The organism is Halarcobacter ebronensis, from assembly GCF_013201825.1.
GTDB classification, from domain to species: domain Bacteria; phylum Campylobacterota; class Campylobacteria; order Campylobacterales; family Arcobacteraceae; genus Halarcobacter; species Halarcobacter ebronensis.
This window is the reverse complement of sequence record NZ_CP053836.1, coordinates 57672-173014: the sequence shown is the minus strand read 5'-3', so window position 1 is coordinate 173014 and position 115343 is coordinate 57672. Positions and strand designations below refer to the sequence as shown.

Genomic DNA, 115343 nt, shown 5'->3' with positions numbered 1-115343 from the left:
ATTTACATTTTTACTTATGAAGGCTTTTGATTTGGGCTCAAATATTATGAGTCTTGGGGGAATTGCAATTGCAATTGGAGCAATGGTTGATGCCACCATTGTAATGGTAGAAAACGCCCATAAACATCTTCAAGGAAAAGATGATTTATCAAATGCAAAAAGAAAAGAGATAATTATAAATTCAGCAAAACAAGTTGGTCGTCCTATCTTTTTTGCTCTTATCCTTGTAGTTGTCTCATTTTTACCAATTTTTGCTTTAAGTGGACAAGAGGGAAGACTCTTCTCTCCTTTGGCTTTTACAAAATCTTTTGCCATGATTTCAGGGGCACTTTTATCAATCACCCTTGTTCCTATTTTAATGACATTTTTCATAAAAGGTAAAATTTTAGATGAGAAAAAAAACTATCTAAATAGATTTTTTATCTCATTATACTCTCCACTTTTAAAACTTTCACTAAAGTTTAGATATATGGTTGTTGGTATATTTGTTATTACAATTATTGCTATTTATCCAGCTTACAAAAAATTAAACTGGGAATTTATGCCAATGATGAATGAACAAACTTTTATGTATATGCCTGTTACTCCTTATGGAATTGGGATTGATTTGGCAAAAGAGTTGACCCAAAAAACAGATAGAATTTTGAAATCTTTTCCAGAAGTACAAACTGTATTTGGTAAAGCTGGTCGAGCTGATAGTGCAACAGACCCTGCTCCATTAGCTATGATAGAAACAATCATTACTCTTAAACCCGAATCTCAATGGAGAGAAGGAATGACCTATAAAAAGCTTATGCAAGAGATGGATGAAAAACTTCAAGTGGGAGGGCTTATCAACTCTTGGACATATCCTATTAGAGGTAGAATTGATATGCTTTTAACAGGGATTAGAACTCCCCTTGGTATAAAACTTTTTGGAAATGACCATCAAAAATTAGAAGAGACAGCAGGAAAAATTGAACAAATATTAAGAAAATTTGACCAAACATTATCAGTTTCAACTGATAAAATAAACTCTGGATACTATTTAAATATTGATGTAGATGAAAATATGATTGCGCAATATGGAATTACAAAAAATGATGTTTTATCAACAGTCTCTCTTGGTGTTGCAGGTAGCAAAATTTCAACTTTTTTTGATGGCTTAGAGAGATATCCTATTTCACTTAGATTTAATATTGCACAAAGGGAAGATATAACTACATTAAAAAATCTTCAAGTAAAAACAAAATTGGGATTCCAACCTTTAGAGATGTTTGTAAAGATTTATTATGAAGAGGGTCCATCTGTTATAAAATCAGAGAAAGCTTTAAATGTAAACTTTATTTATATTACTCCTAAAAGTGAAATATCTGTAAAAGCCTATAAAGATAGAGCACAAACACTTTTAAATAAGTTGAAACTACCTGAGGGTTTTTATTATGAATGGTCAGGACAAAGTGAATATTTAGAATCTGCAATGAGCAGATTGGCTTATATTATCCCTTTAACTTTTATAATTATATTTATACTTATCTATTTTGCACTAAAAAATATTACCTATACAACAATAATATTTTTTACTCTTCCTTTTGCATTTTCAGGAGGATTGTTCTATTTAGATTATTTAGGCTTTAATATCTCTATTGCGGTTATTGTAGGATTTTTAGCACTACTTGGCGTTGCATCTGAAACCTCTATTGTAATGATTGTATATCTACATGAAGCAATGAGTGAGTTGAAAAGAGATAAGAAAGTTTTTGATAAAGATACAATTGCGCAGGCAATTTATAAAGGTGCTGTTTTAAGATTAAGACCAAAACTTATGACGCTTTTTGCAATATTAGGTGGACTTATTCCTATAATGTATATAGATGGAGTTGGTAGTGAGGTTATGCAAAGAATTGCTGCACCTATGATTGGAGGAATGGCATCGTCAGCAATATTGACGCTTATTATTATTCCATCAGTTTTTTATATTTTAGCGCTTGTAAAAAAAGGGGATATTGTTAAAAATTGAAAATCTTGCAAATTTTTGTGAGATTTTCTAAAAGCACACGTTTACTACACAGTAAAACTATATAATTCTCTTACAGCTAAACTATAGAATATAATGAAACTTGTGTTTTATACCCTAACGACTAAAACCGACAACCTACAATTTTTCTCCTTTTACAAGTTTCATTATACTTCTCCTTGAAAAAGAGAATTTGTAAGTTATCAATTAAAATATTAGTTTTTAGAATTGTCTTCTTGGTTTTGATTCTTTCGGTTTTGCTTCATTTACTCTAAGAGATCTTCCTTCATATTCACTACCGTTTAGTTCTTCAATTGCTTGACCTCCACCAACGTCAGTCATCATTTCAACAAAACCAAAACCTTTTGATCTTCCAGTTTCTCTATCTGTAATTACTTTCGCACTTTTTACTTCACCATATTTTTCAAATAGGCTTTTCAATCCCTCATCGTCTACTCTATAAGACAAATTCCCGACATAAATATTCATACTTTTTTTCCTTTCGTTAAGTATCGATATTATGCCCAGTTAATAAATAATAATCAAGCTTTTTTATGCCTCTTTGTTAAAATTTTTCTCAATTGCTGCAAAAATTCTCTTTTTTGCCTCATCAAAACCTAATATTACCATTATGTCATATACTGATGGAGCTTGTGTTCCACCTGTTAAAGCTAACCTAATTGGTTGGAAAAGTTGAGGAAATTTTAATTCATATTTTTCAAAAAATGGTTTTGTTACAACTTCATAATCACACGCTAAATGTAGAGAATCCTTTACCTCTTCTAGAACACTAAAATATAATTCTAAAGTTTTACTAGTATCCTCTTTTATAAATTTTTTAACACCTTTTTCTTCATATGAAGTTGGTCTTTCTAAAATTTTATTTATAGATTCTTTTAATTCAATTAGAGTTTGCGCTCTCTCTTTACATAAATCTAATAATATCTCTTTTTTATCATGTCCACTGATAAAACAATCAAAAAATTCCAATTCTTTTGCCAATCTTTCATTTGAAACATTTTTAATATAGTGAGCATTTAACCACAATAATTTCTCTTCATTATATGATGATGCAGACTTATTTATATTTGAAGGATCAAAAAGCTCTAACATCTCTTCCATAGAAAAAATCTCTTGATCTTTATTTGACCATCCAAGTCTTACCAAAAAGTTTAAAAGAGCTTCAGGAAGGAAACCTTTTCTTTTATAATCCATAACATCAAGCGCACCATCCCTTTTAGATAATTTTTTCCCTTGAGGATTATTTATCATTGGAACATGGTAAAATTTTGGTACAGCAAAACCTAATGCTTCATAAATTAATATTTGTTTTGAAGTATTTGTTAAGTGATCATCCCCTCTAATTACATGTGTCATACCCATTAAAGCATCATCAACTGTTACTACAAAATTATATGTTGGCATCCCATTACTTCTAGCGATTACAAAATCATCTATCTCCGAACAGTCAACATTCATCATTGATCTGACACCATCAAAAAATGTAACTGTTCCCTCTTTTGGAGTTTTAATTCTAACAACAGGTTCAACTCCTTCAGGAATAGGAGGCAAAGTTTTACCCTCTTCTGGTCTCCATGTTTCATCATATCTTGGAGTTTGTTTATTTGCCATTTGAGTCTCTCTTAAAGAATCTAATTCCTCTTTACTCATATAACAATTATATGCCTTACCTTCATCAACAAGTTGTTTGATATATTTTTTATAAATATCTAATCTTTTTGATTGATATTCAACTTCACCATCATAAGTTAGTCCAACCCATTCAAAAGCTTCAAGAATTGCTTTCATAGCACCTTCATTGTTTCTTTGTGTATCTGTATCTTCAATTCTTAATCTAAATTGACCTTTTGAATGTCTTGCCCATAAATAATTATATAAAGCAGTTCTCAAACCACCTATATGTAAATATCCTGTTGGGCTTGGAGCAAATCTTGTTACTACCATAATCTTCCTCATTTCTTTCTATTATTTATAAAAAATCCAACTGCAGCAAATGTTGCCACCGTCACAATAAAAATTAACATCGCATAATCAAGAGCTTCCATTAGCTTCCTTCTCCTTAAGCTGACCGCATGCAGCAGAGATATCAAGTCCTTTTGATTCCCTAATTGTACACAATAGCCCTTTAGTTATTAAATATTCTTGGAATTTTATCATATCATCCCTTTGTGGTCTTTGATATGAGGTACCAGGATAAGGATTAAAATATATTAAATTTACTTTTGCCTTTATTCCATCCAAGAGTTTCAAAAGTTTTTTTGCAGAATCAATATCATCATTTTTATCTTTTATAACCAAATATTCAAACATAACTTTTTTTCTAGTGTCAACAGGAAATTTTTTAACTGCATCAATTATAGATTTAATATTGTATGCTTTATTCATTGGAATTAATTCACTTCTTAATTCATCATCAACAGCATGAAGTGAAATTGCAAGTTGAATCCCTAAATCTTCATTTCCAAGTTTTTCTATTTTTGTTGATAATCCAGAAGTTGAAACTGTTTGTCTTCTTCTACTTATTGCTAAACCATCAAGCTCTGAAAAGACTTTGACTGAGTGAACAAAATTATCATAATTGTCAAGGGGTTCACCCATTCCCATATATACAATATTAAGTGATTTGTTTTCTGCAATATCATTATCTCTTTTTATTTGCACAATTTGATTTACAATTTCACCAACAGTCAAATTTCTAACAAAACCACCCTTTGCAGTAAGACAAAAACTGCACCCTACTTTACATCCAACTTGAGTTGAAATACAAACAGTATATTTTTCACTTTGTTCAACATTCCCATCTTCATTTTCAACTCTCTTTTTCATAAGAAGAAGTACAGCTTCAACTGTATGCCCATCCCTTAATCTAAAAAGATATTTTATACTTCCATCAAGGCTTTGCTCTTTTTTTACTATCTCTAATATTTCAATAGGATAATCTTTTTTTAGTATTTCAATTAAATCCTTAGGAATATTTTTCATTTCATCATAAGAATTTACATATTTTTTGTATAGCCAATTATAAACCTGTTTTGCTCTAAAACTTGGTTTTAATTCTGATTTTAATTCATCTAAAGTATAGTCATAAATTGAATTCAATCTTTTCCTTTCTATCTTTTTAATTTAATTCTATCAACAATTTTTTACTCTTGATACTCTCTATTTAGATTCGTTTTTTAAACTTACTACATTTTATTTGCCAAAGTTTTAACAATCTTTCTCAAGCTTTATGGATGCTTTCGCATATCCATTTCGCTTCATAAAAACTTTACGATGTTTCTCGAGCTTCATGGATGCTTTCGCATATCCATTTCGCTTCATAAAAACTTTACGATGTTTCTCGAGCTTCATGGATGCTTTCGCATATCCATTTCGCTTCATAAAAACTTTACGATGTTTCTCGAGCTTCATGGATGCTTTCGCATATCCATTTCGCTTCATAAAAACTTTACGATGTTTCTCGAGCTTCATGGATGCTTTCGCATATCCATTTCGCTTCATAAAAACTTTACGATGTTTCTCGAGCTTCATGGATGCTTTCGCATATCCATTTCGCTTCATAAAAACTTTACGATGTTTCTCGAGCTTCATGGATGCTTTCGCATATCCATTTCGCTTCATAAAAACTTTACGATGTTTCTCGAGCTTCATGGATGCTTTCGCATATCCATTTCGCTTTCAACATCTAAAAATGTGAAGCAGTTCACATTTTTTTAACGATGTTTCACGTGAAACTATTTTATGATTTTTCTCTCAATTAAATAGTTTGTTAATCTTCTCATAGCCTCTTTGTGATTACCTAAAAAGTCTTCATGTGCATCTTCATTGGTATAGTTTGTTACTATAAAAATTCCTGCTACAGGAATTTCAAACTCTTTTGCAACTTGGACAACAGAATAGAACTCCATATTTTCTATTCCTATTCCATAGTTGTTGTACTCTTTTGTTAGTTCAAAATTTGTACTAATATAGTTTGAGCTATTTACTATGGTATCATTTCTTGCAAATTTATTTTCAGATTCAAGTACATTTTCTAAAGGTGTATATGAGTCTTCTCTTAAAAAAGACAACTCTAAATTTGAAGCTCTTTTTGATTCAACAATATCAAAAATATTAAATCTTCCATAACTTCCTGCACTGCCAATAAAAAGTAAAAAATCTGGTTTGTCAAATAAACAAACTCTTGTTAAATTTATTGCTGACTCAATCAGCCCAACACCTATTGGTTGTGCAAAATTAAAAGTCTCATTTCTTCCTGCACAAACTATCATCTACACTCCAAAATATAATTTGCAGTAATTGATAAATTTCTCTCTTCTTCCATTTCTGGAATAGGAGCAACTTTTGTACTGTTTAAAAGTCTCTCATATTTTACAGGTGTCTGTTCATCATTAAAGTTCTCTTTTTTATCAATTTTAATTGATTTGATTTGACAACTCTCTTTTAAATCATTTGAAAGATTCTTGCTATATGTTTTCCCCCAATTTATTGCTTCAAGTCTTAATAGATCTAAAGTAACATTAAAGGTCTCTTCTCTTACTGTCCAAAAAAGATTATTTACAGATATTTGTGTATCTCGAAATCTTTTTAAATCTGTTAATGCAGTAATAAAATCATCCATATAAATTGCTTTATCTGAATTTAGTTTATACTTTAGCTCTCCAATATATCCAATAGCTTTAGGAGTAGTATTAAGATGTCTATATTTAGGCTTTATATTAAAACTTTCATACTCCTTTTCTATCTCTTTAAATGTTTTTATCTTTTTATCAAAAACTTTAAATCTACTATTGATTTCACTCTCTGTTTCATCTTCAATTGTAATAATCAAATTTGCACTTAGTGTATCTTCTGGAAGTATGTGATGAAATTTTTTTGAGAACTCTATATCAAAGCCAAAAACAAATGCGGGTATAAATAGTAATTTTAAAAGTTTCATTTTATATCCTTACAGGTATGTTATTTTCCCTTAGGTAGTGTTTTAATTCCATAATATCAATCTCTTTAAAGTGAAAAATAGAAGCTGCTAATGCTGCACTTGCACCATGCTCAAATGCCTCTTTCATATGCTCCATTGTTCCAGCTCCTCCACTTGCAATTACAGGGATATCAACTAAAGATGAAATCTTCTGCGTAATATTTAGTTCAAAACCATTTTTGGCACCATCAGTATCCATAGAAGTAAGAAGAATCTCTCCAGCTCCTCTATCATAAACCTCTTTTGCCCATTTTAAAGCATCAAGACCTGTATCTTCTCTTCCACCTTTTACAAAAACATGGTAAGAACCGTCTGCAACTTTTTTTACATCAATTGCCACAACAATGCACTGACTACCAAATCTTTTGGCACCTTCGTCAATAAAACTAGGATTAACAACTGCTGAAGAGTTTACAGAGACTTTATCACATCCTACATTTAGAAGTTTGTATATATCTTCAAGTTTTCTAATTCCTCCACCAACAGTTAGGGGAATAAAAACCTCTTTTGCTACATCTCTTACTATATCAACTATTGTATCCCTATTCTCGTGACTTGCTGTAATATCTAAAAAAGTGATCTCGTCGGCACCTTCGTTGTTATATCTCTTTGCAACCTCAACTGGATCGCCTGCATCTCGGAGTCCAACAAAGTTAACTCCCTTAACAACTCTTCCATCTTTTACATCAAGACAAGGAATTATTCTCTTTGCAAAATAACTCAAAATCTATTCCTTAAGTTTAATAGTGAGAAATCTTATCTAATTGTAAGTTAAAAGCAGATATACTCTACATCCTAATGGAAACAAGAGTAATAGCAAAAAAGAAATTTGGACAAAATTTCCTAAAAGACAGCACCGTATTATCAAAGATCATCCAATCGATGCCCAACAATAATAATCATATTGTTGAAATTGGGCCTGGCTTAGGTGATTTGACAGAGAAATTAGTCAAATACAAAGATACGACAGCATATGAAGTCGACACTGATTTAATTGGTGTATTAAAGTCTAAATTTGCAATAGAGATTGAAAATAAGCGTTTTGAACTGATCCACACTGATGTTTTAAAAGCTTGGGATGAGAAGGGAAGTTTGCATGAAGAGAGTTATGATCTAATTGCAAATTTGCCTTACTATATTGCAACAAATATTATATTAAGAGCATTTGAAGATAGCAATTGTGAGAATATTATTGTAATGATTCAAAGGGAAGTAGCACAAAAATTTACTGCTCAAGTAAATGATAAAGAGTACTCTTCACTTTCAATTATTACTCAAATTGTTTCAAAAGAGGCAAGGATACTTATTGATGTACCTCCTGAATCTTTTGATCCACCTCCAAAAGTTACCTCATCTGTACTTTTTATATCAAAAAAAGATAATGTGACATTAGATAAAGATTTTTTAAAATTTTTGAAAGTATCTTTTTCACAACCAAGAAAAAAACTTTTTAAAAATTTAACAGCAATATATAAAAAAGAGTTTTTATCTAATATCTACAGTGAACTTAATATAGAAGAGACTTTACGACCTCATGAAGTTGATGTATCTTTGTATAGCCAATTGTATACAAAGGTAAAGAATGGAAAACAACAAAGAGAATAACGAAAACGAAGTAGCTAATAACTCAACTAAAGAGAATAAGCAACATAGACCTCAAAGAAGGCATCCAAAGAAAAAAGAGACTGAAAATAGTACTCCTTCTGAAGGTGAAGAGAAAAAAGCTCCTCAACAAAAAAGAAGAAAACCTACTAATAATGGAACTAATCCAAGAGCTAAAACGCAAACAAATAAAACAACATCTTCTTGGATTAATGATTTAAAAAAAGCACATAGTATTAATGAGAAATCTCATAAAGATAGATTAAATCCACACAATAAACTTAATCTATCTACAAATGCAAAAGTTAGAATTACTCCTTTAGGTGGATTAGGAGAAATTGGTGGAAACATGATGGTTGTTGAGACTGAAAAATCAGCAATTATTGTAGATGTTGGGATGAGTTTCCCAGATGAAGATATGCATGGAGTGGATATCTTAATTCCAGATTTTACATATATAAGACAGATTAAAGACAAGATTGTAGCTGTAATTATTACCCATGGACATGAAGATCACATTGGTGCAATGCCATATTTATTTAAGGAGATGCAATTCCCTATTTATGGAACTCCACTTCCTTTAGAGATGATTGGCTCAAAATTTGATGAGCACAAAATTAAAGAGCATAGAAAATTCTTTAGACCAATAGAGAAAAGAATTCCTATAAAAATTGGTGATTTTGATATTGAGTGGATTCATATTACTCACTCTATTATTGATTCATCTTCTTTAGCTATTAAAACTGAAGCAGGGACAATTATCCATACAGGTGACTTCAAAATTGATCACACACCTATTGATGGATTCCCTACAGATTTACATAGATTGGCGCATTATGGAGAAGAAGGTGTTTTACTTCTTATGTCAGACTCTACAAACTCTCACTCTCCTGGATTTACAAAAACAGAGAAAACAGTTGGGCCTACTTTTGAAAGAATATTCTCTAGTGCAAAAGGCAGAGTTATTATGTCTACATTCTCTTCAAATATCCATAGAGTTGCACAAGCAATTGAGTATGGGCTTAAATATGGAAGAAAAATCTGTGTTATTGGAAGATCTATGGAGAAAAACTTAGAGATTGCAATGAGTTTAGGTTATATTAAATTTCCAAGAGATCAATTTATTGAAGCTCATGAAGTAAATAAATATAATGATAATGAGATATTAATTGTTACAACAGGAAGCCAAGGTGAGTCAATGAGTGCTTTATATAGAATGTCAATTCACGAGCACAGACATATCAAAATTAAGCCAGGAGATCAAATAATATTATCAGCAAAAGCTATCCCTGGAAATGAAGCAAGTGTTTCATCAATTATAAACCATCTGCTAAAAGCTGGCGCAGAAGTTGCATACCAAGATTTTAGTGAAATTCACGTTTCTGGACACGCTGCTCAAGAAGAACAAAAACTTATGATTAGACTTGTAAAACCAAAATTCTTTATGCCTATTCATGGTGAATATAACCACGCAATTAAACATGCAAAAACAGGTATAGATTGTGGTGTACTAGAGAGAAATGTTTATATAATGAGTGATGGGGAACAAATTGAAGTTACTCCAAAATATCTTAAAAAAGTAAAAACTGTAAAAAGTGGAAAAGTTTACATTGATAACCAACTTAATCATAAAATCTCTGATGATATTGTTTTAGATAGACAGACTATGGCAAATGAAGGTGTAGTTATCATTGTTGCACAAATAAATGCAAATGACAGAACACTTGCAGATAGACCAAGGGTTACCTCTTTTGGTTTAGTTCCAGATAAACAAGATAAATATTTCTCAAAAGAGATTGAAGATCTGTTGGTTACATTCCTAAAAAATGCAAAAGATGGAATTTTCCATAATACAAAAATCTTTGAAGAAGAGACAAGAAAAGTAGTTAGAAAACATTGTATTAGAAAATACAAAAAATATCCAATGATTGTCCCTACTATATTTGTTCAATAAGGCATATGATGAATTTTAATGAGATTGCAAAAGAGGTACTTGAGATTGAAGCAGCAGAGTTGATGCTTGCTGCAAATAATATTTCTACTTTTGATTTAGAAAAAGCCGTAGATTTAATCTATAACTGTAAAGGAAAAGTAGTTGTTACAGGAGTAGGAAAATCTGGACTTATTGGAGCTAAAATTGCTGCTACATTTGCAAGTACAGGTACATCGGCATTTTTCTTGCATCCTACTGAAGCAATGCATGGAGATTTGGGAATGATTGCTAAAGGAGATTTAGTATTGGCAATCTCATATAGCGGTGAAAGTGGTGAATTAATTCAACTGCTACCACATATTAAAAGATTTGATATACCTCTTATTGCAATGGCAAAAGATAGCAAATCTACCCTTGCAAAATACTCTGATATATTTATTAATATTAGTGTAACAAAAGAGGCATGTCCTTTGGATGCTGCACCAACTTCATCAACAACACTAACTCTTGCAATGGGAGATGTGTTGGCTGTTTGTTTAATGAAAAAACGTGATTTCAAAAAAGAAGATTTTGCCTCTTTCCATCCAGGAGGAAGCCTTGGGAAAAGACTTTTCTTGAAAATAGATGACCTATTAAGAAAAGATAATCTTCCAATTGTTTCACGTGAAACAAAAATAAAAGATGCAATTGTTGCGATGAGTGAAGGACGATTAGGTAATGTCCTTATAACAGATGAAAATAACAAATTAATTGCTATACTAAGTGATGGAGATTTAAGACGGGCTCTAATGCAAGAAAACTTCTCTATTGAGAATAGTGCCCTTTCAATTGCAACAAAAAATCCTAAAACAATAAAGGAGAAAGAGATGTTAGCAAGTGATGCTATTACTATAATTGAAGAGTATAAAATACAGCTTTTAATAGTAACAGATTCTGAAAACAGAGTTGTAGGTGTTCTACATATACATGATTTAATTGAAGCAGGAATAAAATGAAAAAAATCATAACTGAAGAGAGTGACAACCTAACAAGGCTAAATAAGTTTATTTCACACAATAGCAACTATTCAAGAAGAGAAGCTGATAAACTTATTGAAGATGGAAGAGTAACTATAAACAATAAACCTGTAACTGATATGTCAATAAAAGTCTCTGAAAAAGATACTGTAAGAATTGGCAAAAAACTAATTAAAGAAGATAAAAACAAGATGTATACAGTTATTATCTACAATAAACCAAAAGGTGAATTAGTTACAAAAAAAGATCCTGAAGGAAGAAGAGTGATCTTTGATTCTTTAGATAAAAAGTTTAAACATTTTATTCCCGTTGGAAGACTTGATTACGCAAGTGAAGGTTTAGTTTTACTTACTGATTCAGTTGATGTTGCAAACAAACTAATGCACTCAAACTTAGAGAGAATCTATAAACTAAAAGTAAATGGTTTTATAACTCCAAATGTTGAAGAGGCAATGTTACACGGATTAACTTTAGAAGATGCAAGAGCTGGAGGACATGAAAAATCAAAAATAACATCAATGACCTTTGAACCTTTTATTGCATATCAGATTATTAGTAATGATAGAAAATATTCAAAAATCAAAGTTGGACTATCTGAAGGTAAAAATAGAGAACTTAGAAGATTTTTTGGACACTTTGGATTAGATATTTTAGATTTAAAAAGATTTGAATTTGGTGGAATTTCTCTAAATAATTTACCAACTGGAAAATCAAGATACCTTACTAAAGATGAATACAAAGACTTAAGGTTGTTTTTAAATAGCGATGAATGATTTATCAAATATCTTAAGACCAAAGAACTTAGAAGAGTTTATTGGACAGAAACATATTGTAGGACAAAATAGCTCTTTATATAAATTAATTAAGAAAAAAGAGATACCTCATCTCTTTTTCTATGGCAAACCAGGGACTGGAAAAACAAGTCTTGCAAAAATCATAGCAAAAGAGATAAATAGCGACTACTTCTATTTTAATGCAACTACAATTAAAGTGGAAGACTTAAGAAAAGTCTTTTCTAAATATACAAACTCTTTAATAAAACCCATTGTTTTTATTGATGAAGTTCATAGATTATCAAAGAACCAACAAGAGGTTCTTCTTCCAATTATGGAAAATTATGAAGCCATAATTATTGGTGCAAGTACAGAAAATCCTTTTTTTACCCTTACAAGTGCAATTAGATCTAGATCATTTCTTTATGAGTTCAGAGCTTTTACAAAAGATGAATTAGAGATTGTTTTAAAAAAAGCAGAGAATTATATCAATTTTGAGATAGATACAGAGGCAAGAGAGTACCTAATTCTCTCAAGTAGTGGTGATGCAAGGGCAATGTTAAATCTGCTTAATTTCGCTGTTAAAATTGATTCTAAAATAACAATAGAGATATTAAAAGAGTTAAGAAGTAATCCAATTGGAGATGGTGTAAGTTCAAAAGATAGTCATTATGATTTAGCTAGTGCTATGATTAAATCAATTAGAGGCTCTGATGTTGATGCTGCTTTGTATTATATGGCAAGGCTAATTGATGGAGGAGAGAGTGTTGAATTTATTACAAGAAGATTAGTAATACATGCAAGTGAAGATATTGGCAATGCTAATCCAAATGCGTTAAATATGGCAGTAAATACTATGATTGCAACTTCAAAGATTGGATATCCTGAAAGTAGAATAATTTTAGCACAATGCATTATATACCTAACTTCATGTCCAAAATCAAACTCTTCTTATATGGGAATTGCTAAAGCCCTTAATGAAGTAGAAAATGGTAAAATTCTAGAGATACCAAAACATTTAAGGGATAGGCACATTGGATATAAATATCCACATGATTATGGAGGATGGGTTAAACAAGAGTATCTAAAAGAAAATCTAAGATTTTATGAGTCAAAAGATATTGGATATGAAAAGACTCTAAATGATTGGATTAAAAGGATAAAAGGAGAATAAATGGAATATTATCTTTGGATATTAGTTTTCCATATTATGGCGGTAATGTCATGGATGGCAATGCTTTTTTACCAGCCAAGGCTATATGTATATCATACTGAACACAAAAATAAAAAAGATTTTGTAGAGGTAGTAAAAATACAAGAGTACAAAATGTACAAATATATAGGTTTACCTGCAATGTGGGCAAGCATATTAAGTGGAATATTAATGATTTATTTAAGACCTGACCTATTAAGTGGCGATGGATGGATGCATGCAAAAATTCTTTTTGTTATTCTCTTAACAGCCTACTCTTTCTCTATGGAGTATTATAGAAAAAGATTAGAAAAAGGTAAATTTCCTAAAAATGGAAACTTTTTTAGAGCATATAATGAGGTACCAACTTTCCTTTCAATTCTAATTGTAGGTTATGTTATTACAAAAACATTCTCTATTGCCTTTACACTAATTACTATTGCTTTTGGAGCATTTGTAATCTACAAAGTATATAAACAAAAACCTAAAGAGGAGTAGCATGAATTTTGAAAAAGTATATGTATTAGATACAAATATATTACTTGAAGATTCAGGTAATATTTTTAAAATAAGTGATGATAACAAAAATCTTATAGTTCTTCCTGAAACAGTCTTAGATGAAATAGATACAAAAAAGAGTGGTTTTGATGAGATAAATTTTCAAGCTAGAGAGTTTGCAAGAATTTTAGAAAATTCTAAAATTGTAGAATCAAAAAAAGTTGGTTCTTATAAAATCATTAGACTTGAAATATTTGGAAACAAGAATGCTATTATTGATGTAATCTCAAAAGAAGAGTACTCTCTAAATTCAAAAAATGTAGCTCTAAATATCATAAATGATAGAAAAATATTAGAGATTGCATCATTTGCAAAGGAGTACTATAAGAATAGTGAAACAACTTTTTTATCTCTTGATATAATGGCAAGAACAAGAGCAGTAAGCCTCGATATAAAGACCGATTCATTAAATGGTTCATATAAAGAAGAGTTTAATTATGAGTTTATAAAAACAGTTGAAATACCTTTTGAAGAGACTGAAAATCTGGAGAATAGACTTATTACAGATTTTGATGAGGATTATCAACCACACAATTTTAGTTACTGCTTTAAAGTAAAAAGTTCGGATCAAGTTATACTAACTTCTATTCAAAATAAAAGAGTTTCACTTTTAGATGAAGGTGAAATTAGAAACCAAGTAATAACTCCACTTAATAAAGAGCAACTATTTTTCTCTAATGCAATACTTTCTCACTTTTATAATGTATTAATTGTTGAAGCAAAAGCTGGTTCAGGAAAAACTCTTTTAGCTCTTAGTGGAGCATTGAAACTTGTAAGACAAAAACATTTTCAAAAAATTATCTATATAAGAAACTCTATTGAGTCTTTAGATAAAGGTGAAGATGTGGGTTATCTTCCAGGATTAGAAGAGAAATTTAGAATCTATAATCACCCATTAATGGATAGTTTAGACTATATAATCAGAAGCGAATATAAAAAGAAAAGAAATAATAAAAAAAATACTGAGTTTATGCCAGAGTTAGATGATAAAGAGGTTAACCAAAGGGTTGAACAACTAATTGAAAACTATGGTATTGAAACAATGTGGGTTGGGGAGATGAGAGGAAGAACTCTTTCTAATGCCTTTGTTATTATTGATGAGGCACAAAATATGTCTAATAAAACTATGCAAATGGTTTTATCAAGAATAGATAGTACATGTAAAGTTGTAGTTTTAGGAAGTAACAAACAAATTGACAACTTTTATGTAAACAAATATACAAACTCATTAACTACTCTTTTAAAATCTACAAAAAATGAGAGTGAACTTGTTAAAATATTTGCCATCAAACTTCAAAAAGTATTAAGAGGTCCAATTACTGAGTGGGCAGAAAAGATATTTTCAACTAAACGAAAATAATAATCTTCAATTTATTATAATTTTGTTACCTTTACATATTCTAATATGTAAGGGTATACAAAATGAAAATCGTATTTTTAGACACAAAGACCTTAGGTAAAGATATATCTTTAGATGAATTTAAAAATTTTGGTGAAGTAATTATCTATGAAACTACAACTCATAATCAAACACTAACTAGAGTACAAGATGCTGATATTGTAATAACAAATAAAGTTGTTATAGATAGTGAAATTATGAAAAATTCAAATATAAAATTAATATGTGTAACGGCTACAGGAACAAATAATATTGACCTTGAATACGCAAGAGAGAACGGAATAGAAGTTAAAAATGTTGCAGGATACTCTACAAATAGCGTTACACAACTTACAATAACTTTAGTATTAACATTTGCAGAAAAACTTGACTACTACAGAAAATATGTGGAAACAAAACAATGGGAAAAATCAAATCTATTCACACATATTGATGTACCATTTTATGAATTAAAAGACAAAAATTGGGGAATAATTGGTTTAGGAGAAATTGGAAAAAAAGTTGCAAAGATCGCTGAAAATTTTGAATGTAATGTGAATTATTATTCTACTTCAGGAAAGAATAATAATTCGCAATACAAACAAATGAGTTTGGAAGAATTATTAAAAAGTTCTGATATTATTACTATACATTCACCTTTGACTGATGCGACATATAATTTGTTAAATAAATCAAATCTAAATTTGTTAAAAGATAATGCCATTTTAGTTAATGTTGGTCGTGGTGGAATAATAAATGAATATGATCTTGCGAATATACTTAATAGTGATAAAAAGCTGTTTTGTGGGCTTGATGTTTTAGAAAAAGAACCAATAGAAGAGAATAATCCGCTAAATAGAGTAAGAGATAAAGAGCAACTTATAATTACACCACATATTGGTTGGGGATCAGTTGAATCAAGAAAAAAGTTGATTAATTATGTACTTGACAATATACAAAAGTTCGTAGTATAATTTGTATTACAATACATATAGGAGTTAGTATGGAACCACTTCACTACACATCAAGAGAGATGTTTTCTTCTACAGAACTAATAAGAAAAAACAAAATGATATTTGATAAGTTATCAAAAAAAGAGATAGATAAAGCCGTAATCCTTAGGGATGGGAAACCAAGTTTTATGTTGTTGGCATTCGATGAATACGAAAAACTTATGAATGAGTATCTGAGTTTAAAAGCCAATGGCAAAAACAAAGAAGAAAAAATTAGTTTAGAAAAGAAAGTTACAAAATATAATGAAGAGATTAAAATTGAAGAGAAAGTAATCGAAAAAGAGATAGGTGAAGAGGAGCTTGCAAATGCTCTTGAAGAGATTGAGAATTTAGATTTAGATTATATGGACGAAAAAATTGAAAAAACTACAAAAGATGAAAAAGAACCACTAAAGGAGTTTTGGGAATAGATGATTGATGTATTAGTAATAGGTTCAGGCGGAGCTGGGCTTACTGCTGCACTAAAAGCAAAAGAGTTAGGAAGTAAAGTACTAGTTGTCTCAAAGACCTACCCTACTCATTCTCAAACTTGCCAAGCTCAAGGTGGAATTAATGCAGTACTCAAAGAGGATCAACAAGATAGTGTAGAAAACTATATTAACGATACCTATAAAGCTAGTCACAAACTAGGGAAAATTGAAAATATTAAATTCTTTTGTGAAAAATCAAAAGAGACTATAACTTGGCTTGATAGTATTGGTGTTCCTTTTAGTAGAGATGAAAATGCAAATATTGCACAAAGAAAATTTGGTGGGACAAAAGCCAAAAGAACCTGCTATAGCTCAGATTATACAGGACTTAAAATCCTTCATACCCTATATGATCAATCTATTAAAAACAGCATAGATTTTTTAAATGAACATATACTTTTAGAACTTCTTGTAAAAGATTCAAAAGTAAATGGAGCAATATTTCTAAATATAGAGAACTCTAAAATAATTCAAATAGAGGCAAAAAGCATAATTCTTGCAACAGGTGGTTATTCTGGAGTTTACCATCAATATACAACAAACTCTTACTCTTCTACAGGAGATGGTATTGCAGCTGCTTATAGAGCTGGAGCAAAACTTTCAAATATGGAATTTATCCAATTTCACCCTACTTCACTTGAAGGGAAAAACATACTAATAAGCGAAAGTGCCAGAGGAGAAGGGGGTTATTTAGTTGACTCAAAAGAGCAAAGATTTATTGATGAATTAAGACCAAGGGATGAAGTTGCAAGGGCAATCTATAAAAAGCAGCATCAAGGAGATAAAATATACTTAGACCTAAGACATTTAGGTTTAGAAAAAATTGAAGCTGTAATGCCACAAGAGAGAAAACTTGTTTATGATTTTATGAAACTAAAAATGGAAAAAGATTTGATTCCTGTAAGCCCTTCAGCACACTATACAATGGGTGGAATACTAACAACAATAGATGCAAAAACTACACTAGAAAATCTTTATGCTTGTGGAGAGTGTGCACAAAGTGGTATTCATGGAGCAAATAGATTAGGAGGAAACTCTTTATTGGAAATAGTCACTTTTGGTAAAATTGCTGGAGAAAATGCAGCAAAGAACTCAAAAAATAAAGAGACAGTTGAAGTTGAAAAAATAAGAGTTCAAGAGATAAAAAAAGAGATTGAAGAGATATTAAAAAAAGAGTGTAAAACCTCATTTTATAGTACAAAAAATGAGCTTGGGAAACTATTTTTTAACAATGTAGGATTATTTAGAGAAAAAAAGAAAATGCAAAAGGCTCTAGATTATCTTGAAAATAAAAAAGAAGAAATTGAAAATCTTGGTGTAGCTGATAAAAGTAAAATACATAATAAAAACCTAATTGAATTATTAGAATTTAAAAATATCTATCTTATAGCTCAACTGATAGTAAAATCTGCTCTAAAAAGAGAAGAGAGCCGAGGCGCACACTATAGAGTTGACTTTGAAAATGAAAAAGAGGCATTTGATAAAATCTCCATATCTATAAAAAAAGAAGAGAATATAGAGATCCTTTTTGAGGAGATTGTATGAAAATTAAAATCAAAAGATACAATAAAGAAAAAAATGAACAAACAACAATTGAAGAGTATTCTGTAAATCACAATGAGACAATACTAAACTCTTTAATAGAAGTAAAAACTAAATATGACAATAGTTTAGGTTTTAGATGTGGCTGTAAAAGTGGAGTTTGTGGAAGTTGTGCCATAAGAGTTAATGGGGTAGAGAAATTAGCTTGTAAAACTCACTTGGAAGATGAAGATTTAATTGAACCAATAAAAAACACAGAAGTTTTAAAAGATTTGATTGTTTCACTACATCATGAAGAGAGCTTACTCAAAATAGGTCACACATTTTTAAATAGTAATAGTTTAGAAACTATTACTAAAGAAGATGAAAAAAAGATTGATAGACAAAGTAACTGCATCTTATGTCAAAGCTGTTATAGCTCTTGCCCTGTTTATGAAGTAAATAAAGAGTTTTTAGGCCCTTATACCTTGACTAGAGCTCTAAGATATGTGAATGATAAAAAAGAGTCAGCACCCCTTGAAATATTAAAAAATATTCAAACTAATGGTATATGGGATTGTACTTTATGTGGATATTGTACTATAGCCTGTCCTCAGTTTATTGACCCCAAAAGCGATATTATGAGTTTAAGAATGAAATCAGTACAAAATGGCTTTGAAGATAAATCTTTAAGTGCTTTTAATAGTAGTTTTGATTTAGGTTTTAATAATGATTTTGGATTCAATCCAAATGGCTTCTAAGAAGCTCCTAAGAGCTTCTTAAATATTATCTTTTAGATAAAAATAATCTGACATTTCAGACCAAGGTCTAAGTTTTTTTTGATAAGCCTCTTGAGAATCTAAAACCTCTTTCATTTCAGGAGAACTAGCTTTCATCTCTTCTCTTAATTCTGCATTTGCTTTTTTTAGTGCATCCATTATAGGTTTTGGAAAAGTTCTAACTTTGATATCAGGATACTCTTTTTTCATTCTTTCCCATGCAAGTGCATTTAAATCATAATTATTAATGTACATATCATATGCAGCAATTTTCATTGCAGCTTTAAGTACATTCTGAAGATGCACAGGAAGTTTATCGAAAACTTTTCTGTTGATTACAAATTGCATTTCAGTTCCTGGTTCATGCCATCCTGTGTAGTAATAAGGTGCAACTTTATGAAATCCCATAACAAAGTCCATAGATGGGCTAACCCACTCAAGAGCATCAATAGTATTTCTCTCTAAAGAGGTATATAACTCTCCAGGATTGATTGTAACAGCTTGAACTCCAAGTTTTGCCATAACTTCACCAGCAAACCCAGGGATTCTCATCTTAAGACCTTTTAAATCATCAAGAGTATTAATCTCTTTTCTAAACCATCCACCCATTTGAACACCAGTGTTTCCACCAGGGAAAGAGTACACACCATGTTTTTCAAACACTTTTTGCGCTAGCTCCATACCTCCGTCATTATAAAACCAAGCATATAGTTCTTGAGCTGTCATACCAAAAGGCATTGAAGAGAAAGGAAGAACTGCAATATCTTTACCTTTCCAATAATATGATGCTGTATGTGCAATATCATATTGACCACCCTTTACCATATCCAAAACACCAAAAGGTGACTTATGTTTATTTGAAGCATCAATTCTAATCTTAATTTGACCATTAGATAACTCTTCAGCAAGTTTTGCCATATGTTCTGCTGTATCAATAAGCGGATGTTGTGTTGATGTCCACGTGGTAGCCATCGTCAATTTATAAACTTTTTGTGCATAAGTGAAACTACACAATAGTGTTATAATGAATGTTAATTTAAAAAATAGTTTCATATTATTCCTTTTAAATATAATTATTAAAAATGCAACATAAGTTACAATTTAACAAAGTGCAAATTTTATCATAAATGATTTTAATTTTTTTACCAAAAAGTAGGAGAAAATAGGGGAATAGATAAAATGGTGGCCGTAACTGGACTTGAACCAGCGACCAACACCATGTCAAGGTGTCACTCTACCACTGAGTTATACGACCATTTATATATTTAAATCATGCAGTTCTTTAAAAAGAAATGCCTCAACTATTTCATCAATGCTTCTTTGTTTAGGAGCAACCAAAACAGCGATATTCTCTTCAATAAATTGCCATACATACTCTTGTTCATTGATTACAACAACTGTTTCTACCCAAGCTTCAATTGCAGATCTATCTGCATAAAATTTGCAATTTATTATTTGCCCTTCATCAAGTTCAATAAATGCCCAATATTTTGCAGCATCAAGAGTAGTTAAAAGTGCTTCATGTCTTTTATTACAATCAACAGGTATAAGTAAATTCATTTTTTTCCTTATTAGACTCTATTAAAAATATCAATATAAACATTGATTATCATTAAAAAGATATATTATTATATATTTTTAGAACTTATTAAAATATTATATGTGACAAGAATTACTTCTTTTTACATATAAACCTTTTTATACCATTTAGAAAAAATAAAAAGTGACCATAAGTGTTGTTTGAATTTTCTAGATTTTGAAAGCTCATATATCTGTTTTAAATACTCAACATTAAAAAACTCTGTTTGGCTATTAACCTCTAAAATAGTCTTTAAAATATCATCTTTATACTCTTCATGAATCCACTCATTAAAAGGGGAATTAAAACCTTTTTTTGTTCTATTTATTATAATTTGAGGTATATATTTTGAAGCTATCTTTTTTAGTAAATACTTATTTGTATCCCCTACTTTTATCTTTGAATCAATTGAAAATACATAATCCACAAGTCTATAATCTAAAAATGGTGTTCTAACTTCCAAAGAGTTTCTCATTGAGATTCTATCAACTTTACTCAAAAGGGATTCTCCCAGCCAAACTTTAAGGTCTGTATAACTCATCCAATCAACGGGGTCACTTTTTGGAGTAGGATTTTTAAAAGTTGGTACTTTTTTAAATAATCTCTTTTTTTGGATATCTGTAAAAATCTCCCCAAAAGAGTTATATAGATTCTCTTTTTTGATTATTCTTCTTAGATATTCACTCTCTTTGGTATTATTTTGCAAAGCACCTATAATGGAATCTAAAAAACTATTTTGTTCAAGATTTAAACTCTTTTCAAACTCATAATATTTTAAAAACTTTGCATAATTGTCATAACCCAAAAAGAGTTCATCACTGCCCTCTCCGCTTAAAACAGTTTTTATCCCCATATTATGAATTTTTCTAGTTAAAATATTAAGTGGAATTGCTGCACTATCCCCATGGGGCTGCTCAAGAGCCTCTAAAGTATCTTCAAAATACTCTATAAAATCTTTTTTCCCAATTGTTACTGCTGTATGATTTGAGTTTATATGAGTTGCTGTAATTTGTGCAAAATCCAGCTCACAATAGTTTTTATATTCATCATATCCTATACTAAAGGTATTTATTTTTTTTGATGAGAGTTTTGAGTATAAAGAGGAGATTAATGAACTATCAATTCCACCACTAAGTAAAGTTCCAACCTCAACATCAGAAACCAATCTTGATTCAACACTCTTTATTAAAAGCTTTTCAATGCCCTTTAAAGCCTCTTCTTCATTTTTTATAGCTTTATATGTATTTATCTTATAAAATCGCTTTATAGTCAATTCTTTTGCATTTAAAAGCATATAACTTGAAGACTCTAAAGAGAAAATATCTTTATAGAAACTATTTTCGTTTAATGGAACAAAATATTGCATGTATTGTGAAAGTGCAACTTTATTTATATTTGGAGTTTTTCCTAAAATTTTTATAATTGAGTTTATTGAACTAGAAAAAATAAATTTGTTATCCTTAAAATAGTAAAAAAAAGGTTTTTTACCATATCTATCCCTAGCACAAAAAAAAGATTTTTTTTTGATATCATAGATACAAAAAGCAAACATTCCATTTAGTTTATTTAAAAAATCAACCCCATATTTTTGATAAAGTCTAATTAAAACTTCTGTATCAGAAGAGGTATTACAAATTAATTGCTCACTTTTTATTAACTCTTTATAGTTATAGATTTCTCCATTAAAAACAATTAAAATATCATCAAAAATCATTGGTTGATTAGCTTCATCATCCAAATCAATAATTGATAATCTTGTATGACCAAAAAGATTACCATCAATTTCAACTGATTTTGAAAAATCTGGACCTCTATTGTTTAAGTTTTCCAAGGCCTCTTTAAAACTATTAGTATGAAAATTTGTACCTAATATTCCGCACATTTTACAATCCAAAAAACTTATTTACAATTTGAATATAAAAATAGATAAAAAATACAAAAGCAAAGGTACTAACTAAAATAGAAAATGTTGTATCTATTGGTTTACAATTATATAAAGATGCAAAATTTACATTATTAACTGCCAAAGGAACTGATAGTTCTAAAAATATAATAACCCCAACAAAAGGATCAATATCAAATAAAAAGATTACAAAAATCCCTATAAAAGGTAATATTATATGTTTAAAAAAAACAATATTTAAAGAAAGTTTCCAATTTGCAGCTTTTATTTTAACTTGAGAGATAAACATTCCAAAAAGTACAAGTTGCATAACTATTGCAGCATAAGCTCCCATTGTAAATAGTTTTTCAAAATCTGCATCTAACTTAAATCCCAAATAATTATATGCCAAAGCTAAAAAAGCTGAATGAATTGCAGGGATTCTAATAATCTCTTTTAAAGAGTGTTTAAAATTAAATTTGTCTCCCGCAAAAAAATAAACAGAGAAAATATAGATAAAAAATACATTAGCAATATTTAAAATAGAAGTATAAGGAACACTAGCTTCTCCAAAAAGTGCTATTCCAAGAGGTATTCCTAAATTACCAGTATTTCCAACTAATGAAGAAGCTAAAAAAATTGATTTATCTTGTTTATCACTTTTAAATATAGTTTTAGAATAAAGTAATGCCAAAAATAGAACTAAAAAAATTGCACAAAAATAGATTAGAGGGGAGATAAAAAGTTCTTTATTAATATTAACCCTTGTAAGTCCCCAGAATATCAAAATAGGTTGTAAAAAATATAGATTTAATAAAACAAAACTTCTCTCTTTTACTTCATCTTTAAATACTTTCTTGTAAATAAATCCAACAATTATAAAAAGATATATGGTTGCTACGGAGATTAATGCTTCGATAATAATTCCTTTAAAAAAAGGAATTTTATCATATTGTTGTTTTGTTTAGCTTTTAAGAGATCATAAAACCTTTTATCATAAAGAAAATACATGCAGATAAAAAAGCTGCTGCAGGAACAGTTATAACCCAAGCAGCAATAATTTTTTTAATTGCATCTCTTTTAACATATTTAACTCTTTTGGCGCTTTTAAACTCTCTTTTATCTTGTCTTACCTCTTCAATCTTTTCATCAATTGCTTTATATAGTTCAGCAATTCTTACATAATCTGATTTACTTTTTTTCTCTAGTTTCTCTAGCCTTTTAAGCTCCTCTTCATAGGTATCTAAAACTTTTTTATCTTTTTTAAATTTTGCTCTTGTATCACTAATAAATTTTGCTTCAGTAGAATCAAGCCACTCCCTTAAAAACCCTACTCCAAATACTCCACCAACTGCAATGTGAGTTGAAGATACAGGAAGCCCTAATTGACTTGCAAGAATAACAGTAATAGATGCTGCCATAGCTATAGAAAAAGCTCTAACTTGGTCTAACTCAGTAATTTCCGAACCAACTGTTTTTATAAGTCTTGGTCCATAAAGAGCCAATCCCACAGAGATACCAATAGCTCCAACAGCCATAACCCAAAATGGAATTCCAACTTTTGATGAAATTTCATGACTCATTACTGCATCATTTATAGCCGCAAGTGGACCAATTGCATTAGCAACATCGTTTGCACCATGGGCAAAAGAGAGCAGTGCAGCTGAAAAAACTAAAGGAATTGTAAATAGTTTATTTACACCTTCTCTGTTGTTATTGATATTTTCAGAAGCTTTAGCAATTATTGGTTTTACTGAAACATAAACTACTATTGCAATGATTAATCCAATTATTGAAGCTGCAAAAAAATCAAGTTTTATAAGATGTGCAAGACCTTTTAGAATAATATATGTAGAAAAAGCCCATGTCATAATTGCAATTAAAATAGGAACAAATTTCTTAGCAGAGGTTTTTAAATCATCTTTATACATGATTTTTTTCTTTATAAAGAAAAGAAATGCCGCGGCAATTATTCCACCCATAATTGGTGAAATAACCCAAGATACTGCAATTTTTCCCATTGTTCCCCAAGATACAATAGAAAATCCAGCTGCTGCAATTCCTGCTCCCATTACTCCACCAACTATTGAGTGAGTTGTTGAAACAGGTGCCCCAACAGATGTAGCAAAATTAAGCCATAGAGCAGCAGATAATAGTGCTGCTGTCATTGCCCATATAAAAATCTCTGGACTTGTGATAAGTGCTGGATCAATAATCCCTTTTTTTATTGTCTTAACAACATCACCACCTGCAATAAATGCACCTGCTGCTTCAAAAACAGCAGCGATAATTATTGCCCACATTAGAGTCATTGCTTTTGAACCAACTGCAGGACCCACATTGTTTGCAACATCATTTGCACCTATATTCATTGCCATATATGCACCAAATACTGCACCAATAATCAAAAATGTATTATTGTGCATATCCCCGTGAGATGCATAACTCCAAAGAAATACAATAACCACAAAAAGAAGTGCTAGAGAGAACTTTGCAAAGGATGGAAGTGTTTTTTCAGCAGCCTTATCTATCTTATCTAATGTTTTAATATCCAAGTTTAGCCTTTTGTAACTAGTTTGTAACTATAATTTTTTATGATTATATTGGATTTTTATTTACTTACTCTTTAAAAAAGCTTAAAAAATATATTACTAAAATAGTTAATATATAAGTTTTCTCTATAAAATATATATAAAAAAATCAAAAAATATGCTAGAATTTTCTAAAATACTTGACAAAAAGATTTTTTTTCATTAGAATAGTAATAAAATATAGAGTTTATAAATAAAATAAGGAGATTTAAATGAGTATCACAATACTTACTGAAAAAAACTCTCCTAAAATCTCTAAAGTAAAAAAAGAGTTTAACATATTTAGAGTTATTGCTATGAAAAAAGGCAACTTAAATATAATTGAATTTTTCAATAAAGATGGAGCTTTTAGAGGTTTTGGAAGAGATACTAAAGCAGCTTATAAAAGAGCTAAAAGAGCTTTAAAAAACTACTATAAGTAGCAGTCGAGGGTTTTACCCTCTTCTACTTTGTCTTCTATTTCCTGAAGGATTTCTTCTTCTGTTATTGTTATTTCTATCTCTGAAATTACCACTACCTCTTCTATTTGCTTTGCCATTATCTTCTCTTGATCTTTTTAAAAGCTTTTCAATATCATTTTGAGATTTACCAATATTGTTATTACCTTTAACATAAGTATCATTAGTTAATAAAGATGCCAATTTGTGAGCTATTGTTTCTAAATCATACTCTTCTGATAAACTTTCAACTAAATTTACTCCAGAATCATAAACTTTTTGTTCACAGATTTTGCTTTTTAAAGAGTTTGTTTTTTTCTCTTTTACTGAGCTAATATTTGGTATAACTTTTGCTTCTAGTTTTCCACCTGTATCACTTTGAATCTTTTTTATCATTCTAAATTCATGGGGAGTAACAATAGAAACAGCCATACCGTCTTTTCCTGCTCTTCCTGTTCTTCCTATTCTATGAACATAAGACTCTGAATCAAATGGAAGATGATAGTTAAATACGTGAGAAACATCATTTACATCAAGACCTCTTGCAGCAACATCAGTTGCAATAAGAATCTCTAATTTTCCTTTTTTGAAAGAGTTAATAACCTCTTCCCTTTGTCTTTGTTCCATATCTCCATGAAGACCTTTAGCAGAAAAACCTTGAGATACTAAAAAAGTAGATAATCTATCAACCTCTTTTTTTGTTCTACAGAAAATTATAGATTTTTCAGGGTTTTTGAAATCATATAATCTAATTAAAGCATCATCTCTCTCATGCTCTTCTACAACATAAAAAGTTTGTGTAATCTTAGAGTTTGTAATTTCAGATTGAGTTATTGTAATAAATTCAGGTTCTATTAGAATTGATTTTGCCAAAGCTTTGATTGCACTTGGCATTGTCGCAGAGAAGAGAAGTGTTTGTCTCTCTTTTGGCATAAAAGTAAATATCTCTTTTATATCATCTAAGAATCCCATATCAAGCATCTCATCTGCTTCATCTAATACAACAAATTTTGGTGCAATCTTAATTTTTTCATCTCTTAGTAGATCTAAAAATCTTCCAGGAGTTGCAACTATAATACCTGCATTATCAATGTGTTTTAACTGTCTTGAGTAAGATTGCCCACCATAAACAGTAGCAGTATTGATTGAAAGGTTTTTTGCAAATCTAAATAGCTCATCTGATACTTGCATCGCAAGTTCTCTTGTTGGAACTATTACAACTGCCTCTACACTTCCATTTCCATCCAACATATTAATAAGTGGTAATCCAAAAGCAGCAGTTTTCCCTGTACCAGTGTGAGCTTGTCCAACGATATCTTTTCCCGATAAGATAACTGGAATTGCATCTCTTTGAATAGGGCTTGGTTCTTTAAAACCGGCATCGAAAATCGATTTTTGTAACTTTTCTTTAAAGTCGAAATCTTTAAAAGTCATTAGTTTCCTTAATTTTAGTTAATTAATATACACTCTTACAAACATTCATTCATAGAAAGTAGTAAATTAAAACTGATTCAAACGGATAACAGGGCTAATATCGATACTTTAAGTAAATAGTGTATAAGTTGCGGATTGTATCTTAATTTAGCTAAATTTAAGCTTTCATAAAAAAAGTAGAGCTGAACGCCCTACTTTATATTTTAGAGATCATCTAAATTTTTGTAGTTTTCTAGATATTTTGTGTCGTAATTATTTGAGATAAAATCTTTATTTTCCATCATTTTTTTATGGAAAGGAATAGTTGTTTTGATACCCTCTACTTCAAACTCATTTAGAGCTCTTTTCATAATATTAATAGCTTTATTTCTATCTCTTCCCCAAACAATAAGTTTTCCTATCATTGAGTCATAATATGGAGGAACAATATATCCTGTATAAACATGAGAATCTACTCTAACATTTCTTCCACCTGGAACAAACCATTGGTCAACTCTTCCAGGGCAAGGTAAAAATGTATTTGGATCTTCTGCTGTAATTCTAACTTCTATTGCATGACCATTAAATTGGATGTCTTTTTGCTCTGGAAGTTTTTCACCCTCAGCTACTTTAATCATCCACTCAATAATATCAAGTCCTGATACCATTTCTGAAACAGGATGTTCAACTTGAAGTCTAGTATTCATCTCCATAAAATAGATATTTTGTTTATCATCTGCAAGAAACTCAAATGTACCAGCACCTTCATATTTTAGATATTTAGTTGCTTTAACCGCAACATCATGAAGTTTTGCTCTTGTTTCATCATTTAACAAAATTGCAGGAGATTCCTCAATAACTTTTTGGTGTCTTCTTTGTAAAGAACAATCTCTTTCACCAATATGAATTGCATTTCCATGGGAGTCACCAAGAACTTGAACTTCAATATGTCTTGGTTTATTAATAAATCTTTCAAGATACATTGATCCATCACCAAAAGCAGCAAGAGCTTCAGAAGATGCAGCCATAAAGAGTTGCTCAAAATCAGCTTCACTTTTTATAAGTCTCATTCCTCTTCCACCACCACCAGCAGCAGCTTTTGCCATAATTGGATAACCAATCTCTTTAGCAACTCTTTTACCCTCTTCTACTGAACTAATAGTACCTTCTGATCCTGGAACAACTGGAACCCCTGCTCTTACCATCTCTGTTTTTGCTTTTGATTTATCAGCCATTTTTTCCATTACTTCAACAGATGGACCAATAAATTTTATTCCATGAAGTCTGCAAATTTCTACAAAATCTTGGTTCTCTGAGAGGAAACCATATCCAGGAAAAATTGCATCACAACCAGTAATCTCTGCTGCTGTGATTATTGCAGGAATATTAAGATATGAATCTATAGATTTTACATCTCCAATACAAATTGCTTCATCAGCATGCTTTAAATAAGCTGCATTTCTATCTCCTGTAGAGTAGATTGCAACTGACTTTTTACCCATTTCTCTAATAGTTCTAATAGCTCTTTGAACTATTTCACCCCTATTAGCGATTAATATTTTTTTGATTTCAGCCATAATTAAATCTTTGTTATAGTTTTTCTACTTGAAATATTGGCATATCATACTCTACAGGAGATCCATTTTCAACCAATACTTTTGTAATTTTACAATCAAACTCTGCTTCAACTTCATTCATGATTTTCATTGCTTCAAGGATACACAATGTTTGACCTTTTTTAACAGTATCACCCTCTTTTACAAATGATTGAGCTTCTGGAGATGGTGAACTATAAAAAGTTCCAACCATTGGAGAATTGATTGTTTCACCCAGAATAGCAGGTGCAGCTTCTGATGAAATTGGTGCTGCAATTGGAGCAGCAGCAACTTGTGCAGGCGCAGAATAAGAAACAGGAGCAGCAACAACAGTTCCACCCTCAAAACCCCTTTGCATTGAGATCTCAAATTCACCCTCTTTTACTTTTAGCTTATTTAATTCACTTTTATCAAATACCCTTATTAACTCTTTAATCTCTTTAAAATCCATGTCAAACCTCTTTTAATAAATTTCGGGAATATTACCATAATTTTTGTTATAAATTCTTTTATCAAATTTAAAAAAAATGGTTTTTCGGAACAATTTTTATCAAAAATTACTAAAAATTTGAGTAAAATTGATAAAAATCTTTAAAAAATCAAGATTTTATATTTTAGTAATTTTTATACAATTAAAAAGAAATTATTATGAAACTTTTCAAGGAAGAAAATGATTAGCGATTTAAACTTTATAAACATTGCCCATGAGATAGCAAGCGCATCAAAATGTGTTTCTAAACAAGTTGGTGCAGTTATAGTAAAAGATGGTAGAATCTTATCAACAGGATACAATGGAACCCCCTCAGGATATATAAATTGTAGTGATTATTGGAATGGTGAGTATACAAAAGAGCACCATGAATGGTCTAAAACTTATGAAATTCATGCAGAGATGAATGCTCTAATTTGGGCAGCAAGGAAAGGTATTTGTATCGAAAATGCAACAATTTATGTTACTTTGGAACCTTGTAGTGAATGTTCAAAAAACCTAATTGCTGCTGGAATAAAAAGAATTGTATATGATATTCCATATGAACACACAAACTCAGAAGTGGTATCAAAGTTTATAAAAGATAACGGAGTAACAATAGAACAAGTAAAGAGATAAAATATAAATCCTTGAACTCTTCTATTATAAAAATAAATATCATAAGAATCTCATATTAAAATAATAGAATAGCTCAATATGATTATTTCCAAGGAGAATAATAGATGAAAATTGGGCTATTTATCCCCTGTTTTATGAATGAGTTATATCCAAAAAGCTGCATTGCAACACTAAAACTGCTAAAAAGTTTAAACCTTGATGTTGAATATCCAGAGGAACAAACCTGTTGTGGACAACCTATGGCAAATGCAGGTTGTGCAAAAGATATAAAAACATTGGCTTACAAATTTGTTTCTACATTTAGTAAATATGATTATATTGTAGCACCTTCTGGTTCTTGTGTAACTATGGTAAAAGAACATTATAAAGATTTTTTCCATGAAGATGATGAAGAATACAATAAAACAAAAACTTCCATTTATGAGATTTGTGAATTTTTACATGATATTATGAAAATAACTAAACTAGATGTAAAGTTTCCATATAAAGTGGGACTCCACAACTCTTGTCATGGACATAGAGCATTGAAGTTAGGAACTGCTAGCGAACTTAATATCCCATATAACAATAAATTAAGAAATCTTTTAAATCTTGTTGAAGGTATAGAAATTGTTGATTTAAAAAGGGAAGATGAATGTTGTGGTTTTGGAGGAACATTTTGTGTAACCCAAGAGGATGTTTCAGTTGCAATGGGGAAAGATAGAATAAATGATCACCTAGATTCCTATGCACAATTTATAACAGGAGCAGATATGTCATGTCTTATGCACCTAGAAGGGATTATCAATAGAGATAAAAGCCCACTAAAAGTTGTTCATATAACAGAGATTCTTGCAGGAGAGGTACAATGAGTATACATAACCATCCTAAAAAAGCAAAAGAGTTTGTTTCAAATGATGAGAGAATGCATTGGCACGACAAAGCTTTATGGTTTGTAAGGGAAAAAAGAGATAAAGCTTCAAAATCGATACCTGAATGGGAAAAACTAAGGGAATATGCCCAACAAATAAAAACTCATACCATGGCAAACTTAGATAAATACCTCCTTGAGTTTGAAGAAAATGCTACAAAAAGAGGAATTAAAGTACATTTTGCGAAAGATGCAAAAGAGCATAATGAAATCGTTTACAATATTTTAAAAGAACATCAAGTTAAAAAAGTGGTTAAATCAAAATCAATGTTAACAGAAGAGTGCCATTTAAATCCATTCTTAGAAAAAAAAGGCATTGAAGTGGTGGACACAGATTTAGGAGAGAGGATTGTTCAATTTAGAAAAGAGCCCCCTTCTCATATAGTGCTTCCTGCAATTCACTTAAAAAAAGAGGATGTGGCAAAAACTTTTCACAAAGAGCTTGGAACAGATGAAAATAACAGTGATCCCACATATTTAACAAGAGCTGCAAGGGAACATTTAAGAGGAAAATTTTTAGAAGCTGATGCAGGAATCACTGGAGTAAATTTTGCAATTGCAAATACTGGTGGAGTTGTTGTTTGTACAAATGAGGGGAATGCAGATATGGGTTCCTCTTTACCTAAACTTCATATTGCTTGTATGGGAATAGAAAAAATTATCCCAAGATTACAAGATTTGAGTATTTTTACAAGGCTTCTTGCAAGAAGCGCCACAGGGCAACCCATTACAACGTACACTTCTCACTATCATGGAGCAATTGAAAATGGTGAGATGCATATAGTAATAGTTGATAATAATCGAGCCAATTTTTTATCTTCAAATAAATACAAAAAAGCTTTAAATTGTATTAGATGTGGTGCATGTATGAATACCTGCCCCGTTTATAGAAGAAGTGGTGGTCACTCTTATGATTATGTTATCCCTGGACCAATAGGTTCATCTTTAGCAACATTTAGAGATCCAAAATTACACAAAACTTTGAGTTTCGCTTGTAGTTTATGTGGATCATGTTCTAATGTTTGCCCTGTAAAAATAGATCTAGATTCACAACTTTATAATCATAGACAAGATCTATATGAAAAAAATATCATTTCGACAAAAAAAAGAGTTGTTATGAAACTTAGTGTATGGGTGCTAAATAGCCCCATTCTATTTTCAATTTTGGGAAAAATCACTAGAAAAATAGTCCCTTTGATTCCAAAAAAAATCATCTACAATAGATTTAATATTTGGGGAAAACAAAGAGATATTCCTAATATGCCAACAAAAAGTTTTAAAGAACTTTATAAAGAAGGATCTATAGATGTCAAGTAAAGAAAAAATATTAAAAGAGATAAGAAAAAACAATCTTGCAAAAGATATGGGTTTACCAGCATATATTAATTTCGGTATTAAATTTGAGAATCCCTATAAAACTTTTTGTGAAATGATTCAAAGTGTTGGAGGAGATGCTATTTGTATAAAAGAAGAATCCCTTTATGACACTATTAAAAAGTTATATCCAAATGAAAACAATATAGCTTCCAATCTTGAAGAATTGAAAGAAAAGTTTCTTGATACAAATTTAGAAAATGATCCCCACAACTTAAACACAGTTGATTTAGCAATTGTAAAAGGAGAATTTGCAGTGGCAGAAAATGGTGCTGTTTGGGTAAGTAATAAAAGCAATAGGCATAGAGCATTATATTTTATAGCTCAAAATATCATACTTGTGGTAAAAAAAGAGGATATAGTAAATAATATGCACGAAGCCTATGAAAAAATCGATTTTGATGATTTAACTTATGGGGTTTTTGTAAGTGGTCCTTCAAAAACAGCAGATATTGAACAATCACTTGTAATTGGTGCCCATGGACCAAAATCTGGATATGTGATTTTTCTTGAATAATGCTATAATTGACCCAAAAGGTTAATATGAAAAAAATTACAGTTCTTTTCTTGCTTTTTCTTAGTTTTACCTATCTATACGGTAAAGAGGTTCTATTTCTTAACTCCTATCATAAAGGTTACAAATGGAGTGATGATATTATACAAGAGGTAGAAAAAAAATTAAAACCTCTAAAAGATGTAGAGCTTACAGTTTTTTATATGGATACAAAAAGAATAATGACCCCATCATACATAGAAAAACTTGCAAGCCTTTATGAAGAACAATTAAAAAATAGAAAATTTGATTTGGTTATAGCTAGTGATAATAGTGCTTTTGAATTTGTTTTAGAGCAAAAAAACAGACTTTTTAAAAATACCCCTATACTTTTTTGTGGAATAAATAACTTTGATAAAACCCTTATTGAAAAAAGTATTTTTAAAGATGAAATTAGTGGGATAGAAGAACAAGTAGATTTGGAAAAAAATTTTGAACTAATATTAGATTTACAACCTGAATTAAAAAACCTACTTATTATAAATGATAAATCAAAAACAGGTCTTGCCATGAAAAAAGACCTAGAATCAATCATAAAAAAATACTCTAAAAGATTAAACATCGAATATATTGATAATATGGATATAGATCATCTAAAAAATAAGATAAGTAACTTAAAAAAAGACACAGCAATTCTTTTGGTACTTTTGTTTAAAGATGGAACAGGAAAATATTTCACCTATAAAAATGGTGTTCAGCAAATAAGAGCAGTAAGTCACGTACCAATCTATGGATTATGGGACTTTTATCTTGATTATGGTGTTTTAGGTGGCCTTGTGACCTCTGCAATTGCACAAGGTGAAGCTGTAGGAGATATGGCAATTAGAGTTTTAAATGGAACACCTATAAAAGAGATACCTATAGTTGAAAAATCTCCAAATAAATATCTTTTTGATTATAACGAAATAAAAAGATTTGATTTAGATGTTGATGGGATTGGAAGAGATTATGAGATTATAAATGAACCCTATAGTTTTATAAAAGCCCACACAAAAATAGCTGTAATTGCACTAACAATCATAGCAATACTTCTTATTATGATTTTTTCCATGAGAGCAAATATAAGAAGAAGAATAGTTGTGGAAAAAGCCCTTCAAAACAGAATAAAGTTTGACAAAGTTTTAGTTGATACTCTTCCAAATCCAATCTATTATAAAAATAAAGATGGGAAATTTTTAGGTTGTAATAGAGCTTTTTCAGAACTTTTAAATATTTCGAAAAGTGAGGTTATAGGAAAAACTGCAAAAGATTTTTTCTCTTTGGAGATTGCTTTAAAGAATCAACAAATAGATCAAGAACTATTAAAAACATTAGGAACAAATAGTTCTGAGATGACTCTTCATACCCCTGATAATCACATGAAACATATCATTATAAATAAAGCAGTATATCTAAACAATGATGGTTCAATTGGAGGAATTGTTTGTGTAATGGATGATATTACAGAGAGGATGCAACAAAAACAGTTTCTTATTCAACAATCAAAACTAGCAGAGATGGGAGATATGGTAGCAGCAATTGCCCACCAATGGAATGAACCCCTTGTTGAACTTTCAGCTCAAGTACAAGATATACAAACCTCTTTTTTATTAAATGAGCTTAAAGGAGCACAGGTAAAAGAGTTTGTAAATGATTCAATGGTACAGCTAAAATATATGTCAAAAACCCTAAGTGACTTTAGAAACTTTTTAAAACCCTCTACAAAAAAGACTCTTTTTTCAATAAGAAAAGCCTTTGAAGAGATTTTTGAAATTTTAGGTAAACAGATATATTATTCAAATATCAATCTAAAATTTAATTATGACTACAAAAGTGATGAACTATTAATATATGGTTATGAAAATGAGTTTAAACAAGTATTACTCAATCTAATCAATAATGCAAAAAATAAAATAATTGAAAAAAACTCTATAGAGAAGTACAATCTAATCATAAATATCCTTTATTGTGAAAACTTTACTACAATAGAGATTATTGATGATGGGGGAAATATTGATGAGAATATTGTGGATAAGATCTTTGAACCCTATTTTACTACCAAAAAAGATGGAACAGGCTTTGGTTTATATATGGCAAAAGTTATAATTGAAGATAAAATGGGTGGAATAATAACTGCACAAAACAGAGATAAATATGTAGTTTTTACAATCAAAATGCCTCATAGAAAGGAATAAAATGAAAATATTACTTCTTGAAGATAATAAAAAACTAAATAGTACAATCAAAAAAAGGCTTGAGTTAAAAGGGTATAAAATATCTAGCTTTATAGATGGTCAAGAGGCATTAGATAATATAACTGAGGGTTTTAGTTGTTTTATTTTGGATATAAATGTTCCAAATATAGATGGGATAACAATTTTAAAAAAGATAAGAACCTATTATAGTGATGTTCCTATAATCATAATAAGTGCAACGGTTGAACTTGATATGATAAAAGATGCTTATGATTTGGGTTGTAGTGAATATCTTAAAAAACCTTTTTTTATTGATGAGCTTGAGATAAAAATAGAAAAACTTTGTCAGATTAAAGATGAAAAAATAATATTTGATGAAAACTGTTTTTTTGATTATAAGTCTTCAACTATCTCTATAGATAATGAACTTATTAGATTAACAAAAAAAGAGAGGCTACTTATGAATCTTTTTTTAACTAAAAAAAATCAAGTGATTACCTATAATGCCATAGAAAACTATGTCTGGGAAGGTTCTTTTGCCTCAATTGATTCTATTAGAAGTTTAGTTAGACGGCTAAGAAAAAATTTAAAAAAAGAGTATATAGAAACTGTTGTTGATACTGGTTACATTTTTACCTGTATATAATAAAAGAGAATCAATTTCATTTTAAAATAAAAAATATCATATCTTTTTCATTTGGTATCGTTACAATCTACTTTGAGAGACAAAACGAAAAGGAGATCACAATGAAAATGTTTGGTAAATCTACTAAACTGCTTCTTGCTGCTGCATTAATTGCAGGACTGGGAACAGAAGCACTAGCAAAAAAAGTTTACAAATGGAAACTAGCAACTACATGGGGACCAACTCTACACCCTTTTATTGATGCCCCTACAAAAATGGCAAAAATGGTTGAAGAGATGTCAGATGGAAGACTAATAATTAGAGTAGATGCTGCAAATAAGCATAAAGCTCCTCTTGGTGTATTTGATATGGTTAAAGGTGGTCAATATGAGATGGGTCACTCTGCATCATATTATTGGAAAGGTAAAGATATTAATACCCTACCATTTTCTACAATGCCTTTTGGTATGACTACACCTGAACAATACTCTTGGTTCTACTATGGTGGAGGTATGGAATTAATGGAAAAAGTTTATAAAAAACATAATCTATTATCATTCCCAGGAGGAAGCTCTGGAAACCAAATGGGTGGTTGGTTTAGAAAAGAGATCAAAACTGTTGATGACCTAAAGGGACTTAAAATGAGAATACCAGGATTTGCTGGTGAGATCATGGCAAAACTAGGATTAACTGTTACAAATATTGCTCCAGGTGAATTATATACTTCACTTGAGAGAGGAACAATTGATGCACTAGAATGGGTTGGACCAGGTATGGATATCAATATGGGATTCCATAAAATTGCTCCTTATTACTATACAGGATGGCATGAACCAGGATTAGATTTACAATTTTTAATCAACGAAAAAGCTTTTGAAAAATTGCCAAAAGATCTACAAGAGATTTTAGTTGTTGCAATGAAAGCAAGTGCTTTTGATATGTATCTGCAAAACTATCATATGAGTGCAGAAGCGTGGGCTTCAATTGAAAAAGATTATCCAAATATTAAAATTGAAACTTTCCCTAAAGCAGTTATGGATGCTATGAAAAAAGCGAATACTGAATTAAGAAAAGAGATGACAGCAAATGATCCTTTATTAAAAGAGATTTTAGATTCTCAAGAGGCTTATCAAAAGAAAGTTAGAAAATGGACAGAGATGTCTGATTATATCTACTTAAAAGATAACCTATAGCATATTCCCCCTTAAGGGGGTTTACTATATACTAAATAAGCAATATAAATGTAATTTTATTATATTTATCTTACTTATTAAAAAATATCCAAAGGACGTTTTATGTTGTTGAAATTAGAGCGTGGTTTCGATAAATTTGCAAATTTTATTGGAACAATCACAGCTATAGCAATGGTACTTATGATATTAAATGTATTTTATGATGTAGTTATGAGATACTTTTTTAAGTCAGGCTCTATTGCGATGCAAGAGATGGAGTGGCACCTATTCTCTGTTATTATTCTTATTGGTATTGCCTATACCTTAAAAGAGGATGGTCATGTAAGGGTTGACCTTATTTATGACAAATTAACACCTAGAAAAAAAGCAATGATTAATATGATTGGTTCTATTATTTTTATTTTACCTATTGCAATTTTAGTAGGGCTTAGTTCAATTGACAATGCAGTTGAAGCTTTTCATTCAATGGAACAAAGTGGTGATCCAGGAGGGTTACCTTATAGATGGATTGTAAAATCACTTATACCTTTATCATTTTTACTTTTGATTATCACTACAGTTGGTTTTTTTATTAAAAATCTAAATGTATATAAAGGGATTAGTGAAGAGTCAAGTAATTACAACTTAAAAGAAGATATGCAACACCTAAAATGCGATTTAGAAGAGCATAGATTTCATATTGTAAATATAGATGGTAAAGAAGATGAAGAACAGGAGAGTAAAAAATGATTGGTATAGTGATGTTCTTTACAGCACTTTTTATGCTGATTATTGGTTTCCCTGTTGCTTTTACTTTTGCTGCTGTTTCTGTATTTTTTGGGATACTTGCAGGATTTATTGAAGTTTTCTCTAATGCAGATCAAAGTGATGCAATAATTTCACTAATCCAAAGTGGATGGAGTGAAGGTATCTCAATGTTTGATTATATGCCATTTAGAATCTTTGCTATTCAACAAAGTACTATCCTTATGGCAATTCCTATGTTCATCTTTATGGGAATTATTTTGCAAAAAACTGGTCTTGCTGAAAAACTTCTTGAATCTATGGGATTTTTATTTGGAGAGATTAGAGGTGGAGTTGCCATATCAACAGTATTAGTTGGAACTTTACTAGCTGCTTCAACAGGAGTTGTTGGAGCTTCAGTTGTTGCTATGGGAGTTATTTCTCTTCCTGTTATGTTAAAGTATAAGTATAAGACAGAACTTGCTGCCGGAACAATTTGTGCTTCTGGAACACTTGGGCAGATTATTCCGCCTTCAATTGTATTGATTATCTTAGGGGATGTTTTTCAAGTTCCTGTTGGTGACCTTTTTAAAGCAGCACTTACACCAGGACTTGCCTTAGTTGGTGCATATATTATTTTTATTTTAATAGTCTCATATCTAAATAAAAATTTAGCTCCTGCAATTCCTGCTGATCCAAGTAGAGGGACAAAGAAAAAACAAGTTTTAAGAGCTTTAGTTGATATTATCCCTTCACTAACACTAATTATTTTAGTTTTAGGTTCTATTTTTGAAGGGGTGGCAACTCCAACAGAATCAGCTGCAGTTGGTTGTTTAGGTGCAGTTTTATTAGCTTTGATATATAAAACTTTTTCTATATCAATGGTAAAAGAAGCCTCTTTAGAAGCAGTTAAAATCACCTCTATGGTATTTGGTATCCTAATTGGGGCGACTGCATTTTCTATGGTGTTCTCATATACAGGTGGTGATGAAATAGTTGAACATATCATGTTAAGTCTTCCAGGTGATGGGAAATGGACTTTTGTAATATTTACTATGATTGCCATATTATTTCTTGGTTTCTTTATTGATTTTATTGAGATTTCATATATTATTATCCCAATTTTATTGCCTGTTGCAGAAACTCTTGGGATAAATCCAATTTGGTTTGCAATTTTAATTGCTATGAATTTACAAACCTCATTTTTAACCCCACCTTTTGGTTTTTCTCTCTTTTATCTAAAGGGATGTGCTCCAGCAGGAGTAACCACTGCTCAAATATATAGGGGAGTTATCCCATTTATTCTAATACAGATTATTGTATTAGCAATTGTTGCCTTCTTCCCAGAAATTTTTGGAATGACTTCAGATATGTAAGGGAAAAAATGTCACACTGTCTAGCTTTAATTAATAATATAATATTTCGACAGTGTGATATAATGTACTCGTTTATAAACGATCCTCAACAAAGAATATATACTGTTCCTAGGCTTGAATAATAAACATTTATAAATTCACAATTTAAAAATTATTTAAAGGATTTAAAATGTTAGAAGGAAAATATCAAGACTTCTATAATCAAATTTCAATAGTTATTGATAAAAATAAAATTTTTACAGATAAGTTGCATACTTTAGCATATGGTACAGATGCCTCTTTTTATAGACTTATTCCAAAAATTGTTATAAAAACAGATACATCAAAAGAGGTAGAAGAGATACTAAATCTTGCAAATAAGTTAGAACTTAGTGTTACTTTTAGAGCAGCTGGAACCTCTTTGTCAGGGCAAGCAATTAGTGACTCTATTTTAATAGTAACTTCTAGAAACTTTAGGGGTTTTAAAGTTTCACCCAATAAAGAATATATCTCTTTACAACCTGCATTAACAGGGCAAGAAGCAAACAATATTTTAGCAGCTTATTCAAAAAAAATTGGACCAGATCCTGCTAGTATAAACTCTGCCATGATTGGAGGAATTGCTGCAAATAATGCTTCAGGAATGTGCTGTGGGATTTCACAAAACTCATATAAAACTCTAAAATCTATGAAACTTATTTTTGTAGATGGAACAAAACTTGATACAGCAGATGAAAAAAGTAAAGACGAATTTAGAATTACTCATGGAGAGTTTTTAGAAGAGCTGAAAAAAATCTCTAATGAGACTAAAAAAGATGAAGAGTTAAGAGCAAAAATTGAGAAAAAGTTTAAAATAAAAAATACCTGTGGTTACTCTTTAAATGCTTTAATAGATTTTGAAGATGAGTTTGAAATCCTTCAACATCTAATAATAGGAAGTGAAGGAACTTTAGCTTTTATTGAGGAGATAACCTATGAAACAGTAGAAGATTTAAAAGATAAAGCAAGTGCCCTAATCTACTTTAAAAATGTTGAAGAAGCCTGTAAAGCAGTTACAAAACTAAAACTTGCAAGGGATGCAAAAAAGATTGTTGTTGATGCCGTTGAACTTATGGACAGAGCAGGATTAAAAAGTATTGAAAATGATCCAGCTATGCCAGAGTTTATTAAAGATTTTGATAAAGAGGTTACCGCTTTACTTATTGAGACAAGAGCAATAAGTGACAAAGCTTTAGACAAACAGATTAAACAATTAGAGAAACTTCTTAAAGAATTTGAAGTTGTAAGAGATATCTATTTTACAAAAGATGTTGCAGAGTACACAATGTATTGGAAAATAAGAAAAGGTCTTTTCCCTGCAGTTGGAGCTGTAAGAAAAACAGGAACAACTGTAATTATTGAAGATGTGGCTTATCCAATAGAGGTTTTGGCACAAGCTACTTTAGAACTACAAGAGTTATTTAAAAAACATAATTATACAGAAGCCCTTATTTTTGGGCATGCCCTAGAAGGAAATTTCCACTTTGTTTTTACCCAAGACTTTTCAATAGAAGAGGAGGTTAAAAGATATGATTCTTTTATGAATGATGTGGTAAATCAAGTTGCTGTAAAATACCAAGGAAGCTTAAAAGCAGAACATGGTACAGGAAGAAATATGGCAGCTTTCATTGAAGTAGAGTGGGGGAAAACTGCCTATATTATGATGAAAAGAATCAAAAGTTTATTTGACCCTAAAAACCTTTTAAATCCTGGTGTAATAATTAATGATGACAAAGAGGCACACCTTAAAAATCTAAAAGCACTACCAGCAACTAATGAGTTAGTTGATAAATGTATTGAGTGTGGTTTTTGTGAACCAACCTGCCCTTCAAACGATTTAACTTTAACTCCTAGACAAAGAATTGTAGTAAATAGAGAGATATCAAGACTTCAAGAAGCAGGAGAATATGAAGAGGCAAAAGAGTACTTAAAACTCTATCAATATGATGGTTTGGAGACCTGTGCCGCTTGTTCTTTATGTTCAACTGCCTGTCCTGTAAAAATTGATACGGGAAGTTTGACAAAATATCTAAGAGCAGAACAAATCTCTCCAAGAGCAGATAAAATAGCAACTGCAATTGCAAATAATTACAAAGCTACACTACAAGGTATGAGGATAGGATTAAAAGGGGTAAATTTAGTTCATAAAATACTTGGTACTTCTAGTTTAGAAGCTATTGCTTCCACTTTTAGAGATTGGTCAAGAGGAACCCTTCCAAAATGGACTCCATACTTGCCAAAAGGTATAAATATTAATACTAGATTTGAGCAGCAAGTATTAGAGAAAAAAGTTGTCTATTTTCCTTCTTGTATAAATAGAAGTATGGGAAGAAATAGTAAATCTACAGTTGATGAAGAACTTTTTGATTTAACAGTAAAACTTCTAAAAAAAGCTGGGTTTCAAATAATATTCCCAGAAGAGATGGATAAACTTTGTTGTGGTATGCCATTTTCATCTAAAGGGTACAAAGATCAAGGAAAAATAAAATCTGATGAGTTGGAAGAGGCTTTGAAAAAAGCAAGCAAACAAGGAGATTATCCTATTTTATGTGATATGAGTCCATGTACAAAAACAATGATTGGAAATTTTGGTTCAAGATTAAAAATTTATGAACCAATTGAGTTTGCCCTTGAACACCTAACAAAAGAGTTAGAGTTTACAAAAATTGATGAACCAATTACTATACATACAACTTGTAGCTCAAGAAAAATGGGACTTCATGAGAAATTTATTGAGTTAGCAAATATGTGCTCAACAAAAGTTATAGTACCTCAAAATGTAAAATGTTGTGGGTTTGCAGGAGATAGAGGTTTTACCTATCCTGAATTAAATGATTCTGCCCTTAGATTTTTAAAAGAAGAGACAAAAGAGGCTAAATATGCTTTTTCTACTTCTAAAACTTGTGAGATTGGTCTTAGTGAACACTCAAACTTGGATTATAACTCTATTTTTTATCTAATAGACAAAGTTACAAAAAGAAAAAATCACTAATTCCTTTTTATAAAACAGATATTTACTATTTATTTGGTAAAATATCTGTTTTTAACAGAAAGGATTTAAATGAAAAAAGTAATAGTTGCCCTTCTTATCTCAATTTCTGCTCTATTTGGAGAGTTTGTAAATGGTATCGCCATAACTGTAAATGATGATCCAATAACTCTATATGATATTCAGAAAAAAGAGATTGAACTAAATGTATCGAAAGATAAAGCAGTAAGTGAACTAATTGATGAAACTTTGTTTAATCAATTAATAAAAAAGTACAATATAACTGCTGACCTTTTTGATGTTAATAACTATTTAGAAAAAGTAGCTGCTTCAAATGGAATGGATTTATATACTTTTAAATCTGTTGTAAAACAAAGATTTAATGATTATGAAAAGTATGAAGAACAAACAAGACAACAAATCATTAGACAAAAACTAATTGATAAATTAGTTAGAGGGAATATTAAAATTGCTACAGAAGAAGATTTAAAAATCTATTATGAAAATAATCCAAGTATGTTTAACCTAGCTAATAATGTAAAAGCTGTTCAATATACTTCTAAAGATAGAAATAGCTTAATGTCAGCTATGAATAATCCAATGGCTGCTATTGATGGGGTAACAAAAAGCAATGTTCAACTAAATCAAGAGAGCATGAACCCGCAAATTAGATACTTAATCAGTCAAACTGAAGTAAATCAATTTACAGCAATATTTACTATGGAAAAAGAGTATACAACTCTTTTATTAACAGAAAAAAGTGATGAAAAAACACTTAAATTTGAGGATGTAAAAGATAGAATTTTTAACATCTTAATGCAAGATAGAGAACAAAAATATTTAAAAGACTATTTTGAAAAAATGAAACTATCTGCAGAGATTAACATAATTAGATAAAAAAGGAAATAGATGTCAGGAATGTTTGAAGTAATTATTGGTTTAGAAGTACACGTACAATTAAATACCAAATCAAAACTTTTTTGCTCATGCGCAACAAGTTTTGGAGAAGAGCCAAATACAAATGTTTGCCCAACTTGCTTGGGTTTACCAGGAGCACTTCCTGTATTAAATAAAGAGGCTGTTCATAAGGCTATTATGTTGGGAACTGCACTTAAATCTGTAATAAACAAGACATCTATTTTTAACAGAAAAAATTACTTTTACCCTGATTTACCAAGTGGATACCAAATCTCTCAGTTTGAAGTGCCTGTTGTAGGACTAGGTGAACTACTTATTGATTTTGAAGATGGTAGTAGCAAAAAAATTGGAGTTACAAGAGCACACTTAGAGAATGATGCGGGGAAAAATATCCATGCAGGTGATGTTTCTCATGTGGATTTAAATAGAGCAGGGACTCCACTTCTTGAAATAGTTTCTGAACCAGATTTAAGAAGTGCAGAAGAGGCAATTTTATATTTGAAAAAACTTCACTCAATTGTAAGATACCTTGGAATTAGTGATGCAAATATGCAAGAGGGTTCTTTTAGATGTGATGTTAACGTATCAATTAGACCAAAAGGTGATACTAAACTTTACACTAGATGTGAAATAAAAAATATGAACTCATTTAAGTTTATTGAAAAAGCTATCAAATATGAAGTTAACAGACAAATAGAGGCTTGGGAAGATGGTGTTTATGAAAAAGAGGTTGTTCAAGAGACTAGACTTTTTGATGTAAATATGGGAGAGACTAGATCAATGAGAGGTAAAGAGGATGCGGCTGATTATAGATATTTCCCAGATCCAGACCTGCTTCCTCTTATTTTGACAGATGAGATGATTGAAAAATACTCAAAAATTCCAGAGCTTCCAGATGAGAAAAAAGAGAGATTTGTTAAAGAGTTTGAAATCAAAGAGTATGATGCATCAGTAATTACAAGTTCTTTAGAGATGGCAAACTATTTTGATGAGATGATGAAAGAGAGTATCAACTCTAAAAATGCAGTTACTTGGTTAACTGTTGAGCTACAAGGTAGATTAAAAGAGGGAATTACTCTTGAGAACTCTCCTGTTGATGCAAAAACTTTAGCAAAACTAATCTCTAGAATAGATGATAATACAATCTCAGGGAAAGCTGCAAAAGAGGTTTTAGATTATCTAATGGAAAATAGTGAAGAGGTAGATGCAGTTATTGAAAAACTTGGACTTAAACAGGTTTCTGATGATGGAGCACTATTAGAGATAATTGATGGTATTTTAGCTGCAAATGAAGATAAAGTTGCAGAGTATAAAAGTGGAAAAGAGAAGATGTTTGCTTTCTTTGTTGGTCAAGTTATGAAGATATCAAAAGGTAGTGCAAACCCACAAAAAGTAAGTGCTCTTTTAAAAGAGAGATTAGCATAAGCAAAGTAGTTTTACTACTTTGCCTTTCTTAATGAAAAAAGAAGTAAAAAAGAGATTATAGACAAAATTGCTGCTACTAAAAAAGGTAGATGCATATTATTAAATTTTCCTGCAATAAATCCAGATAAAATTGGTGCTGTTCCTGCTCCCATCCATCTTAAAAAGTTAAATCCTCCAGAGATTATATTTTTTTCAAAGTTTACCTCCATTACATAAGAGGTTAAAACAGAGTTATTAATTCCAGATAATAGCCCAGACAGTATTATTAACATACTCATCAGAGCCTTTGATTCAACATTCATAATAATAAATAAAATTAGAGCAAAAATTAGTATGGTTACTGGAATTATCTGTTTTACCTCATATAAACTCTCTAACTTTGTACTAATAACAATAGAACCACAAGCAAGAGCTAATCCCCAACCAAAAAATAGTAGACCCATCTCCACAGGATTTAAGTTTACAACCAAAGGTGAATATGCAAGAATTACAATAAAACCATAAAAATAAAGCATTGCAGAAAAAGAAATAAGTATAAATTTTCTGTTTGTAAAAAGTGCTTTTAAATCCTCTAGTTTTACACTCTTTCTTTTGTTATCATTGGGAACTTTTACAAAAAATAGTACAGCAATAAAAGCGCATAAAGATAATATTCCTGTAGCTAAAAAAGGAAACCTCCAAGAGTGTTCACCTAAAAAACCACCAAGTAGTGGACCAGCAGAGATTCCAAAACCAATTGCTCCTTCAAATAGTCCAACTGCTTTATGATACTCATTTGAAAGTGCAATTAATATTATAAGTGCCGTTGCAAAGAATAGGGCATTTGAAAAGCCCCAACCTGCCCTATATAAAGATAAATCTACTATTGAAGTTGCAAAAGAGCAAAGGGTTGCAAAAAGAGCAACAAGCCCAAGTCCAGTTGCCATAACTCTTTTATCTCCAAATTTAACGGCAAGTACACCAGCAGGTAACATCATAAAAGCCATCATAAAAATATAGGCGCTAAAAAGCATCTCAACTTGCCAATGATTGGCACCCAATTTTAGAGCAATATCTGGCAAAATAGGGTCAACAACACCCATTCCCATAAAGGCTAAAAAGATTGATAAAACTGTAATATTTCTACCAAATGATCTATTTTTCACTATTATACCTGTCTATATTCAAAGATATTTTATCAAGAAGAATAAAAAACTTTTCAACCTCTTCGTATGAAATATCATAAAGTATAGCTTCTCTAAAATATTGTATTGAAGGCTGAGTAACATTTACAGCCTCTTTTCCTAATGAAGTTAAGGTTATAATCTTTGATCTTTTATCATTTTTTGCATATTTTCTTAATATATAACCTTTTTTTTCTAACACATCTAAGGTTCTTGATATGGTAGTTTTATCTTTTCCAAGGTGAAATCCCAACTCATTTTGATTGATTAAACTTTCAGATTCAATCATATATAAAATTGCTCTTTGTTCAGGGGCAATATCAAACTCCTTTAGAGTTTTTGATAGAGATTGATTTATTTTATTTGCAATTTGTGATATCTTTAAAGGCAGAGACAATTTCAATTTATTTTTCATATTAACTCCTTATGAAATAGTTGCATATACAACTTTATAAACAACTTAAATAAATTTACAAAATTGTAAGGATAAATTGAAAAAAACAGAGCTCTTTTTTAAACCTATTCAAAAGAGTTAAAAAGCAAGATTTTGATAATATCATATATAGTTTTTAAAAAAGGTTTCCTATGGCAGAGATTGCAGTTATTGGTGCAGGAAAATGGGGACAAGCCCTTCATTTTGCACTTAGCCAAAAGCAAGAGTGTTTTATAACATCAAGAACAAAAAGAGATATTAAAAATTTTGTTTCACTAGAAAAGGCCCTTGAGTGCCAACACTTGGTTATTGCAATACCAGCACAAGAGATTAGAGAGTGGCTAAAAAATAATTTCATATATACAAAAGGACAAAAAATCTTAGTTGCAGCCAAAGGGATTGAGGCAACAACTGGTGAATTTCTAAATGAAATATATTCTGATTATGTTCCTGAAAAAAATATTGGTTTTATCTCTGGTCCCTCTTTTGCAGCAGAGGTAATTCAAGGACTTCCTTGTGCCCTTGTACTAAACTCAACTTCAAAAAAAGTATATGATAAATTCAAACCTTTTTTCCCAGATTTTATAAAAGTTTATTATAGCTCAGATGTAACAGGAGCTGAAATAGCAGGTGCATACAAAAATGTATTGGCAATTGCAAGTGGTATTTGTGATGGCTTACATTTAGGAAATAATGCAAGGGCATCACTAATCTCAAGAGGACTTGTGGAGATGCAAAGATTTGGAAAAAAATTTGGTGCTAAAAAATCATCATTTATTGGACTTAGTGGAGCAGGGGATCTATTTTTAACTGCAAGTAGTACTCTTAGTAGAAACTATAGAGTTGGATTAGGACTTGCAAAAGGGGAGAAACTTGAAAATATTCTAAAAGAGTTGGGAGAAGTAGCAGAGGGAGTTAAAACAGCTGAAGCTATTTATAAACTCTCAAGTGAACACTTTATTTATTCTCCTATTGCAAGAGAAGTAAAACTTATTTTAGATGGAAAACCTCCAAAAGAGAGTTTAAAAGATTTGATAAGCGACTAAAATGCAGAATATCTCATTTTATAATCTCTGTTTAAGCCTACTTCCTTTGATTGTAGTTTGGTACTATTACAAAAAGTGGACTAACAACTCAACAGAGATTATAGTTGCAACCCTTAGGATGCTTGTACAACTTATAGCTATTGGGTATGTTCTTATTTTTATTTTTGAGAATAAAAATATATATTTGGGTCTTTTTATTATCACTTTTATGATTATTGTCTCATCTTTTATAGCCTTAAGAAATACAAATGATAAAAGTAAAAAACACTATTTACAAATCTTTGTAGCTATTTTGGGAGCAGGACTTATAAATCTTTTTATAATAATTTTAGTATTGAAGCTAGAATATACCTATGAACCAAGATATATTATTCCTCTATCAGGAATGATCTTTGCAAATACAATGAATGCACTCTCCCTTGCAATTGAAAGATTTGAAAAAGAGTCTTTAAGAGAAGAGAGCTTTGAAAAAGCAAGGGAGATAGCTTTTAAAGCCTGTTTAATACCGCAAATAAATGCTTTACTTGCAGTGGGACTTGTTTCTCTTCCTGGAATGATGACAGGACAAATACTCTCAGGTGTTGATCCTTTAATAGCTGTAAGATATCAAATAATGATAATGACTATGGTGCTTTCAAGCGCAGGACTTAGTACAATTATCTATTTTTTAATAAAAAGAAAAGCCTAAACTTTTTGTTTATGTATCTCGCCCCACAAATACAACTGCTTTAAGATAGGTTTTAAACTCATTCCATAATCTGTTAATGAGTACTCAACTTTAGGCGGAACTACAGGATAAACAACCCTTTGTACAATTCCATCTTTTTCAAGTTCTCTTAGTTTTTGTATTAGCATCTTTTGAGTAACGTTTGGAAGTAGTTTTTGAAGTTCATTAAACCTTTTTGTTTCACTTCTTAAATACCATAAAATTAATATTTTCCATTTTCCTGCTAATATATCAAGTGCTGTTTCAACTGGACACTTCTCACCATTTTCATTAAATTCTTCAATTTTATTCATAACAAACTCTCCCAAAACACCATAAAAGTATCTTTTTAGTAAGTACCTGTTTTTTTTGTAAGTACTTGTTCTTTGTTACTATTTTAGCTAAAGTTTTAAAATAAATCAAAAGGCAAAAGGGGTATTTATGAAAGCTTATGTTGTAGAAAAAGTTGAAGATAAAAGATTTATCTCAGGAGTTAAAGAGCTTGAGATACCAAAAATAGAAGATAGTGAAATATTAATAAAAACGCAATATTCATCTCTTAATTATAAAGATGCACTAAGTTCTGTAGGAAATCCAGGAGTTACAAGAGTTTTTCCCCATACAACAGGGATTGACATTTCAGGGATTGTTGAAGAATCAAAAGATGAGAAGTTTAAAAAAGGGGACAGGGTAACTGTTACTGGATATGATTTGGGAATGAATACAAATGGTGGTCATGCCCAATTTGTAAAGGTACCTTCTTCATGGGTAATAAAAACTCCAACGAATCTAAGCTCAAAAGAGATAATGACCTATGGTACAGCTGGACTTACAGCAGCACTAAGTGTAAATGAACTACTAAATAATGGCATAAAAAATGGAAAAATTTTAGTCTCTGGGGCAACAGGAGGCGTTGGAAGCATTGCTGTAGCTATTTTAAGCAAATTAGGTTTTGAGGTAACTGCTATTTCAGGGAAAGAAGAAAAAATACCATTTTTACAAGAGCTTGGAGCAAAAGAGGTAATACTTAGAAAAGATTTTGATGTGGAAAATAGTAAACCACTTGGTAGTGAAAAATATGATGGTATGATTGATACAGTCGGAGGAAATATTTTAGTACAGGCACTTAAAGTATTAAAATATGATGGGGTTGCAACTTGTTGTGGATTAACCTCATCTTTTGAACTTCATACAAATGTTTTCCCATTTATTTTAAGAGGTGTTAGATTAATAGGAATTGACTCAGTTGAGTGCTCTATAAATAAAAAAGAGAAAGCTTGGGAAAAACTAGCAAGTGAGTTTAAAATTGACTCTTTAAATAGTTTAACAACTGAAATCACTTTAGAAGAGATATCAGATGCCTATAAAAAACTACTTTCAGGGGAAGCTGTAGGAAGATATTTGGTTAGAGTAGAATAATTTCTACTCTAATACGCAGTTTGGATCTTTTGTAATTTTTATATTATTATCTTTTGCGTATTCTCTTCCCCAATCATGAAGTTGTTCAAGAATAGGAATGAGTTTTTGCCCAGCAGAGGTTAATTTGTACTCAACTTTTGGAGGGACTATAGGATATACAAGCCTCTCAACAACTCCAGCATTTTCGAGCTCTCTTAACTGTTGAGTTAACATCTTTTGACTTATGTCTGGTATCATCTTTTTGATTTCACCATTTCTTTTTATATCTTTTCTCAAAACCCAAATTACCATACTCTTCCATTTTCCACCAATAATATCTGTTGCCAATTGAAAAAAACAGTTATAATTTTTACTTTCCATTATATACCTTTGGAGTTTTCTAAATTTTAATATATAGTTACTTAAAGGTAACTATAAAACTTTTTAGTACATACTTGATTTTTTGTACCTTTTTAGATAAAATCTTTTCCATTAATAAATATGAAAGGATTTTTTATGGCAGGATATATTGAATTGACAGCTGAAAATTTTGACTCTACAGTAGAAAAAGGTGTATCTTTTGTAGATTTCTGGGCTCCTTGGTGTGGTCCTTGTAGAATGCTTGCTCCCGTAATTGATGAATTAGCAGTGGATTTTGAAGGGAAAGCTAATATTTGTAAAGTAAACACAGATGAACAACAAGATTTAGCGGTAAAGTATGGAATAAGATCTGTTCCAACAATGTTAATAATGAAAAATGGTGAAGTTGTAGATCAAGTAATAGGTGCACACTCTAAACAAGCATTAACTGATAAAATAAACGCGCAACTATAATTTTTTATGGTAGTGGTTCTCTACTACCATAAACTTCCTACAAACTCTCCTTTTTAAAAAAAGTAAAATTTAGATAAAATTACCCAATTTATAATTATCAGGATACTTCATGCAACAATTTTTAGAAGAATCAAAAAAAATTAGTAGAGAGATAGCCACATTAAGTGGTGAAATAAAAAACAGAGTTTTACTTGAAATGGCAGATGCTCTAATGGAACACTGTGATTTTATTGTTTCAAATAATGAAAAAGATATGAGCCATGCAAAACTAAACAATCTTCCTGAAGCACTATTAGATAGACTTCTTTTAACAGGGGAAAGAGTTGAAGCAATGGCAAATGCCCTAAGAGAGATTGCCGCACTAAAAGAACCAGTTGGAAGAGTTCTTGATGGATGGGTTACTCAAAATGGTTTAAATATACAAAAAGTATCTATTCCTATAGGTGTTATAGGTATTATCTATGAGAGCAGACCAAATGTTACTTCTGATACCGCTGCTTTATGCTTTAAAAGTGGAAATGTTTGTGTTTTAAAAGGTGGTAAAGAGGCTGAACACTCAAATAGTGCCATTGCAAATGTATTAAGACATGTATTAGCAAAAAACAAAATTCCAGAACAAGCAATATCACTTATACCAGATTCAAGCAGAGAGGGTGTTGCAACACTTATAAAACAAGACAAATATGTGGACTTAATTATTCCAAGAGGTGGAGAAGCACTAATTAGATATGTTAGTGAAAACTCAACTGTACCTGTTGTAAAACATGATAAAGGTTTATGTCACATTTTTATTGATGAGGCTGCAAATCATGAAAAAGCAATTCAAATTGCTATAAATGCAAAAGTGCAAAGACCAGGAGTATGTAACTCAATGGAAACACTTCTTATTCATAAAGATGTGGCACCATATATTCTTCCTCCTTTGTATGAGGCTTTTATGTCATATAACACCCAACTAAAAGGTTGCGAAGTTACAAGAAAATATATAGATATAAAGTGTGCAACCCAAGAGGATTATGATACAGAGTATTTGGCAAACATTTTAAATATAAAAGTGGTAAAAAATGTAGATGAAGCAATTTTTCATATTGCAAAACATGGTTCAGGTCACTCTGAATCAATAATTAGTGAAAACTACACAACTGTAAATAAATTCTTAAATGAAGTTGATGCAGCTTGTGTATATGCAAATGCAAGTACAAGATTTACTGATGGTGGAGCTTTTGGACTTGGGGCTGAAGTTGGAATTTCAACAAATAAACTTCACTCAAGAGGTCCAATGGGGATAAATGATCTTACAACTTTTAAATATAAAATCTATGGGAATGGTCAAGTAAGATAAGAGTTTCTCTTATCTTACTATCTTGAAGTAAAGGCTAATTTTAAAGCCAATCCTCCCAAAATAAATGAAGTCATAATATTCATATATTTTACTATCTTAGGTTTTTGTATCAATCTTGAACTTAAAATATTCCCAGCAACTCCAATTACTGAAAAAGTAACTATTGTTAATATCATAAAAATAACACCTAAAAGAATCATTTGCAAAGGAATATTTCCATTTTGAGCAGATACAAACTGAGGAAGAAATGCCAAAAAGAAGATTGATACCTTTGGATTTAGAACATTCATAAAAAAACCTTTTAGATATAGTTTTTTCAAATGCCCTTTTTCATGGGTTTTCACATCCAAGTTTAATGGTTCATCCCTATATTTGAAAGCTTGATATGCAATATAAAGAAGATAAGCAGCACCTAAATACTTTACAATATTAAAAGCTAACTCAGAAGTTTTAAAAATTATAGAGATACCAAAAGCAGCTGCACTTGTATGAATAATAATACCGGTAGAGAGTCCTAATGTTGTAATTATTGCTGCTTTTTTCCCTTTTGTTATACCTTGAGTCAATACATATATATTATCAGGCCCAGGAGCTAAACAGAGTAAAAATGAAGCAATTATAAACATATAAAGATTTGTTAATTCTATCATTGTCTTTCCTTTTGAAAAAATTATTATATCTTAGTTATAATTTTATTTATATAAGGGGGAAAAGATGAGAGAGTATAAACCAAAAACAAAAAATGTTATTGCCACAACTGTAATAAAAACTCCCCTTGGAGATATGCTTGCAGCTTCAACAAAAAAGGGTATTTGTCTTCTTAGTTTCTATAGTGAAGAGGAGAAACAACTACAAAAAGATCTTGATAAACTAAAAAAGTTTTTTGATGCAGAGATAATTCCAGCACATAACAAATATTTTGAGTGTTTACAAAAAGAGCTTGATGAATATTTTAATAAAAAGAGAAAAGAGTTTACTCTCCCTTTACAACTTGTTGGAACACCTTTTCAACAAAGTGTTTGGAAAATCTTACAAAAAATTCCTTACGGGGAGACTATTTCATACAAAGAGGAGGCACAACTTCTAAAAAATCCCAAAGCTACAAGGGCAGTAGCAAATGCAAATGGGAAAAATCCTATTGCTATAATTATCCCTTGCCATAGGGTAATAGCAAGTGGGAAAAAACTTGGTGGTTACTCTTCTGGTGTAGATAAAAAAGTTACTCTTCTAAAACTAGAAGATAGCTATAGATTTGATATAAAAGAATAATTTTTTTGGGAAAGAAATGATAAACAGTACTATTTTTAGGGAATATGATATTAGAGGCATTGTAGATAGTCAACTTGATGAATATACAGTAAAACTAATAGGCTATTACTTTGGTAAAAAGGTTTTCTCTAAATATGGCTTAAATAGCTATATTGCAGTTGGATATGATGCAAGAGAGCATTCTACAAAACTATTCTCATATTTGAGTAGTGGTTTAAATAAAGCTAAATGCCAAGTTTTAAATATGGGTATGGTTGCTACAGGAATAAACTATTTTTCAAACTATCAAGACTTTGATATAGAAGGTAATAAAATTCAACCTTGTGCTTCTATTATGATAACAGGAAGCCACAATCCAAAAGAGTACAATGGATTTAAAATAACCCTTGATAAAAAACCCTTTTTTGCCCAAGATATTTATAATCTAAGAGATGAGATATTAAATAGTTTTGAAATGGCAATTGAAGATAATCTCAAAACCTTTGATATAGATGTTAAATCTTTATATATAAACTATATGGTAAAAGAGTTTCAACACCTAAAAAACCTTTCAGATAGTTTTGTTATTGATTGTGGAAATGGTGTTGCAGACACTGTTTTGACACAAATTTTAGATAAACTAAATTTAAACTATAAGGGATTGTATTGTAAACCTGATGGAACTTTTCCAAACCATCATCCTGATCCAAGTGAAGAAAAAAATCTAAAAGATTTAAAAAATGCTTTACAAGATAACTTCAACTATGGTTTTGCCTATGATGGAGATGCGGATAGGGTTGCATTTTTAACAAAAAAATACAATATAAAAGGTGATCTATTAGCTATACTTTTTGCTAAAAAAATCAAAAATCCCAAAGTTGTAGGGGAAGTTAAGTGTAGTCAAATAATGTATGATGAAATAAATAAAGTTGGAAAAGCTATTATGTACAAAGCAGGGCATTCCAATTTAAAAATGAAACTAAAAGAGTCAAATGCAGACTTTGCCGTTGAAGTTTCAGGACATATCTTTTTTAATGATAGATTTTTTGGCTTTGATGATGGAATTTATGCAACCTTTAGAATATTAGAATTAATAAAAGACAAAATGGATATAGATAAACAAATAGACTCTTTACCCAAAATCTATTCAACAGAAGAGACAAAAATAAAAACTACAGAAGAAGAAAAGTTTGTTTTGATGGAAAAATTTAAAAAGCTTTTAAAATCTCCTCCAAAAGATTTTCCAAAGATAGTTGAACTTATAGATATTGATGGGGTAAGGATAGTTTTTGAAAAGGGGTGGGCTTTAGTAAGAGCTTCTAATACTACACCTATATTAGTTACAAGATTTGAATCTAGTGATTTAAGTCTTACAAAAGAGTATGAAAATAAAATAAACAATCTAATAAAAGTAGCAAAAGATGAAATTAATAACACTACAAATTAAAACAACAGATGATTTTAAAGCAAACTACAAACATTTAAAGGCTCTTATTGAGTCTTGTGAAAATGACTCATTTATTTTGGCTCCTGAGTTATGTTTAACTGGTTTTTGTTATGATAGAATGGATGAAGCTTGTGATTATATGCAAAAGATTAAAAAGAAAATTAAAAAACTCTCTGAAAACAAAACAATTGCTATGACCTTTTTGCAAAAAGAGGATATTGATTACTACAATACTCTATACATTTTCCATAAAGGAAAGGTTGTTCATAGACAATCTAAACATAGATTATTCCCACTAGGAAATGAACCTGAAAATTTTGCAAAAGGTAAACTAGAGAATATGAAGGTTATAGATATTGATGGATTAAAAGTTGCAGCATTAATATGCTTTGAAGTTAGATTTCCTGAATATTGGCTAAAGGTTTTAGGAGCTGATTTAATATTAGTTCCAGCAATGTGGGGTGCAAAAAGGAAAGAGCACTATGAGACAATGACAAAAGCTCTTGCTGTTGCTAATCAATGTTATGTATTAGCTTCAAATAGTGCAAATGATGATATGGCAAAAGGAAGTGGTGTTATTACTCCATGGGGAGAAGAGATAAGAGATGACAAAAAAGAGCTTATCTCTTACAATATGTATATAGAAGAAGTTAAAAAGATTAGAAAATATATAGATATAGGGTTAAAGAAAAAATGGAGATAAACTCAATTTTATTTGTCTGCTTGGGTAATATCTGTCGTTCACCTCTTGCTGAAGGTATTGCAAAAGAGTATGTAAAACAAAAAGGTTTAAATATTAGATGTGACAGTGCGGGAACAGGCAGTTGGCATATAGGAGAAAAACCTTGTGACAACTCTATAAAAGTAGCAAAACAAAATGGTATAGATATCTCTAATCAAAGGGCAAGACAAGTTAATCAAAAGGATTTTAAAGAGTTCGATTTGATTGTAGCTTTAGATGAGAGTAATATTACAAATCTAAAAAAAATGGGGTGCAATAGTGTAGTTAAACTTGGAAACTTTGGCTTTGAGGGTCAAGATGTTCCTGACCCATACTTCTTTAACGGTTTTGAAGGTTTTGATAAAGTCTTTAATATGATTGAAGTTTGTGTAAAAAATCTAATAAATAGTAAAATTAATTAATATTTGAGAGTTTTTTAGCTTTTTCAATCCAATCTTGTTCTCTAATTTGATTATCTTCAAGTATAAAATACTCTTCAACCCAATGGCAGTTTTTTGGACTCCATTTAGCAATTTGATCAAAATGATAGATCCCTAAAACATTAAGTTTTTGTTCCATCTCTTTGTCTATTCCCTCTATTAATTTGAGGTCATCTTTTCCTGTTGGTCTTGGAGTACTTCTAATTAGTGGTTTATTATAAATATTTCCAGCTGCAGCTCCACCATGGGAAGTAACACTGTTATATACATTTCTTCTATCTCCACAAAAAGCTCTTCCAATTAAAAGACCTATTAAAAAACCTATAAAGGCTGCAATTACCAGACAAAATACTATTTGAGATGCAATTTCTATCACTTTTTATTCCTCAACTATATTGAATTCTACTCTTCTATTTATCATAGAGTAACCATTTGGACTGTTTTTAACTAATGGAATCTCTTCTCCATAACCTCTTACAATCAACCTTCCTTCATCAATACCTAAATCAACAAGTGCGTTTTTAACCCTTCTTGCTCTTTCATAAGATATCTCTTTATTATCTTTCTCTTTTCCAGCAGCATCTGTATGCCCTGCAACTTCCATTTTAATATTTGGATTTAATTTAAGTATATCTGCAATCATTTGTATGCTTTTCATACTATTTTCATTTAATGAATAGCTTGCTCTTTTAAAAACAATTGGGTTATCTTTTATAAAATTGTTGATATCAATTTGAATCTGTTGCGTTACAATTGAGAGTTGTTCAATTGGTTTTTCATCATTTTCTCTAATATATCTAGGGTCAGTTTTAATCAAAGGTTCCATTTGATCTTCAGTTGGTTCTTTTTCATTAATAACTTTTTCTGTCGTATCTTCTGGATTATCTTGTGTTACTTGAACCTCTTTATTTTCTGGTTCATTAACTTCAACTTGAACCTCTTGAGTAGCGGTTGAAGGCTCCTCTTGGCTTACTATCACTTCTTCAGTAGAAGCTGCCTCTTGACTCTTATCTTCTTTGTTTATTGTTATCTCTTCAGTAGTTTCAACTCCATTTGTATGTTTTGCAAGAAGCAAAGGAGTATGAATATTAACACAAGAGATTATTACAACAATTAACAACAAGACCAAAAATATTACTTTTTTTTCTGTGCCCATGATAATTCTTTTAGTTTTTTGTACATTTTAGCTTATTAATTATCAAAAATCTATAAATAAATAAGAAAATAACAATTTAATCTAATTATTTTTTCTCAGTTTTAACTATTATCTTTACTTTATAATTAATTAAATTATAAAAGGAGTTCCTATGAAAGTTATTGTTTTTCTGTTTATAATTCTTGGCTCTTTATATGCTTTACCGCCTGAATTTGATAGACAAAGATACGAATTGGGAGAAAAGGTTTTTGAAAAAAAATGTCAAGAGTGCCATGTAAAATCTATGCCAATAGATATTTTAATGAAAAATTTTATTGAGGAGAATAACGAAACTTTAAAACTCAAAGCTCCTACAGGAAATGAGATATCATACAGATTAAAAAGCCAAATAGGCTCTAAAGAGGATATTGAGTTCCAACTTCATGAAGCAATGGATTTTGTAATAGATTATCTATATAATCCTAATAAAGCAAAAACAATCTGTCTTGAAGGTGTTATAAAACACTTTGATACAATGCCAAGTATGAAAGGTAAAATTACAAAAGAGGAGATAAAAGATGTAACTTTTTTTCTTTACTTTTTAGAAGGCTTTAATGGCGTTAACAAATTTTATCACGACGAAACAGAGTTTTAACTCTTTTCGTCATGCTTTTAAAATCAATACTCCACCTGCAGTTATCATTACTGATCCTGCTGCAATATCCATCTTTTTTTGCGCACTTTTGCTTTTGAATAATTTTTTTGCACCACTTGCACTATAAGCATAACTTAAAAGTACACAAGCAATTACAAAAATAGTTATAGATACAATTATTAATATATCAAATACTTTTAAACTATTTAAATTAACAAAAGTTGGTAGAAAACCTAAATAAAAAAGAATAACTTTTGGGTTACTAAGCGTTATTAGAAGACCTGTTAGAAAGTTCTTCTTCCATGAGAGTTCACTTTTTGCTTTTATATTTGTGCTACTTTGTTTTGAAGTTAATATTTTATACCCCAAATAGATAAGATAGACCCCACCTATATATTTAACAAAAATAAAAAACTCTCCCATATACATTGCAATCGATTTTAGACCAAAAATTGCCATAAGAAGATATACAATATCTCCTAAAATAATCCCCACAACTAAAATTGCTGCATTTGTAAATCCTGAGGCAAGCGCTCTTGAGACTGTTGCAAATACTCCTGGACCTGGTGTTACTGCAAGCAAAAACATGGCTCCTGCAAAAGCTAATATAGTTAAAAAGCTCATAATAAACTCCTAAAAAGCAATTATATCATCTATTTTAAATTTGGAAATTGATTATTTGTATAATTTATAGCAATAACTTATTATGCTAAGAAGAAGGGGAAAAGAATAAAATTTTGCAACTTATAATCTTGTAAAGTAGCTATATTTTATAAATACATAACAACGAAATATATACCAACTGCCATTGTGTAATGAAGTAACGAAATCGATGAAAAAAGTATTGTATTAGAATATTTCTCAGTTAACATATTCTACTCCTTAAATTGAATTAGGGAAGAAATTCTATTAAATGAGTATTTCAATTTGATTACAATATTAATGTGTCAATTAAAATACTAACATATATACTGCAAATGCTGCTAAATAATATCCTATGCTAAATGTTGAAAAGTATAATGTATCTTCATATTTTTCTGCTAATGCTTTCATGGGTAATCCTTAAGAAATAAATTTGTTGTGACAATTATTACACATTATTTAAAAAAAATTTTATAATTTTTTTATTACTACAAGGGATTAATCTAATTTTAAAGTAGAAAAAATATAAACGAAACAAATATATTTTTAAAACAAAGAAATACAAAAAAATACAATAAATCAACAATAATAAATCAAAAACTAAATTATTTTAATCTTATTTTTAGACTTAAATATATTGTATAGGAAGATAATAAGTAGCCTCAAACTCTCCATCTTTTTCTAAAAAATGGTTTTTTTTGAAAATTGAATAGGAAGGGTTTGTTGTAGTTTCAAAACCACTATTTGGCAACCATACATGGTATGCCCATTGAATAAATTTTAATATATCTCCCAATTTACCTTTTGTTTCAAATGTAGCATATAAAGCCTCAGGTGTATAAAAATGGGGAAGATTAGTATTTTCTAAATTTTTAAGCTCCTTTGGTATAACTCCTGCAACATAAAAACACTCACTGTGAGGGGTAATTGTTGGATTATCGTGATAAACTGCAATCTCTTCATAATCTTCTATTGCGTTTGTATAAACCCATGCCTGCATCTTTTGCCAAACCCTTGTTACCTCATCTTTTAAATATCCTTTTTGTCTTATATAATATGTTTTTCTAGGTTTTACTTTTACTATTTGTGGTTCAATAAAATTAAAATCCTTATTACTATAATAAGTAAAATCTGAATTTTTCAAAATATTATTTGAATAAACTTTATATCCACCATTTCTCCACTCTTTTGGAGTTTGATTAAATCTTTGTTTAAAAGTTCTTATAAAAGAGGTTTGAGAACTATATCCACACATTTTAGCTATTTCTGTTATGGTTGAGTACTTATTTGTAAGAAGTAAACTTGAAGCTTTTTGAAGTCTTATTGATTTGATAGTTTCATATATATTTAATCCCATAACTTCTTTGAATATCTTATGAAAATGAAATTTACTTATATTAAAAGAGTTTGCTAATTCATCTATATTTATATCACTATCAATATATTCATAAATATAATACATAGTATCATTTGCTATTTGAACATTTTTATAATAGGTACTTCTTTTTTGCATAATATTCCTTAATGAAAAATATTCTAACATAAAATGAATATTTTTATAACAAAAATAGATAATTTTTAGCACATAATCTGTAAAGAATAAACCTTTTTTATATGCTATTATTCTAAATATAAGGATTTACTGTGAAAAAGAACGATTTATTTTTAGCACTATTTATTACCTTTGTTTGGGGTATCAATTTCTCTTTTATAAAATTGGGTCTACAATATATTGATCCTTTTATACTTTCTGGGATTAGATTTTTATTATGTGCTTTCCCTTTTGTATTTTTTATAAAAAAACCAGATATAAAGTTTAAATATATATTTAGTTATGGTATTTTATTTGGTGTTGGATTATGGGGGATAGTTTCTTTAGGGATATATTTTGGAATCTCAGCAGGCATGGCTTCACTTATTCTTCAAATGGGTGTATTTTTTACTGTTATACTTGCAAGTTTACTGTTAAATGAGCATATTTCATTTATAAAAAAAATAGCTTTTGCTATAGCTTTATTAGGTTTAGCTTTAATTATAAGTGTTACAGATGGTTCAATAACAATAATTGGATTGATCTTAGTATTAATAGGGGCAATCTCATTAAGTTTTACTAATATAATAATAAAAGTAGCAGGTACTAAAAATCTATTTTCATTTATGGTTTGGGCATCATTATTTTCACCAATACCTTTATTTATATTGGCATATTTAACAGGAGGTGAGATAGTTTTTGAGCAATTTATAGAGAACTTAAATCCTACAGGAATATTTTCTATAGCTTTTCAAGTATATCCAACTACCCTTTTGGGATATTATATTTGGAATAGTTTAATTCATGAATATCCAATTTCAAGTGTAGCTCCTCTTGGTTTGCTAGTACCTATATTTGGAATTGCTGGTTCTCATTTTATATTTAATGAACAAATAGGTGATATGAAACTTATCGCTTCAACTATTATAATAATAGCTTTAATGATAAATACTTTTGGTGAAAAAATATATATAAAATATAAAAAAGGAGTATAAATGGAAAGTTTTTATTCATTTACTTTATTGTTTTCAATTTTAACTTTTACATTAACTGCAACCACAACACCTGGACCAAATAATATTATGCTTTTATCTTCAGGGCTTACATTTGGATATAAAAAAACAACACCGCATATTTTAGGTATAGTTTTAGGTTTTACGATAATGATTCTACTTGTAGGCATTGGACTTGGTGTAGCCTTTGAAAAGTTTCCTTTTATTTTAAAAATATTAAAAATAGTTGGGATTTTATACCTTTGTTGGATGGCATATAAGATAGCTACTAGCACAGGTAATATAAAAATAAAAGAGGAGGGGAAACCCTTTACTTTTATACAAGCTGCACTTTTTCAATGGGTTAATCCAAAAGCTTGGATTATGTCTATTACTGCTATATCTATATTTGTAAGTTCCAAACAAAATAATATAGAGCAAGTTTTTGTAATAGCTTTGATATTTTGTATATCTGCAAGCATTTCATGTAACGCATGGGCTTTAGGTGGAGTTGTTTTAAAAAGATTTATAAAAAACAAAAACAATATAAAACTTTTTAATATAGTTATGGCTTTTTTACTTATAACTTCAATTATCCCTTTTATATTTGATTAATATATAGCTAGATAAACTAAAATATGGAAAATATAAATTTAGAATATACAGATATATTTGATGATAACAAAGTAAAAAAGCTAAGTTTCTCAAAACATTTAATAAAAAGTGAATTTAATGAAAAATCACTTTTTGCTTTGATGGTTGATGGTAAATCTATGGAACCAGTTATTAATCATAAAGGCGTAATTGTGGCGGATCTTTCGCAAAAGACTCTTATAGATGAAGCTGTTTATCTAGTATATTATGAAAATAAAATGTGGGTTAAAAAATATATTCAAAAAAATAAAACATTTACTTCAATAAATAAAGATTTTTCACATTTGATTTACAAAGAAAATGAAGTTTATGTTGCAGCAAAAGTTCTAATAAGCTTTACAAATTTGTAATAAACTCCTCTTTTATACAATATTTTTGAATTGTTAACTTTCCTTGAATTGTTTTTTGATAAAATATGCAATCTATAACTATTTTGAGTAATATTTTGATTAAATCACTATTTTTTTCTATCATATTTTTAACCACACTCTTTGCAGAACCCTCAATAATAATTAAAAACAACGAGAAAATAGAAAATTTTAAAATCTTTGTATATGAAGATAAAACCAATAAATTATCTATTGAAGATATAAAAGCAATAGATGGTTTCAAAATTACAAATAACAATATAAGTAATGGATTTACTAACTCAAATTTTTGGTATAAACTATCAATAACAAATAAAAGTACACAAAAGATTGAACCTTATTTAAAGATGACAGAAAGCATTTTAGATAAGATAGATTTTTATATTCTCTCAAATAATATTGTAATAAAACATAAAAAGGCTGGTGTAGGATATTTTGAAAAAAATTTATCAAATAAGTTAGAACGAGCCTATATCAAAGTTGAGCTTGAGAAAGATGAAACTAAAACTATTTATATAAAAATTAGCTCTTTATATCCAATGTTTAACTCTTTTCAACTTATGGATAAAACTTCAATGGATACTTTTGAACACAATTATAAAACTATTTATGCCTTTTTAATTGGATCCCTACTCTCTTTGGCTTTATATAATTTAATGATATTTTTTTATACAAGGGATAAATCATATATATATTATGTACTCTACTCCATATCATTTATCATTTGGCAAACGTCAATGAGTGGACTTTATCCCTTTAATAGATTTTTAGATGCTAACTTTTATTATCTTATAGGAGCTAGTATCCCAGCATTAGTTGCATTTTTGTGTTTTTTTACAAATTCTATATTGGATATAAAATCTATATCTAAAAGATTTTATTTTCTTCTAAATTTTATTGGATTTTTTTATTTAATATTGACATTTTGGTCAATATTAAATTTTAAACCTGCCATATTAATTATGAATGCCACAACATCTTTTATTTTACCACTTCTTATTTATGTGGGATACAAAAGTTATATAAAAGGTAATAAAATAGCAATATTTTATCTAATAGCACAAGGCTCTTTTTTATCTATGGCGACACTTTTTTCTTTCTCCTCTTTTGGTTTTTTAGAGTATAGTTTATTATCAAGGCATGGGATAATTGTGGGTTCATTTATTGAGATGATTCTTTTCTCCCTTGCCCTTGCTTATAGAATAAAACTTCTCGAAGAAGAAAAAATTATAATCATCGAAAAAGCAAAAGATGAGTTAGAGATAAAAGTAAAAAAAAGAACACAAGAATTAGAAGAATCTAAAAAAAGATTCGAAATATTGGCAAATAAAGACTATTTATCTGATCTATACAATAGAAGGGCACTTTTTGAGATAAGTGATAAACTAATAAGTTTAACAAAAAGAGAAAAAACAGAAATTAGCCTTCTACTTTTTGATTTAGATAAATTTAAAAATATAAATGATACCTATGGACATAAAATTGGGGATGAAGTTATAAAAACCTTTGCAAAACTTTTAAAAGAGAAAAGAAGAAAATCAGATATAGCTGCAAGAATAGGTGGGGAAGAGTTTGCAATATTACTACCAACTACAAAACTAAAAGATGCCTATAATATTGCAGAAAAAATAAGAAAAGAGACCGAACAACTACAAATAGAAGACAATAGGCTTAATATCAATTTTACAGTTAGCTGTGGAGTTGTATCCTTAGAAAATGAAACAAAATTTGATGCATTACTAGTTAAAGCAGATAAAAAGCTCTATGAGGCTAAAAGAGCGGGAAGAAATAGAGTTTGTTATTGAATCTATTTCCAGTTTTTATATGGATTTTCCATAAGCTGATTGTTAAAATATCTAATATCTTCTGTAACCTCTTTAGTAACCCAAGGTGGTAAAGCAAATTGTTCTTCTTCATTTTCAAGTTCAATCTCGGCAACAACTAAACCTTCATTGTCTCCATAAAAAACATCTAACTCCCAAAGATGATTTTCATATCTTATCTCATATCTAGTTTTATCAATAATTGGTTTAGAGCAGAGTTTTTCTAACATTTCATTTGCATCATCATATGGTATCTCATATTCAAACTCTAACCTACTTGCCCCACTGTTTTTACCTTTTATTGTTAAAAAGCCTTTATTGCCTTTTATTCTAACTCTAACAACACTATTATCAATAGTTTTAATGTAACCTTGCTTTATATCTATGCCAAAGGGAAGATTACTCAATTTACTCATATCTACTAAAAATTTTCTCTCTATCTCTAATGCCATATATTCTCTTTTTATTTTGATACTAAATTTTACAAATATTTTGATTAGATAAGATATAAAAAGTTTTACTATGCAGTAATTTCTAGTGGTTCATCTTTGGAATCACTGCTATTACTATTTTGTTCATATTGATCAAGGGCATTTTTTACATATGTATCAGAATCTGTTTTTTTGTCATTAAACTCTTGGGTAAGTTCTTGTTGAGCTTTCATCATCAAAACTCTAGCTTTTGAAGCAATAGATATATCTTGGGGACTTGGATCAGCAGGAGCTAAAGCAGTTGCAATAACACCTTGTAAATTTGATATTGTCTCTTGGGGATCAGAACTTGTTTCAATTTGAACAGGAACTTCTCCTCCTATGGCATACATAATGCCATCAGGACCTTTTGTATAAGTAAAAGATGCACCACCAACAGCAGCTGGACCACTTTGATGTGCTGCTTCATGGGCACGAACTTGTGCATCTACAACTTTTAATTTGGCAAGTTGAACTTGCTGTTCATTTGATAACTTTGTTGTATCTTGCCCTGTTTGATTTTGATTTTGTTTGTTATTGGTTTGGGAAGAGGACTCATTATTTTCAACACCTCTTGTATCTTGTTGTACCCCTTTAGAATTAGATACAGCTTGCTCTTGGAAATTTGCCCGTGAAAAGTAATCGACATTATAGCCGTAGAGTGAAGTGTTGTTTCCTATTTCCATAATATTAACTTTATAATAAGAAAAATTAAAAGTTTTAATGGTGTGAGTTTTTAGTTTAATTTTTTAATGTTGGGATTAAAAGTTATTGAATATATCTATTTGGTATCTTTTGCTAAAAGCTAAAGCTTTTATTCTCTCATGCACTCTTTTGCAAAGAGTTGCGCTTCTATCACTTTTTGGTGGCAAAAAGTAATACAAAAAGCCACCAGACAAATTGTTGAAGGTAGAGCTTCAACAAAGTCTGGGATATAATACCTTATTTACCTTTTGGAGGTACAGAAGGTTTTTTTATAGCTCCATCTCTTACATATCTTGGTGGCGGTGGCGGTGGTGGAGTTTTTTTATCAGATGCCATTTTATTCCTTTATTTTAATTGTATAAATATTTAATTCTCCGTTCATTATAACATAATAAGCTATAAAAATAATTATTAATATAATAAAATTTATAAACAATAATTTTCGTATCTTGTATTGTAAATCACTTCTATATTCATTAATCTTTGAATTCCATGTAGAGGCATCAATATAAAAACTTAATAAATATTCATTGATATATTTTTCTTTTTCTTCATATTCCTCTAGACTTTTAAAATATTCATTTAACTTGTCAGAATAAGGGATTTTCTTATATAAACAATTATCGGAATAATAATTATAAAAATGAATAAAGATATTTAAAGAATAAATTATAAAACACCAACCAAATAGATATACAACAATAAAAGCAATAGTATCATCATAATTTCTAATTTCTAGTAAAGGCATATTAATTATTAAATAACTAAATATTGTCAAATTAAATGCTAACATAGTTAATATATTGGTAATATTATTGTTAATATCTTCTTTAACTTTTAATTCTTTTTCATACTCTTTTTCAAAAAAAACTGTACTGTCAAATGTTTCACTCATTAAATGTCCAAATATTAGATAATTTAATTAATTATATCAAAAAGAGTTTTAGTGATAGTTATTTTTTAGGAAGTTCAAGGCTAGAGAGGAATTTTTGTTAGGAGTTTACTGTAGTAAATGACTAATGAAATTTCCACGATAACGCAGAAATTTCAAAAAAGAGCTATAAATAAAACTCTTTTTGCCTAGAAGTCGTCGAAGTTGATTGACCCTTTTGAGTAATTAACTACATTCCCTTCAAAGAAATTAGTTCTTTGATCATTAAAAGAAGCATACCCATCAACCCATGGGATAGGGTGCTTAACATTATACATAGGAGCATATCCAACAGCTTCAAGTCTTCTATCTGCTAGATACTCAATATATTGTCTAATAATAGCATCTGTAAACCCTAGAATTTGTCCTTGAGTAATATATGCACCCCAAGAAGCTTCTAAGTCCACAGCTTTTCTAAACATAGCTCTTACTTTCTCTTCTAAATCTTTTGTAAATAGTTCTGGTCTCTCTTTTTTAGTTGAGTTAATCATATTTTGGAAAAGTAATAGGTGTGTTACTTCATCCCTTTGGATAAATCTAATCATTTGTGAAGAACCAAGCATTTTCCCTGATTTTCCTAAAGCATAGATTGCTGCAAAACCTGCATAAAAATATAAACCTTCTAAAATCTGATTTGCAAACATAGCTAAAACTATCTTCTCATCTGTAATATCACCAGCTAAATTTTCATAAACTGCTGCGATGTAGTTATTTTTTTCTCTTAATTTAGTATCATTTTTCCACATATCATAGATTTCATCTGTATTATCAGAGATTGACTCAACCATTACTGCATAAGATTTTGAATGGTTTGCCTCTTCGTAAGATTGTCTTGAAAGACAAGCATTTATCTCAGGAACTGTAATATATGGGTTAATGTTATCCATCAAGTTATTTGTTTGTAGTGAATCCATAAAAATCAATTGAGAAAGAACTAAATCATACATTCTCTTTTCAGCTTTTGTTAGATACTTATAATCTTTTGCATCTCCGGTCATCTGAACTTCTCTTGGGAACCAAGTATTTGCTTCCATCATATCCCAAAGATTTAAAGCCCATTGATATTTCATTCTAGTAAAGTTAATCATACCATCAGGATTTCCCCCGAAGATTCTTCTTTCGCCTAAGGTCTCTTTTGAGTCTGGATTGTATATTGTTTTTCTTGACATAGGGTTAACCTCTTTAATTTTTTATATATTATTCGAATTTTTTGCTATTTTTAGAGAAGAATAGCAGGTTGTCTTATTGACAACCTGAACACTCCATACTTCTATCTTCCACATCATTTGCTGCTTCAGGAGATTGACTTCTTAGATAATAAGTAGATTTAAGTCCTAATTTCCAAGCTAATGTATAGATTTCATGGAGATATTTTCCACTTGCTTTATCTAAAGACATAAAAATATTTGTACTTTGTCCTTGATCTATCCACTTTTGTCTAATAGCTGCTGCTCTTATAATATCTAATTGATCTACTTCATAAGCAGGAGTATAATAAGTCCAAGTCTCTGGAGATAGATTTGGAACAACTACAGGAATAAGTCCTGATAAGTTCTCTTCATACCATTTTCTTTTGTATACCGGCTCAATAGCTTGAGTAGTTCCCACTAAAATAGAGATAGATGAAGTTGGAGCAATTGCCATTAAATAACCGTTTCTCATACCATCTTTTTTAACTTTTTCTCTTAGAGCATCCCAATCATACCCTGAATCAAATAGATCTTTTTCTACAAGAGCATTAACTGCTTGTGGAGAGTGATCATGAGGCATAATACCTTTTGACCAGTTTGAGTCTTGGAATGTTGGATAAATCCCTTTTTCAACTGCTAATTCAGATGAAGCTTTAATTGCATTAAAAGAGATTGTCTCCATAATAGAATCAATTCTTTTTAGGTGGTCATTACTTCCCCAAACAAGTTTATTCTCTGCTAACATTTGAGATTCACCCATAACACCAAGACCAATACTTCTTGATTTTAGGTTTGTTGCTTTTACTTTTCTTAATGGATAGAAGTTAAGGTCAATTACATTATCAAGCATTCTAATAGCTGTTGGAACAACTCTTTCTAAATCCTCTTTTGTATTTACTCTTCCAAGGTTTATTGAAGCTAGGTTACAAACTGCTGTATCTCCATCAATTTTCTCTTTTTCAACAATAAATACTCTTTTGCCATCAATAGAGTCTAAAGCTGTAACTTTGTTTGCTTTTTTCTTTTGCCCACCATCAACAACAATAATATCTTGCTCTTCATAGGTTTTTATTGTTCCATCTTCAAACTCTAATTTGATTTTATAGTGGTTAGGGTTTGTATTTTGGAAAATCTCTGTACAAAGATTTGAGCTTCTAATATGTCCCACATGAGAGTTAGGATTTGCTCTATTTGCATTATCTTTAAAACAAAGGAATGGAGAACCTGACTCAAAATATGAAGTTAAAATCTTTTTCCATAAATCTTTTGCTTTTACTCTCTCTTTTGTAACATTTTCATCTCTTTCATACTCTTGATATTTCGCTTTAAAAGCATCCCCATAAAGTTCTGATAAATCTTTTACTTCATATGGATCAAATAGTGTCCAATAAGAGTCCTCTACAATTCTCTCCATAAACAAATCTGGAATCCAAAGAGCTGGGAACAGATCGTGAGTTCTTCTTCTCTCTTCCCCTGAGTTTTTCTTTAAATCAACAAAATCAGAGATATCCATATGCCATGGTTCTACATATACAGCAATTGCACCCTTTCTTGTTCCTAGTTGGTCAACAGCAATTGCAATATCATTTGTGATTTTCAAAAATGGAATTGTTCCACCCGCTGCACTTTTATGGTCGTCAATAACTCCACCTAAAGCTCTTATTTGGTTCCAATCCCAACCAATACCACCACCATATTTAGATAATAATGCCATCTCTTTGTAACCATCAAAAATACCTTCAATATTATCTGGGCTTGACCCAATATAACAAGAGCTTAGTTGGTGTCTATTTGTTCTTGCATTACTTAAAGTTGGAGTTGCAAGCATAACCTCAAATTTTGATACAACATCATAAAACTCTTTTGCTTTTTCTTGTCTGTTCTCTTCATGTTGTGCTAAAAACATAGCAATTGCCATAAACATCTGTTGTGGTAACTCTATTGGTTGTGCTTTTCTATTTTTAATTAAATATCTATCATATAGTGTTTTAATACCTAAGTAGTTAAACAAGAAATCTCTTGAAGGGTCAATATAATCATTTAAATCATCTAAATCATAACCCTCTCCTAGACTTGGAATAATTCTTCCTGCCTCTTTTCCATATTTTAAATAATCTTTTAAATGGCAATAAGGTTCACCTTTTATACCATGTGTAGATTTTCCAACTCTATGGTAAAGGTCAAATAAAAAAAGTCTTGCAGCTACAAAAGTCCAGTTTGGAACATCAATATCAATTTTTTCAACAGCTGTTTTTATCAACGCATCTTGAATATCAGAAGAACTCATACCATCAATAAATTTAATCTGCGCGTCTAACTCTAACTCACTTTGAGATACTCCATCTAATCCATCAGTTGCAGCTATTGTCATCTTTTGGATTTTCGTTATATCAAGAATCTCTTTTCTTCCGTTTCGTTTTTCAATCATTATTGCCATATTGTTGCCTTATAATCTAAAATTTTTTATTTATTTGAATACTCTTTTAAAAATTGCATCTACATTTTTAGTATAGTATTCGTAATTAAAACACTCTCTAATTTGTTCTTCCGAGAGTTTACTTCTTAACTCCTCATCTGATAATAAGTGTCCAAGGTATAAAGATTCACCTTGTTCGTTTGTTGTGGGTTTACCATGTTGAATCTCTTCCCACACCTTCATTGCGTTTCTTTGAACAATTTTATAAGCATCTTCTCTGCTTACGCCAGCTTTTGGTAATTCTAGTAAAACACGCTGAGAGAAAACTAAACCACCAGTTAAGTTTAAATTTTTCATCATATTTTCAGGCATAACTGTTAGGTTAGCAATTACACTGTTCATTCTGTGGAGCATAAAATCTGCTGTAATAAATGCATCTGGTAACCAAAATCTCTCAGTTGAAGAGTGAGAGATATCTCTTTCGTGCCATAATGCAACATTTTCCATTGCTGGGATTGCATAGGCTCTAATCATTCTTGCCAGCCCTGTGATATTTTCAGTTAAAATTGGATTTCTTTTATGAGGCATAGCAGAAGATCCTTTTTGTCCCTTTGCAAAATACTCTTCTGCTTCATAAACTTCTGTTCTTTGTAAGTGTCTTACTTGAATTGCAAATTTTTCAACAGAAGAAGCCAACAAAGCCAAAGCTGTTGCAAGTCTTGCATATCTGTCTCTATGGATAACTTGGTTTGAACAAGGTTCAGGTTTAAGACCTAATTCTGCCATCGCATACTCTTCAAGTTCTAAAGGTGCGTGTGCAAAGTTACCCATAGCTCCAGAGATTTGACCCACACTTATAACCTCCATAGTCTCTTCAAGGTTTTTAAGGTGTCTTGATACCTCATCATACCAAACAGCAAGAGTAAGTCCAAAAGTTATTGGCTCTCCATGAATTCCATGGCTTCTTCCTACCATAAGTGTATATTTGTGCTCTTGCGCTCTTTTCTCAATTGACTCCATTAACATCTTAACATCATCAATAATGATTTTTAATGAGTCTCTCATTTGAAGTGCAACACCTGTATCAACAGCATCTGAAGAGGTCAGTCCATAGTGAAACCATCTTGATTCTTCTCCAAGAGATTCTGATACACTTGTGTTAAATGCAATTAAATCGTGTTTTGTTATTGCCTCTATCTCTTCTATTCTTTCCACTGAAAAAGTAGCGTTTTTTACTATCTTTTCACAATCCTCATCTGGGATAAGTCCAAGTTTGTTCCAAGCCTTTACAGCTGCTTTTTCAACTTCAAGCCATGCTGCATATCTTGCTTCTTGTGTCCACTTTGAACTCATCTCTTCTCTGGCATATCTTTCAACCATCTACTATTCCCTTGTAATCAATATTTGAGTGTTTTTTATGAAATTTTTTCTAAATTTTAAGTATGATATCCTATCCAAACTAGCCAAAGATTTTGTTTAATTTTTGATTGCTTTTTAACTAAATTTCAGGAAAAAGAGTGCCATTTATTTTAAAAAAATTTATTGTCCAAAAGGGCAAAAAAATACAACTTGTTCTTATGCAAGATTTAGGCTTAAACCCCCGTCAATCAAACCGTTTAATAAGTAGAGGAAGAGTTTTCAACTCTAAAAATCAATCCTATGAAATGTCAGAAATAGTTTCTGAAGAATCTCTATATATAGCACTATTTGAGGGGCATACAAGGGGATTAAAACCTCTTTTGATTTTTGAAGATTTTGCAATTTTTGACAAGCCTTCAAATTTAATGATTCATCCTATCTCAAAAAGTACAGAGTATAGCCTTTTAGATGAGATAAGATACCATTTAGGAGAGAAAGCGAATCAAGCCCATAGAATAGATGCAGAGACTTCTGGCTTGGTACTCGTAGGACTTAATGACAAAGTTACAAATGCTCTTGCAACAATGTTTGAAAAAAAAGAGTATAAAAAATCATATTTAGCAATTGTAAGAGGAAAAATCCAAGAAGAGTTAACAGTTGATAAAAATTTAAAAAAAGAGGGTGAAGCTATTGGAGTTAGAATGACAACTTGCCAAAAAAATGAAGGGAAGAGTTCAATAACCTATATAAAACCACTTAAATACAATAAAAACAGAGATTTAACTCTTTTGGAAGTTATTCCAATAACAGGCAGACAACACCAAATAAGAGTTCATTTAGACTCAATAGGACACACCATCTTAGGTGATCCCATATATGGTATTGATGATGAAACAGCAGAAGAGTATCTAACAAAAACCCTAAGTGAAGAGCAAAGATTTGCAACTTCAGGTTCAAATAGACTCTGGCTTCAAGCAAACTATTTAGAGTTTACATATAAAAGTGTTATATATAAAATATACTCTAAAAATAAAGATATCTACAAAGAGTTCAATGCTTAAAAGCTCTTAAGAAGCCAATGAGCATTGAAAACAGTTTGTAATATCTTTGCAAGTTGCACATGCTGGTGCTGTTTTTCCAATAGAATCATAGATAAACTTTTTCCATCTTATATCTTTTGGTTTTAATTTAGCCAAAGTAGTAAAGTTATTTGTCATAAGTCTACCCATCTCTTTTCTGCTAATTAATCCTAAATCTGAATAAAGATGCCCCATTCTTAGCGAAGTTTTAGCTATCCAAGGAGCTAGGGTATTTTTAGCATAGTCATCATTTGCATTTGTTTGAAGAAGCGTTAATACTTCAACTTCCATAATTTCTAAATCACTCATTGTATCTCCTTTCTTAATCCACATCACAAAATTCTAAATCTAAACCTTCTGGTCTTGATAGGTTATTATTCCCATCAAGGTAAAGGTTTTTTAGATTTTTAAGTGTTGATATAGATTGAGGTAATTTTTCTATATTATTGTCCTCAACATCAAGCTCTTCAAGATTTTGCAGAGCACCTATTTGCTCTGGAAGAGCAATTAACTCGTTTGAACTAACACTTAAGTTTGTAAGTTTTTTTAGACTACATATCTCATTTGGTAAAACCTTTAAAGAGTTATTATCCAAAATAAATATCTTTAAATCCTCCAACTTACTTATATTAAAATCCAAAGAATCAAGTGAATTCTCACTTAAATCAAGTTTTATCAACATATCATGTGATTCCAAAGAAGGAAGGTTTTTCAACCTGTTTCCTTCCAAAAGAAGTGTTTCCAACTCCTCGATTTTAGAGATTGATTTTGGAAGATAATTTAATTTGTTAAACGACAAATCCAAATAATATAAAGATTGCATATTTGAAAATGCATCGGGTAAACTCTCTAATTCATTTGTATCTAAAGAGAGATAAAGAAGTTTTGTCAACTCTCCTAAAGAGGGTGATATCTCTTTTATTTTATTTGCTGCAAGAGTCAATCTTGTAAGAGCTTTTAATTTATAAAGCTCTTCTGGTAAAGACTCTATTCTATTCCCATTTAGATTTAAAATCATCAGTTTAGAAAGATTTCCAATTGATGAAGGGATCTCTTCTAAAAGGTTGTTTTCACATTGAAAATTTTTTAGTTTTTTTAATTCCCCAATTGATGAAGGTAACTTTTTCAATCTATTATTTGAAAGTTTTAAAACTGTCAAATTCTTCAATACTCCAAATGATTCAGGTAACTCTCTAATTTTCTTTTTAGAGAGATCCAAATGTGTCATCATATTAATATCATCAATATGTGTTGATATGGTTGCAGTTAAACCTGCTGATTTAACCCATCTTATAAAATCATCAATCTCATTGCTTACCATCGTCATCCTTTAACCTGTCATTCATTGCATCTATTAAAAAAGATATCTCTTCATAATCGATATATCCAAAATCAACCATATTGTATAGAGCCATTAAAGGTTTTCTACAACAGGTTTTGTTGCAACCTGTTACAAGTTTTTTTGCTTTTTTATATGGAAGATCAGTATTTTTAAATATTTCAACTGCTTCTTCAATGGTCTTTTCACCACATTCACAGATTCTTTTATTTTTTAAATCTTCCATTTAGCTCTTCTGTATTAACTTAAATATGGATGTTCTGCTTTGAAATCATTAACATCTTTCATTGCAGCAACAATTTGTTCACTAAGTTGTGGAAGTTTTGTATACTCAGTCCAAATAGTATCCTCAACAATATCATGAACAACACCAGCTAGCTCAACAACTTTTCTTTTGTATTTTGCTAACTCTTTTTTCATCTCTTTTTGATCTTCTGTTAATTCTGACATTAGCTCTCCTTTTTGTTAAATTGCATATAGATTTTCAAGTTTTAAATTTGGCATTTCACCTAAATACATAAGGGCATAAGTTCCATCTTTTTTAAACTTGTAACTCTCATAAAGTTCAACTATCTCATTAATATCTTTTGGAGCAAAACCAAATATCTTTTTTAGTCCTCTATAATAAAGAACTCCTCTTAGAAGTTTCTCTGCATCCAAAAATGACTCACTTTGCATTAGCCAAGGAGAGATTCGAATATATCTTTTATTTACCACATAAGAGTGTAAAAATCCTGTCTCTGTTGAAAGTTTCAAAGAGTTAGAGAAGACACAATCTTTTGATATATACTCTTCTCTGTTATCAAGAAAAACCTCTTTATCTATTCTTTTTGAGACATTCTCATAATCTTCTCCACTAACTTGTTTAGCAATAGAGTTTGAAAAGTTAAAAGGAACTGCTTCTCCACTGTGAATAAATCTATAAAAATAAGAGTGCATTTTAAAATTAAAAGCCTCAACAAAATGTTTTTGTTTATTATCAATTAGTACAAAAATATTCATACTGCTTGTATTTTGTATTAAAAGCTTTAGAAGTCTTGTTAAAATCTCTTCATGTGCTTTCATTACATTAATTACATTTATAAATATATGTTTTTGAAACTCATAGGCACTAATAACTCCTACAACTTTTCCCTCTTCATAAGCGGCAAAGCAGTATTGAGGGAAAGCTTTATAGGTCTGTTTTAAAAGCTCTAGTTCAAAAAGATTGTCACTATCAAGGATATTTTGAATATCCTCTTCAAAATCATTTCTTAAATATCCAACGAACATAAGTATAACTCTTTTAATTCTTGAGTATCTAGTACTCTTTTTCTATTTGTGACTATCTCTCTAACAATAGGTAAAATAGCCTCTAAAACCTCTTTGTCTGGCTCTATTCCAATGTTTCTTAAATGATAAAGCAAAGTTGAAGTACCAGAGTGTTTTCCAATAGGGAAACATCTTTTTAGTCCAACTTCTTTTGGTGTAAAAGGTTCATATGAAGATTTTGACTTCATCATTCCATTTACATGAATACCTGATTCGTGTGAAAAGATATACTCACCAACTATTGGAAGGTTTGTATCAATTCTTCTATTTGATGCTTGACTAACAGTTTGGATTAGTGATTTAAGTTTTTTTGAGTTGATTTTTACATCTTTATTAAAAAGTCTAGCCAAACTCATAAGAACTTGTTCAAAAGAGGCATTTCCTGCTCTCTCTCCCAAACCAATTACTGTAGTATTACAACTATATGCACCCGCTTCAAACCCTGCAATGGCATTAGCAGTTGCCATTCCAAAGTCATTGTGAGTATGCATCTCTATATCTAGAAGATTTAAAGAGCTTAACTCTTTAATATTTTCGTAGGTTTTATGTGGAGTTAAAATCCCTACAGTATCACAATACCTAAATCTATCTGCACCTATAGATTTTCCCAAAACCATAAGCTCTTTTAGAAAACCTAAATCAGCTCTACTTGAGTCTTCTCCCCCAATGCAGACAAATAAGTTCTCTTTTTTTGCTTCTAAAACAACTTCTTCTAGTTGTTTTAAAAGTCTATTTTTATCCCCTTTAAACTTTACATCAATTAATATATCTGATACAGGAATAGATAAATCAACTGCTTTTAACCCACAATTTAAAGAGGCCTCTAAATCTTTTAAGGTTGCCCTGTTCCAACTCATTATTCTAATAGGTAAATTTAGATTTAAAATCTCTTTTAAATCATCTTGTTCTTTTTTCCCCATTGCTGGGATTCCAACTTCCAATTCATCAGCACCCACTTCATAAAGCTTTTGGGCAATATTTAGTTTTTCTTGAGTGTTAAATGCTACATATGGAGCTTGTTCTCCATCTCTTAGTGTTGTATCATTTATAAGTAACATCTATTTACCTTTAGTTGAATTAAAGATATAGATGCAAAAACTATTCCCTTAGATTTGATTTAAATTTTATTAAAACAGATTTTTCTAAATTATCCTAAAAGGTCACAATATAAGTAAAAAGAGATAGGTTTACCCTAACTCTTTTTCTACTTGAACATCTGCAAAGAAGTATTTTTTTGCTGCTTCAAATACAGATTTTTCAATTGGTTGTAATGCATATGAATCATCAGAGATTAAGTTAATAGATTTTAACTCACCTTGAGGACAATCTCCAATTTTTTCTGTAAGAAGTAAATCAACATCTTTTAAAGTCTGTTTAATCTCTTCTATTGGATATGAACCATCACAATCTTCTGGTCCTTTACAATATGCATTTTCAACTTTTCTATGCATTACAAATTTGATAGCCTTGTCACCAACTTCATAAATAAGGAACTCTGTTGCACTACCAAAGTGTAAGTTAATAGTTCCCTCACCTGCTGTTGTAACTGCTACAAGTTTTGTCTCTCCTGTTGAACTTAATTGCTCTTTAGAAGCTTGCTCAATTTTAATTCTGTCATTAGCCGCTTCTAGTGCAGCTCTCCAGTTTTCAATAATTTCATGTTTTTTGGCACGAGAAGGCATATCATATTTATCTTCTAAAGCTTGCCAAGTCATAGTTTTAAACAAATCAGGAGTAAATTCATCCCCTCTATCTTCACCAATAAGACCAACTGCATCAGCTCTACATTGTCTACAGTGGCTCATTAGTTTCATATCCATACCACAAGCCTCTTGTGCTTCCATAACCTCTTGGTCACTTGCACTTCTTTGCCCATTTAATCCATAATAAGTACCAAACTCCTCTTTTGATAGAAGAGGCATAATATTATGTAAAAATACATTTAGCTCTTTTAGTTTTTTAGCAACATTTGGTAGCTCTTTATCATTAACTCCAGGAATAAGTACAGAGTTAGCTTTTACTAAAATACCTCTTTCAACAAGCATTTTAATACCTTTTAGTTGTTGCTCTAAAAGAATTTTTGCACCCTGTGCTCCAAATACTTTTTTGTGATTCCAATGTACCCAAGGGTAGATTTTAGAACCTATTTCTCCACTTTGGTCAACTGAGTTAATTGTAACAGTTACATGGTCAACATTATATTTTACAATTTCGTCAATAAACTCGGGAAGTCTTAAACCATTTGTAGATAGACAAAGTTTTAAATCAGGAGCTTTCTCTTGTAAAAGTCTAAAAGTTTCAAAAGTTTTTGCAGGATTTGCTAAAGCATCCCCAGGTCCTGCAATACCAACAACAGAGAGTTGTTGAATTTCACCACCAACATAAAGTACTTTTTTTACCGCATCTTCTGGGCTAAGTTTTGCAGATGTAACACCTGGTCTACTCTCATTAGAACAGTCAAATTTTCTATTACAGTAGTGACATTGTATATTACATGCCGGTGCAACTGCAACGTGAATTCTTGCATAGTGTTGGTGTGCACCTTCACTATAGCATGGATGGTTATTTATTTTATCCATCACCTCTTGCTCTAAACTATCATGCGTACTACTTGATGTACAAGAACAGCTCATAGTATCTCCTTTATAAGCTAGGCTTTTTTTATTTGTTAGAACTTATGCATTTAGCGTTCCATTGAAAAAAAGGATAAAATATCGGAATAGAAAATGCATATTAATAGAAAAGTTGGAGGAAGCAAAATGACAGTTCAGGACAAAATAAAAGAACAACTTCTAAAAGAGGTCTTCTCAAATATTGATAATATATATGATTTTATGGATACTAGATTTACCCTTGATAAACCATGTGATGACGCTATTGTAAAAAAGTTAAATGAGCTAAAAGATGTGGTATATAAGGTATCAGGACTTTGTGAATTATCTTAAGTTGACTTGGCAGGTACTCTTACACTCCAAATCAATTGTTGATTCACAGGTGGATACCTCAAAATAATCATTCTCATCTATAGTTTTATCTACACTCTTATTTAATATCAAATAAAAGGGACACTTTATATATTTAATAAGAGACTCTTTTTCTATATCATTTTCAGATATTTTTAAAATCATCTCATTAAATTCTGTTAAAAGTCTATATATATAAGTTTCATTTTTATGTTCTATTAGTTTTGAGTCTATTACTTTTATCTTTTCCATACTCTAACCTTTCATAAAATAAGATTATAAATATAAAAAAATATTTATTTTCAATAAATTACAAAAAAATCCTAAAAATAAGCTATCCAATAACTTTTTGATAAGATTATAAAATAATTAGTTAGGTTATACTTTACTATTTATAAAATTAAATTTTATTTAAATCTTTATTTTAAATAGGATTAAATATTTTTAAAAAAATTGATTTTGTTAGAATTGTTGGAGCAAAATGTTATTTTGAAGATTTTTAGCTACTTAACTTACAAAAAAGTCAATTGGTGATGAGTATAAGTACATTTTAGTTTTAGTCAAAGATTACTGCAATTTTATACTCATCACTAATTAACTCTAATTCATAGTTAATTCTATCATTTTCCCATTTAAAACTTCAGCTATCTCAACTCCATAGTTGTAACAATCTTTTAGTTCCTCTTTTGTAGGAATCAGTTTAATTTTCATATATTGTAGTGGTGGTACCCTAAAATTTAGTGATTTTAGTCTATGAATTATCATATCAACAGCCTCTCCACTCCAACCATAACTTCCAAAAGCACCACCAACTTTTCCTCTTTTTTCCAAAAGCATCATACAAGAAAGTAGATCCCAAACGGGTTTTGGAGCATCTGCATTGATTGTTGGAGTACCTATTAATATTCCATCACTCTCTTCAAGTATATTTATCATATTTGACTCTTCAATTGATGCCAAATCATAAACATTTGCAACTATTCCCTCAACACTATCTGCCCCTTCATAGATTGCCTCAGCCATATCTTTTGTATTTTTATAGCTTGTTAGATAGAAAATTGATAAGATTTTCTCCCCATTTGAGATAACCTTTTGATTTGGTTGACTCCACTTTCTGTAATAATTGATATACTTTTGTGGATTATCTCTTAAAATTGGACCATGCAATGTTGCAATAATGTCAATCTCCAATTTGTCATATAGTTTTATAGCATTTAGAGCATAGGTTTTAAAAGGTCTCATTATATGATCATAGTAATATTTAAAAGCGTAAAAAAAGTCACCAACTAAATCATCAAAAACTCTTTTATCATAGTAGTGGCTTCCAAAAACATCACCAGAAAAAAGAAGTTTATCTTCAACAATATATGAACTCATAGTCTCAGGCCAATGAAGATAAGGTGTTGTCAAAAATGTAATTGTTTTATTTCCAAGTTTTAGACTTTTGTTTGTCCAAACTGTTTCAAAATCTATATTCTCTTTATGGGTGATTGCTTTAAGCATTGCTGTTGCTTGTGGAGAGATTAGAACTTTTGCGTTAGAAGCTCTCTCCATTAATTCAGGAATTGCACCTGCATGGTCTGGCTCTAAATGATGACAAATTACATATTTGATTTCGTCATAAGAGCAGAGTTTCTCAATTTTTTTGAAAAATTGCTCTTGAAACTCTAATTTAACAGTATCAACAATTATCACACCCTCAGAAGTTTTAATCAAGTATGCATTATATGAAGAACCATTTGCAGTCTTCATTATGATATCAAAGGTTCTAATATCTGGATCAAAAACCCCTATAAAAAATATATTTGGTGCTATTTCAATTGGATCTGTATTATTCATCTTTTATGCTATTAACCTTCTCATCCAAATTGGAGGGTTTTCTTGCATTTGTATTAATTTATTTAACACATCCTCAATTTTTTCACCCTCTTTACTTGCTTGCATAGGAAAAACTTGTGCAGATTTTACCATCATAGAAGCCTTTGGCCCTATTTGTTGTACATATAAAATATCACACTCTTCAATACACTCAATTTTGTAAGTTAGTTTATCTATCTCATCATCAATCTCAATTGAAGAGTCAACTGATTTAAGATATAAAAAAGAGTCCCCTTTTATTTCATAAATATGAAACTCTTTACACCAACCAAAGTGCTCATTAACATAAATATTATCCTTTGAAGCAAATGCAATTTTCATAGTATAAATATCCTAATTTTTGAATCAATAACTTTTTGCATAGTCTCTGATATCATTGTATAAGTACCTGTTGAAGCGATTGAACACCCAACACATGCCCCTTGATATGCAAGTCTTAATTCCAACTCTGGCTCATTTATAAAATCAACTAAAACTACATTTCCGCCATCTTTTAATAAAATAGGTTTAATATATCTATCTAAAGCATCATTTATAATTTCAAGCTGTTTCTCTTTTGACTGAGCTCTAAAGTAGTCATTTAATTCACAATCTTCGCGTAAAGGTTTATCGATTCCTGTTAATTGAATATTTGCCATTGCATGACCATTTTTTGCAGCTTTAAGCATACAGTTAAATCCCTCTTTTACACCCTCAAGGTTATTTCTATCTTGAAGTAAAATAAGTGCTAATCTAAATGCTGCTTGAGTATGGTTTTTTCTAACTGCTCGTCTGAAATAATCTTTAGCTTTTTCCATATCCTCTTCAACACCAATTTTTGTTTGGTACATTAAAGCTAAATTGAAATTTGCTGAATCATTATCATATTTACTTGCCTCATCAAACCACTCTTTTGCTTTTGCATAATCTTTTGAAACTCCCTCGCCTTTTAGGTACATTATCCCCAAATTTGCCATAGCTTGGTCATTTTTTGTTTTTGCCTCTTCTTGCCAAATAGTGTATGCAGTCTCATAATCTCTGCTTTTATATGCGGCTAATGCTTCTCTATGTTTCATAAATCCCATCCCTTCACCTGGATTTGGAAGTTCTCTTCCAGCTTTTAATTCATTTGCTATATATTGAGCCAAATACTCATGGGCCAACTCTACTGCCTCATCATAATCATCGCTGGCTGCTTTTACATCAAAATCTAGAAATTGAACTAAAAAGGCATCTCCTAGTTCATGCTCACCACTATAACACTCAAAAGGGTAACTTAGTGATAAGTAATACTCTAAATCTTTTTGCATTAATTAAAATTCCAATGCTTTGTGTTCTACTCTATCTTCTATAGAGATTGAATCCCTATATGGTCTTGGTTGATTAGCTGGTGAAAATACACCTTTAGACTTATGCACTCTAATATTGTAAATACCTTCACCATTTCTCTCCATATAATAATCATCATACTCTTGCGTATATGGCATATCCCAAGCTATTGCTCCTGGAGTAGGGCATACATCAAAACATTTAGGAACTGAGCAGTCAACGCACTCAATACACTTCTCTGGTTTTACATATGTAAATTCTGGTTCATCAAGTGGAGAATCATCTGCACTAACAATTGCCATTGCTGGACACTCTTCAACACATGAATCACAGTTTATACACTCATCAGTTATAATCACAGCCATTTTATATCCTTAATCATTACACTCACATCTACAAGTTGCAGTTCCTGAATCAAGTAATGCTTTTGCATTCTCTTTTGTAACCACAGCTAAACTTTTTTCTGCAACTTTTTTAGATATCTCTTCAATTGTTAGATATTTTTTCTCCACACAATATACCTTGATATTGTTTTCATAAAAGTTTTTAAATACCCCATCTCCCATATGAAAAAATATTGTTGCATTTGCACCACTATTTTTAACAAAAGATGCTGTCTCTAAGCCATTTCCACAGCCACTATTTTTTTCAACTTTATACTTATTGGTTTTTATATCAAGTAAAGCAAAATATGGAGCATTTCCAAATAGATCTGATATTGTAGTTGAATCGTTTTTATCCAATGGTATCGCTAACATTTAATACCCCTTTTTTTAAATTCATAAAACAATATGCAAAAAGTATTCCATAAAATATTTTTTATTTTTAATCCAAAGACAAGTTATAAAAAATTTTTAGCTATTATTCTGCTTTTCAACTAATTCAAAAAATTGAGATAGACTAATCCCTAAAGCTTTTGATATTTTATATAAATGTTCAAGATTAAAATGTTTGTTTTTTGTATTATTTTCAGCATAATTAAAAAAAGCATTACCCCTTTGACCAATTGTTAATGCCAATTCTAATTGGCTCATTTTATTTTCAATTCTTAACGCTTTTACGGTATTAGAAACCTCCTTATAAAATTTTTGTATCTCTTCATCATCAACATTTGATGTAAACATGGTTAATATCCTATAGGTTAAGTTTATAATAATAATAAATCATGTAAAATTTTATTTCAAATATCCATAGGCAAATATCCTATAGACTATTTTGATTCAAAAATCAAGAAAGAATCATATTTCGCTGATTTATTAATCTATCTTAATACTTTAATAAGTTTGTTTGTACATATTTTATGTACTTTTATGTATTTGACATAAGGAGAAAATATATGTTAAATAATTTATCTATGAAAGGGAAACTATTTATATTCCCTATTATGTATCTATTAATTATACTCTTTTCTGGTTTTATCTATTTTTATTATAGTTCCCTATCAGAAAGTAGAAACGAAGCTGCCGTTACCACAAAAGAGTTAAGTCAAGGTTTATTAAAAAGTAGAATCAAAGTTTACCAATTTGTAGAAAGCCCCTCTTCAGAGAAAAAGGAATTAGCACAAAAAAGTTTTACTTCATTAAAAGAGGAAATATTGGCATTTAAAGAGACCTTAACAATGGCTAAAAATAGAGAAATTTGTGATGAGATTGCAGAAAATATTCAAAATTATATAAACTCTCTTGATTCCTTAACTTCAAGAGAAGAAGATAAAATGAAAAAAATGCTTGAATTTATTTCAAAAATTGAAAAAGATATAAATTTTATAAATGAAAGTGCAATCAAACTAAAAGAGGAAGCACTTAGCTCTTTACATTGGGCTTTAATCACAATAGTATTATGTTCAACTATACTTTTTATATTGGTAACCATTGCTATTTCTATTAATATAATAAAAGCGTTAAATAGTTTTAAAGAGGGTCTTTTATCATTTTTTGATTTTCTAAATAGAAAAACAAAATCATCTTCATATCTAAATGAAAAGGGTAAAGATGAGTTTGCCCAAATGGCAAAAATAATAAATCAAAATATACGAGATGCAGAAAAAGAGATAAATGCTGATGGTATCTTAATAGAAAATGTTAAAAATATTGTTAGTGAAGTAAAAAATGGATATCTACATAAGAAAATAGAAAAAAGTACCCATAATGAAAACTTAGAAGAATTGAAAAAGATTTTTAATGAGATGATTGACATTATGGCTTTAAATATTTGCTCAAATATAAATGATATTCAAAATGCTTTAAAAATGTATGCAAATTTAGATTTTAGACATAGAATAGGGGATAATGTAGGTAAAACTTCATCAGGATTAAACCATTTAGCAAATATTATCAATGGGATGTTGGTAGAAAATAAAAAAAATGGATTAATTTTACAAGGAAGTGCAAAAGAGCTTTTAAATAATGTGCACTCTTTAAGTGATTCTTCCCATGAAGCAGCTGCATCATTAGAAGAAACTGCAGCAGCATTGGAACAAATAACTAGTAATATTTCAAATAACACTCAAAATATAATTCAAATGTCAAATTTTGCAAGTCAATTAAAAGAATCTGCTAATTCAGGAGAAAATCTTGCAAACCAAACTACAATTGCTATGGATGAGATAAATGAACAAGTAACTGCAATAAATGAAGCAATCTCTGTAATTGATCAAATTGCATTTCAAACAAATATCCTTTCACTTAATGCTGCTGTTGAAGCTGCAACTGCTGGGGAAGCGGGAAAAGGTTTTGCTGTTGTTGCACAAGAGGTTAGAAATCTGGCTTCAAGAAGCGCCGAAGCTGCTAAAGAGATTAAAGATTTAGTATTAATAGCTACAGAAAAAGCAAATTTAGGTAAAAATATTGCAAATGATATGATCTCTGGTTACCATGTATTAAATGAAAACATAATAAAAACTTCTGAATTAATTAAAAATGTTGAAGAGACTTCAAAAGAACAACTAACAGGGATTGAACAAATTAATGATGCTGTAAATCAATTAGATCAACAAACTCAAGTAAATGCAGGAGTTGCTGCAAAGGCCAAAGAGATAGCTACTGATACTTTAAATATTGCTGATGTGATAGTAAAAAATGCAGATGAAAAAGAATTTGAAGGAAAAGATACAATAGAGATACCTAAAAAAAGAGAAGAAAAGGTTAAAAAATCAACTATTAAAAAGCCTGAAATAGTAGTGGAAGAAGATGGTCAATGGGAAACTTTTTAAAGGGAAGATAGATGAAGATTCAAGAAAAAAGAGTTTTATGTTTTATAAAAGTTGTACCTTCAATGGTAACTATTTTATTTTATATCTCAATTATCTCTTTTTTATTTTATAATCAAAAAGAGTTGTTAACTCTCTATTTTAATAAACTCTCTTTGATTTTTTTAATAATAACTGCTTTAATTTTTTTCTCCTCCCATTTTATTTCAAAAATATTAGAAAATTATTTTATAAACTATAAAAAAGAGTTAAAAAAGGAATTAGAAAAAAATAGAAAAAAAGATTCACTTCTTTTTCAACAATCAAAAATGGCTACAATAGGGGAACTTTTAAGTAATATTTCCCATCAATGGAGACAACCTTTAAGTATAATAACAACTGCAGCAACAGCTATTCAATTACAAAAAGAGCTAAAAGAAACAAATGAGAAACAAGAATTAAAAAATCTTGAAGGGATTGTTACAAGTGCAAAATATCTCTCTCAAACAATTGAGGATTTTAGAAATTTTTATAATCCAAATGTTCCTAAAAAGGAGTTTTTTATTAGTCATGCCCTTGAAAGTTCCCTAAAAATTATAAAAACTCAACTGTATAAATACAATATAACTATTGAAAAAGAGATTGAAGATTTTCCTTTATATGGAGTTGAAAGTGAATTTACACAAGTGCTTTTAAATCTTTTAAATAATGCAAAAGAGGAGTTTAAAAAAAATCCAACTGCAAAAAATATTCTAAAACTAAGAAGTTATAAAGATAAGAAAAACTACTTTATAATTATTTCCGATAATGCAGGGGGGATAAAAACAGAAAATATATCTAAAATCTTTGATCCTTACTTTACAACAAAACATCACTCACAAGGGACAGGAATCGGACTTTATATGTCTCAAAAAATTATTTCTGAACATTTTAAAGGCAATATTAGTGCAAAAAATAGTGAAAATCTAGATTATAAAGGAGCAGTTTTTACCATAAAAATCCCATTGGAATAACTTTTGCATGTAAACTACATATGGATAAATAAAGGCTCAATTATGGTAAATAAAAAACTAATTAGGGATCTATTAAATGAGAGTGCATGTTCTCATAATAAAACAAAAAAATCTTCTTGTGATAAACCAAAACCAGGTGCAACTTCTGGTGGATGCGCCTTTGAAGGTTCACAAATTTCACTTTTTCCTTATGCAGATGTAGTTCATTTAGTGCACTCTCCTGCAACATGTATTGGAGCATCTTGGGAGACAAGACAGACTCTAACCTCTCATAGGGGAGAGAATAATACTGTCACGGGATTTACAACAGATGTAAATACAAATGATGTGATTTTTGGTGGAAACAAAAAATTAGAAGACTCTATTGAATATATAGTTGAACATAAAAATCCTAAAGCAATCTTTGTATATGAAACTTGTGTTACAGCTATGATTGGTGATGATATGGATAATGTGTGTGCAAGAATGGAGAAAAAACATAATATTCCTGTTGTTGTAATACACTCTCCAGGTTTTGTTGGAGGTAAAAATTTAGGTTCTAGACTTGGTGGAGAATCAGTTCTTCATCAACTAATTGGAACAAGGGAACCTGAAGAGATTCATCCATATGGAATAAATCTAATTGGGGAGTATAATGTAACAGGAGATATGTGGCAATATACTCCTATTTTAGAGAAAATTGGTATTAAAATTGTTTCAACTTTGGCTGGAGATGGAAGAGTTGAAGATATTCAAATGGCTCACAGAGCAAAACTAAATGTAATTGTATGTGCAAAATCTTTAGTAACACTTTGCAGAAAAATGCAAGAGAAGTATCAAATTCCATATATCTCTATTTCGTTTTATGGGAAAAGAGATACAAGTAATGCAATTAGAAGTATTGTAAATGCTTTTGGAGACAAAGAGTTACTACAAAGAGCTGAAGAGGTAATTGCCCAAGAGGAAGCAAAACTAGAGAGTGCATTAGAGCCTTATAGAAAAATGCTAGAGGGTAAAAAAGCGATTTTAAATACTGGAGGAAATAAATCTTGGTCAATAGCAAGTGCGTTGCAAGATATTGGTTTGGAAGTAGTTGCAACAAGTGTTAGAAAAGCAACCTTAGAGGATAAAGAGATTGCTTCTAAATATGTGGATATTTTAATGACTAATCCAGGAGTAGAACAAGCAAAACTAATAGATGAGCATAATGTGGATATTCTTCTTGCAGGGGGAAGAAGTCTGTATACAGCCATAAAGAAAAAGGTTGCTTTTGTTGATGTAAACCAAGAAAAGAAAATAAGTTATGGAGCTTATAAAGGACTTGTAAACTTGGCAAAAGATGTTTGTTATGCAGTTAATAACAAAGTATTTAAAGTTGTTGGAACACCTGAACCTTGGGGAGAAGAACTTATTAATTAAAATAATTATAAAAATATATAAAATTACCATATATAATAAATATCGGAATTAGTAATATTTTATCTAACTTTAAGAAAGCTCTAGTTATAGTAAAAAATACTAATTAAAGGATATGCCATGGTAATCTCATCATCTAATAATTTTTTTAATGAAATCTCTTCAAATATACAAAAAAGAAGTTCCACAGATACTATTAATAATTCTTTTAAAGTACATAAAGAATATGATGTAGAGCTTACAGCTTTTACCCAAAAAGTAGAGGGTGATTATTCAACTTATAGTGCAAAAGAGTTAAGTGAACTCTCTTATAATGAAATTAAAGCAAATTATGAAGAGATTAAAGAGATATTAGAAGCTCGAATGGAAGAGGCTAAAGATACTATAAATTCGGAATCTTTTAAAAACTATCAAAAAAGACTTCTTCTTAATGATGATATTGAAGTAAGAGGTGGCTCACAAGATCAACAAGTCCGTTTTGAGGAATCATTTTTATTTTTAAATGAAGATGAGATTACAGAAGATATGCTTGATAAGCAGTATGGTCAAATAACAAGAGAAAACACAGAGATACAAGACCTACTTAATTTCAATGATAAATTTAAAATTGTTAATTATTTTGATAATGATCAGATAAATAGAGCTATATATTCTAAATATGAGGATAATAGCCAGGTCTTTTATGATTATTCTAATCCTGTAGATCTAGATGGTAGTGAAGTTGGCTACAGGGGAGGTACTTCTTATACTATTCAAGGAACAGATCTCAAACAAATTTTACAATCAATTGAAGATGCACTTGAATTTATAGAGAAATATGGTGTTCAAAAATATAAAGATCCTGAAAGTTCAAGATTTTCTGCTGGATTTATTATACAAGGGGATGAGATAACAATTGCTGGAAAAAAATTTAGTATATATGATGTGAAAAAAAATGAAAATGATGATATAAAAAAAGAAGAGATAAAAGAGACTGAATCAACTAACGAAGTTAAAACTGAAAGTGAAGAAGATATTAAACCTGATTACAGTACCTATACCGCTGCTCAATTAAGACAAATAACTTTTGATGAAGCAAAAGAAAATTTAGATGAATTAAAAAAGATTTTAGAAGATAATTTAAAAAATGTATCAAAACTAAATAAAGAAGATACAGATAATTTACTTGCGTTTAAAGCCCAACTTGATAAAGTGGATTATTTAAAAGATGATACTTTAAACGAAGCAATATATAATAAACTTCAAACCATAAGTGATCCTAAAGTGGCAGTTTGGAGTGATTTAGCTATTACTGAAAATATAGAAAATCTTCAAAATGGTAATCTTGATTCTCTTATTATTAATGGGTTATTGATTTATGCGAGTGATCTTCAAACAAAGGAAGATACAGATGAGAAGGAAAATAAAAACGAAAATGCTTCAAATACACAACAACAAAAAGAAACAACACCATTAAATCTTGACTCTATTATAAATATTGTATCAAATGCAGCTAAAAATGCTTCTCAAAACTCTCAAGATACATACAAACAAGAGGTAATTGAAGCTTATTCAAATTTTATTTCCCAATACAGTGAGATTAGAAATTCTTTACTTCATAGTTTTTAATCTTTTTTTGTAAAAGAAGTTATTCCTAAAATTTAGGAATAACTTTACTTTTAAACCATATGTTTCAAATTTATATTAAAACAGTTATAATACTTTTGCACATAAAAGGAGTATTATGACAGATATACATATAAGAAAATATTTTTTTTATTTAGCTTGTATTGTAGTTATTTTAGCTGGACTAAAAGCTGCTAGTGAAATTGTAATAATTTTATTTTTAGCAATTTTTATCTCATCAATTATATCAACAGTAATCTCTTTTTTAGAAGGAAAAAATTTCCCAAAAATCATCTCATATTTAGTCGTACTTGCCATATTTACGCTTATTTCACTAATACTTGCTTATATAGTAAATATCTCATTAAAAGATTTTTTATCAAACCTTCCCCAATATGAAAAACAGTTACAACTTTTAGTTGTAAAAGCTATTGCTTTTGCAGAGAGTTATGGAGTTTCTGTAGAGAAAAAAACAATCCTAGATGCGTTAAACTTTAGCTCATTTTTTGGAATAACAACAAACTTAATAGGAAGTATTGGAACTTTCCTCTCAAAATTTTTACTTATTATTATTGGTATTGCTTTTATTTTAGCAGAGTCAAAATCTTTTGAAAGAAAATTAAAAATTATTTTTGAAAAAGACAAAGAGAGTTTAAGAAATTTACACCTTTTTTCATTTAATATCAAAAAATATTTTTTAGTTAAAACCTCAACAAGCTTTTTTACTGGCTTTTTTATTGCCATAACACTTATTTTCTTTGGTATTGATTACCCAATTTTATGGGGAGTTATTGCTATGCTTTTTAACTTTGTGCCTGTTGTTGGTTCAATTATTGCAGCTATACCTGCTGTATTATTATCCCTTGTAAGTGCAGATTTAAATACAACAATCATTTTAATAGTTCTTTATGTTTTTATAAATATCACAATAAGCAATATAGTAGAACCGAAATTTATGGGAAAAGAGTTAGGATTATCGCCTCTTGTTATATTCTTCTCTCTTATTCTTTGGGGATGGATTTTAGGAATTGTGGGAATGTTTTTGGCAGTTCCAATCACTATGACACTAAAAATTGCTTTTGATTCAAACCACTCAACAAAATGGATCTCATTGCTTATGTCAAATGTTAAGGCCAAATAGATTTAATTATTCTGCTTTAGCCAATAATGCTTTCATTAAGTCAGCTTGATTTTGTAGATCAACACTCATTTTTTTTAGCCAATCTTCTATTACTTCTTGTTTGTATGCCAACTCTTTCTCTTTGTAAGATGCAAATTCTGCCTCTTCATCCCAGTTTCCATCCTCATCTAAAAATGGATGTTGGAAATAACCTGTAACTGGGATTTGTATAGGTTTTGGATTTTTAGGGTCAGAGAAATCAAGTCCATCAAAATACATAGTTTCAGGAGCACGATAAATAGCTTCAGAACTTATCTCTTTAAGTTTTTCACTAAAACCATCCAATTCAGAGTCTTCTTGAACATTTAAATCAATATGTTCTTGATTCTGATTAACTGTTGAAAAGAAACCAATATTAAACTGATCTGCTATTTCATTAATTGACATAAGAACCCCTTAATAATTACTGCAAAAATTATAACTTGTTTAAGTTTAAATTAATTTTAATCAAACGCTTAATATTGCCTTCATAATATTTGCATTATTTTGAATATTTGAACTTCTTTGTGTTTCCAAACCTTCAAAAATTTTGCTATTAGCTTCTGCATTTACATCATCTACTTCTTTGGAAACTTCTAAAAAATCACTTATATTAAATGGACTATTTAAAGATAATGTTGCTGTTAGATACTCTGTATTTACATCTGATAAAAGATTTTCAAACTCATTTGAAGATGGTTTAATCCCACTGTTTTGAACTGTTTGCGTACTACTTAACTCTTCAAGGGGTTGTAAAGAGTTAGTTGATATTGAATCCATATTTCGCCTTCTTTTTTATCAATTTTTAATTTTACTCCTATTTTTCTTAAATAAAAATAATCAAAGAAACAGGCTATTTTGAATAATATTACAAAATAAATAAGATATATTCAATGTAAAGTTTCTATTTTAGGAACACTTTTTGCATAAAAGAAAAGAAAAAAGAGGAATTAGCATGGAAGCGATTAGTTCGAAACCCTTACAACTAAATCCAATTAAACTATCTCAACCAATGGGTGCAATGCTATGTTTTTTAGGTATTAAAAACTGTATGCCTCTTATGCACGGAGCACAAGGGTGTGCCTCTTTTACAAAAGTATTTTTTACTAGACATTTTAATGATCCAATAGCCGTTCAAACAACAGCTGTAAATGATATAACTGCTGTAATTGACGGAGGAGATTATGCAATCTCAGAATCAATAAAAAATATTACTCAAAAAGTAAAACCTGATTTAGTTGGTCTTTTTACAACGGGACTTACTGAAACAAAAGGTGATGATATAAAAGGTGCCTCTTTATTGCTACAAGAACAACAAACTATCTGTTATGTAAATACTCCAGATTTTGAAGGTTCAATAGAGAGCGGTTTTGCAAAATCAATTGAAGCTATTATTGATCAATTAGTTGAGATAAAAACCACGATTAATCCACAAAAAGCAGTTATAATCCCAAACGTTAATCTTAAGCCTATTGAGGTTGAAAAGATAAAAGATACAATTTCACTTTTTGGTTATGAAGTTTTGGCTCTTCCTGATTTAAGTGACTCTTTAGATGGACATTTAGGGCTTAAACAAGGAGCTTTAAGTTCTGGTGGTATCTCTTTAGATGAGATAAAAGAGTTAGCTGATTCATCTTTGGTTATATCTATTGGAAGTAGCGTAAAAAAAGCTGGAACAAAACTAAAAGAGAAGAATGAAAACATAAACCTTCTTCATTTTGATTCTTTGGGTGGTTTGGAAAATAGTGATAGATTTTTTAAAATTCTTTGCCAAATAAAAGGAGTTACCACTCCTCATCCAAGTATTGTTAGATGGAGAAAAAGACTTCAAGATGCTCTTTTAGATACCCATTTTGCCATAGGAAGTTCTTCTGTTGTATTAGCTTTGGAGCCTGATCAATGTCTTAGTATTGCAAATACAATTATTGAGGCAGGTGCAAATATCAAAGCAATAATAACTACCCATAGAAATGATCTTCTAGATGAAATAGAGTGTGAGAATCTTTTAATTGGAGACTTTGAAGATGTGGAAAAATATCTTCAAGATAGTGAACTTTTGATTACCAGCTTCCATGGAGAGAGATATACAATGAAATATAAAAAAGCCTTAATGTTAAGAGGTTTTCCAGATTATGAAGGTGTTGGGAATCAACTAAAAAATGATATTTTATACGAAGGAAGTGCATATTTGCTTTTTGAAATGGCAAATATAATCAACACACACAGACATGAGGTAAATTATGATGAGCATTAATCTACAAAGACCAATAGTTCCTGCAATTACTCTACAGATGATAGATGGAAAGACTAGACTTCTTGGGATTCCAAAACAGAAAGTTCAAGTTGTTATAACTCTTCCAAATATTGAAGATTTTAATGAACAACTAAGTGATGCAATTGAATTTTTTAAAGATAGAGCCGATGCTTTTATTATCACTTCAAGTTGTATTGATTCTTGTAAAAAAGTTGTTGAAAAATTTGATTTAAAAAATAATCTAATTACTATGGAGTATAAAGAGTTTTCCAAAATATTTAAAATGTTAGATGAAAATAACAACTTAAAAAAATCTCTAATGATTATAGATACAAACTGTCAAATAACCCACAAAGATATTCTATAAAATTGAACTAATGCAAAGATAGATGGTACTTAACTATCTATCTTTTCTTTTATTAAAGGAACGCTTATTGCATAAATTTGGCAAATAGATGCAAATTACCAAATCACACATTAAAGGTACTTTATAAAATGGAAGTTACATACAAAGATGAAATTTACACTCTAGGACAAAAAGAGAGAAAAGTTGAAACAGAAGCACCAGCTGTTAGAGTTGAGATGTTAAATAATGAAACAAAAGTTATTGGAATGATGGCTCCTAAAATTCAAGTGCTTATTACTCTTCCTTGTATAAAAGCTTACAACAATGCTCTTCACAATATACTTCAAAAGTATTCATCTAAATTGGTAACTTATATTATCACAAAAAGTGCTAATGAAAATATTGAAAAAATAAAAGCTGATTATTCGCTTGATGAGGGATTTATCTCAAATAATTTCAAAGATTTTTCCCTAAAGTTTGGAGTAAATATAAACGATAATCTTCTTGCAAAATCAATCTTTGTTGTGGATAAAGAGGGGATTATAAAATATATTCAAATCCCTTCAAATATTGAGACAAGTTTTGATTTAGAGGAGTTTAAAACAAAACTTGATGAAGTGGCTAATTTTAGACAAAAGGGTCATACCCATGAAAATTGGATGGGAGCATAAAATGTCATTTTCAGACAATCTAAAAGAGTGGCTAAGAAATAACGAGTATGATATAAATGACCTGAATAAACAGGGCAAACATGGGAATTCTGCTGTTATGAAAGCTGCTAGGGAGGGCAATATTGAGATTGTCAAAGCATTAATTGGAAATGGTGTTAATCTTGATCTCAAAAATGTTGATGGAAACAGTGCTTTATGGAATGCTTGTTTTGCCTCATCGTATGACTGTTTTTATGCACTAATTGATGCACAAATTGATGTAAACTCAAAGAATGATAACGCAGTTACAGCTTTAATGTATTGCGCAAGTGCAGGGAAAGAAGATTTTGTAAAACTACTTTTGGAAAATGGTGCTGATGTTTCTTTAGAAAATCTTGATGGTTTTAAGGCAATTGACCTTGCTGTAACTCCAAAAATATATAAGATGCTTAAAAGTGCAACAGTTCCAACAAAAAACTGATATAACAATAAAAAACTCTTTTTTACAAACTCAATTTATAGATTGGAGAACACAGCCAAAAAGTTTTAAAACCTATCCAAAATTTTTTAGAAGATACCATCTTGATGAATTTGAAGAGCTTAAATTTATAAAAGATTTTGGGAAAATTACTGATAAAAAAGTCTATGGAAATGAAGAAGTTGTTTTAAGAGTAACTCCAAGTGCAGGAGGACTTTATCCTTGCGAAATCTATATTCAAATAAGAGGTATAAAAAATCTTTTAAGTGGAGTATATCACTATGAACCTCTTAATGATTCTTTGACTCTTATTCATGAACTAAGCAATGATGGTCTTGAATACTACTTTGAAACAGACTCAAAAAAGTTTATTTTTTTAATAAGCAATGTCTACTTTAGAACCTCTTGGAAATATGAAAATAGAGCAATTAGATATCTACTTTTAGATACTGGTCACCAATTAGGAGCAATTTGTAGTGCTTTAAAAAAAGAAGCTATTCCTTTTGATTTCTCATTTAATTTTAATAAAAAGAGACTAAATGAGGCTTTTGGTTTTGAGGAACAAGAGTTTTTTCAAGGGGCAATTTTAGTAGATAATGGAAAAGATACAAAATATCAAAATTTAAGAGAGAGATTAGTTACAGTATCTTCTACAGACTATTTTATAAAAAATCCTTTTTTAGAGGAGTTTTCAAAACTACTTGAAAATCTAATCTTTGATGAGATTAAACCTCTTCATCTTTTGGATGATATGGATAAAAAGTGTATTCAAAGAAGTATTGATAAAAGAAGATCAATAAGAGCCTTTGAAAAAAAACCTATTACCAAAGAGGAGTTTGACTTTTTAACAAAAGATATTTTTGAACGTTCAAAAAGTTTAGGTATTGAAGTTTTTTTTATTAACAACAATGTCAAAAATCTAGAACTTGGAGTTTACAAAAATGTAAACTTGATTTCTAAAGGCGATTTCAAGGGGCTTTCAACAAGGCTTGCCTTTAATCAAAAGCTTGGAGAGAGCAGTTGTTTTACTCTAATATTCACATCAAAAAAAGAGTCAAACCTTTTTCAAGACTATATAATAAGTGGTTTTTTAGCTCATATTATAAATTTACGCGCTACTTCTTTAGATATAGGTTGCAGTGGAATTGGTGCTTTTTTTGATGATGAGTGTCAAAGAAATCTAAAAACAACAAATAATATTTTGTATCTACAAGCAGTGGGAAGATAAGATGAGTAAAGAGACCTACGTAAACTTATTTAAAAAATATGAACTTTATAGAAGTGATATCTATATGTTAACCCAAACAAAAACTGCTGAAATCTTCTTTCTTTTTGAAGAGGTTTGTTATGAACTAATCCAAGACAAAGCTATAAATAGACAAATTCCTCCTGAGTTTATAAGTACAGCAAAAAGTTTTATGGAGCAAAATACTTTTATAAATGTCTACTTTGCGCTAATTGATAATAGAGCCTTTTTTTTAAGTGACCTAATAGACTTCTTAGCCCTAATAAAGAGCGCTAAACCCAACTGATTTTCTTCTCATTTTTCTGTGGAACACTTTTTGCAAGTATCTAGATAAATTTATTTAGGACATTACCATGAGTAGTATAAAAATTACTTCAAACAATTCAAACGAAGGTATGATCACAGTAGCTTTTGCTACAAAAGATTTGGAGAATATTGATTCACACTTTGGGAGTGCGAAACAGTTTGCTGTTTATGAAATTAGCAAAAATAGTATAAATATGAGTGAAATAAAAAAAGTTTTAGAGAAAGACACAGATAAAACTGTAGCTATGCTAAAAGGTGTAGATATTGTTTATTTCACAGAAGTTGGTGCTATTGCAGCAGCAAAACTAATTAATAGTGGAATTTTCACTATCAAATACAAAGAAGAGGTTAGCATTGAAGAAGAGACAAAAAAACTTCAAAACATGCTAAATTCAAATCCACCTCCATTTATTAAAAAAATAATTGAAAAAAAGGCTATGTAATGGAGACTAAAGAACTATTTAAAAAGACTCTAATTGGTCAAATAAGAGCCCTTGATCAATTTGGAACTTGGGTTAATAAATCTGATGAAGATTTACTTGTAGAGAAATATGTAAAAACAAAAGAAGAGATGAGAAACATCCCTATTATTGCAGATATTGATGAGATGCAAACTCAAGATATTAGACTTGTTTATCAAGCTGTAGCACTGGCTTTTGAAAAGATGACAGGGATTATGTGTTCAGTGGTTATGGAGATGAGCCACGAAGGTTTTGGTAGAGTTGTTGTTTTTGCAGATGATATTGTGTTGTGTGATAAAGGCTTTAAAGATGCACATAGATACTCTTTTAGAACACTAGAAAATCTAGAAGAAGAGGGTGAAAAGCTTCTTATGAAAGCAAACGAAAGATATAAAAAATATAAAAGCTAAAAATATTTAAGGAGAAGAAAAAATGGCTAAAGTTGGAATTTTTTGTGGAACAGCTGGTGGTACTTCAATGAAAGTTGCAAAAGCGTTAGTAAAAGAGTTTGATATTGATGAAGATGATGTAATTAATATGGAAGAAGACTTTGATGATATTGAGCAATTTGAAGACTTTGATATTCTATTTATTGGAAGTTCAACTTGGGGACAAGGAGATGTTCACTTCTCTTGGGTTGATGTTTTATTAGAGTTAGAAGATGAAAAACCAGATTTTTCAGGAAAAACTGTTGCTTTCTTTGGAGCAGGTGATAGTGTAAAACATGGTGAACACTTTTGTTCTGCATTAGGAAAACTTTGTGATACATTTTCAGATTTAGGAGCAAATGTAGTTGGTTTTGTAGATAAAGAGGGTTACTCTTATGAACATTCATTAGCTGAAAAGGATGGAAAACTTTGCGGATTAGCTATTGATGAGCATAATGAAAAAGGTAAAACAAAAGAGAGAATTAATAACTGGATAGAGAGTTTAAGAACTCAAATACCAGCGTAAATACTACTTTTAAGAATTTTAACAAATCCTAAAAAAGCAGTTATAGATTATAAAGGATATATTATGGCAACTGTAGAAGAGTTTTACAAGTTAACAGATACTGAGGATTATTTCAAATTTTTTAATATCGAGTTTGACCAAGCACTAATTAATGTAAAAAGATTTCATATGATGAAAGAGTATGGAACATTAATAAGAAAAGGTATTGGGAATATAGCTGAAGAGAGTAAACTTTTAGATTTTCTAAAGTTTTCACTTTTAAGGGTTTATGGAGATTATAAAAATGGTCATGCACCAAGTGCAGCTGATGTTTGGAATATGTACGAAACTGGAAAACTAAATGGCTGCTCTTCTTGTGGAACAAGTGGAACTTCGCAAGGAGGATCTTGTGGCTGCTAAAAATGGAATTGACCATGAAAACATTGTAAATCCTGATACTTTTTTACATGATAGTGTAACGGCTGAAAGATCAGGAAAAGATGAAGAAGAACCAAAATTTGGAATTGGACAAAAAGTTAAACTTATCAAAGATATTGTAAATGATGGAACCTACCCCCACGCTCCTATAGGTACTCTTATGATGCCTAAAGAGGCAATTGGTTATGTAAAATCTATAGGAGAGTTTCTTCAAGTAATCAGAGTATATGAAGTTCATTTTTTAGGTGTAAAGGAAGCACCTGTTGAGGTTGTTGGCTGTAGGGAAAATGAACTTGAAGCGATGGAAGATTATAGAAATGAAGTGGAAGAAGAGCTTGAATATATGAGAAAACATAGGGAAAAGCATTACAAAAAAGATTAAGTACTTTTTCCGTACCAAGTCAAATGAAAGAGTTTAAAGAACTTTTTCGTATGGCTTGGTATAGAACCAATCTAAAGAAAGGAGAAGATATATGGCAAAAGTTATTTTTATGCATTTTGATACTGAGACTGACGGTGTTTATGATGCGAAAATTGGTGAACCAATCGTAAGATTAGCAAAAGAGAAAGGTGTTCCAGTACCTGCTGATAAAGATTTTTCTAAATGTTTAATCAGTGTTGAAAACCTTGCGGATGAAGAGCCAACAAGCTATATGGAAGATGAAGAGTTAGATCTTCTTGTTCAATATAAAGCGATTACTGCTGAAGAGGCTGAGCAGTGTCAACAATTTACAATTAGCCCAAAAGTTAGAATAGCACCAATGATGTTAGTTAAAGGTGATATTTTAGTTAAACCATTCAAAAAAAAATAATAAGGAAATAAAATGACAACTAGAGTAGAGATTATTAATGATTTCTTAGCAATTAATGTAAAACCAGGAAGTACAATTCAAGATGTAGTTGAGGCTTCAGGTTCAGCTTTACCATTTGGATGCAGAGATGGTGAGTGTGGTACTTGTGTAGTTGAGGTTGAGCAAGGTATGGAATTTCTATCACCAATTAACGAAAAAGAGATCAAAGTAATAAAAGAGTCATGTGCTGGTACTTGTACAGATAACACTAGACTTTCTTGTCAAATGAAAATCGTTAAACCAAACGGTGTAGTTAGAATCAAATACTAAAAAATATACATAATATTAGTCCAAATTCTTTATGAATTTGGGCATAATGACAGTATGGCACCTACATTATCACCTTCGGTTGCTCAAAAGCAAAATCTTAACTTATCTTTGAAGATGTGGCTTCCAATGCTACAAACTTCACTTCAAGACCTAGAGAAACATCTAAAAAATGTCTCTTATGAAAACCCTTTTTTAGAGATTAAAAAACCAAAAGAGTTTTATAATAATTTTATGCCACAAGGTACAAGTGGAGAGTTTATTGAATCTTTAGCTTTATATGATGAGTCTTTATATGATAAATTAAGTGAACAAATTTGCGCACCAAATTTCCCAACTCCAAACTCACAAAAAGTGGCTTTAGAGATACTTTGTGATATAAATGAAGAGGGTTATTTTGATGGAGATATAGAGAAAATTGCCATTACTTGCAATGTATATAAAGAGTATGTTGAATCCATCAGACAAAGATTCTCAAGATTGGAGCCAGCTGGAGTTGGTGCAATTGATTTATCAGAATCATTTCTTTTTCAACTAGATGCTTGTGATAAAAAAATTGATGATGAACTCTATAACTTTATAAAAAAGATTATAAAAGATATAGCTCACTTGGATAAATATGCAGCTCACCATAGATTTGAGGATGCTAAAAGTATAATCAAATATTTCAACAATCCTCCAGCAATTGATTTTATAAATACAAATATACAAATTATCCCTGATTTTTATGTGGATATTGGGGAAGATATAAATGTGAGAATCAATCATGCCTATTATCCAGATATAGAGGTAAAAGATCCTTTTTCTTCAAAAAATGAGACCATAAAAGAGAAACTAAAAGAAGCAAGAGATTTGGTAAATTTGCTTAATTTAAGAAAATCTACCCTTTATAAAATAGTTCTTTTAATAGTAGAAAAACAAATAGGATTTTTTGTTGGAGGGGAATTAAGACCTTACTCTATGCAAGAGTTGGCAAAAGAGTTAGGCTTTGCAGAATCAACAATTAGTAGAGCCGTTGCTAATAAATATATTGAGTGTACTTTAGGTGTATTTCCTTTAAAACACTTCTTTACAAATGCAGTAAATGACAAAGATTTAAGCTCATCACAAATAAAAAGTTATATAAAATCTTTGGTTGATTATGAGAATAAAGAGAACCCACTAACAGATCAAGATATTCTAGATATGATATTTGAAAAATTTGATTTACAAATGGTTAGAAGAACTATCACAAAATATAGAAAAATGCTTGATATCCCTTCATCAAAAGAGAGAAAAAAACTCTACAAAGTAGAAAATCTATAAGCAAAGAGTTTTAAGCGAAACCGCTAGGTTGAGAAACAAACTCTACAAAGTAGAAAATCTATAAGCAAAGAGTTTTAAGCGAAACTTGCGAAGCAATGTTAAGAAACAAACTCTACAAAGTAGAAAGTTTATAACTGTACCATGTTAATTAAACAAACCAAAATATAATTTTAATTATAATTTATATTTTTAAAAATTATTAATAAAGGTATAAATTGAATCTTATTATAAAATCTCTTTCTCTCCTAACTCTTATATTTTTATTCACTTCATGCACAAATGAAAAAGTTGAACTAAAAAAAAGCACATATGATATAAAACAATGCAATAAAAAAACCTACTCAACTAAAGATTTAGAAAACTATAAACAACTAATAAAAGATAATGAGATACAAGGTTACAACTGTGTTGGTTTGTATTATATGAGAAATAAAGATTATAAAAAAGCAGAAAAATATTTTAATCAAGGTAGAGCCAAAGGTAATATTGAATCTTATACTCAACTTGGAAGTTTATATTCAAACTTCTTAAGAAATAAAGAAAAAGCAATAGAGTATTATAAAATAGCAGCAAATAATGGTGAAGCAAAAGCTGCACATAATCTAGGTGTAATCTATGACAAAAAGGCACAATATAAAGAAGCATTAAAGTGGTATGAAAAATCTTTTAATAGTGGGGATACTTACTCTTTATTGGCAATGGGACATATATATAGAAAACAGAAAAAATATGAAAAAGCTATTGAGACTTTTAAAGAAGCTGCTAAGTTGGGAGAACTAGAAGCTTATCATAGTTTAGGGGTTTTTTATGGGAAAGAGAAACAATTTAAAGATTTAAAAAAAGTAGAAGAATATTTTCAAAAAGGTTATGAATTAGGTTGCGGTTTATGTGCTGGCGCAATGGGTGCACACTATGAAGAAGATTTAAAAGATTATGAAAAAGCTATAGAGTGGTATAAAAAAGGGTTTGAACTAAAAAGTGAAGAATCTGCAAATAGATTAGGTTTTATATATTGGGAAGTTTTAAAAGATTATGAAAAAGCTATATATTGGTTTAACAAAGGTTATGAAGATTTAAATTGTATATCTTGTCTTGCTAATGTTGCAAATGTATATACAAGTATAAAAGAGTATGAAAAGTCTATAGAGTGGTACGAATTAGCTTTTCAAAAAGGAAATAAAAATGCTGCTTATAATCTTGGATTAACTTATCAAAATTATATAAAAAATAAAGATAAGGCAATATATTGGTACAAAAAAGCAGTAAATACAAATGCAAAATACAATGCAATAAATAGATTAAAAGAGTTGGGAGTAACATATGAGCAGTAATGATATAACCATAGGACAAGTTTTATCTTTACTTCTTTTATCTTTATTACTAACTTCCTGCACAAATGAAAAGATAGAACTAAAAAAAAGTACCTACAACATAAACCAATGCAATAAAAAAACCTACACAAATAGAGATTTAGAAAACTATAAACAACTAATAAAAGATAAAGAGATACAAGGCTACAACTGTGTTGGTTTGTATTATATGAGAAGTAAAGATTATAAAAAAGCTGAAAAATATTTTAATCAAGGTAGAGCCAAAGGTAATATTGAATCTTATACTCAACTTGGAAGTTTATATTCAAACTTCTTAAGAAATAAAGAAAAAGCAATAGAGTATTATAAAATAGCAGCAAATAATGGTGAGGTAAAAGCTGCACATAATCTAGGTGTAATCTATGACAACAAATTTGCTTATAAAGAAGCTTTAAAGTGGTATGAAAAATCTTTTAATAGTGGGGATACTTATTCTTTATTGGCAATGGGAACAATATATTTAAAACAAGAAAAGTTAAAAAAAGCAATAGATACTTTTTTTAAAGTTGGAGAATTAGGAGAATCTGGAGGGTATTATAATCTAGGTATTTTATATAGAAAAAATAAAGAGATTAAAGATTTAAAAAAAGCAGAAGAATATTTTCAAAAATGTTTAAACTTAGGTAATGCAACTTGTGCTGGTGGCATCGGTACAGTTTATGAAGATTTAAAAGATTATGAAAAAGCTATAGAGTGGTATAAAAAAGGGTTTGAACTAAAAAGTGAAGAATCTGCAAATAGATTAGGTTTTATATATTGGGAAGTATTAAAAGATTATGAAAAGGCTATATATTGGTTTAACAAAGGCTATAAAGATTTAAATTGTATCTCTTGTCTTGCTAATATTGGGAATATTTATGCAGTATCACTAAAAGATTTTGATAGTGCAATAAAATGGTATAAAAAAGCTAGTGAGCTAGGATATGTAGATTCAACTTATAATATAGGTTATACATATGAAGTTGATTTAAATGATAAAGAAAATGCAATTAAATGGTATAAAAAAGCAGCTAAAGATGGTGATGAAATAGCAATAGGAAAATTAAAAAAACTAGGAGTAACATATGAGCAGTAATGATATAACTATAGGACAAGTTTTTTTCAAGCAAGATGAGGGGGTGCACCTATATAGATATTCTATAAAAGATACAGGAGAAGAGATACATGGCTATAGTACAAGTCTTAGAACTAGAACTGCTTATATTATAATAAGTGACAAAGAGAGTGAAAAACTTGTAGGGGAAGAAAAAGATAAAGAAAAAATCTTAGAAACTGTAAAAAATAAATATAAAGACTCCTTACTAAAAGCCATAAAAAAAGAGAGTGAAAATCTAATACAAGATAAGCTACAAGCAGTAAATAGTATAGATATAGATAAAAAGATAGTAAAACTAAGCTCTCTAAGCCTAAATAATGCAAGCTCTTATGGAACAATATTAAAAGCCAAAAACTATACCCATGCCTATAATCAAAAATTAGAAGATAACCTAAAAGAGAATACAAATAAAAAAAGTATAGGAGCCTTATCTTTTAACCAAGATAGTTGTCAAAAAATAATAGATAAAGAACAAATAACCTACTTAGAAAAAGAGCAAGCTTATATAATAGTATCTATGCCTTATGTATATAATATAAAAAAAGACTCAAAAATAAAAGAGTTGGAAGTAACTCTTTATGAAGAAAATACTTCAGCTTCATATATGCCTGAACTTATAGTTGAATATGGAGTTTTTTTTGATGGAACAAAAAACAATATCCATAATATAAATTTTTATAGGAACTATACAGAGTTTTTAAAAGAACCTGCTGAGTTTATTGAAGAGAATAGAGCAAGAAGAATTCCTCAAAAATCAATAGAAGAAATTTTAACTATCCAAGAATACATAGTATCAGAACCAAATCCAGAACTAAATGACCAAGTTCTAATCATACTTCTATCTCAAATAGATAAAGCCCCTAAAGAGATAAGATATTTTGATAAAAACTCAAATCTTGAAACAGAAGAAAAAGAGCTATTAGAAAGCACAAAAGCAAAACATGCTAAAAAAGTGTTTGAGTATTTTCTTGAGGTGAAAAAAGAGTTAAATACAAGTGAAGAAGAAAACAGAGAAAGATATATAAGGGAAAATATCTTAGCAGATGATGATGAAGACAGTAGTTTTACAAATGGAGAATCAAATATCAGCAGACTTTATAATCTTTATGATGGAGCAGATGTAAAAAGAGATAAAACAATTCTTCCAACAAGCAGGTTTAAACTATATGAGAGTGGAGCTGGAACTCATAATCCATATATCAAAGAGGATTATGGGGAGGATTCTATTTTATTTGGTTCAGGCTTTGGAGGAGAAAAATATCTAACTAAAGATAAAACAGGTATCGAAGCACATATTATATATGCTTGTATCAAAATCTCTGAGCAACTAAGATCCTCATCAATTGGATATATAAATGAACTATATCTTGATGTATTTGGTTTTAGTAGAGGAGCTGCAACTGCTAGACACTTTATTTGTTCTATTTTAAATGAAGCAGAAAAAAGTGGTGAAAACTATAGTATAAAGATGAAAAAAGAGAAAAATATATTTACTCCATTTTTTGGAGATAATGGAATTGTATCAATAGATGGGAAAAGATTTTACAACCCTTTAAATACAGAAAAAAGATATTATGGAGGAGGTAGAAGCAGAATAGAAAATCCATATTTTGGAAAGAAAAAGATTATCATAGAATCTATAAACTTTAGATTTGCAGGATTATATGATACTGTACCTCACTTTGGTTTACAACAAGCAAATGATTTCAAATCCTTAAATCTAAACTTTTTTAAAGATGAAAATGAAGACAAAATAGGACAAGTTGTACATCTTATGGCAAAAGATGAGTTTAGATTTAACTTTGATGCCTACTCTATATTTGAAAATATAAACAATGAAATACAAAAAACCCAAAGCTCAACTCTAAGTGGAGGTAAAAAGTTTGAAGAGTATTTTCTTCCCGGAGCACATTCTGATGTTGGAGGAGGTTATAATACTTCTAGTGAAACTACTTTATTAACTAAAAAGTATGTAAAAGATTATGAGCAAATCCCTGAATATATAAAAAACTCAATAATTGCTTGGAATGACAAGTACAATTGGTTAAATACAAATAAGATACAAAAAGTCAATTCAAAAAATGAGATAAGTGATGATTTAGAAGATGGGTTTTATTATTGTATTTTACCTGAAGCAATACCTTCATATATTGGAACAACTTTACCAAAACCTATGTTATATCTATATATGCATAAGAAACAGGTATTAAATAAATACGAATATGTTACTCTTAAAATCATGTATGAAAGAGCTATTTACAAAGATATGACTCAAGGTAAAGAACTGGGTAAAAAGGAAGCTTTAGAGCTGCTTCCTTTTGCTTCTTTATCTTCATACAGTTTTAAAGATGATGAGATATTAAATAAAGTATATGACACATTAGAAGAAAAAGGTGAGTTTACAAGTGGAGATACTCTTTATAAGAGTTTAAAAGATGATTATATACATCACTCTTCTAAATATGCTGATTTTGTAAATAAAGCCTCTTTTGAAAAAAAAGAGCTAGGGGATTTTTATGGGAAAAGAGTTTTATATACAGCTTTAGGTGATAAATATACAAGGTAATATTAGTTTGGAAAGTGAAGATTAAATCTCCACTTCACCTAAAACTCCACCCACTCTTGCAAAAAGAATAAGATAAGCTATATCAAGCGCTCTATCAGCAATTTTTTCATTTTTTCTTAGTGCATTTAAAATCTCAGTATATTTACTAAAATCTTCAATTTTTTTATCTTGTGAAAGAATATGGTCTTGAAACTGGTTATAAAGTTCATCTGTTTTTTTCTCTGCAACAATTACATTGTTAAAATTTTCTCTAACCTCATCATGACTGCACTCAATCATTTTAACAGCGCTTTCAAGGCACTCTAAAGAGGATTTATGTAAAGGAATTGCATACTCTTTTGTATCCTCTTCATTTATATTGTTACAATAGACCTCAAAACTTTTTATAAAACTTTTCGTATTTGAAGAGGCTCTTTGAAGCTCATTTGTAATCTTAAAAAAGGAGACAACAAATCTTAAATCAGTAGCCTCAGGACCAAAAAGAGCTAAAGTTTTGATTATGATATTATCTATATCAGCCACTTTTTGAGAGATAATTTTTAAAGACTCTTCAGCCTCTTTTAATAACTCAACTTTACATCCATTAAAAGCTTTTAGAATAGTCCTATTTGAAGCCAAAATAGAGTTTGCGATTTCTAAAACACCGCTATTTACATCCTCTAACTGTTCTGCATATCTTTTTAACATTATCCAAATCTCCCTGTAATATAATCTTCAGTCTGCTTTTCACCAGGATTAATAAAAATCTCTTCAGTATCATTGTATTCAACAAGCTTTCCAAGATACATAAATGCAGTGAAATCACTAATTCTACACGCTTGCTGCATATTATGAGTTACTATTGCAATGGTTACATCTTTTTTTAGTTCCACTATTAACTCTTCAATTGCTCCAGTTGAAATTGGATCCAAAGCAGAGGTTGGTTCATCAAAAAGTAAAAGATCAGGTTTAACTGCAACAGCTCTAGCTATACACAATCTTTGTTGTTGCCCACCACTAAGTCCCATAGCATTTTTATCAAGTCTATCGCTCACTTCATTCCACAAAGCACTTCCTTTTAAAGCCTCTTCAACTTTATCTGAAAGTTCACTTTTATTTTTAACTCCGGCTATTTTAAGGCCATAGGCAACATTATCAAAGATACTCATTGGAAAAGGAGTTGGTTTTTGAAAAATCATTCCAACCCTTTGTCTAAGTTTTATAAAATGGTTCTCTTTTTTTATATCTAAAATATTTTCCATCTTATCTGTTTTTGAATTTTTAAGCATCAATTTGCCCTCATATTTATTATTTGGGTAGAGGTCATGTATTCTATTTAGTGCCCTTAAAAGTGTAGATTTACCGCAACCACTAGGACCGATAAGTGCAGTTATTTTATCTTTTTTAATAGGTAAATTAATATCTATCAAAGATTTTTGAGGTGCTCCTGCATAGGTAAAACTAAATTTTTCTACATTCATTATTGACATATACTTTATCCTTTGTGTCTTGTTAAATATCTTCCAAGAAGATTTATTATTAAAACTAGAAGTGTTAATATAAAAGAGGCTGCCCAAGCTAAATCTCTACTTGCTTGGACTGGATCATTTGCTAAATCATAAATACTAACTGTTAAAGAGGGGAAAGATTCTGTTAAATCCAAAGTAAAGTAGTTACTTGTTCCACTTGTAAAAAGAAGTGGAGCAGTCTCCCCTATAATTCTTGCAAAAGAGAGAAGAAGTCCCGTCATAATCCCAACTTTTGCAGCTTTAATTATAATATCTATAATAACTCTATATTTACTAGCCCCTATTGCAATACCAGCTTCTCTAAGTTCAATAGGAACAAGGCTTAACATATTATCCGTTGTATTAATTACAATAGGAAGCATCATAATTGTTAGTGCTATACTTCCTGCAAAACCACTTGTCCCTCCTGTTGGAATTACTACAACAGCATATACAAAAGCTCCAATTACAATAGAAGGAGCACTAACCATTATGTCATTTAAATCCCTAACTAATCTTGTGAATTTGTTGTTATACCCATACTCTTGCAAATAAATTCCAGCTAAAACTCCAATTGGAATACCAATTAAAGAGGCAATTCCAGCCATAATAAACTGACCTATAATTAGATTTCGTAAGCCATTTGAGATTAGATCATCTATAAAAAGTGTAAAGTGAAAAGAGGTAATCCCTTTTAAAAAAAGAGTTATTAAAATCCATGCCAAAAAAGCAAGCCCAATAAAAGCTGACAAAATTGCCAACAATAAAACTATTCTATTTAGTAGCAGTCTCATTTTTTAACCCTTTTTAGAAAATAGAATTTCGCAATGGAGATAACTATAAAACTAATTATAAAAAGCATAAATGCTAAATAAAACAAAGATGAAGCTCCAAGTCCCGTTGCCTCTCCAAAGTTATTTGCAAGGGCAACTGGAATTGAGATTGTGGGAGAGTTTAAAGCCTTTGGAAGTTCAAAAACTGAACCTATTAAAAAGGCAACAGCCATTGTTTCACCTAAAGCTCTACCTAGAGCTAAAATAATTGAACCTATAATACCAACCTTTGAGTAAGGGAATATTACATCTTTTATAACTTCAAACTTAGTTGCACCAAGAGCATAAGCTGACTCTTTTAAGATATCAGGAGTTGTTTTCATACTATCCCTTGTAATTGCTGCCATAAAAGGTAGAATCATAACACCAAGAACAAGCCCTGCTGTTAATAAAGAGACTTGATACCCACCAACAAAATCTTGGATAATTGGAGCAAAATAGAAAAGTCCCCACATACCAAAAATTATACTTGGAATGGCGGCTAGTAACTCTATTGCAATACCCACAACATTGGAGATATTTTTTGGAGCAATTTCAGCTAAAAATACAGCTATTCCCATAGCAATTGGAAGAGCAAAAGCTATTGCAATTAGAGTTGATAAAAGAGTTCCTACAATTGGAATTAATCCACCAAAAACAGTTTTTGTTGGTTCCTCATCAGGGAAAAGACTATACTCATCAACAGTTTTATGTTTTGCTAATTCCTCTTTTGTTAAAGGAACTTCTTTTTGCCATGCAGGATTAGATATAAACCCTAGTCCAAACTCATGAATAGCATCTTTTGAAGATATAAAGAGTGTAATAAATATACTAATTAATATTACAAGTACAATTGATGCACTTAATAAAGAGAGATTTTTAAAAATTTTTTCCATATTTCCTAACCATAAATTTTTTTGACAAGAGCCCTTTGGCTCCTGTCATAGAGAAAATTACATTACGCCTTTTTCAGACCAGTATTTTCTAATTTTTGTAGTTAATGCATCTGGAAGAGGAACAAATCCTAATTCACTTGCCAATTCTGCACCATTTTTAAATGCATAATCATAAAATGCTGTAACTTTTTTATCAACATCAGCTTTTTCTTGAGGTAAAAGAATAAAAGTAGCCGCTACTATTGGGTATGCATCGCTACCTGCTGGGTCACCAATTACTGCATAGAAATCTTTTGCTGGATCTAAATCAGCTTTTGCAGCTGCTGCTTGGAAATATTTTAATTCAGGTTTAATATAGTTACCCTCTTTGTTTTCAACTGTTGCCATTGCTAAATCATTGTTTTTAGCATCTGCATAGTCAATATAACCAATTGAATATGGAGTTTGTTTAACTAAAGCAGCAACACCTGTATTTGTTTTTCCACCAATATGATGGTCTCCTGGCCAATTTAGAGATTTTTTAGCACCAAAAGCTTCTCTCCATTTTTTAGAGATTTTACTTAGGTAATAAGTAAAGTTAAAAGTTGTTCCTGAACCATCTGCTCTGTGTACAAAAGTCAGTTTTTCGTGTGGTAATTTAACACCTGCGTTTGTAGAAGTGATAAGTTTATCATCCCAATATTTTACATTACCTAATGCAATTTCAGCTAAAGCTTCTCTGCTTAATTTTAATTCACCAACATTTGGTACATTATAACTAATTGCAATTGCACCAACAACTGCAGGAAATTGGTAAAGTTTTGCTTCACTTAATTGATCTGGATTTAAAGGAGCATCAGTTCCAGCAAAATCAACAGCTCTTGCTTTCATATCAGCAATACCATGTGAGCTTCCTTTTTTTACATAATCAACTTCCACATTTGTTGAAGTATGATAAGCTTTAATCCATGATTGATATACACTATATGGGAAAGAAGCACCACTACCTTTAATATCCGCTGCAGAAGCGATTGATGTTGCCAATGCTAATGCAAGTAATAAATTTATTTTTTTCATTACTATAGTCCTTTTTTTAAATTCGTGAATGTAAATATAGAACTTTGTGGTTATAAAATGGTTACAATTGTTGTATATACAATTATGAAGAACAAATTAGAGAAACTTCTGAAATCTTGGAGAGACTTCTATATGGTTGCTGTAGAGGTTTTATAAAGATTTTATAAAAATTTCTACGTACCATTTTTATAATTACTTTTAGGCTCTTTTATTATTAAGAATTTAATAAAATTGATTGTTTTTAAAGCATAATTGCCCTTTTAAAATCATTTTTATAAGTTTCTGCCAAAGCTTTAGTATTTAAAATAATGCTTATAAGCTCTTTTTCTTTAGGTGGATTTTTAAGATAAAAAGATAGCTCTTTTATTGAAAAAGTTGATACTCTTTTTTCTAAAACCATTTTATCTTCTTCATTTATTACACCCTCATTTAAAACTCTTACATACCATCCTGTTGCACTGTTTTTTACAATATATCTATTTGGCTCTTTTCCAAAAAGAGCTCCAATTTTCCAACAAGGTTGTCTTGGTTGTGTAACTTCTATTAAACACTCTCCTACTTTATAAACATCTCCAACATAAATACTATCTTCATCTATCTCATCAACAAAAATATTACAGCCTACAAAGAGCTTATCAAAATCTGGATTTTTATCTAAATGTAGTGTTGAGCCAAAATGAATAGCTTTATCTTCTCCTCCGTGAAATCTTTTATCAACTTGAAAATCACCCTCTAATCCAAGTTTTGTAACTCTAACTTTTTTTAAAAAAATATCTTTTTTATAGGCACTTTCAAACTCTTTTTCACCTCTAAAATAACTTTTAGGTTCACCTATTGCGATAGATTTAAGTTTCATTTTTGCTCCTTATATAATAAATGATGCAATTATAGGATTGTGATCTGATAAAGAGGTGTTAATTACCTTTGAGTATTCAAAAGTCAAACCCCTAAAAAATATATAATCCAAACTATTTTTAAAAATCTTTTTTATATCTTTTTCATCACTTGAGATGGCTTGTTTTAAAAACAGCTCTTTGCAAAAACTATTTAACAGTTCTACTCTTTTTTTATTCCAAGTATTAAAATCCCCTGCAACAATCAAAGCATCAGAATAGTTTAGCAACTCTTTTTTTAAAAGATTCAACTCATACTCAAAATCCTTTAAAGGGACAAAATTTAAAGCATGAATATTTACAACCATTACACTTTTATCATTTATTATATGTTTTGTTATCAAAACTGTCTTATGGGTTGCAAGTTTTAATTCCCTTTTTTGAGTAAGTAAAGAGTAACTATCACTACATGAGATAGAAAAAAGATTCATAACCCCATAAATACTCTTTTTAGTTTGAATATTAGGAGAGAGAACATAAGAGTAAGAGTCAAAAACTTCCAAACTAAAGTTTATATCACTCTTTACCTCTTGCAAAACAAAATAGTTTAAAGCCTCTTTTTTGACTAACTCTTTAAAAAAGGTTTTAAACTCCTCTTTTTTTGTAAGTTTAGCCACATTCCAACAAAGAATATTTAAGCTATTTATACTATTTATCTCTTGATGTTTAAAAAGAGTTACTGTTTTGTTTGGTTTTAACATTATATTTGAGGAGCAACTATTCTCATTAAGTTTTCAACAAGAACTCTTGCATGGGATGCACTATTTATACCTATAATAGAGTTTTCAACAAGTTCATCCATCCAAGTCTCAATTTTAGAGATACTTTCAATAGAAGAGACAAAAGTTGTAACTTCATAGTTTAGAAAAAGACTTCTATTATCTATATTTACACTTCCAACCATTGCCCATTTATCATCAAATAAAATAGCTTTCGCATGTAACATTCTGCCTCTATATAACATAATATCTATATAGTTATCTTGCAACTCTCGCAAAAAAGAGCTTCTTGTTAAATCTGCCAAAATATGATTTGAGTGTTTTGGAGTTATAAGTTTTACGTCAACCCCTTTATGTTTTGCTATTATCAAAGCTTTTGTAAGGGTTTCATTTGGAATAAAATATGGAGTTACAATCCAAATTCTACTTTTTGCCATAAAGATTTTATTTAAAATTGTCTCATATAAAACATCAGTTTTAACATCAGGTCCACTTGGAATAACTTTTATCTTATCATTTCCATCTTCATATATTGGAATCAAATCAAAACTTAATCTCTGTTTTGTTGCATAATACCAATCTGAAGCAAAGATAGTAAAAAAATCTTCCACACAAGAGCCTTTACAAGAGAAAAGTATATCTTCCCATCTATCTTTAATATACTCTTTTCCAAAATACTCATTTGAAAGATTGACTCCACCACTTAAAACCTTTTGATTATCAAAAATATATATCTTTCTATGGTTTCTTAAATTTATATAGTTTCTAAAAGGTATTTGGAAAATTGGCATAAAAAACTTTATCTCTGCTCCTAAATTTTTTAGGGTTTTAAATTTACTTTGAAAAAGATATGTATATAAAGAACCCAAAGAGTCTATTAATATTTTTACTTCTAGCCCCTGTTTTGCTTTCTCTTCTAGTAAAGAGATTATCTCTTTTGTTACACTATCATATTTAAAAACATAGGTGCAGATATAGATACTCTTTTTTGCTTCATTAATTGATTTTACAAACTCATTATAAGATTCTATATAGTCAAAAAAGAGTTCCATCTTCCCATTTGTTGCACTTTTATATATTTCAAACTCTTCAGTACTACTTGTGTGGTTTTTTCTATTTACGGAGATATTCTCTTTTTTATATTTACTTTTTACCTTTCTTGTTCCAAAAATAAAGTATAGAACAAGGGCTAAGTAAGGAACTAAAATAAGAAATAGAAGCCAAGCAATCATACTGCTTGGTTCTCTTCTTTTATATATCATATGAATAAGTACAAAAATAATAGTAAATTCTCTTAATATAATAAGAGCATATATAATAAGGTTTGAGAGCTCCAAAGCTAAAGGGTATCCTTTTTAGAAATTACTTTAGATTTTACACAAATTACCTTTTTAGAAGTTTGATTTATTCAAAAAAAAATATCAAAAAGTGTTAAATTTTATCATTTTTTACAAAATTTACATCATATTTGCATAAGTGTAAATAAGAGAAAAAATCTCCTATTTATGGTGCTTTGAAAATTTTTAAATAAAAAAAGTCCATAAAATCGAGCTTAAATAAAATTTCTAAATTTTTTTTTGAAAAAAACTTCTCTGTGGAACACTAAGTGCAATATACATTTTCGTAAACATAATAACTAAAGGAGACAATATGTCAGATTTAAGACAAATAGCGTTTTACGGAAAAGGTGGGATTGGTAAATCTACTACATCTCAAAACACATTAGCAGCAATGTGTCACTACTATGGTAAAAAAATTCTTATCGTTGGATGTGACCCAAAAGCGGATTCAACAAGATTAATCTTACACGAAAAAGCTCAATCAACAATTATGCAATTAGCTTCTGAAGCTGGAACAGTTGAAGATTTAGAGTTAGAAGATGTATGTAAACCAGGTGCAGATGAATTTCACCCAGATAATACTGAAATTACTGAGGGTTATATTATGTGTACTGAGTCTGGTGGACCAGAGCCAGGTGTTGGATGTGCAGGTAGAGGGGTTATTACTGCAATTAACTTTTTAGAAGAAGAGGGTGCTTATGATGACGAATTAGATTTCGTATCTTATGACGTTCTTGGAGACGTTGTTTGTGGTGGATTTGCTATGCCAATTAGAGAAGGTAAAGCACAAGAGATTTATATCGTAATGTCTGGGGAAATGATGGCTATGTATGCAGCTAACAACATTTCTAAAGGTATTTTAAAATATGCAAATACTGGTGGAGTTAGACTTGCTGGTTTAGTATGTAACGCGAGAATGACAGATAGAGAGTATGACCTAGCTAAACACTTAGCACAACAAATTGGTACTCAAATGATTCACTTTGTTCCAAGATCTAACCACGTTCAAAGAGCTGAGTTAAGAAGAATGACAGTTGTTGAATTCTCACCAAACTCTGACCAAGCTATGGAATATAAAGAATTAGCTAGAAAAATCATTGAAAATGATATGAAAGTTATTCCAGCTCCATTAGAAATGGATGACCTAGAAAACCTATTAATGGAATTTGGACTTGAAGAAGAAGTAGAAGAGGGTGCAGTTGGACAAAAAGAAGCGTAATAGCTTCGTCCTATTGAATAAATAGATACAAGCAAATTTAGGCAAAGAGTTAAGGTGAACTCGTTCACCTCTTTAGGGTTTGCTTCTTAAAAGGTGCATGAAAAAACTCATGTTTTTTTAGGGGACCTTTAAGTGGAATTTACTTCCACTGTCAAAAGAAGTCAAAATAAAAGGTCCCTCAAATTTTGGGACAAAATTTTAGGAGAAGAAAATGTTTATATGTGGATACCACTTCCCAGCAGATATGGGTAACGATGTAAGTTTTGATAAAGTTATTGAGAAAATTGAAGATGGATTAGATGCAGCAGGAAAAACTGTTACATTAACTTCTGAAACAAGAGAAGGTCAATTATTAGAAACTATTGAAGTAGCTGAAGGTTCTTTTGCTCATAAAGCACTTGTTGATTACTTTAACAACACAGAAGTACAAGAAAAAAATGGTTTCAAAATGGTTTATTATACAAATAAATACCAAATCTCAGAAATTTCTAAATCTGTAGATGGTGAAGCAACTAAAGATTTATGTAAAAAATTAGATGACATGAATCTATATAGAGTAAAAGTAGCGTAAGCTTCTTTTGCTTGCCTAAGTAAGAAGGAGAAAAAATGGGACCAGAAACATTAGAGAGTCTACAAAACGAAGCTATTGAGGAAGTACTAGCTGCTTATCCTGCAAAAGCTGCGAAGAACAGAGCGAAGCACTTGGGTGTAGATGCACCAGAAGGTGTTAAAGGTGCTTGTGATAAAACAAGATCAAACAAACAAACAGTTCCAGGTGTAATGTCGCAAAGAGGTTGTGCATATGCGGGATCTAAAGGGGTTGTTTGGGGACCAATTAAAGATATGATTCATATCTCTCACGGACCAATTGGATGTGGACAATATTCAAGAGGTGGTAGAAGAAACTATTATATTGGAACAACTGGTGTAGATACTTTTGTTACAATGAACTTCTCTACAGACTTCAATGAAAAAGACATCGTATTTGGAGGGGACAAAAAACTTAAAAAAGCTCTTGAAGAGATTGATTCGTTATTCCCACTAAACAACGGTATCTCTATCCAATCTGAGTGTCCAATTGGACTTATTGGTGATGATATCCAAGCTGTTGCAAAAGTGCATAAAAAAGAGACTGGTCATCAAACAGTTGCAGTTTCATGTGAAGGATTTAGAGGGGTTTCTCAATCTCTTGGTCACCACATTGCAAACGACATGATCAGAGACTACGTTATGCCAGATACTGCATTCAGAAAAGATTACGAATCAACGCCTTATGATGTATCAATTATTGGGGATTATAACATCGGTGGAGATGCTTGGGCAACAAGACTTATCTTAGAAGAGATGGGATTAAGAGTAATTTCTCAATGGTCAGGGGATGCATCTTATAAAGAGATGGCAAATGGACCAAAAGCTAAATTAAACTTACTTCACTGTTATAGATCTATGAACTATATTTCTAGACATATGGAACAAGAGTTTGGTATACCTTGGATGGAATATAACTTCTTTGGACCATCTAAAACAACTGAGTCTATTAGAAAAATTGCTTCATTTTTTGATGAATCAATTCAAGAAAAAGCAGAAGCTGTTATTGCTAAATATACTGCAATGACTGATGCTGTTATTGCTAAATATAGACCAAAATTAGAGGGTAAAAAAGTTATGCTTTATGTTGGTGGATTAAGACCAAGACACGTAATTGGAGCATACGAAGATTTAGGAATGGAAGTAATCGGTACTGGTTATGAGTTCGCTCACGGTGATGATTATAAAAGAACTAAACATGATATCGAAAGATCAACTCTAATTTATGATGATGTTAATGAGTATGAATTAGAAGCTTTCGTTAAAAAGTTAAGACCAGACTTAGTTGCTGCTGGGGTTAAAGAGAAATATGTATTCCAAAAAATGGGATTACCATTTAGACAAATGCACTCTTGGGATTACAGTGGTCCATACCATGGTTATGATGCTTTCGCAATTTTTGCTAGAGACATGGATTTAGCTATGAACTCACCAGTATGGGGACATTCTAAAGCTCCATGGGATAAAGAAGCGTAAGGAGAATAGAATGCAAGACGTAGAAAATATAGTAAACGGACAAAAACTATTTTTAAAACCAGAATATCAAGCGGTTTTTGAAAATAAAAAACAATTTGAAGGAACAACAGGTGCTGTTGATCCTAAAAAAGTAGAAGAGATTGCTGAGTGGACTAAATCTTGGGATTATAGAGAGAAAAACTTAAGCCGAGAAGCAATTACAATTAACCCAGCTAAAGCTTGTCAACCATTAGGTGCAGTTATGGTTGGATTAGGTTTCGAAGATACAATGCCTTACGTTCATGGTTCTCATGGGTGTGTTGCATACTTCAGATCATATTTTACTAGACACTTTAAAGAGCCAACTCCTTGTGTATCTGACTCAATGTCTGAATCTGCGGCTGTTTTCGGTGGATTAGCAAATATGAAAGATGGTTTAAGAAACTGTAATGCTTTATATAAACCAAAAATGATCGCTGTATCTACTACATGTATGGCAGAGGTTATTGGGGATGACTTAAATGCATTCGTTATTGGTGCAAGAGAAGAGGCTGAAGGGGAATTAGATAATATCGAAATTCCTTACGCTCATACTCCATCATTTGTTGGATCACATATTACTGGTTACGACAATATGATGAAATCAATTTTAGAGCAATTAAATCCTCCAAAAGCTGAAGCTAAAGATGAAGAGAGAATTAATATTATCCCTGGGTTTGAACCATATATCGGTTCTCTAAGAGAGATTAAAAAAATCTCTAAACTTTTCGGTGACAAAATCATTATGATTGGTGACCACGAAGATCAATGGGATACTGGTGCTGGTGAATATAAATTATATGCAGGTGGTACAACTATTGCAGATACAAAAACTGCAATTAATGCGAAAGCAACTATCTCATTACAAAAATATTCAACTGTATCAACAGCTAAAACTATTAAAAACAAATGGAAACAAGATTATGTAACTTGTAATCCAATTGGTTTAAGCGGAACAGATGAATTCGTTATGAAACTTTCTGAACTAACTGGTAAAGAGGTTCCTGAGGAATTAAAAGTTCAAAGAGCTAGATTAGTAGATGCAATGCAAGATTCATATCCATATATGCATGGTAAAAAAATTGCAATCTGGGGAGATCCTGACTTCTTATTAGGTATGGTTTCTTTCTTAGTTGAAATGGGTTCTATCCCAACTCACGTTGTATGTAATAATGCACCAAGAAAAGGTTGGGAAGATGAGATGAAAGCTATCTTAGCTAAATCTAATAGTGCAAATGAGTGTAATCTTTGGCCAAATAAAGACCTTTGGGCATTAAGATCATTACTATTTACTGAGCCAGTAGATTTCATGATAGGAAATGTTTATGGTAAAGAGCTTTATAGAGATACTGGTATTCCATTGATTAGAATTGGTTTCCCAATTTTCGATAGACACCACCTACATAGATACTCTATAAGTGGATACGAAGGTGCATTAAATCTATTAACATGGATTACAAATGCAATCTTAGATCAACTTGATGAAGAGACTAAAGGTATTGCAAAAACAGATTACTTCTTCGATGCAGTAAGATAATCTTTAAAACTAGAGGAAATCCTCTAGTTTTTTTTTAAAATAACGTTATATACTAAGGAACATAATGCTAAAATTTCCTTAGTTTTTTTTTAAAAACCGTTATATATAAAAGGATATAAAGTGGAAATATCATCAAGTTTAACTTTAGAGTTATTAAATCAACCCTTCTTATTGGAGAAGAGAATTGACCTTCTTTTTGCCATAAAAAAATGTGGTTCAATTAGTCAAGCTGCTAAAGAGGTTCCTATGAGTTATAAAAAAGCTTGGGAAGCTGTTAATACAATGAACAACCTCTCATCAAACCCTGTAGTTCATACTGAAACAGGAGGAAAAGGTGGTGGAGGAACAAACTTAACTAAATATGGAGAGAATCTTCTAAAAACTTATCTTGTATTAAAAGAGGAACACAAAAAATTTCTTGATAACCTAAAAAATATGGCTGATATTGACACTGGAACCTTAAAAAACATTGGGAGATTGGCAATGCAAATAAGTGCAAGAAATCAAATTAGCGGAGTAGTCGAATATATAAATGAAGGACGCGTTAATGCAGAAGTATATATTAGGCTAAAAAGTGGTTACACACTTGTATCTACAATTACAAAAGGTGCAGTGACTAACTTAGGTCTTCATGTTGGAGATGAAGCCACTGCTATATTTAAATCAAGCACAGTATTACTAACAACCGATTTCACTCTAAACATTAGTGCTAGAAATAAATTTCAAGGAACTATTG

Annotated in this window: 123 protein-coding genes and 1 tRNA gene (2 of these 124 cut by a window edge); 69 read left to right on the top strand and 55 right to left on the bottom strand. The window is 30.2% G+C overall.

Annotated features, from left to right (window positions below):
• Positions 1–1999: the 3' portion of an efflux RND transporter permease subunit gene (locus AEBR_RS00915; protein WP_129086059.1), read on the top strand. The gene continues 1106 nt to the left of window position 1, outside the view; the window shows 1999 of its 3105 coding nt (coding positions 1107–3105); its start codon lies beyond the left edge, outside the window; the stop codon is at positions 1997–1999.
• Positions 2000–2218: 219 nt separating this feature from the next.
• On the opposite strand, the gene AEBR_RS00910 is transcribed toward AEBR_RS00915, so the two are convergent.
• The 7 genes from AEBR_RS00910 to hisF form a co-directional block, all read right to left on the bottom strand.
• Positions 2219–2485 (bottom strand): RNA recognition motif domain-containing protein, encoded by a 267-nt coding sequence (locus tag AEBR_RS00910; protein ID WP_129086058.1) that lies wholly within the window; start codon positions 2483–2485, stop codon positions 2219–2221.
• Between the two features lie 63 nt (positions 2486–2548).
• Entirely contained in the window at positions 2549–3961 is a 1413-nt protein-coding gene (gene gltX, locus AEBR_RS00905; protein ID WP_129086057.1) for a glutamate--tRNA ligase, read from the bottom strand.
• Positions 3962–4048: 87 nt separating this feature from the next.
• Positions 4049–5116 carry a dual-specificity RNA methyltransferase RlmN gene (rlmN, locus tag AEBR_RS00900; RefSeq protein WP_420370929.1) on the bottom strand — a complete coding sequence of 356 codons (1068 nt, stop codon included), beginning with the start codon at positions 5114–5116 and terminating at the stop codon, positions 4049–4051.
• A gap of 108 nt (positions 5117–5224) precedes the next feature.
• Positions 5225–5668 carry a hypothetical protein gene (locus AEBR_RS00895; RefSeq protein ID WP_172658830.1) on the bottom strand — a complete coding sequence of 148 codons (444 nt, stop codon included), beginning with the start codon at positions 5666–5668 and terminating at the stop codon, positions 5225–5227.
• 83 nt (positions 5669–5751) lie between these two features.
• Positions 5752–6288, bottom strand: a complete 537-nt coding sequence (locus AEBR_RS00890; RefSeq protein WP_129086055.1) for a phosphorylase family protein — start codon at positions 6286–6288, stop codon at positions 5752–5754.
• Positions 6285–6956, bottom strand: a complete 672-nt coding sequence (locus tag AEBR_RS00885) for a hypothetical protein (protein WP_129086054.1) — start codon at positions 6954–6956, stop codon at positions 6285–6287. Before AEBR_RS00885 ends, AEBR_RS00890 begins: the two co-directional genes overlap by 4 nt.
• A 1-nt stretch (position 6957) precedes the next feature.
• Complete coding sequence (gene hisF / locus AEBR_RS00880; RefSeq protein ID WP_129086053.1) at positions 6958–7719, bottom strand: imidazole glycerol phosphate synthase subunit HisF; 762 nt, start codon at positions 7717–7719, stop codon at positions 6958–6960.
• Positions 7720–7793: 74 nt separating this feature from the next.
• On the opposite strand from hisF, the gene rsmA reads away from it, so the two are divergent.
• The 11 genes from rsmA (at position 7794) to AEBR_RS00825 (ending at position 19212) form a co-directional block, all read left to right on the top strand.
• The gene (gene rsmA / locus AEBR_RS00875; protein WP_128980619.1) at positions 7794–8600 is read left to right on the top strand and encodes a 16S rRNA (adenine(1518)-N(6)/adenine(1519)-N(6))-dimethyltransferase RsmA; all 807 of its coding nucleotides are present in this window, start codon (positions 7794–7796) and stop codon (positions 8598–8600) included.
• Positions 8578–10551 (top strand): ribonuclease J, encoded by a 1974-nt coding sequence (locus tag AEBR_RS00870; RefSeq protein ID WP_129086052.1) that lies wholly within the window; start codon positions 8578–8580, stop codon positions 10549–10551. The genes rsmA and AEBR_RS00870 overlap by 23 nt, the downstream gene beginning before the upstream one ends.
• 8 nt (positions 10552–10559) lie before the next feature.
• Positions 10560–11525, top strand: coding sequence for a KpsF/GutQ family sugar-phosphate isomerase (locus AEBR_RS00865; protein ID WP_172658829.1), 966 nt, complete (start codon positions 10560–10562; stop codon positions 11523–11525).
• Entirely contained in the window at positions 11522–12319 is a 798-nt protein-coding gene (locus AEBR_RS00860; protein WP_129086050.1) for a pseudouridine synthase, read from the top strand. The genes AEBR_RS00865 and AEBR_RS00860 overlap by 4 nt, the downstream gene beginning before the upstream one ends.
• Positions 12312–13493, top strand: a complete 1182-nt coding sequence (locus AEBR_RS00855) for a replication-associated recombination protein A (protein ID WP_129086049.1) — start codon at positions 12312–12314, stop codon at positions 13491–13493. The genes AEBR_RS00860 and AEBR_RS00855 overlap by 8 nt, the downstream gene beginning before the upstream one ends.
• Complete coding sequence (gene hemJ, locus AEBR_RS00850) at positions 13494–14009, top strand: protoporphyrinogen oxidase HemJ (RefSeq protein WP_129086048.1); 516 nt, start codon at positions 13494–13496, stop codon at positions 14007–14009.
• A 1-nt stretch (position 14010) separates the two neighbouring features.
• On the top strand, positions 14011–15429 hold the full coding sequence (locus AEBR_RS00845) for a PhoH family protein (RefSeq protein ID WP_129086047.1): 1419 nt from the start codon (positions 14011–14013) through the stop codon (positions 15427–15429).
• Positions 15430–15491: 62 nt separating this feature from the next.
• Positions 15492–16421, top strand: coding sequence for a D-2-hydroxyacid dehydrogenase (locus tag AEBR_RS00840; RefSeq protein ID WP_129086046.1), 930 nt, complete (start codon positions 15492–15494; stop codon positions 16419–16421).
• 29 nt (positions 16422–16450) lie between these two features.
• Positions 16451–16870, top strand: a complete 420-nt coding sequence (locus tag AEBR_RS00835) for a hypothetical protein (protein ID WP_129086045.1) — start codon at positions 16451–16453, stop codon at positions 16868–16870.
• A complete protein-coding gene (locus tag AEBR_RS00830) occupies positions 16871–18475 on the top strand; it encodes an FAD-binding protein (RefSeq protein WP_129086044.1) in 1605 nt (534 codons plus the stop codon).
• Positions 18472–19212 carry a succinate dehydrogenase/fumarate reductase iron-sulfur subunit gene (locus AEBR_RS00825; RefSeq protein WP_129086043.1) on the top strand — a complete coding sequence of 247 codons (741 nt, stop codon included), beginning with the start codon at positions 18472–18474 and terminating at the stop codon, positions 19210–19212. Before AEBR_RS00830 ends, AEBR_RS00825 begins: the two co-directional genes overlap by 4 nt.
• Positions 19213–19230: 18 nt before the next feature.
• On the opposite strand, the gene AEBR_RS00820 is transcribed toward AEBR_RS00825, so the two are convergent.
• The 6 genes from AEBR_RS00820 to AEBR_RS00795 form a co-directional block, all read right to left on the bottom strand.
• Positions 19231–20283, bottom strand: coding sequence for a TRAP transporter substrate-binding protein (locus AEBR_RS00820; protein ID WP_129086042.1), 1053 nt, complete (start codon positions 20281–20283; stop codon positions 19231–19233).
• Between the two features lie 127 nt (positions 20284–20410).
• Positions 20411–20485, bottom strand: a tRNA-Val gene (locus tag AEBR_RS00815).
• A gap of 2 nt (positions 20486–20487) precedes the next feature.
• On the bottom strand, positions 20488–20790 hold the full coding sequence (locus AEBR_RS00810; RefSeq protein WP_128980595.1) for a hypothetical protein: 303 nt from the start codon (positions 20788–20790) through the stop codon (positions 20488–20490).
• Between the two features lie 122 nt (positions 20791–20912).
• Positions 20913–22691 carry an asparagine synthase (glutamine-hydrolyzing) gene (gene asnB, locus AEBR_RS00805; protein WP_129086041.1) on the bottom strand — a complete coding sequence of 593 codons (1779 nt, stop codon included), beginning with the start codon at positions 22689–22691 and terminating at the stop codon, positions 20913–20915.
• A gap of 1 nt (position 22692) precedes the next feature.
• Positions 22693–23598: an AEC family transporter gene (locus tag AEBR_RS00800; protein ID WP_228720444.1), complete on the bottom strand. Its 906-nt coding sequence runs from the start codon at positions 23596–23598 to the stop codon at positions 22693–22695.
• Between the two features lie 64 nt (positions 23599–23662).
• Positions 23663–25246: an inorganic phosphate transporter gene (locus tag AEBR_RS00795; RefSeq protein WP_129086039.1), complete on the bottom strand. Its 1584-nt coding sequence runs from the start codon at positions 25244–25246 to the stop codon at positions 23663–23665.
• Positions 25247–25494: 248 nt separating this feature from the next.
• Here AEBR_RS00795 and AEBR_RS00790 point away from each other — a divergent pair, with 248 nt between their 5' ends.
• On the top strand, positions 25495–25704 hold the full coding sequence (locus tag AEBR_RS00790; protein WP_128980587.1) for a hypothetical protein: 210 nt from the start codon (positions 25495–25497) through the stop codon (positions 25702–25704).
• 12 nt (positions 25705–25716) lie between these two features.
• On the opposite strand, the gene AEBR_RS00785 is transcribed toward AEBR_RS00790, so the two are convergent.
• From AEBR_RS00785 to accB, 3 genes are all read right to left on the bottom strand, one after another.
• Positions 25717–27153, bottom strand: a complete 1437-nt coding sequence (locus tag AEBR_RS00785; RefSeq protein WP_129086038.1) for a DEAD/DEAH box helicase — start codon at positions 27151–27153, stop codon at positions 25717–25719.
• A gap of 203 nt (positions 27154–27356) precedes the next feature.
• Complete coding sequence (locus AEBR_RS00780) at positions 27357–28709, bottom strand: acetyl-CoA carboxylase biotin carboxylase subunit (protein WP_128980583.1); 1353 nt, start codon at positions 28707–28709, stop codon at positions 27357–27359.
• A 13-nt stretch (positions 28710–28722) separates the two neighbouring features.
• Positions 28723–29178, bottom strand: coding sequence for an acetyl-CoA carboxylase biotin carboxyl carrier protein (gene accB / locus AEBR_RS00775; protein WP_129086037.1), 456 nt, complete (start codon positions 29176–29178; stop codon positions 28723–28725).
• 219 nt (positions 29179–29397) lie between these two features.
• On the opposite strand from accB, the gene AEBR_RS00770 reads away from it, so the two are divergent.
• The 12 genes from AEBR_RS00770 to gatB all read left to right on the top strand — a co-directional run bounded on the left by AEBR_RS00770 (position 29398) and on the right by gatB (position 44113).
• Positions 29398–29835, top strand: coding sequence for a deoxycytidylate deaminase (locus AEBR_RS00770; protein ID WP_129086036.1), 438 nt, complete (start codon positions 29398–29400; stop codon positions 29833–29835).
• Positions 29836–29939: 104 nt separating this feature from the next.
• Entirely contained in the window at positions 29940–30686 is a 747-nt protein-coding gene (locus tag AEBR_RS00765) for a (Fe-S)-binding protein (RefSeq protein ID WP_129086035.1), read from the top strand.
• A complete protein-coding gene (locus AEBR_RS00760) occupies positions 30683–32062 on the top strand; it encodes a lactate utilization protein B (protein WP_129086034.1) in 1380 nt (459 codons plus the stop codon). The genes AEBR_RS00765 and AEBR_RS00760 overlap by 4 nt, the downstream gene beginning before the upstream one ends.
• The gene (locus tag AEBR_RS00755) at positions 32052–32636 is read left to right on the top strand and encodes a LutC/YkgG family protein (RefSeq protein WP_129086033.1); all 585 of its coding nucleotides are present in this window, start codon (positions 32052–32054) and stop codon (positions 32634–32636) included. The genes AEBR_RS00760 and AEBR_RS00755 overlap by 11 nt, the downstream gene beginning before the upstream one ends.
• Positions 32637–32662: 26 nt before the next feature.
• Positions 32663–34846 carry an ABC transporter substrate binding protein gene (locus AEBR_RS00750; protein WP_129086032.1) on the top strand — a complete coding sequence of 728 codons (2184 nt, stop codon included), beginning with the start codon at positions 32663–32665 and terminating at the stop codon, positions 34844–34846.
• Between the two features lies 1 nt (position 34847).
• Complete coding sequence (locus tag AEBR_RS00745) at positions 34848–35492, top strand: response regulator transcription factor (RefSeq protein WP_129086031.1); 645 nt, start codon at positions 34848–34850, stop codon at positions 35490–35492.
• Between the two features lie 101 nt (positions 35493–35593).
• A complete protein-coding gene (locus AEBR_RS00740) occupies positions 35594–36664 on the top strand; it encodes a TRAP transporter substrate-binding protein (RefSeq protein WP_129086030.1) in 1071 nt (356 codons plus the stop codon).
• Between the two features lie 102 nt (positions 36665–36766).
• Positions 36767–37393: a TRAP transporter small permease subunit gene (locus AEBR_RS00735; protein ID WP_172658828.1), complete on the top strand. Its 627-nt coding sequence runs from the start codon at positions 36767–36769 to the stop codon at positions 37391–37393.
• The gene (locus AEBR_RS00730; protein WP_129086029.1) at positions 37390–38763 is read left to right on the top strand and encodes a TRAP transporter large permease; all 1374 of its coding nucleotides are present in this window, start codon (positions 37390–37392) and stop codon (positions 38761–38763) included. Before AEBR_RS00735 ends, AEBR_RS00730 begins: the two co-directional genes overlap by 4 nt.
• Before the next feature lie 169 nt (positions 38764–38932).
• A complete protein-coding gene (locus tag AEBR_RS00725; protein WP_129086028.1) occupies positions 38933–41773 on the top strand; it encodes an FAD-binding and (Fe-S)-binding domain-containing protein in 2841 nt (946 codons plus the stop codon).
• A gap of 69 nt (positions 41774–41842) precedes the next feature.
• Positions 41843–42667 (top strand): peptidylprolyl isomerase, encoded by an 825-nt coding sequence (locus AEBR_RS00720; RefSeq protein WP_129086027.1) that lies wholly within the window; start codon positions 41843–41845, stop codon positions 42665–42667.
• Positions 42668–42688: 21 nt separating this feature from the next.
• The gene (gene gatB, locus AEBR_RS00715) at positions 42689–44113 is read left to right on the top strand and encodes an Asp-tRNA(Asn)/Glu-tRNA(Gln) amidotransferase subunit GatB (protein ID WP_129086237.1); all 1425 of its coding nucleotides are present in this window, start codon (positions 42689–42691) and stop codon (positions 44111–44113) included.
• 14 nt (positions 44114–44127) lie between these two features.
• Here the strand turns inward: gatB and AEBR_RS00710 are convergent, their stop codons facing one another.
• Both AEBR_RS00710 and AEBR_RS00705 read right to left on the bottom strand, forming a co-directional pair.
• Entirely contained in the window at positions 44128–45258 is a 1131-nt protein-coding gene (locus AEBR_RS00710; protein ID WP_206732651.1) for an MFS transporter, read from the bottom strand.
• Positions 45248–45691 (bottom strand): MarR family winged helix-turn-helix transcriptional regulator, encoded by a 444-nt coding sequence (locus tag AEBR_RS00705; protein ID WP_129086025.1) that lies wholly within the window; start codon positions 45689–45691, stop codon positions 45248–45250. Before AEBR_RS00705 ends, AEBR_RS00710 begins: the two co-directional genes overlap by 11 nt.
• Before the next feature lie 170 nt (positions 45692–45861).
• Between AEBR_RS00705 and AEBR_RS00700 the strand changes: the two genes are divergently transcribed.
• Together AEBR_RS00700 and AEBR_RS00695 are read left to right on the top strand one after the other, a co-directional pair.
• Positions 45862–46755 carry an NAD(P)H-dependent glycerol-3-phosphate dehydrogenase gene (locus AEBR_RS00700; protein WP_129086024.1) on the top strand — a complete coding sequence of 298 codons (894 nt, stop codon included), beginning with the start codon at positions 45862–45864 and terminating at the stop codon, positions 46753–46755.
• Between the two features lies 1 nt (position 46756).
• Entirely contained in the window at positions 46757–47443 is a 687-nt protein-coding gene (locus AEBR_RS00695; protein WP_129086023.1) for an ABC transporter permease, read from the top strand.
• Here AEBR_RS00695 and AEBR_RS00690 read toward each other — a convergent pair.
• Positions 47440–47775: a winged helix-turn-helix transcriptional regulator gene (locus AEBR_RS00690; RefSeq protein WP_129086022.1), complete on the bottom strand. Its 336-nt coding sequence runs from the start codon at positions 47773–47775 to the stop codon at positions 47440–47442. The genes AEBR_RS00695 and AEBR_RS00690 overlap by 4 nt on opposite strands.
• Positions 47776–47902: 127 nt before the next feature.
• On the opposite strand from AEBR_RS00690, the gene AEBR_RS00685 reads away from it, so the two are divergent.
• The gene (locus tag AEBR_RS00685) at positions 47903–48880 is read left to right on the top strand and encodes a YhdH/YhfP family quinone oxidoreductase (RefSeq protein WP_129086021.1); all 978 of its coding nucleotides are present in this window, start codon (positions 47903–47905) and stop codon (positions 48878–48880) included.
• A 3-nt stretch (positions 48881–48883) separates the two neighbouring features.
• On the opposite strand, the gene AEBR_RS00680 is transcribed toward AEBR_RS00685, so the two are convergent.
• Positions 48884–49240 carry a winged helix-turn-helix transcriptional regulator gene (locus tag AEBR_RS00680; RefSeq protein ID WP_129086020.1) on the bottom strand — a complete coding sequence of 119 codons (357 nt, stop codon included), beginning with the start codon at positions 49238–49240 and terminating at the stop codon, positions 48884–48886.
• A gap of 135 nt (positions 49241–49375) precedes the next feature.
• Between AEBR_RS00680 and trxA the strand changes: the two genes are divergently transcribed.
• Both trxA and AEBR_RS00670 read left to right on the top strand, forming a co-directional pair.
• Positions 49376–49693, top strand: a complete 318-nt coding sequence (gene trxA, locus AEBR_RS00675) for a thioredoxin (protein WP_128980546.1) — start codon at positions 49376–49378, stop codon at positions 49691–49693.
• A gap of 109 nt (positions 49694–49802) precedes the next feature.
• Positions 49803–51035: a glutamate-5-semialdehyde dehydrogenase gene (locus tag AEBR_RS00670; RefSeq protein ID WP_129086019.1), complete on the top strand. Its 1233-nt coding sequence runs from the start codon at positions 49803–49805 to the stop codon at positions 51033–51035.
• Positions 51036–51052: 17 nt separating this feature from the next.
• On the opposite strand, the gene AEBR_RS00665 is transcribed toward AEBR_RS00670, so the two are convergent.
• Positions 51053–51685, bottom strand: a complete 633-nt coding sequence (locus tag AEBR_RS00665; protein WP_129086018.1) for a LysE family translocator — start codon at positions 51683–51685, stop codon at positions 51053–51055.
• Positions 51686–51749: 64 nt separating this feature from the next.
• Here AEBR_RS00665 and AEBR_RS00660 point away from each other — a divergent pair, with 64 nt between their 5' ends.
• From AEBR_RS00660 to AEBR_RS00645, 4 genes are read left to right on the top strand one after another with little or no spacing between them, the layout of a single operon-like run.
• Positions 51750–52304 (top strand): methylated-DNA--[protein]-cysteine S-methyltransferase, encoded by a 555-nt coding sequence (locus AEBR_RS00660; protein WP_129086017.1) that lies wholly within the window; start codon positions 51750–51752, stop codon positions 52302–52304.
• Positions 52305–52320: 16 nt separating this feature from the next.
• The gene (locus AEBR_RS00655; RefSeq protein ID WP_129086016.1) at positions 52321–53730 is read left to right on the top strand and encodes a phosphomannomutase/phosphoglucomutase; all 1410 of its coding nucleotides are present in this window, start codon (positions 52321–52323) and stop codon (positions 53728–53730) included.
• Complete coding sequence (locus AEBR_RS00650; RefSeq protein WP_129086015.1) at positions 53705–54433, top strand: carbon-nitrogen hydrolase family protein; 729 nt, start codon at positions 53705–53707, stop codon at positions 54431–54433. The genes AEBR_RS00655 and AEBR_RS00650 overlap by 26 nt, the downstream gene beginning before the upstream one ends.
• Positions 54424–54873, top strand: a complete 450-nt coding sequence (locus AEBR_RS00645) for a low molecular weight protein-tyrosine-phosphatase (RefSeq protein WP_172658827.1) — start codon at positions 54424–54426, stop codon at positions 54871–54873. The genes AEBR_RS00650 and AEBR_RS00645 overlap by 10 nt, the downstream gene beginning before the upstream one ends.
• On the opposite strand, the gene AEBR_RS00640 is transcribed toward AEBR_RS00645, so the two are convergent.
• Together AEBR_RS00640 and AEBR_RS00635 are read right to left on the bottom strand one after the other, a co-directional pair.
• Positions 54866–55267, bottom strand: coding sequence for a hypothetical protein (locus AEBR_RS00640; RefSeq protein WP_129086014.1), 402 nt, complete (start codon positions 55265–55267; stop codon positions 54866–54868). The two genes, AEBR_RS00645 and AEBR_RS00640, sit on opposite strands and share 8 nt — an antisense overlap.
• 3 nt (positions 55268–55270) lie before the next feature.
• Positions 55271–56047: an OmpA family protein gene (locus AEBR_RS00635; RefSeq protein WP_129086013.1), complete on the bottom strand. Its 777-nt coding sequence runs from the start codon at positions 56045–56047 to the stop codon at positions 55271–55273.
• Positions 56048–56198: 151 nt separating this feature from the next.
• On the opposite strand from AEBR_RS00635, the gene AEBR_RS00630 reads away from it, so the two are divergent.
• On the top strand, positions 56199–56681 hold the full coding sequence (locus AEBR_RS00630; protein WP_128980530.1) for a hypothetical protein: 483 nt from the start codon (positions 56199–56201) through the stop codon (positions 56679–56681).
• A 9-nt stretch (positions 56682–56690) separates the two neighbouring features.
• Here the strand turns inward: AEBR_RS00630 and AEBR_RS00625 are convergent, their stop codons facing one another.
• Both AEBR_RS00625 and AEBR_RS00620 read right to left on the bottom strand, forming a co-directional pair.
• On the bottom strand, positions 56691–57305 hold the full coding sequence (locus tag AEBR_RS00625; RefSeq protein WP_128980528.1) for a LysE family translocator: 615 nt from the start codon (positions 57303–57305) through the stop codon (positions 56691–56693).
• Positions 57306–57951: 646 nt separating this feature from the next.
• Complete coding sequence (locus tag AEBR_RS00620) at positions 57952–58836, bottom strand: AraC family transcriptional regulator (protein WP_129086012.1); 885 nt, start codon at positions 58834–58836, stop codon at positions 57952–57954.
• 131 nt (positions 58837–58967) lie between these two features.
• Here AEBR_RS00620 and AEBR_RS00615 point away from each other — a divergent pair, with 131 nt between their 5' ends.
• From AEBR_RS00615 to AEBR_RS00600, 4 genes are all read left to right on the top strand, one after another.
• The gene (locus tag AEBR_RS00615; protein WP_129086011.1) at positions 58968–59849 is read left to right on the top strand and encodes an EamA family transporter; all 882 of its coding nucleotides are present in this window, start codon (positions 58968–58970) and stop codon (positions 59847–59849) included.
• Complete coding sequence (locus AEBR_RS00610; RefSeq protein WP_129086010.1) at positions 59850–60461, top strand: LysE family translocator; 612 nt, start codon at positions 59850–59852, stop codon at positions 60459–60461. It abuts the gene before it with no gap.
• Between the two features lie 23 nt (positions 60462–60484).
• Complete coding sequence (locus AEBR_RS00605) at positions 60485–60850, top strand: S24 family peptidase (RefSeq protein WP_129086009.1); 366 nt, start codon at positions 60485–60487, stop codon at positions 60848–60850.
• An 83-nt stretch (positions 60851–60933) separates the two neighbouring features.
• Positions 60934–62673 (top strand): sensor domain-containing diguanylate cyclase, encoded by a 1740-nt coding sequence (locus tag AEBR_RS00600; protein WP_172658826.1) that lies wholly within the window; start codon positions 60934–60936, stop codon positions 62671–62673.
• A gap of 2 nt (positions 62674–62675) precedes the next feature.
• On the opposite strand, the gene AEBR_RS00595 is transcribed toward AEBR_RS00600, so the two are convergent.
• The 6 genes from AEBR_RS00595 to purB all read right to left on the bottom strand — a co-directional run bounded on the left by AEBR_RS00595 (position 62676) and on the right by purB (position 69783).
• Entirely contained in the window at positions 62676–63143 is a 468-nt protein-coding gene (locus AEBR_RS00595; RefSeq protein WP_129086007.1) for a CYTH domain-containing protein, read from the bottom strand.
• Between the two features lie 68 nt (positions 63144–63211).
• Complete coding sequence (locus tag AEBR_RS00590) at positions 63212–63847, bottom strand: putative metalloprotease CJM1_0395 family protein (RefSeq protein WP_129086006.1); 636 nt, start codon at positions 63845–63847, stop codon at positions 63212–63214.
• Between the two features lie 356 nt (positions 63848–64203).
• Positions 64204–64761: a hypothetical protein gene (locus tag AEBR_RS00585; protein ID WP_129086005.1), complete on the bottom strand. Its 558-nt coding sequence runs from the start codon at positions 64759–64761 to the stop codon at positions 64204–64206.
• A 185-nt stretch (positions 64762–64946) separates the two neighbouring features.
• Positions 64947–65966: a ribonucleotide-diphosphate reductase subunit beta gene (locus AEBR_RS00580; protein ID WP_129086004.1), complete on the bottom strand. Its 1020-nt coding sequence runs from the start codon at positions 65964–65966 to the stop codon at positions 64947–64949.
• 73 nt (positions 65967–66039) lie between these two features.
• Positions 66040–68424, bottom strand: coding sequence for a ribonucleoside-diphosphate reductase subunit alpha (locus AEBR_RS00575; protein WP_129086003.1), 2385 nt, complete (start codon positions 68422–68424; stop codon positions 66040–66042).
• 30 nt (positions 68425–68454) lie between these two features.
• Positions 68455–69783 carry an adenylosuccinate lyase gene (purB, locus tag AEBR_RS00570; protein WP_129086002.1) on the bottom strand — a complete coding sequence of 443 codons (1329 nt, stop codon included), beginning with the start codon at positions 69781–69783 and terminating at the stop codon, positions 68455–68457.
• A 137-nt stretch (positions 69784–69920) separates the two neighbouring features.
• Here purB and AEBR_RS00565 point away from each other — a divergent pair, with 137 nt between their 5' ends.
• Entirely contained in the window at positions 69921–70823 is a 903-nt protein-coding gene (locus tag AEBR_RS00565) for an RluA family pseudouridine synthase (RefSeq protein WP_129086001.1), read from the top strand.
• A 6-nt stretch (positions 70824–70829) separates the two neighbouring features.
• On the opposite strand, the gene AEBR_RS00560 is transcribed toward AEBR_RS00565, so the two are convergent.
• The 7 genes from AEBR_RS00560 to nifB form a co-directional block, all read right to left on the bottom strand.
• Positions 70830–71150, bottom strand: a complete 321-nt coding sequence (locus AEBR_RS00560; RefSeq protein ID WP_129086000.1) for a nitrogen fixation protein NifQ — start codon at positions 71148–71150, stop codon at positions 70830–70832.
• A gap of 13 nt (positions 71151–71163) precedes the next feature.
• A complete protein-coding gene (locus tag AEBR_RS00555; RefSeq protein ID WP_129085999.1) occupies positions 71164–72162 on the bottom strand; it encodes a leucine-rich repeat domain-containing protein in 999 nt (332 codons plus the stop codon).
• On the bottom strand, positions 72149–72406 hold the full coding sequence (locus AEBR_RS00550; protein ID WP_128980502.1) for a hypothetical protein: 258 nt from the start codon (positions 72404–72406) through the stop codon (positions 72149–72151). The genes AEBR_RS00555 and AEBR_RS00550 overlap by 14 nt, the downstream gene beginning before the upstream one ends.
• Positions 72407–72420: 14 nt before the next feature.
• Positions 72421–72630, bottom strand: a complete 210-nt coding sequence (locus tag AEBR_RS00545) for a CCE_0567 family metalloprotein (protein ID WP_128980500.1) — start codon at positions 72628–72630, stop codon at positions 72421–72423.
• Between the two features lie 15 nt (positions 72631–72645).
• Entirely contained in the window at positions 72646–73452 is an 807-nt protein-coding gene (locus AEBR_RS00540) for a hypothetical protein (protein WP_129085998.1), read from the bottom strand.
• Positions 73434–74549, bottom strand: coding sequence for a homocitrate synthase (gene nifV / locus AEBR_RS00535; protein ID WP_129085997.1), 1116 nt, complete (start codon positions 74547–74549; stop codon positions 73434–73436). The genes AEBR_RS00540 and nifV overlap by 19 nt, the downstream gene beginning before the upstream one ends.
• A 129-nt stretch (positions 74550–74678) precedes the next feature.
• On the bottom strand, positions 74679–76124 hold the full coding sequence (nifB, locus tag AEBR_RS00530) for a nitrogenase cofactor biosynthesis protein NifB (protein WP_129085996.1): 1446 nt from the start codon (positions 76122–76124) through the stop codon (positions 74679–74681).
• A gap of 93 nt (positions 76125–76217) precedes the next feature.
• Here nifB and AEBR_RS00525 point away from each other — a divergent pair, with 93 nt between their 5' ends.
• Positions 76218–76436 (top strand): hypothetical protein, encoded by a 219-nt coding sequence (locus tag AEBR_RS00525; protein WP_129085995.1) that lies wholly within the window; start codon positions 76218–76220, stop codon positions 76434–76436.
• On the opposite strand, the gene AEBR_RS00520 is transcribed toward AEBR_RS00525, so the two are convergent.
• The 7 genes from AEBR_RS00520 to AEBR_RS00490 all read right to left on the bottom strand — a co-directional run bounded on the left by AEBR_RS00520 (position 76428) and on the right by AEBR_RS00490 (position 80764).
• On the bottom strand, positions 76428–76706 hold the full coding sequence (locus AEBR_RS00520; RefSeq protein WP_129085994.1) for a hypothetical protein: 279 nt from the start codon (positions 76704–76706) through the stop codon (positions 76428–76430). The genes AEBR_RS00525 and AEBR_RS00520 overlap by 9 nt on opposite strands.
• Before the next feature lie 348 nt (positions 76707–77054).
• A complete protein-coding gene (locus tag AEBR_RS00515; protein WP_129085993.1) occupies positions 77055–78293 on the bottom strand; it encodes an FprA family A-type flavoprotein in 1239 nt (412 codons plus the stop codon).
• A 3-nt stretch (positions 78294–78296) separates the two neighbouring features.
• A complete protein-coding gene (locus AEBR_RS00510; protein WP_129085992.1) occupies positions 78297–78653 on the bottom strand; it encodes a NifB/NifX family molybdenum-iron cluster-binding protein in 357 nt (118 codons plus the stop codon).
• The gene (locus AEBR_RS00505; protein WP_129085991.1) at positions 78650–79621 is read right to left on the bottom strand and encodes a NifU family protein; all 972 of its coding nucleotides are present in this window, start codon (positions 79619–79621) and stop codon (positions 78650–78652) included. The genes AEBR_RS00510 and AEBR_RS00505 overlap by 4 nt, the downstream gene beginning before the upstream one ends.
• A gap of 3 nt (positions 79622–79624) precedes the next feature.
• Positions 79625–80005 (bottom strand): 4Fe-4S dicluster domain-containing protein, encoded by a 381-nt coding sequence (locus AEBR_RS00500; RefSeq protein WP_129085990.1) that lies wholly within the window; start codon positions 80003–80005, stop codon positions 79625–79627.
• A gap of 9 nt (positions 80006–80014) precedes the next feature.
• Positions 80015–80398 (bottom strand): NifB/NifX family molybdenum-iron cluster-binding protein, encoded by a 384-nt coding sequence (locus AEBR_RS00495; RefSeq protein WP_129085989.1) that lies wholly within the window; start codon positions 80396–80398, stop codon positions 80015–80017.
• Between the two features lie 96 nt (positions 80399–80494).
• Positions 80495–80764, bottom strand: coding sequence for a helix-turn-helix domain-containing protein (locus tag AEBR_RS00490; RefSeq protein WP_128980478.1), 270 nt, complete (start codon positions 80762–80764; stop codon positions 80495–80497).
• 212 nt (positions 80765–80976) lie between these two features.
• On the opposite strand from AEBR_RS00490, the gene AEBR_RS00485 reads away from it, so the two are divergent.
• From AEBR_RS00485 to AEBR_RS00465, 5 genes are all read left to right on the top strand, one after another.
• Complete coding sequence (locus AEBR_RS00485) at positions 80977–82851, top strand: methyl-accepting chemotaxis protein (protein WP_129085988.1); 1875 nt, start codon at positions 80977–80979, stop codon at positions 82849–82851.
• A gap of 11 nt (positions 82852–82862) precedes the next feature.
• Entirely contained in the window at positions 82863–83840 is a 978-nt protein-coding gene (locus AEBR_RS00480) for a sensor histidine kinase (protein WP_129085987.1), read from the top strand.
• A gap of 42 nt (positions 83841–83882) precedes the next feature.
• The gene (nifE, locus tag AEBR_RS00475) at positions 83883–85238 is read left to right on the top strand and encodes a nitrogenase iron-molybdenum cofactor biosynthesis protein NifE (RefSeq protein WP_129085986.1); all 1356 of its coding nucleotides are present in this window, start codon (positions 83883–83885) and stop codon (positions 85236–85238) included.
• A gap of 117 nt (positions 85239–85355) precedes the next feature.
• Positions 85356–86843, top strand: coding sequence for a hypothetical protein (locus tag AEBR_RS00470; protein ID WP_129085985.1), 1488 nt, complete (start codon positions 85356–85358; stop codon positions 86841–86843).
• Positions 86844–86958: 115 nt separating this feature from the next.
• Positions 86959–87981: an AI-2E family transporter gene (locus AEBR_RS00465; RefSeq protein ID WP_128980468.1), complete on the top strand. Its 1023-nt coding sequence runs from the start codon at positions 86959–86961 to the stop codon at positions 87979–87981.
• A 6-nt stretch (positions 87982–87987) separates the two neighbouring features.
• Here AEBR_RS00465 and AEBR_RS00460 read toward each other — a convergent pair whose 3' ends face one another.
• Both AEBR_RS00460 and AEBR_RS00455 read right to left on the bottom strand, forming a co-directional pair.
• The gene (locus AEBR_RS00460; protein WP_129085984.1) at positions 87988–88407 is read right to left on the bottom strand and encodes a hypothetical protein; all 420 of its coding nucleotides are present in this window, start codon (positions 88405–88407) and stop codon (positions 87988–87990) included.
• A gap of 60 nt (positions 88408–88467) precedes the next feature.
• The gene (locus tag AEBR_RS00455; RefSeq protein WP_129085983.1) at positions 88468–88779 is read right to left on the bottom strand and encodes a hypothetical protein; all 312 of its coding nucleotides are present in this window, start codon (positions 88777–88779) and stop codon (positions 88468–88470) included.
• 175 nt (positions 88780–88954) lie between these two features.
• On the opposite strand from AEBR_RS00455, the gene nifN reads away from it, so the two are divergent.
• The 17 genes from nifN to AEBR_RS00370 all read left to right on the top strand — a co-directional run bounded on the left by nifN (position 88955) and on the right by AEBR_RS00370 (position 102566).
• Complete coding sequence (gene nifN / locus AEBR_RS00450; RefSeq protein WP_129085982.1) at positions 88955–90253, top strand: nitrogenase iron-molybdenum cofactor biosynthesis protein NifN; 1299 nt, start codon at positions 88955–88957, stop codon at positions 90251–90253.
• Positions 90243–90620 carry a hypothetical protein gene (locus tag AEBR_RS00445; RefSeq protein WP_129085981.1) on the top strand — a complete coding sequence of 126 codons (378 nt, stop codon included), beginning with the start codon at positions 90243–90245 and terminating at the stop codon, positions 90618–90620. The genes nifN and AEBR_RS00445 overlap by 11 nt, the downstream gene beginning before the upstream one ends.
• 128 nt (positions 90621–90748) lie before the next feature.
• On the top strand, positions 90749–91270 hold the full coding sequence (locus AEBR_RS00440; RefSeq protein ID WP_129085980.1) for a thioredoxin domain-containing protein: 522 nt from the start codon (positions 90749–90751) through the stop codon (positions 91268–91270).
• On the top strand, positions 91248–91730 hold the full coding sequence (locus AEBR_RS00435) for an ankyrin repeat domain-containing protein (RefSeq protein ID WP_228712118.1): 483 nt from the start codon (positions 91248–91250) through the stop codon (positions 91728–91730). Before AEBR_RS00440 ends, AEBR_RS00435 begins: the two co-directional genes overlap by 23 nt.
• On the top strand, positions 91705–92955 hold the full coding sequence (locus AEBR_RS00430; protein WP_129085979.1) for a nitroreductase family protein: 1251 nt from the start codon (positions 91705–91707) through the stop codon (positions 92953–92955). The genes AEBR_RS00435 and AEBR_RS00430 overlap by 26 nt, the downstream gene beginning before the upstream one ends.
• Before the next feature lies 1 nt (position 92956).
• Positions 92957–93259: a hypothetical protein gene (locus AEBR_RS00425; RefSeq protein WP_129085978.1), complete on the top strand. Its 303-nt coding sequence runs from the start codon at positions 92957–92959 to the stop codon at positions 93257–93259.
• Positions 93260–93326: 67 nt separating this feature from the next.
• Entirely contained in the window at positions 93327–93722 is a 396-nt protein-coding gene (locus tag AEBR_RS00420) for a NifB/NifX family molybdenum-iron cluster-binding protein (RefSeq protein ID WP_129085977.1), read from the top strand.
• Positions 93722–94150 (top strand): NifX-associated nitrogen fixation protein, encoded by a 429-nt coding sequence (locus tag AEBR_RS00415; RefSeq protein WP_129085976.1) that lies wholly within the window; start codon positions 93722–93724, stop codon positions 94148–94150. Before AEBR_RS00420 ends, AEBR_RS00415 begins: the two co-directional genes overlap by 1 nt.
• 22 nt (positions 94151–94172) lie before the next feature.
• Positions 94173–94694: a flavodoxin gene (locus AEBR_RS00410; protein WP_129085975.1), complete on the top strand. Its 522-nt coding sequence runs from the start codon at positions 94173–94175 to the stop codon at positions 94692–94694.
• Positions 94695–94757: 63 nt separating this feature from the next.
• Positions 94758–95093 (top strand): nitrogenase-stabilizing/protective protein NifW, encoded by a 336-nt coding sequence (locus tag AEBR_RS00405; RefSeq protein WP_129085974.1) that lies wholly within the window; start codon positions 94758–94760, stop codon positions 95091–95093.
• Complete coding sequence (locus AEBR_RS00400) at positions 95083–95493, top strand: nitrogen fixation protein NifZ (RefSeq protein WP_228712117.1); 411 nt, start codon at positions 95083–95085, stop codon at positions 95491–95493. Before AEBR_RS00405 ends, AEBR_RS00400 begins: the two co-directional genes overlap by 11 nt.
• 91 nt (positions 95494–95584) lie before the next feature.
• Positions 95585–95923 (top strand): hypothetical protein, encoded by a 339-nt coding sequence (locus tag AEBR_RS00395; RefSeq protein ID WP_129085972.1) that lies wholly within the window; start codon positions 95585–95587, stop codon positions 95921–95923.
• Positions 95924–95935: 12 nt separating this feature from the next.
• On the top strand, positions 95936–96232 hold the full coding sequence (locus tag AEBR_RS00390) for a 2Fe-2S iron-sulfur cluster-binding protein (protein WP_128980439.1): 297 nt from the start codon (positions 95936–95938) through the stop codon (positions 96230–96232).
• Positions 96233–96286: 54 nt separating this feature from the next.
• On the top strand, positions 96287–97534 hold the full coding sequence (locus AEBR_RS00385; RefSeq protein WP_129085971.1) for an RNA polymerase factor sigma-54: 1248 nt from the start codon (positions 96287–96289) through the stop codon (positions 97532–97534).
• Between the two features lie 215 nt (positions 97535–97749).
• Positions 97750–98865 (top strand): tetratricopeptide repeat protein, encoded by a 1116-nt coding sequence (locus tag AEBR_RS00380; RefSeq protein WP_129085970.1) that lies wholly within the window; start codon positions 97750–97752, stop codon positions 98863–98865.
• The gene (locus AEBR_RS00375) at positions 98855–99979 is read left to right on the top strand and encodes a tetratricopeptide repeat protein (RefSeq protein WP_129085969.1); all 1125 of its coding nucleotides are present in this window, start codon (positions 98855–98857) and stop codon (positions 99977–99979) included. Before AEBR_RS00380 ends, AEBR_RS00375 begins: the two co-directional genes overlap by 11 nt.
• Positions 99969–102566, top strand: a complete 2598-nt coding sequence (locus AEBR_RS00370; RefSeq protein ID WP_129085968.1) for a phospholipase effector Tle1 domain-containing protein — start codon at positions 99969–99971, stop codon at positions 102564–102566. Before AEBR_RS00375 ends, AEBR_RS00370 begins: the two co-directional genes overlap by 11 nt.
• Before the next feature lie 21 nt (positions 102567–102587).
• Here the strand turns inward: AEBR_RS00370 and AEBR_RS00365 are convergent, their stop codons facing one another.
• From AEBR_RS00365 to pstS, 5 genes are read right to left on the bottom strand one after another with little or no spacing between them, the layout of a single operon-like run.
• Positions 102588–103253, bottom strand: a complete 666-nt coding sequence (locus tag AEBR_RS00365; RefSeq protein WP_129085967.1) for a phosphate signaling complex PhoU family protein — start codon at positions 103251–103253, stop codon at positions 102588–102590.
• Positions 103253–104035, bottom strand: coding sequence for a phosphate ABC transporter ATP-binding protein PstB (gene pstB, locus AEBR_RS00360; RefSeq protein ID WP_129085966.1), 783 nt, complete (start codon positions 104033–104035; stop codon positions 103253–103255). The genes AEBR_RS00365 and pstB overlap by 1 nt, the downstream gene beginning before the upstream one ends.
• Positions 104036–104040: 5 nt before the next feature.
• Positions 104041–104847: a phosphate ABC transporter permease PstA gene (gene pstA, locus AEBR_RS00355; RefSeq protein ID WP_129085965.1), complete on the bottom strand. Its 807-nt coding sequence runs from the start codon at positions 104845–104847 to the stop codon at positions 104041–104043.
• Entirely contained in the window at positions 104844–105761 is a 918-nt protein-coding gene (pstC, locus tag AEBR_RS00350; RefSeq protein WP_129085964.1) for a phosphate ABC transporter permease subunit PstC, read from the bottom strand. The genes pstA and pstC overlap by 4 nt, the downstream gene beginning before the upstream one ends.
• A gap of 57 nt (positions 105762–105818) precedes the next feature.
• A complete protein-coding gene (pstS, locus tag AEBR_RS00345; protein WP_129085963.1) occupies positions 105819–106817 on the bottom strand; it encodes a phosphate ABC transporter substrate-binding protein PstS in 999 nt (332 codons plus the stop codon).
• 24 nt (positions 106818–106841) lie between these two features.
• Between pstS and AEBR_RS15525 the strand changes: the two genes are divergently transcribed.
• Positions 106842–106973 (top strand): hypothetical protein, encoded by a 132-nt coding sequence (locus AEBR_RS15525; protein WP_267284942.1) that lies wholly within the window; start codon positions 106842–106844, stop codon positions 106971–106973.
• Between the two features lie 85 nt (positions 106974–107058).
• On the opposite strand, the gene AEBR_RS00340 is transcribed toward AEBR_RS15525, so the two are convergent.
• The 3 genes from AEBR_RS00340 to AEBR_RS00330 are packed head-to-tail and all read right to left on the bottom strand — an operon-like array spanning position 107059 to position 109766.
• Entirely contained in the window at positions 107059–107673 is a 615-nt protein-coding gene (locus AEBR_RS00340; RefSeq protein ID WP_129085962.1) for an MOSC domain-containing protein, read from the bottom strand.
• A 9-nt stretch (positions 107674–107682) separates the two neighbouring features.
• Positions 107683–108411 carry an endonuclease/exonuclease/phosphatase family protein gene (locus AEBR_RS00335; protein ID WP_129085961.1) on the bottom strand — a complete coding sequence of 243 codons (729 nt, stop codon included), beginning with the start codon at positions 108409–108411 and terminating at the stop codon, positions 107683–107685.
• Positions 108411–109766 carry a phospholipase D-like domain-containing protein gene (locus AEBR_RS00330; RefSeq protein WP_129085960.1) on the bottom strand — a complete coding sequence of 452 codons (1356 nt, stop codon included), beginning with the start codon at positions 109764–109766 and terminating at the stop codon, positions 108411–108413. Before AEBR_RS00330 ends, AEBR_RS00335 begins: the two co-directional genes overlap by 1 nt.
• A 313-nt stretch (positions 109767–110079) precedes the next feature.
• On the opposite strand from AEBR_RS00330, the gene nifH reads away from it, so the two are divergent.
• The 5 genes from nifH to AEBR_RS00305 all read left to right on the top strand — a co-directional run.
• On the top strand, positions 110080–110988 hold the full coding sequence (gene nifH / locus AEBR_RS00325; protein ID WP_129085959.1) for a nitrogenase iron protein: 909 nt from the start codon (positions 110080–110082) through the stop codon (positions 110986–110988).
• 211 nt (positions 110989–111199) lie between these two features.
• Positions 111200–111559, top strand: a complete 360-nt coding sequence (locus AEBR_RS00320; RefSeq protein ID WP_129085958.1) for a hypothetical protein — start codon at positions 111200–111202, stop codon at positions 111557–111559.
• A gap of 35 nt (positions 111560–111594) precedes the next feature.
• Positions 111595–113052, top strand: a complete 1458-nt coding sequence (gene nifD / locus AEBR_RS00315) for a nitrogenase molybdenum-iron protein alpha chain (protein WP_128980410.1) — start codon at positions 111595–111597, stop codon at positions 113050–113052.
• A gap of 10 nt (positions 113053–113062) precedes the next feature.
• Entirely contained in the window at positions 113063–114607 is a 1545-nt protein-coding gene (nifK, locus tag AEBR_RS00310; protein ID WP_129085957.1) for a nitrogenase molybdenum-iron protein subunit beta, read from the top strand.
• Between the two features lie 120 nt (positions 114608–114727).
• Positions 114728–115343, top strand: the 5' portion of a protein-coding gene (locus AEBR_RS00305; protein ID WP_129085956.1) for a TOBE domain-containing protein. Its footprint extends 167 nt past the window's final position; 616 of the gene's 783 nt are visible here — the first part of the coding sequence; its start codon is at positions 114728–114730; its stop codon lies beyond the right edge, outside the window.

Bases quoted from the DNA above. Each gene is read 5' to 3' on its own strand.
- AEBR_RS00910 (WP_129086058.1), bottom strand. From the start codon at position 2,485: ATGAATATTTATGTCGGGAATTTGTCTTATAGAGTAGACGATGAGGGA.
- gltX (WP_129086057.1), bottom strand. From the start codon at position 3,961: ATGGTAGTAACAAGATTTGCTCCAAGCCCAACAGGATATTTACATATA.
- AEBR_RS00895 (WP_172658830.1), bottom strand. From the start codon at position 5,668: ATGAAGCTCGAGAAACATCGTAAAGTTTTTATGAAGCGAAATGGATAT.
- AEBR_RS00890 (WP_129086055.1), bottom strand. From the start codon at position 6,288: ATGATAGTTTGTGCAGGAAGAAATGAGACTTTTAATTTTGCACAACCA.
- AEBR_RS00885 (WP_129086054.1), bottom strand. From the start codon at position 6,956: ATGAAACTTTTAAAATTACTATTTATACCCGCATTTGTTTTTGGCTTT.
- rsmA (WP_128980619.1), top strand. From the start codon at position 7,794: ATGGAAACAAGAGTAATAGCAAAAAAGAAATTTGGACAAAATTTCCTA.
- AEBR_RS00870 (WP_129086052.1), top strand. From the start codon at position 8,578: ATGGAAAACAACAAAGAGAATAACGAAAACGAAGTAGCTAATAACTCA.
- AEBR_RS00865 (WP_172658829.1), top strand. From the start codon at position 10,560: ATGAATTTTAATGAGATTGCAAAAGAGGTACTTGAGATTGAAGCAGCA.
- AEBR_RS00860 (WP_129086050.1), top strand. From the start codon at position 11,522: ATGAAAAAAATCATAACTGAAGAGAGTGACAACCTAACAAGGCTAAAT.
- AEBR_RS00855 (WP_129086049.1), top strand. From the start codon at position 12,312: ATGAATGATTTATCAAATATCTTAAGACCAAAGAACTTAGAAGAGTTT.
- hemJ (WP_129086048.1), top strand. From the start codon at position 13,494: ATGGAATATTATCTTTGGATATTAGTTTTCCATATTATGGCGGTAATG.
- AEBR_RS00845 (WP_129086047.1), top strand. From the start codon at position 14,011: ATGAATTTTGAAAAAGTATATGTATTAGATACAAATATATTACTTGAA.
- AEBR_RS00840 (WP_129086046.1), top strand. From the start codon at position 15,492: ATGAAAATCGTATTTTTAGACACAAAGACCTTAGGTAAAGATATATCT.
- AEBR_RS00835 (WP_129086045.1), top strand. From the start codon at position 16,451: ATGGAACCACTTCACTACACATCAAGAGAGATGTTTTCTTCTACAGAA.
- AEBR_RS00830 (WP_129086044.1), top strand. From the start codon at position 16,871: ATGATTGATGTATTAGTAATAGGTTCAGGCGGAGCTGGGCTTACTGCT.
- AEBR_RS00825 (WP_129086043.1), top strand. From the start codon at position 18,472: ATGAAAATTAAAATCAAAAGATACAATAAAGAAAAAAATGAACAAACA.
- AEBR_RS00820 (WP_129086042.1), bottom strand. From the start codon at position 20,283: ATGAAACTATTTTTTAAATTAACATTCATTATAACACTATTGTGTAGT.
- AEBR_RS00810 (WP_128980595.1), bottom strand. From the start codon at position 20,790: ATGAATTTACTTATACCTGTTGATTGTAATAAAAGACATGAAGCACTT.
- asnB (WP_129086041.1), bottom strand. From the start codon at position 22,691: ATGTGCGGAATATTAGGTACAAATTTTCATACTAATAGTTTTAAAGAG.
- AEBR_RS00790 (WP_128980587.1), top strand. From the start codon at position 25,495: ATGAGTATCACAATACTTACTGAAAAAAACTCTCCTAAAATCTCTAAA.
- AEBR_RS00785 (WP_129086038.1), bottom strand. From the start codon at position 27,153: ATGACTTTTAAAGATTTCGACTTTAAAGAAAAGTTACAAAAATCGATT.
- AEBR_RS00780 (WP_128980583.1), bottom strand. From the start codon at position 28,709: ATGGCTGAAATCAAAAAAATATTAATCGCTAATAGGGGTGAAATAGTT.
- accB (WP_129086037.1), bottom strand. From the start codon at position 29,178: ATGGATTTTAAAGAGATTAAAGAGTTAATAAGGGTATTTGATAAAAGT.
- AEBR_RS00770 (WP_129086036.1), top strand. From the start codon at position 29,398: ATGATTAGCGATTTAAACTTTATAAACATTGCCCATGAGATAGCAAGC.
- AEBR_RS00765 (WP_129086035.1), top strand. From the start codon at position 29,940: ATGAAAATTGGGCTATTTATCCCCTGTTTTATGAATGAGTTATATCCA.
- AEBR_RS00760 (WP_129086034.1), top strand. From the start codon at position 30,683: ATGAGTATACATAACCATCCTAAAAAAGCAAAAGAGTTTGTTTCAAAT.
- AEBR_RS00755 (WP_129086033.1), top strand. From the start codon at position 32,052: ATGTCAAGTAAAGAAAAAATATTAAAAGAGATAAGAAAAAACAATCTT.
- AEBR_RS00750 (WP_129086032.1), top strand. From the start codon at position 32,663: ATGAAAAAAATTACAGTTCTTTTCTTGCTTTTTCTTAGTTTTACCTAT.
- AEBR_RS00745 (WP_129086031.1), top strand. From the start codon at position 34,848: ATGAAAATATTACTTCTTGAAGATAATAAAAAACTAAATAGTACAATC.
- AEBR_RS00740 (WP_129086030.1), top strand. From the start codon at position 35,594: ATGAAAATGTTTGGTAAATCTACTAAACTGCTTCTTGCTGCTGCATTA.
- AEBR_RS00735 (WP_172658828.1), top strand. From the start codon at position 36,767: ATGTTGTTGAAATTAGAGCGTGGTTTCGATAAATTTGCAAATTTTATT.
- AEBR_RS00730 (WP_129086029.1), top strand. From the start codon at position 37,390: ATGATTGGTATAGTGATGTTCTTTACAGCACTTTTTATGCTGATTATT.
- AEBR_RS00725 (WP_129086028.1), top strand. From the start codon at position 38,933: ATGTTAGAAGGAAAATATCAAGACTTCTATAATCAAATTTCAATAGTT.
- AEBR_RS00720 (WP_129086027.1), top strand. From the start codon at position 41,843: ATGAAAAAAGTAATAGTTGCCCTTCTTATCTCAATTTCTGCTCTATTT.
- gatB (WP_129086237.1), top strand. From the start codon at position 42,689: ATGTTTGAAGTAATTATTGGTTTAGAAGTACACGTACAATTAAATACC.
- AEBR_RS00705 (WP_129086025.1), bottom strand. From the start codon at position 45,691: ATGAAAAATAAATTGAAATTGTCTCTGCCTTTAAAGATATCACAAATT.
- AEBR_RS00700 (WP_129086024.1), top strand. From the start codon at position 45,862: ATGGCAGAGATTGCAGTTATTGGTGCAGGAAAATGGGGACAAGCCCTT.
- AEBR_RS00695 (WP_129086023.1), top strand. From the start codon at position 46,757: ATGCAGAATATCTCATTTTATAATCTCTGTTTAAGCCTACTTCCTTTG.
- AEBR_RS00690 (WP_129086022.1), bottom strand. From the start codon at position 47,775: ATGAATAAAATTGAAGAATTTAATGAAAATGGTGAGAAGTGTCCAGTT.
- AEBR_RS00685 (WP_129086021.1), top strand. From the start codon at position 47,903: ATGAAAGCTTATGTTGTAGAAAAAGTTGAAGATAAAAGATTTATCTCA.
- AEBR_RS00680 (WP_129086020.1), bottom strand. From the start codon at position 49,240: ATGGAAAGTAAAAATTATAACTGTTTTTTTCAATTGGCAACAGATATT.
- trxA (WP_128980546.1), top strand. From the start codon at position 49,376: ATGGCAGGATATATTGAATTGACAGCTGAAAATTTTGACTCTACAGTA.
- AEBR_RS00670 (WP_129086019.1), top strand. From the start codon at position 49,803: ATGCAACAATTTTTAGAAGAATCAAAAAAAATTAGTAGAGAGATAGCC.
- AEBR_RS00665 (WP_129086018.1), bottom strand. From the start codon at position 51,685: ATGATAGAATTAACAAATCTTTATATGTTTATAATTGCTTCATTTTTA.
- AEBR_RS00660 (WP_129086017.1), top strand. From the start codon at position 51,750: ATGAGAGAGTATAAACCAAAAACAAAAAATGTTATTGCCACAACTGTA.
- AEBR_RS00655 (WP_129086016.1), top strand. From the start codon at position 52,321: ATGATAAACAGTACTATTTTTAGGGAATATGATATTAGAGGCATTGTA.
- AEBR_RS00650 (WP_129086015.1), top strand. From the start codon at position 53,705: ATGAAATTAATAACACTACAAATTAAAACAACAGATGATTTTAAAGCA.
- AEBR_RS00645 (WP_172658827.1), top strand. From the start codon at position 54,424: ATGGAGATAAACTCAATTTTATTTGTCTGCTTGGGTAATATCTGTCGT.
- AEBR_RS00635 (WP_129086013.1), bottom strand. From the start codon at position 56,047: ATGGGCACAGAAAAAAAAGTAATATTTTTGGTCTTGTTGTTAATTGTT.
- AEBR_RS00630 (WP_128980530.1), top strand. From the start codon at position 56,199: ATGAAAGTTATTGTTTTTCTGTTTATAATTCTTGGCTCTTTATATGCT.
- AEBR_RS00625 (WP_128980528.1), bottom strand. From the start codon at position 57,305: ATGAGCTTTTTAACTATATTAGCTTTTGCAGGAGCCATGTTTTTGCTT.
- AEBR_RS00620 (WP_129086012.1), bottom strand. From the start codon at position 58,836: ATGCAAAAAAGAAGTACCTATTATAAAAATGTTCAAATAGCAAATGAT.
- AEBR_RS00610 (WP_129086010.1), top strand. From the start codon at position 59,850: ATGGAAAGTTTTTATTCATTTACTTTATTGTTTTCAATTTTAACTTTT.
- AEBR_RS00605 (WP_129086009.1), top strand. From the start codon at position 60,485: ATGGAAAATATAAATTTAGAATATACAGATATATTTGATGATAACAAA.
- AEBR_RS00595 (WP_129086007.1), bottom strand. From the start codon at position 63,143: ATGGCATTAGAGATAGAGAGAAAATTTTTAGTAGATATGAGTAAATTG.
- AEBR_RS00590 (WP_129086006.1), bottom strand. From the start codon at position 63,847: ATGGAAATAGGAAACAACACTTCACTCTACGGCTATAATGTCGATTAC.
- AEBR_RS00585 (WP_129086005.1), bottom strand. From the start codon at position 64,761: ATGAGTGAAACATTTGACAGTACAGTTTTTTTTGAAAAAGAGTATGAA.
- AEBR_RS00580 (WP_129086004.1), bottom strand. From the start codon at position 65,966: ATGTCAAGAAAAACAATATACAATCCAGACTCAAAAGAGACCTTAGGC.
- AEBR_RS00575 (WP_129086003.1), bottom strand. From the start codon at position 68,424: ATGGCAATAATGATTGAAAAACGAAACGGAAGAAAAGAGATTCTTGAT.
- purB (WP_129086002.1), bottom strand. From the start codon at position 69,783: ATGGTTGAAAGATATGCCAGAGAAGAGATGAGTTCAAAGTGGACACAA.
- AEBR_RS00560 (WP_129086000.1), bottom strand. From the start codon at position 71,150: ATGAGTGATTTAGAAATTATGGAAGTTGAAGTATTAACGCTTCTTCAA.
- AEBR_RS00555 (WP_129085999.1), bottom strand. From the start codon at position 72,162: ATGGTAAGCAATGAGATTGATGATTTTATAAGATGGGTTAAATCAGCA.
- AEBR_RS00550 (WP_128980502.1), bottom strand. From the start codon at position 72,406: ATGGAAGATTTAAAAAATAAAAGAATCTGTGAATGTGGTGAAAAGACC.
- AEBR_RS00545 (WP_128980500.1), bottom strand. From the start codon at position 72,630: ATGTCAGAATTAACAGAAGATCAAAAAGAGATGAAAAAAGAGTTAGCA.
- AEBR_RS00540 (WP_129085998.1), bottom strand. From the start codon at position 73,452: ATGTTCGTTGGATATTTAAGAAATGATTTTGAAGAGGATATTCAAAAT.
- nifV (WP_129085997.1), bottom strand. From the start codon at position 74,549: ATGTTACTTATAAATGATACAACACTAAGAGATGGAGAACAAGCTCCA.
- nifB (WP_129085996.1), bottom strand. From the start codon at position 76,124: ATGAGCTGTTCTTGTACATCAAGTAGTACGCATGATAGTTTAGAGCAA.
- AEBR_RS00525 (WP_129085995.1), top strand. From the start codon at position 76,218: ATGCATATTAATAGAAAAGTTGGAGGAAGCAAAATGACAGTTCAGGAC.
- AEBR_RS00520 (WP_129085994.1), bottom strand. From the start codon at position 76,706: ATGGAAAAGATAAAAGTAATAGACTCAAAACTAATAGAACATAAAAAT.
- AEBR_RS00515 (WP_129085993.1), bottom strand. From the start codon at position 78,293: ATGAATAATACAGATCCAATTGAAATAGCACCAAATATATTTTTTATA.
- AEBR_RS00510 (WP_129085992.1), bottom strand. From the start codon at position 78,653: ATGAAAATTGCATTTGCTTCAAAGGATAATATTTATGTTAATGAGCAC.
- AEBR_RS00505 (WP_129085991.1), bottom strand. From the start codon at position 79,621: ATGCAAAAAGATTTAGAGTATTACTTATCACTAAGTTACCCTTTTGAG.
- AEBR_RS00500 (WP_129085990.1), bottom strand. From the start codon at position 80,005: ATGGCTGTGATTATAACTGATGAGTGTATAAACTGTGATTCATGTGTT.
- AEBR_RS00495 (WP_129085989.1), bottom strand. From the start codon at position 80,398: ATGTTAGCGATACCATTGGATAAAAACGATTCAACTACAATATCAGAT.
- AEBR_RS00490 (WP_128980478.1), bottom strand. From the start codon at position 80,764: ATGTTTACATCAAATGTTGATGATGAAGAGATACAAAAATTTTATAAG.
- AEBR_RS00485 (WP_129085988.1), top strand. From the start codon at position 80,977: ATGTTAAATAATTTATCTATGAAAGGGAAACTATTTATATTCCCTATT.
- AEBR_RS00480 (WP_129085987.1), top strand. From the start codon at position 82,863: ATGAAGATTCAAGAAAAAAGAGTTTTATGTTTTATAAAAGTTGTACCT.
- nifE (WP_129085986.1), top strand. From the start codon at position 83,883: ATGGTAAATAAAAAACTAATTAGGGATCTATTAAATGAGAGTGCATGT.
- AEBR_RS00470 (WP_129085985.1), top strand. From the start codon at position 85,356: ATGGTAATCTCATCATCTAATAATTTTTTTAATGAAATCTCTTCAAAT.
- AEBR_RS00465 (WP_128980468.1), top strand. From the start codon at position 86,959: ATGACAGATATACATATAAGAAAATATTTTTTTTATTTAGCTTGTATT.
- AEBR_RS00460 (WP_129085984.1), bottom strand. From the start codon at position 88,407: ATGTCAATTAATGAAATAGCAGATCAGTTTAATATTGGTTTCTTTTCA.
- AEBR_RS00455 (WP_129085983.1), bottom strand. From the start codon at position 88,779: ATGGATTCAATATCAACTAACTCTTTACAACCCCTTGAAGAGTTAAGT.
- nifN (WP_129085982.1), top strand. From the start codon at position 88,955: ATGGAAGCGATTAGTTCGAAACCCTTACAACTAAATCCAATTAAACTA.
- AEBR_RS00445 (WP_129085981.1), top strand. From the start codon at position 90,243: ATGAGCATTAATCTACAAAGACCAATAGTTCCTGCAATTACTCTACAG.
- AEBR_RS00440 (WP_129085980.1), top strand. From the start codon at position 90,749: ATGGAAGTTACATACAAAGATGAAATTTACACTCTAGGACAAAAAGAG.
- AEBR_RS00435 (WP_228712118.1), top strand. From the start codon at position 91,248: ATGAAAATTGGATGGGAGCATAAAATGTCATTTTCAGACAATCTAAAA.
- AEBR_RS00425 (WP_129085978.1), top strand. From the start codon at position 92,957: ATGAGTAAAGAGACCTACGTAAACTTATTTAAAAAATATGAACTTTAT.
- AEBR_RS00420 (WP_129085977.1), top strand. From the start codon at position 93,327: ATGAGTAGTATAAAAATTACTTCAAACAATTCAAACGAAGGTATGATC.
- AEBR_RS00415 (WP_129085976.1), top strand. From the start codon at position 93,722: ATGGAGACTAAAGAACTATTTAAAAAGACTCTAATTGGTCAAATAAGA.
- AEBR_RS00410 (WP_129085975.1), top strand. From the start codon at position 94,173: ATGGCTAAAGTTGGAATTTTTTGTGGAACAGCTGGTGGTACTTCAATG.
- AEBR_RS00405 (WP_129085974.1), top strand. From the start codon at position 94,758: ATGGCAACTGTAGAAGAGTTTTACAAGTTAACAGATACTGAGGATTAT.
- AEBR_RS00395 (WP_129085972.1), top strand. From the start codon at position 95,585: ATGGCAAAAGTTATTTTTATGCATTTTGATACTGAGACTGACGGTGTT.
- AEBR_RS00390 (WP_128980439.1), top strand. From the start codon at position 95,936: ATGACAACTAGAGTAGAGATTATTAATGATTTCTTAGCAATTAATGTA.
- AEBR_RS00385 (WP_129085971.1), top strand. From the start codon at position 96,287: ATGGCACCTACATTATCACCTTCGGTTGCTCAAAAGCAAAATCTTAAC.
- AEBR_RS00375 (WP_129085969.1), top strand. From the start codon at position 98,855: ATGAGCAGTAATGATATAACCATAGGACAAGTTTTATCTTTACTTCTT.
- AEBR_RS00370 (WP_129085968.1), top strand. From the start codon at position 99,969: ATGAGCAGTAATGATATAACTATAGGACAAGTTTTTTTCAAGCAAGAT.
- AEBR_RS00365 (WP_129085967.1), bottom strand. From the start codon at position 103,253: ATGTTAAAAAGATATGCAGAACAGTTAGAGGATGTAAATAGCGGTGTT.
- pstB (WP_129085966.1), bottom strand. From the start codon at position 104,035: ATGTCAATAATGAATGTAGAAAAATTTAGTTTTACCTATGCAGGAGCA.
- pstA (WP_129085965.1), bottom strand. From the start codon at position 104,847: ATGAGACTGCTACTAAATAGAATAGTTTTATTGTTGGCAATTTTGTCA.
- pstC (WP_129085964.1), bottom strand. From the start codon at position 105,761: ATGGAAAAAATTTTTAAAAATCTCTCTTTATTAAGTGCATCAATTGTA.
- pstS (WP_129085963.1), bottom strand. From the start codon at position 106,817: ATGAAAAAAATAAATTTATTACTTGCATTAGCATTGGCAACATCAATC.
- AEBR_RS00340 (WP_129085962.1), bottom strand. From the start codon at position 107,673: ATGAAACTTAAATCTATCGCAATAGGTGAACCTAAAAGTTATTTTAGA.
- AEBR_RS00335 (WP_129085961.1), bottom strand. From the start codon at position 108,411: ATGTTAAAACCAAACAAAACAGTAACTCTTTTTAAACATCAAGAGATA.
- nifH (WP_129085959.1), top strand. From the start codon at position 110,080: ATGTCAGATTTAAGACAAATAGCGTTTTACGGAAAAGGTGGGATTGGT.
- AEBR_RS00320 (WP_129085958.1), top strand. From the start codon at position 111,200: ATGTTTATATGTGGATACCACTTCCCAGCAGATATGGGTAACGATGTA.
- nifD (WP_128980410.1), top strand. From the start codon at position 111,595: ATGGGACCAGAAACATTAGAGAGTCTACAAAACGAAGCTATTGAGGAA.
- nifK (WP_129085957.1), top strand. From the start codon at position 113,063: ATGCAAGACGTAGAAAATATAGTAAACGGACAAAAACTATTTTTAAAA.